Source organism: Brumimicrobium sp. (assembly GCA_023957385.1).
Taxonomy (GTDB): Bacteria; Bacteroidota; Bacteroidia; order Flavobacteriales_D; family Crocinitomicaceae; genus Brumimicrobium.
Genome location: JAMLGZ010000001.1, coordinates 1,441,786 through 1,557,128 on the forward strand (window position 1 = coordinate 1,441,786; position 115,343 = coordinate 1,557,128).

At 33.6% G+C, this 115,343-nt stretch carries 109 protein-coding genes and 3 tRNA genes (1 of these 112 running past the window's edge); 69 read left to right on the forward strand and 43 right to left on the reverse strand.

Going from position 1 to position 115,343, the window contains the following annotated elements; translation table 11 throughout:
• Positions 1 to 2,293 carry the 3' portion of a YfhO family protein gene (locus M9897_06300; protein ID MCO5268487.1) on the forward strand. 677 nt of this gene lie to the left of the window's left edge, so 2,293 of the gene's 2,970 nt are visible here — the last part of the coding sequence; its start codon lies off the left edge, out of view; it ends in the stop codon at positions 2,291 to 2,293.
• Between the two features lie 65 nt (positions 2,294 to 2,358).
• The gene (locus tag M9897_06305) at positions 2,359 to 2,856 is read left to right on the forward strand and encodes a hypothetical protein (GenBank protein MCO5268488.1); all 498 of its coding nucleotides are present in this window, start codon (positions 2,359 to 2,361) and stop codon (positions 2,854 to 2,856) included.
• Here M9897_06305 and M9897_06310 read toward each other — a convergent pair.
• Complete coding sequence (locus tag M9897_06310) at positions 2,846 to 3,763, reverse strand: C40 family peptidase (protein ID MCO5268489.1); 918 nt, start codon at positions 3,761 to 3,763, stop codon at positions 2,846 to 2,848. The genes M9897_06305 and M9897_06310 overlap by 11 nt on opposite strands.
• 171 nt (positions 3,764 to 3,934) lie before the next feature.
• Here M9897_06310 and M9897_06315 point away from each other — a divergent pair, with 171 nt between their 5' ends.
• The 4 genes from M9897_06315 (at position 3,935) to M9897_06330 (ending at position 8,108) form a co-directional block, all read left to right on the forward strand.
• Positions 3,935 to 5,518: a S41 family peptidase gene (locus M9897_06315; protein MCO5268490.1), complete on the forward strand. Its 1,584-nt coding sequence runs from the start codon at positions 3,935 to 3,937 to the stop codon at positions 5,516 to 5,518.
• Between the two features lie 38 nt (positions 5,519 to 5,556).
• Positions 5,557 to 6,081 carry a DUF1573 domain-containing protein gene (locus M9897_06320; protein ID MCO5268491.1) on the forward strand — a complete coding sequence of 175 codons (525 nt, stop codon included), beginning with the start codon at positions 5,557 to 5,559 and terminating at the stop codon, positions 6,079 to 6,081.
• A gap of 86 nt (positions 6,082 to 6,167) precedes the next feature.
• On the forward strand, positions 6,168 to 6,941 hold the full coding sequence (locus M9897_06325; protein ID MCO5268492.1) for an enoyl-CoA hydratase-related protein: 774 nt from the start codon (positions 6,168 to 6,170) through the stop codon (positions 6,939 to 6,941).
• A gap of 3 nt (positions 6,942 to 6,944) precedes the next feature.
• The gene (locus tag M9897_06330) at positions 6,945 to 8,108 is read left to right on the forward strand and encodes a 3-hydroxyacyl-CoA dehydrogenase NAD-binding domain-containing protein (GenBank protein ID MCO5268493.1); all 1,164 of its coding nucleotides are present in this window, start codon (positions 6,945 to 6,947) and stop codon (positions 8,106 to 8,108) included.
• 406 nt (positions 8,109 to 8,514) lie between these two features.
• Here M9897_06330 and M9897_06335 read toward each other — a convergent pair whose 3' ends face one another.
• Together M9897_06335 and M9897_06340 are read right to left on the reverse strand one after the other, a co-directional pair.
• Complete coding sequence (locus tag M9897_06335; protein MCO5268494.1) at positions 8,515 to 9,477, reverse strand: hypothetical protein; 963 nt, start codon at positions 9,475 to 9,477, stop codon at positions 8,515 to 8,517.
• Positions 9,474 to 9,782 carry a helix-turn-helix transcriptional regulator gene (locus tag M9897_06340; GenBank protein MCO5268495.1) on the reverse strand — a complete coding sequence of 103 codons (309 nt, stop codon included), beginning with the start codon at positions 9,780 to 9,782 and terminating at the stop codon, positions 9,474 to 9,476. Before M9897_06340 ends, M9897_06335 begins: the two co-directional genes overlap by 4 nt.
• A gap of 138 nt (positions 9,783 to 9,920) precedes the next feature.
• On the opposite strand from M9897_06340, the gene M9897_06345 reads away from it, so the two are divergent.
• The 22 genes from M9897_06345 (at position 9,921) to M9897_06450 (ending at position 21,667) form a co-directional block, all read left to right on the forward strand.
• The gene (locus M9897_06345; GenBank protein ID MCO5268496.1) at positions 9,921 to 10,118 is read left to right on the forward strand and encodes a helix-turn-helix domain-containing protein; all 198 of its coding nucleotides are present in this window, start codon (positions 9,921 to 9,923) and stop codon (positions 10,116 to 10,118) included.
• Between the two features lie 9 nt (positions 10,119 to 10,127).
• Positions 10,128 to 10,436: a hypothetical protein gene (locus M9897_06350; GenBank protein ID MCO5268497.1), complete on the forward strand. Its 309-nt coding sequence runs from the start codon at positions 10,128 to 10,130 to the stop codon at positions 10,434 to 10,436.
• 5 nt (positions 10,437 to 10,441) lie between these two features.
• Positions 10,442 to 10,753, forward strand: coding sequence for a hypothetical protein (locus M9897_06355; GenBank protein ID MCO5268498.1), 312 nt, complete (start codon positions 10,442 to 10,444; stop codon positions 10,751 to 10,753).
• Between the two features lie 5 nt (positions 10,754 to 10,758).
• Positions 10,759 to 11,031, forward strand: a complete 273-nt coding sequence (locus M9897_06360; GenBank protein ID MCO5268499.1) for a hypothetical protein — start codon at positions 10,759 to 10,761, stop codon at positions 11,029 to 11,031.
• 1 nt (position 11,032) lies between these two features.
• A complete protein-coding gene (locus M9897_06365; GenBank protein MCO5268500.1) occupies positions 11,033 to 11,194 on the forward strand; it encodes a DUF3820 family protein in 162 nt (53 codons plus the stop codon).
• A 172-nt stretch (positions 11,195 to 11,366) separates the two neighbouring features.
• Positions 11,367 to 12,083 carry a DNA adenine methylase gene (locus tag M9897_06370; protein MCO5268501.1) on the forward strand — a complete coding sequence of 239 codons (717 nt, stop codon included), beginning with the start codon at positions 11,367 to 11,369 and terminating at the stop codon, positions 12,081 to 12,083.
• Between the two features lie 202 nt (positions 12,084 to 12,285).
• Positions 12,286 to 12,519, forward strand: coding sequence for a hypothetical protein (locus M9897_06375; protein ID MCO5268502.1), 234 nt, complete (start codon positions 12,286 to 12,288; stop codon positions 12,517 to 12,519).
• Positions 12,520 to 12,562: 43 nt separating this feature from the next.
• Complete coding sequence (locus M9897_06380; protein MCO5268503.1) at positions 12,563 to 13,081, forward strand: phage antirepressor N-terminal domain-containing protein; 519 nt, start codon at positions 12,563 to 12,565, stop codon at positions 13,079 to 13,081.
• Positions 13,082 to 13,083: 2 nt separating this feature from the next.
• Positions 13,084 to 13,605 (forward strand): phage antirepressor N-terminal domain-containing protein, encoded by a 522-nt coding sequence (locus tag M9897_06385; protein ID MCO5268504.1) that lies wholly within the window; start codon positions 13,084 to 13,086, stop codon positions 13,603 to 13,605.
• A 2-nt stretch (positions 13,606 to 13,607) separates the two neighbouring features.
• A complete protein-coding gene (locus M9897_06390) occupies positions 13,608 to 13,832 on the forward strand; it encodes a hypothetical protein (protein MCO5268505.1) in 225 nt (74 codons plus the stop codon).
• A 30-nt stretch (positions 13,833 to 13,862) separates the two neighbouring features.
• Positions 13,863 to 14,171: a DUF4160 domain-containing protein gene (locus M9897_06395; GenBank protein ID MCO5268506.1), complete on the forward strand. Its 309-nt coding sequence runs from the start codon at positions 13,863 to 13,865 to the stop codon at positions 14,169 to 14,171.
• Positions 14,168 to 14,404: a DUF2442 domain-containing protein gene (locus M9897_06400; protein ID MCO5268507.1), complete on the forward strand. Its 237-nt coding sequence runs from the start codon at positions 14,168 to 14,170 to the stop codon at positions 14,402 to 14,404. Before M9897_06395 ends, M9897_06400 begins: the two co-directional genes overlap by 4 nt.
• Positions 14,405 to 14,601: 197 nt before the next feature.
• On the forward strand, positions 14,602 to 14,877 hold the full coding sequence (locus tag M9897_06405; protein ID MCO5268508.1) for a hypothetical protein: 276 nt from the start codon (positions 14,602 to 14,604) through the stop codon (positions 14,875 to 14,877).
• A gap of 70 nt (positions 14,878 to 14,947) precedes the next feature.
• The gene (locus tag M9897_06410) at positions 14,948 to 17,017 is read left to right on the forward strand and encodes a DUF6371 domain-containing protein (GenBank protein ID MCO5268509.1); all 2,070 of its coding nucleotides are present in this window, start codon (positions 14,948 to 14,950) and stop codon (positions 17,015 to 17,017) included.
• Between the two features lie 25 nt (positions 17,018 to 17,042).
• The gene (locus tag M9897_06415) at positions 17,043 to 17,834 is read left to right on the forward strand and encodes a Fic family protein (protein ID MCO5268510.1); all 792 of its coding nucleotides are present in this window, start codon (positions 17,043 to 17,045) and stop codon (positions 17,832 to 17,834) included.
• A gap of 28 nt (positions 17,835 to 17,862) precedes the next feature.
• Positions 17,863 to 18,045: a hypothetical protein gene (locus M9897_06420; protein ID MCO5268511.1), complete on the forward strand. Its 183-nt coding sequence runs from the start codon at positions 17,863 to 17,865 to the stop codon at positions 18,043 to 18,045.
• Positions 18,046 to 18,053: 8 nt separating this feature from the next.
• Positions 18,054 to 18,127 (forward strand) — tRNA-Met (locus M9897_06425).
• Between the two features lie 265 nt (positions 18,128 to 18,392).
• Complete coding sequence (locus M9897_06430) at positions 18,393 to 18,674, forward strand: Txe/YoeB family addiction module toxin (protein MCO5268512.1); 282 nt, start codon at positions 18,393 to 18,395, stop codon at positions 18,672 to 18,674.
• A 754-nt stretch (positions 18,675 to 19,428) separates the two neighbouring features.
• Positions 19,429 to 19,839 carry a hypothetical protein gene (locus M9897_06435; protein ID MCO5268513.1) on the forward strand — a complete coding sequence of 137 codons (411 nt, stop codon included), beginning with the start codon at positions 19,429 to 19,431 and terminating at the stop codon, positions 19,837 to 19,839.
• Positions 19,840 to 20,234: 395 nt separating this feature from the next.
• Positions 20,235 to 21,023 (forward strand): hypothetical protein, encoded by a 789-nt coding sequence (locus tag M9897_06440; protein ID MCO5268514.1) that lies wholly within the window; start codon positions 20,235 to 20,237, stop codon positions 21,021 to 21,023.
• A gap of 180 nt (positions 21,024 to 21,203) precedes the next feature.
• On the forward strand, positions 21,204 to 21,404 hold the full coding sequence (locus M9897_06445; protein ID MCO5268515.1) for a hypothetical protein: 201 nt from the start codon (positions 21,204 to 21,206) through the stop codon (positions 21,402 to 21,404).
• On the forward strand, positions 21,401 to 21,667 hold the full coding sequence (locus M9897_06450; GenBank protein ID MCO5268516.1) for a type II toxin-antitoxin system RelE/ParE family toxin: 267 nt from the start codon (positions 21,401 to 21,403) through the stop codon (positions 21,665 to 21,667). Before M9897_06445 ends, M9897_06450 begins: the two co-directional genes overlap by 4 nt.
• Positions 21,668 to 21,675: 8 nt before the next feature.
• On the opposite strand, the gene M9897_06455 is transcribed toward M9897_06450, so the two are convergent.
• Together M9897_06455 and M9897_06460 are read right to left on the reverse strand one after the other, a co-directional pair.
• Positions 21,676 to 22,836, reverse strand: a complete 1,161-nt coding sequence (locus M9897_06455) for a site-specific integrase (GenBank protein MCO5268517.1) — start codon at positions 22,834 to 22,836, stop codon at positions 21,676 to 21,678.
• A gap of 169 nt (positions 22,837 to 23,005) precedes the next feature.
• A tRNA-Arg gene (locus tag M9897_06460) sits at positions 23,006 to 23,079 on the reverse strand.
• A gap of 135 nt (positions 23,080 to 23,214) precedes the next feature.
• On the opposite strand from M9897_06460, the gene M9897_06465 reads away from it, so the two are divergent.
• Positions 23,215 to 24,642 (forward strand): PAS domain-containing protein, encoded by a 1,428-nt coding sequence (locus M9897_06465; protein MCO5268518.1) that lies wholly within the window; start codon positions 23,215 to 23,217, stop codon positions 24,640 to 24,642.
• Positions 24,643 to 24,649: 7 nt separating this feature from the next.
• On the opposite strand, the gene M9897_06470 is transcribed toward M9897_06465, so the two are convergent.
• Positions 24,650 to 24,928 carry an ATP-dependent Clp protease adaptor ClpS gene (locus M9897_06470; protein MCO5268519.1) on the reverse strand — a complete coding sequence of 93 codons (279 nt, stop codon included), beginning with the start codon at positions 24,926 to 24,928 and terminating at the stop codon, positions 24,650 to 24,652.
• Between the two features lie 118 nt (positions 24,929 to 25,046).
• Positions 25,047 to 26,126: a M42 family metallopeptidase gene (locus tag M9897_06475; GenBank protein MCO5268520.1), complete on the reverse strand. Its 1,080-nt coding sequence runs from the start codon at positions 26,124 to 26,126 to the stop codon at positions 25,047 to 25,049.
• 159 nt (positions 26,127 to 26,285) lie between these two features.
• Between M9897_06475 and M9897_06480 the strand changes: the two genes are divergently transcribed.
• Genes M9897_06480 through M9897_06495 form a run of 4 tightly spaced genes read left to right on the forward strand, consistent with a single transcriptional unit; the run spans position 26,286 to position 29,436 of the window.
• The gene (locus M9897_06480) at positions 26,286 to 27,221 is read left to right on the forward strand and encodes a DUF368 domain-containing protein (protein MCO5268521.1); all 936 of its coding nucleotides are present in this window, start codon (positions 26,286 to 26,288) and stop codon (positions 27,219 to 27,221) included.
• Between the two features lies 1 nt (position 27,222).
• Positions 27,223 to 27,972 carry a shikimate dehydrogenase gene (locus M9897_06485; protein MCO5268522.1) on the forward strand — a complete coding sequence of 250 codons (750 nt, stop codon included), beginning with the start codon at positions 27,223 to 27,225 and terminating at the stop codon, positions 27,970 to 27,972.
• A gap of 54 nt (positions 27,973 to 28,026) precedes the next feature.
• Entirely contained in the window at positions 28,027 to 28,653 is a 627-nt protein-coding gene (locus M9897_06490; GenBank protein MCO5268523.1) for an ATP-binding protein, read from the forward strand.
• An 18-nt stretch (positions 28,654 to 28,671) separates the two neighbouring features.
• The gene (locus M9897_06495; protein ID MCO5268524.1) at positions 28,672 to 29,436 is read left to right on the forward strand and encodes a YdcF family protein; all 765 of its coding nucleotides are present in this window, start codon (positions 28,672 to 28,674) and stop codon (positions 29,434 to 29,436) included.
• A 5-nt stretch (positions 29,437 to 29,441) separates the two neighbouring features.
• Here M9897_06495 and M9897_06500 read toward each other — a convergent pair whose 3' ends face one another.
• Positions 29,442 to 30,071, reverse strand: a complete 630-nt coding sequence (locus M9897_06500; protein ID MCO5268525.1) for a CoA pyrophosphatase — start codon at positions 30,069 to 30,071, stop codon at positions 29,442 to 29,444.
• A 182-nt stretch (positions 30,072 to 30,253) separates the two neighbouring features.
• Here M9897_06500 and secD point away from each other — a divergent pair, with 182 nt between their 5' ends.
• From secD to M9897_06520, 4 genes are all read left to right on the forward strand, one after another.
• The gene (gene secD / locus M9897_06505; protein MCO5268526.1) at positions 30,254 to 33,268 is read left to right on the forward strand and encodes a protein translocase subunit SecD; all 3,015 of its coding nucleotides are present in this window, start codon (positions 30,254 to 30,256) and stop codon (positions 33,266 to 33,268) included.
• A 90-nt stretch (positions 33,269 to 33,358) separates the two neighbouring features.
• Entirely contained in the window at positions 33,359 to 33,925 is a 567-nt protein-coding gene (locus tag M9897_06510; protein MCO5268527.1) for a LemA family protein, read from the forward strand.
• A 6-nt stretch (positions 33,926 to 33,931) separates the two neighbouring features.
• Positions 33,932 to 34,906, forward strand: coding sequence for a M48 family metallopeptidase (locus tag M9897_06515; GenBank protein MCO5268528.1), 975 nt, complete (start codon positions 33,932 to 33,934; stop codon positions 34,904 to 34,906).
• Position 34,907: 1 nt separating this feature from the next.
• Positions 34,908 to 35,921, forward strand: coding sequence for a WYL domain-containing protein (locus tag M9897_06520; GenBank protein ID MCO5268529.1), 1,014 nt, complete (start codon positions 34,908 to 34,910; stop codon positions 35,919 to 35,921).
• Positions 35,922 to 35,971: 50 nt separating this feature from the next.
• Here the strand turns inward: M9897_06520 and M9897_06525 are convergent, their stop codons facing one another.
• The 3 genes from M9897_06525 to M9897_06535 form a co-directional block, all read right to left on the reverse strand.
• The gene (locus M9897_06525) at positions 35,972 to 36,577 is read right to left on the reverse strand and encodes a sugar transferase (GenBank protein MCO5268530.1); all 606 of its coding nucleotides are present in this window, start codon (positions 36,575 to 36,577) and stop codon (positions 35,972 to 35,974) included.
• Positions 36,578 to 36,579: 2 nt separating this feature from the next.
• Entirely contained in the window at positions 36,580 to 37,434 is an 855-nt protein-coding gene (locus M9897_06530; protein MCO5268531.1) for a lysophospholipid acyltransferase family protein, read from the reverse strand.
• A gap of 205 nt (positions 37,435 to 37,639) precedes the next feature.
• Positions 37,640 to 38,482, reverse strand: coding sequence for a DUF2911 domain-containing protein (locus tag M9897_06535; protein ID MCO5268532.1), 843 nt, complete (start codon positions 38,480 to 38,482; stop codon positions 37,640 to 37,642).
• A 205-nt stretch (positions 38,483 to 38,687) separates the two neighbouring features.
• On the opposite strand from M9897_06535, the gene polA reads away from it, so the two are divergent.
• The 7 genes from polA (at position 38,688) to M9897_06570 (ending at position 45,838) form a co-directional block, all read left to right on the forward strand.
• The gene (polA, locus tag M9897_06540) at positions 38,688 to 41,507 is read left to right on the forward strand and encodes a DNA polymerase I (GenBank protein MCO5268533.1); all 2,820 of its coding nucleotides are present in this window, start codon (positions 38,688 to 38,690) and stop codon (positions 41,505 to 41,507) included.
• A gap of 183 nt (positions 41,508 to 41,690) precedes the next feature.
• Complete coding sequence (locus M9897_06545) at positions 41,691 to 42,257, forward strand: nucleotide exchange factor GrpE (GenBank protein ID MCO5268534.1); 567 nt, start codon at positions 41,691 to 41,693, stop codon at positions 42,255 to 42,257.
• Between the two features lie 9 nt (positions 42,258 to 42,266).
• Positions 42,267 to 43,394: a molecular chaperone DnaJ gene (gene dnaJ / locus M9897_06550; GenBank protein ID MCO5268535.1), complete on the forward strand. Its 1,128-nt coding sequence runs from the start codon at positions 42,267 to 42,269 to the stop codon at positions 43,392 to 43,394.
• A gap of 1 nt (position 43,395) precedes the next feature.
• Entirely contained in the window at positions 43,396 to 43,860 is a 465-nt protein-coding gene (locus M9897_06555) for a nucleoside deaminase (GenBank protein MCO5268536.1), read from the forward strand.
• 109 nt (positions 43,861 to 43,969) lie between these two features.
• A complete protein-coding gene (locus M9897_06560) occupies positions 43,970 to 44,587 on the forward strand; it encodes a 30S ribosomal protein S16 (protein ID MCO5268537.1) in 618 nt (205 codons plus the stop codon).
• Between the two features lie 14 nt (positions 44,588 to 44,601).
• The gene (gene rimM, locus M9897_06565) at positions 44,602 to 45,135 is read left to right on the forward strand and encodes a ribosome maturation factor RimM (GenBank protein MCO5268538.1); all 534 of its coding nucleotides are present in this window, start codon (positions 44,602 to 44,604) and stop codon (positions 45,133 to 45,135) included.
• A 10-nt stretch (positions 45,136 to 45,145) separates the two neighbouring features.
• Positions 45,146 to 45,838 carry a methyltransferase gene (locus M9897_06570; protein ID MCO5268539.1) on the forward strand — a complete coding sequence of 231 codons (693 nt, stop codon included), beginning with the start codon at positions 45,146 to 45,148 and terminating at the stop codon, positions 45,836 to 45,838.
• A 26-nt stretch (positions 45,839 to 45,864) separates the two neighbouring features.
• Here M9897_06570 and M9897_06575 read toward each other — a convergent pair whose 3' ends face one another.
• The 5 genes from M9897_06575 to M9897_06595 form a co-directional block, all read right to left on the reverse strand.
• On the reverse strand, positions 45,865 to 46,689 hold the full coding sequence (locus M9897_06575) for a DUF2797 domain-containing protein (protein ID MCO5268540.1): 825 nt from the start codon (positions 46,687 to 46,689) through the stop codon (positions 45,865 to 45,867).
• A 12-nt stretch (positions 46,690 to 46,701) separates the two neighbouring features.
• A complete protein-coding gene (locus M9897_06580) occupies positions 46,702 to 48,039 on the reverse strand; it encodes an MFS transporter (GenBank protein MCO5268541.1) in 1,338 nt (445 codons plus the stop codon).
• A 60-nt stretch (positions 48,040 to 48,099) separates the two neighbouring features.
• Positions 48,100 to 48,699 (reverse strand): bifunctional nuclease family protein, encoded by a 600-nt coding sequence (locus M9897_06585; GenBank protein MCO5268542.1) that lies wholly within the window; start codon positions 48,697 to 48,699, stop codon positions 48,100 to 48,102.
• A 90-nt stretch (positions 48,700 to 48,789) separates the two neighbouring features.
• Complete coding sequence (locus M9897_06590) at positions 48,790 to 49,731, reverse strand: electron transfer flavoprotein subunit alpha/FixB family protein (protein MCO5268543.1); 942 nt, start codon at positions 49,729 to 49,731, stop codon at positions 48,790 to 48,792.
• 21 nt (positions 49,732 to 49,752) lie between these two features.
• Positions 49,753 to 50,493, reverse strand: a complete 741-nt coding sequence (locus tag M9897_06595) for an electron transfer flavoprotein subunit beta/FixA family protein (protein MCO5268544.1) — start codon at positions 50,491 to 50,493, stop codon at positions 49,753 to 49,755.
• A gap of 612 nt (positions 50,494 to 51,105) precedes the next feature.
• On the opposite strand from M9897_06595, the gene M9897_06600 reads away from it, so the two are divergent.
• From M9897_06600 to M9897_06610, 3 genes are read left to right on the forward strand one after another with little or no spacing between them, the layout of a single operon-like run.
• Complete coding sequence (locus tag M9897_06600) at positions 51,106 to 51,708, forward strand: sigma-70 family RNA polymerase sigma factor (GenBank protein MCO5268545.1); 603 nt, start codon at positions 51,106 to 51,108, stop codon at positions 51,706 to 51,708.
• Entirely contained in the window at positions 51,680 to 52,711 is a 1,032-nt protein-coding gene (locus M9897_06605; protein MCO5268546.1) for a hypothetical protein, read from the forward strand. The genes M9897_06600 and M9897_06605 overlap by 29 nt, the downstream gene beginning before the upstream one ends.
• A gap of 57 nt (positions 52,712 to 52,768) precedes the next feature.
• On the forward strand, positions 52,769 to 53,128 hold the full coding sequence (locus tag M9897_06610) for a twin-arginine translocase TatA/TatE family subunit (protein MCO5268547.1): 360 nt from the start codon (positions 52,769 to 52,771) through the stop codon (positions 53,126 to 53,128).
• Between the two features lie 2 nt (positions 53,129 to 53,130).
• Here the strand turns inward: M9897_06610 and M9897_06615 are convergent, their stop codons facing one another.
• The 4 genes from M9897_06615 to M9897_06630 are packed head-to-tail and all read right to left on the reverse strand — an operon-like array spanning position 53,131 to position 56,939.
• Entirely contained in the window at positions 53,131 to 54,042 is a 912-nt protein-coding gene (locus M9897_06615; GenBank protein MCO5268548.1) for a rhomboid family intramembrane serine protease, read from the reverse strand.
• Positions 54,043 to 54,045: 3 nt separating this feature from the next.
• Entirely contained in the window at positions 54,046 to 54,804 is a 759-nt protein-coding gene (locus M9897_06620) for a rhomboid family intramembrane serine protease (GenBank protein MCO5268549.1), read from the reverse strand.
• Complete coding sequence (gene mutL, locus M9897_06625; GenBank protein MCO5268550.1) at positions 54,801 to 56,609, reverse strand: DNA mismatch repair endonuclease MutL; 1,809 nt, start codon at positions 56,607 to 56,609, stop codon at positions 54,801 to 54,803. Before mutL ends, M9897_06620 begins: the two co-directional genes overlap by 4 nt.
• 9 nt (positions 56,610 to 56,618) lie before the next feature.
• Positions 56,619 to 56,939 (reverse strand): hypothetical protein, encoded by a 321-nt coding sequence (locus M9897_06630; GenBank protein MCO5268551.1) that lies wholly within the window; start codon positions 56,937 to 56,939, stop codon positions 56,619 to 56,621.
• 202 nt (positions 56,940 to 57,141) lie between these two features.
• On the opposite strand from M9897_06630, the gene M9897_06635 reads away from it, so the two are divergent.
• The 3 genes from M9897_06635 (at position 57,142) to bshA (ending at position 62,364) form a co-directional block, all read left to right on the forward strand.
• Complete coding sequence (locus M9897_06635; GenBank protein MCO5268552.1) at positions 57,142 to 60,066, forward strand: serine hydrolase; 2,925 nt, start codon at positions 57,142 to 57,144, stop codon at positions 60,064 to 60,066.
• 118 nt (positions 60,067 to 60,184) lie between these two features.
• Positions 60,185 to 61,066, forward strand: coding sequence for a T9SS type A sorting domain-containing protein (locus M9897_06640; protein MCO5268553.1), 882 nt, complete (start codon positions 60,185 to 60,187; stop codon positions 61,064 to 61,066).
• Between the two features lie 164 nt (positions 61,067 to 61,230).
• Complete coding sequence (gene bshA / locus M9897_06645; protein ID MCO5268554.1) at positions 61,231 to 62,364, forward strand: N-acetyl-alpha-D-glucosaminyl L-malate synthase BshA; 1,134 nt, start codon at positions 61,231 to 61,233, stop codon at positions 62,362 to 62,364.
• On the opposite strand, the gene M9897_06650 is transcribed toward bshA, so the two are convergent.
• On the reverse strand, positions 62,361 to 64,064 hold the full coding sequence (locus M9897_06650) for a response regulator (protein ID MCO5268555.1): 1,704 nt from the start codon (positions 64,062 to 64,064) through the stop codon (positions 62,361 to 62,363). The two genes, bshA and M9897_06650, sit on opposite strands and share 4 nt — an antisense overlap.
• Before the next feature lie 307 nt (positions 64,065 to 64,371).
• Positions 64,372 to 65,610, reverse strand: coding sequence for an IS4 family transposase (locus M9897_06655; protein ID MCO5268556.1), 1,239 nt, complete (start codon positions 65,608 to 65,610; stop codon positions 64,372 to 64,374).
• A 234-nt stretch (positions 65,611 to 65,844) separates the two neighbouring features.
• Between M9897_06655 and rho the strand changes: the two genes are divergently transcribed.
• Complete coding sequence (rho, locus tag M9897_06660; protein ID MCO5268557.1) at positions 65,845 to 67,545, forward strand: transcription termination factor Rho; 1,701 nt, start codon at positions 65,845 to 65,847, stop codon at positions 67,543 to 67,545.
• A complete protein-coding gene (locus tag M9897_06665; GenBank protein MCO5268558.1) occupies positions 67,545 to 68,129 on the forward strand; it encodes a DUF4199 domain-containing protein in 585 nt (194 codons plus the stop codon). The genes rho and M9897_06665 overlap by 1 nt, the downstream gene beginning before the upstream one ends.
• 1 nt (position 68,130) lies before the next feature.
• Here M9897_06665 and M9897_06670 read toward each other — a convergent pair whose 3' ends face one another.
• The gene (locus tag M9897_06670; protein ID MCO5268559.1) at positions 68,131 to 71,019 is read right to left on the reverse strand and encodes a PKD domain-containing protein; all 2,889 of its coding nucleotides are present in this window, start codon (positions 71,017 to 71,019) and stop codon (positions 68,131 to 68,133) included.
• A 388-nt stretch (positions 71,020 to 71,407) separates the two neighbouring features.
• On the opposite strand from M9897_06670, the gene M9897_06675 reads away from it, so the two are divergent.
• Positions 71,408 to 72,004, forward strand: coding sequence for a sigma-70 family RNA polymerase sigma factor (locus M9897_06675; protein MCO5268560.1), 597 nt, complete (start codon positions 71,408 to 71,410; stop codon positions 72,002 to 72,004).
• 69 nt (positions 72,005 to 72,073) lie between these two features.
• On the opposite strand, the gene M9897_06680 is transcribed toward M9897_06675, so the two are convergent.
• Positions 72,074 to 73,117, reverse strand: a complete 1,044-nt coding sequence (locus tag M9897_06680) for an HlyD family secretion protein (protein MCO5268561.1) — start codon at positions 73,115 to 73,117, stop codon at positions 72,074 to 72,076.
• Positions 73,118 to 73,271: 154 nt separating this feature from the next.
• Here M9897_06680 and M9897_06685 point away from each other — a divergent pair, with 154 nt between their 5' ends.
• Entirely contained in the window at positions 73,272 to 75,710 is a 2,439-nt protein-coding gene (locus tag M9897_06685) for an SPOR domain-containing protein (protein ID MCO5268562.1), read from the forward strand.
• A gap of 299 nt (positions 75,711 to 76,009) precedes the next feature.
• Here M9897_06685 and M9897_06690 read toward each other — a convergent pair whose 3' ends face one another.
• Positions 76,010 to 78,172: a YfhO family protein gene (locus M9897_06690; protein ID MCO5268563.1), complete on the reverse strand. Its 2,163-nt coding sequence runs from the start codon at positions 78,170 to 78,172 to the stop codon at positions 76,010 to 76,012.
• Between the two features lie 421 nt (positions 78,173 to 78,593).
• Here M9897_06690 and M9897_06695 point away from each other — a divergent pair, with 421 nt between their 5' ends.
• A complete protein-coding gene (locus M9897_06695; protein ID MCO5268564.1) occupies positions 78,594 to 79,781 on the forward strand; it encodes a hypothetical protein in 1,188 nt (395 codons plus the stop codon).
• 147 nt (positions 79,782 to 79,928) lie between these two features.
• Here the strand turns inward: M9897_06695 and M9897_06700 are convergent.
• Positions 79,929 to 80,001, reverse strand: a tRNA-Phe gene (locus M9897_06700).
• Between the two features lie 102 nt (positions 80,002 to 80,103).
• Between M9897_06700 and M9897_06705 the strand changes: the two genes are divergently transcribed.
• From M9897_06705 to M9897_06735, 7 genes are all read left to right on the forward strand, one after another.
• Complete coding sequence (locus tag M9897_06705; GenBank protein ID MCO5268565.1) at positions 80,104 to 80,835, forward strand: type III pantothenate kinase; 732 nt, start codon at positions 80,104 to 80,106, stop codon at positions 80,833 to 80,835.
• Positions 80,828 to 82,183: a hypothetical protein gene (locus tag M9897_06710; protein MCO5268566.1), complete on the forward strand. Its 1,356-nt coding sequence runs from the start codon at positions 80,828 to 80,830 to the stop codon at positions 82,181 to 82,183. Before M9897_06705 ends, M9897_06710 begins: the two co-directional genes overlap by 8 nt.
• Positions 82,184 to 82,199: 16 nt before the next feature.
• Positions 82,200 to 83,462, forward strand: a complete 1,263-nt coding sequence (locus M9897_06715; GenBank protein ID MCO5268567.1) for a hypothetical protein — start codon at positions 82,200 to 82,202, stop codon at positions 83,460 to 83,462.
• Positions 83,463 to 84,023, forward strand: a complete 561-nt coding sequence (gene lptC / locus M9897_06720) for an LPS export ABC transporter periplasmic protein LptC (GenBank protein MCO5268568.1) — start codon at positions 83,463 to 83,465, stop codon at positions 84,021 to 84,023.
• A 2-nt stretch (positions 84,024 to 84,025) separates the two neighbouring features.
• Entirely contained in the window at positions 84,026 to 84,238 is a 213-nt protein-coding gene (locus M9897_06725; protein MCO5268569.1) for a hypothetical protein, read from the forward strand.
• Positions 84,239 to 84,341: 103 nt separating this feature from the next.
• Positions 84,342 to 86,831 carry a DUF5686 family protein gene (locus M9897_06730; GenBank protein MCO5268570.1) on the forward strand — a complete coding sequence of 830 codons (2,490 nt, stop codon included), beginning with the start codon at positions 84,342 to 84,344 and terminating at the stop codon, positions 86,829 to 86,831.
• 80 nt (positions 86,832 to 86,911) lie between these two features.
• Positions 86,912 to 88,126, forward strand: a complete 1,215-nt coding sequence (locus tag M9897_06735; GenBank protein ID MCO5268571.1) for a T9SS type A sorting domain-containing protein — start codon at positions 86,912 to 86,914, stop codon at positions 88,124 to 88,126.
• A 123-nt stretch (positions 88,127 to 88,249) separates the two neighbouring features.
• Here M9897_06735 and M9897_06740 read toward each other — a convergent pair whose 3' ends face one another.
• The 10 genes from M9897_06740 to M9897_06785 all read right to left on the reverse strand — a co-directional run bounded on the left by M9897_06740 (position 88,250) and on the right by M9897_06785 (position 100,876).
• Positions 88,250 to 89,707 carry a transporter substrate-binding domain-containing protein gene (locus M9897_06740; protein MCO5268572.1) on the reverse strand — a complete coding sequence of 486 codons (1,458 nt, stop codon included), beginning with the start codon at positions 89,705 to 89,707 and terminating at the stop codon, positions 88,250 to 88,252.
• Between the two features lie 47 nt (positions 89,708 to 89,754).
• Positions 89,755 to 90,381 carry an ACP phosphodiesterase gene (locus tag M9897_06745; GenBank protein ID MCO5268573.1) on the reverse strand — a complete coding sequence of 209 codons (627 nt, stop codon included), beginning with the start codon at positions 90,379 to 90,381 and terminating at the stop codon, positions 89,755 to 89,757.
• Between the two features lie 16 nt (positions 90,382 to 90,397).
• Positions 90,398 to 91,399, reverse strand: coding sequence for a PorP/SprF family type IX secretion system membrane protein (locus M9897_06750; GenBank protein ID MCO5268574.1), 1,002 nt, complete (start codon positions 91,397 to 91,399; stop codon positions 90,398 to 90,400).
• A 7-nt stretch (positions 91,400 to 91,406) separates the two neighbouring features.
• Entirely contained in the window at positions 91,407 to 93,356 is a 1,950-nt protein-coding gene (locus tag M9897_06755) for a PKD domain-containing protein (protein ID MCO5268575.1), read from the reverse strand.
• Positions 93,357 to 93,466: 110 nt separating this feature from the next.
• Positions 93,467 to 94,279, reverse strand: a complete 813-nt coding sequence (locus M9897_06760; GenBank protein ID MCO5268576.1) for a TPM domain-containing protein — start codon at positions 94,277 to 94,279, stop codon at positions 93,467 to 93,469.
• Positions 94,280 to 94,288: 9 nt separating this feature from the next.
• Positions 94,289 to 94,732 carry a TPM domain-containing protein gene (locus M9897_06765; GenBank protein ID MCO5268577.1) on the reverse strand — a complete coding sequence of 148 codons (444 nt, stop codon included), beginning with the start codon at positions 94,730 to 94,732 and terminating at the stop codon, positions 94,289 to 94,291.
• 4 nt (positions 94,733 to 94,736) lie between these two features.
• Entirely contained in the window at positions 94,737 to 95,327 is a 591-nt protein-coding gene (locus M9897_06770) for a LemA family protein (protein MCO5268578.1), read from the reverse strand.
• 103 nt (positions 95,328 to 95,430) lie between these two features.
• Positions 95,431 to 97,794 carry a T9SS type A sorting domain-containing protein gene (locus tag M9897_06775; GenBank protein MCO5268579.1) on the reverse strand — a complete coding sequence of 788 codons (2,364 nt, stop codon included), beginning with the start codon at positions 97,792 to 97,794 and terminating at the stop codon, positions 95,431 to 95,433.
• Positions 97,795 to 98,118: 324 nt separating this feature from the next.
• A complete protein-coding gene (gene ribD / locus M9897_06780) occupies positions 98,119 to 99,174 on the reverse strand; it encodes a bifunctional diaminohydroxyphosphoribosylaminopyrimidine deaminase/5-amino-6-(5-phosphoribosylamino)uracil reductase RibD (GenBank protein ID MCO5268580.1) in 1,056 nt (351 codons plus the stop codon).
• Between the two features lies 1 nt (position 99,175).
• On the reverse strand, positions 99,176 to 100,876 hold the full coding sequence (locus M9897_06785; GenBank protein ID MCO5268581.1) for an FtsX-like permease family protein: 1,701 nt from the start codon (positions 100,874 to 100,876) through the stop codon (positions 99,176 to 99,178).
• A gap of 19 nt (positions 100,877 to 100,895) precedes the next feature.
• On the opposite strand from M9897_06785, the gene M9897_06790 reads away from it, so the two are divergent.
• The gene (locus M9897_06790; protein ID MCO5268582.1) at positions 100,896 to 102,146 is read left to right on the forward strand and encodes a DUF1343 domain-containing protein; all 1,251 of its coding nucleotides are present in this window, start codon (positions 100,896 to 100,898) and stop codon (positions 102,144 to 102,146) included.
• Positions 102,147 to 102,254: 108 nt separating this feature from the next.
• Entirely contained in the window at positions 102,255 to 102,677 is a 423-nt protein-coding gene (locus M9897_06795; GenBank protein MCO5268583.1) for a nucleoside-diphosphate kinase, read from the forward strand.
• A gap of 54 nt (positions 102,678 to 102,731) precedes the next feature.
• Here M9897_06795 and M9897_06800 read toward each other — a convergent pair whose 3' ends face one another.
• From M9897_06800 to M9897_06815, 4 genes are all read right to left on the reverse strand, one after another.
• Positions 102,732 to 103,607 carry an urea transporter gene (locus M9897_06800; GenBank protein ID MCO5268584.1) on the reverse strand — a complete coding sequence of 292 codons (876 nt, stop codon included), beginning with the start codon at positions 103,605 to 103,607 and terminating at the stop codon, positions 102,732 to 102,734.
• The gene (locus tag M9897_06805; protein ID MCO5268585.1) at positions 103,604 to 103,825 is read right to left on the reverse strand and encodes a DUF3820 family protein; all 222 of its coding nucleotides are present in this window, start codon (positions 103,823 to 103,825) and stop codon (positions 103,604 to 103,606) included. Before M9897_06805 ends, M9897_06800 begins: the two co-directional genes overlap by 4 nt.
• The gene (locus tag M9897_06810; GenBank protein MCO5268586.1) at positions 103,825 to 105,279 is read right to left on the reverse strand and encodes an aminoacyl-histidine dipeptidase; all 1,455 of its coding nucleotides are present in this window, start codon (positions 105,277 to 105,279) and stop codon (positions 103,825 to 103,827) included. Before M9897_06810 ends, M9897_06805 begins: the two co-directional genes overlap by 1 nt.
• Positions 105,280 to 105,563: 284 nt before the next feature.
• Positions 105,564 to 106,958, reverse strand: a complete 1,395-nt coding sequence (locus M9897_06815; GenBank protein MCO5268587.1) for a hypothetical protein — start codon at positions 106,956 to 106,958, stop codon at positions 105,564 to 105,566.
• Positions 106,959 to 107,398: 440 nt separating this feature from the next.
• On the opposite strand from M9897_06815, the gene M9897_06820 reads away from it, so the two are divergent.
• The 4 genes from M9897_06820 (at position 107,399) to M9897_06835 (ending at position 111,392) form a co-directional block, all read left to right on the forward strand.
• On the forward strand, positions 107,399 to 107,953 hold the full coding sequence (locus M9897_06820) for a hypothetical protein (GenBank protein ID MCO5268588.1): 555 nt from the start codon (positions 107,399 to 107,401) through the stop codon (positions 107,951 to 107,953).
• Positions 107,954 to 108,321: 368 nt separating this feature from the next.
• Positions 108,322 to 109,632: a putative DNA binding domain-containing protein gene (locus M9897_06825; protein MCO5268589.1), complete on the forward strand. Its 1,311-nt coding sequence runs from the start codon at positions 108,322 to 108,324 to the stop codon at positions 109,630 to 109,632.
• A 432-nt stretch (positions 109,633 to 110,064) separates the two neighbouring features.
• A complete protein-coding gene (locus M9897_06830) occupies positions 110,065 to 110,481 on the forward strand; it encodes a hypothetical protein (GenBank protein ID MCO5268590.1) in 417 nt (138 codons plus the stop codon).
• Positions 110,482 to 110,483: 2 nt separating this feature from the next.
• Positions 110,484 to 111,392 carry an IS3 family transposase gene (locus M9897_06835; GenBank protein ID MCO5268591.1) on the forward strand — a complete coding sequence of 303 codons (909 nt, stop codon included), beginning with the start codon at positions 110,484 to 110,486 and terminating at the stop codon, positions 111,390 to 111,392.
• 296 nt (positions 111,393 to 111,688) lie between these two features.
• Here the strand turns inward: M9897_06835 and M9897_06840 are convergent, their stop codons facing one another.
• Both M9897_06840 and M9897_06845 read right to left on the reverse strand, forming a co-directional pair.
• The gene (locus tag M9897_06840; protein MCO5268592.1) at positions 111,689 to 111,853 is read right to left on the reverse strand and encodes a hypothetical protein; all 165 of its coding nucleotides are present in this window, start codon (positions 111,851 to 111,853) and stop codon (positions 111,689 to 111,691) included.
• A 141-nt stretch (positions 111,854 to 111,994) separates the two neighbouring features.
• Positions 111,995 to 112,237 (reverse strand): hypothetical protein, encoded by a 243-nt coding sequence (locus M9897_06845; GenBank protein ID MCO5268593.1) that lies wholly within the window; start codon positions 112,235 to 112,237, stop codon positions 111,995 to 111,997.
• 302 nt (positions 112,238 to 112,539) lie between these two features.
• Here M9897_06845 and M9897_06850 point away from each other — a divergent pair, with 302 nt between their 5' ends.
• Complete coding sequence (locus M9897_06850) at positions 112,540 to 113,007, forward strand: hypothetical protein (GenBank protein MCO5268594.1); 468 nt, start codon at positions 112,540 to 112,542, stop codon at positions 113,005 to 113,007.
• A 308-nt stretch (positions 113,008 to 113,315) separates the two neighbouring features.
• Here M9897_06850 and ettA read toward each other — a convergent pair whose 3' ends face one another.
• On the reverse strand, positions 113,316 to 115,004 hold the full coding sequence (gene ettA / locus M9897_06855) for an energy-dependent translational throttle protein EttA (protein ID MCO5268595.1): 1,689 nt from the start codon (positions 115,002 to 115,004) through the stop codon (positions 113,316 to 113,318).
• Positions 115,005 to 115,343: the final 339 nt, after the last annotated feature.

Sequence of the window (115,343 nt, forward strand, 5' to 3'; positions counted from 1 at the left end):
AAAAGTAACAGCAGGCTTATTTGTGGTTTATGTTTTTGCCCTAGCTATCAACTACGGAAATTTATCACTTACAGAAGGGTATTCAAAATATACTATCCGTGGAGGAAATGACATAACAATTGGAGTTGATGGATCTTCAAATCATCATAACACAACTAGTGGATTAGATAAAGATTATATCACTCAATGGAGCTATGGAATCAAAGAAAGTATGACGTTAGTTTCTCCAAATGTATTTGGAGGAGGAAGTGCTGCACTAAAAAATAGTCAATTTTCAGATTTATTAAAATCTTCTGAATTCAGAAAAGAGGCAAATTTAGTAGCTGATAACAATGTGTATTGGGGTGACCAGCCTTTTACATCTGGTCCTGTTTACCTTGGAATTATTGTGTTTTATTTAGCTGTTTTAGCCATGGTATATCTCAAGGGACGTTTGAAATGGTTCCTTATGATTGCTACTATCCTCATGTTAATGCTTTCTTGGGGTAAAAATTTCATGGGACTCACCGATTTCTTTATTGACCACGTTCCATTCTATAATAAATTTAGGGCAGTTACCATAATTTTAGCTATGGTAGAATTATTAGTGCCTTTATTAGGTGTATTGTTTTTAGATTATTTATTTAAAAACAAAGAGGAGATTAAAAAGAATCTACGCCCATTTTATATAACAACGGGAGCTTTAGTGGGCGTGTTTATTTTACTTACTGTTACAGGTCTTGGAAATGGTTATATGTCACAACCTGAAAATGATTTCTTATACACATATCCTGATCAAGTGCGTGCACAGATAGCAAAAGAAGATCCAGATATGTTGCTTAAAAATGGTATAGATGTCACAAATCCGAGAGATGTTCAACGAATTGTTGATCGACAGATGGAGCGTGTTAATGAACAGTTTGATGCCCTAGCTTCTGTGCGTAAATCTATCTATCAATCAAGTATGTTGCGATCTATATTTTTTATGCTTGCAGGAGGTCTCTTGGTTGTTCTATATGTAAAAACTGAAACTAAAAAAGAGTATATAATTGGAGGGTTAGCTTTCTTTATTGTAATAGATTTAGTGATGGTGGATCTTAACTATCTAAACAATGAAAAGAAAAACGGAAGATTTTATGACTATTGGGTAGAAAAGGAGAATGCAGAATTCCCATTAAATCCTACGCAAGCAGATAAACAAATCATGGATATGGAAATAGCGTCTAATCCGGATTTGAAAACACTTATTGATAAAGCGGCTGTGTCATCAAATAAAAATTCACGAAGAGATAGAGGAAATCAAGCGGAAATGTGGTCTCGCAAATTTCAAGCACTAAATCTAGCAACAAATTATAGGGTGTTTGAACCTGCTTTAGGTTTTAACAGTGCAAGAGCATCTTATTTCCATAAAGCGTTAAATGGTTATCATGGGGCGAAATTACGTCGTATTCAGAATTTGAAAGACTTTCAGATTGATTACAATAATATGAATGTAATTAATATGCTAAATGTGAAGTACATTATTCAGGGAGATCAAGCTATGCAAAATCCTGGCGCTTTGGGTGCTGTATGGTTGGTGAAAAATCTAATCGTACAACCAAATCCAGATAAAGAAATTTTGGCTTTAGGTAATTTATTTGTGATTGATAATAAGTCGGATCAAACCCTATGGATAAATGATGAAAAAATAAACTCTGATACAATATCAGGAAGAGAAAAGATATATCTGTTGGCAGGAAATACAGACACTTTGCATATAGATATACGCACAGTTACGCAATCTAGTATTAATTCGAGTTATGTAGAAGATGTAAATGGTGTTCAGAATTGGATTCCAACAGCTGAGCTGGCAAAAGATTCATTAGGTAGTTTCAAAACATTAATAACAGTAAATAAGGTTTATGACTTTACTCCAGCTGATGATGCAATTATAGGAGCAAAAGATGTAGAAGGTATTTCTTCACTAACATTTTCTGGTCAGGGTGAAATTGCTATGAAATCATATTTGCCTAATGAAATGAAATATGAAGTAAATCTGGATGAAAATCAATTCGCAGTATTTTCAGAAATTTATTATCCAGATGGTTGGAAAGTATATGCAAATGGGGAAGAATTGCCTATTCATCGCGTTGATTATTTGTTGCGCGGTGTGGAATTACCAAAAGGTAATTATGAATTAGAAATGCGTTTTGAAGTGCCAAAATATAAAACTTCAAATACTGTTGCATTAGCTGCATCTTCTATTTTACTTTTGTTAATGGCTGGTTTTTTTGTAAAAGATTTTCTACTTGGAAATAAAGAAGAAGAAAAATAATAATTGTATATTGCATTGTATTCTATTCATTCCATTTGAAACGATTCCTACAAATACTACTCATTTTGTTTCTGATAATCTTTATGATTATCGGTTTCTACGCATGGTATGATTCCCTTAGCATAATTTTATCTCTCAAATATTTAATTACCATTATTTCAGGTATTCTTACCATTATTGTATATGGTATCTTTTATAATAGACAATTGGAAAATACACGTATAAAAGTAATATTAGGTTTGGTTCTTATATTTCCATTTGTGATTGCTCTTTCAGGGCTGATTTATGCAGATATCATTATGGATTACTGGAGTTTTTTAGTAGGAGGAAGTATTTTTCAATTAGGAACAGGTGTCTTTTTATTGACTAAGGATGGTAGTAGGAGTAAATGGAGATATTTTACTTTGCTTAACTATGGGTTGATGGTCTTTTATGCTGTGTTGATTTGTTTGAAAGTGCCACAATTATATGAGCCGCTAGTTATTATTGTGTTCGGAAGTTATATATCGATGAGTTCGATATTGGTTTTGTTTATGAAAGAGAAACAGCACCTTAATTCGTGAGAATAGCTCCGAATCCTACAAGTCTTTTTTTCCAATAAGCTGAGTCATAAATATCCACAATAGAAATGCCTATGCTTGTACTTGAATGTATCATTTGAATACTATCATTTTCTGTGGCGTACACAATTCCCACATGTGAGATATTGGTAGAAGTTCCAAAGAAGATAAGATCGCCTGGACGTACATTTTTATCTTTTATCTTCTTTACATCTTTATACTGGTCTGACGCGCTTCTTCCAAGTGTTTGATGTACACTTTTATCAAATACATACCCAGTAAATCCACTACAATCAAATCCTTGAGGAGTGGTTCCTGCCCATTTATAAGGAACACCTATTAATTCTTTTGCAGTGGCTACTACTTTTTCACGTTGAGTGAGTTTACTTTTATCAATTTCTTTACTTGGTATTTCAGGTTCTTTATAAGATGGCTCTTTGAGTTGGTCTTCTTTCATTTTTTCCACTTGAGGTACATCTTTAAAAAGGGTATTAACAAGAAAATCTATGTCTTTGATATGCATGGAATTTCCCTTTCTATTTAATTCTTCCATCCAATGTTTTAAATCGTATTTTAAAGCACTTACTTCATACAAATGAGCTTCTAGTAATCGCTTCCCTTCTAGCGTTTGATATAATTCTTTAAAAGTTTGTGTGGCATCTTTAATTGTATTTTTATTGCGTTTTAACCATTTTTCATCTTGTGCCAATTGCAAACCAGATAAGGCTACATAGTAACGTGGTAGAAAGGAGTAATCAAATTCTGGATTTTGAAGTAATTTATTAGCACGTTTATATACCGTTTTGTATTGTGCTTGGTCATACCTCATTTCTAAATTATCAAATTCAGGAACTTGAGAGAAAGTCGAGAACGTAATAAAAATTAAAAATATACTAATAGAAAATCTCATATCATTTGCAAAGAAAAGTAAAACCTATTTATGTTTTTTAAACAAAAAATAAATGTCTAAACATTTAAATGTTTAAAAACAATTCTTGTAAAAAATAGTTAATATTGAATTAAATATGATGCCAAACCTTATTTTTGGTGTAGATTTTGATTAAAAACAGAAAAAAATCCCATGAATAAATTACTTTTTATCCTCATTACATTACTATCAATAAACAATTGTTTCTCACAAGATGACCCAGATTTAATTCGTATGTACGAGGTGTATTCCTATATTGATAGAATATATGTTGATAAAGTTCCAAAAAAAGAAATCTCTGAAGCTGCCATTGTAGCCATGTTAAAAGAGTTGGATCCACATTCTGCTTATATTCCCAAAGAAGAAGTAGAAGACGCCAATGAACGCATTAATGGAAGTTTTGTAGGAGTTGGAATTCGTTTTAATATTTTGCGTGACACCATTTTGGTGGTAAACCCTGTACCAGGCGGACCAGCTGATAAACTTGGTATTTTAGCAGGAGATAAAATAATTAAGGTGGAAGGTAATGATGTATCTGGAATAGGTATTAAAAATGCTGAAGTTCGTGAAAAACTTTTAGGGGATAAAGGAACAACTGTTAAGGTGCATATTCTTCGAGGAAAAGAAATAATTGAGTTTACTATAACACGCGATAACATTCCAATTAATTCCGTTGTAAGTTATTATATGGTAGATAAAACAATTGGATATATCAAATTAACTAGTTTTTCTCGAACTACTGATAAAGAGGTAGATGATGCTATAAAGAGTTTGAAAAAGCAGGGAATGAAAGATCTGATTTTTGATTTACAAGGAAATGGTGGTGGACTTTTATATGCTGCAAAAGCTGTTGCAGATGAATTTTTAGATGATAATAAACTCATTGTGTATTCTGAAGGAAGAGCTCAGCCAAGAAGTGATTTAATTGCTGACAAAAAGGGTGATTTTGAAAAAGGACGACTAGTTATTTTAATCGATGAAAGCTCAGCTTCTGCTAGTGAAATCTTATCTGGTGCCATCCAAGATTGGGACAGAGGTTTAATCGTTGGTCGCCGTTCTTTTGGGAAAGGATTAGTACAACGCCCATTAGCCTTATCTGATGGAAGTCAATTGCGTTTAACAATTGCTCGTTACTATACCCCGAGTGGACGATTTATTCAAAAGCCTTATGATGATATGGATGCCTATAAGCATGATTATATAAATCGCTATGAGCATGGTGAAATGATGCATCAGGACAGTATTAAATTTCCAGATTCATTGATTTATAAGACTTTGATTACCCATAGAGATGTTTATGGTGGGGGAGGAGTTATGCCAGATTTATTTATCCCTATGGATACATCTGAATATTCCACATATTATAAAGACTTAAGCCGATCAGGAACTTTTAATAGTTTTTCGTTAGAATATGCAAATAATCATCGTGCCGATATTTTGAATAAATATAAAACCTTAGATGAGTTTATAAGTAATTTTAAGACGGATGAGGCATTTATGAAAGAATTCTTTGAATATGCAGCACAAAAGGATGAAAAAATAGTTTTCTCTGAAAGTGATTATGAGATAAGTAAAGATGTAATGCAAATACGTTTAAAGGCTTCTATTGCTCAGAACTTATGGGATTATGAGGCTTTCTATCAAATTTTTAATGTAAAGAATGAAATCTTTATGGGTGCATATAATGCATTAAAGAATGGTACTTATGATAAAATGAATATTGTAAAACAGAAATAGAATCAAAAAAAATTATATTTGTTGTAAATAGTATTAATATGAAAAAAATAGGATTTATTATTTCAATTGCGCTAGTCACGTTTGCATGTAATAATGGAGGAGCAGTAGATTCGAATATTACCGTTAAAGATGGCCAAGTTAAATCAAAATTATCTTCAGGAAATACTTCTGCAGAAGAATTAAAAGCAGCAGCCAAAGAACGTCAGAAACAACGAGAAGTAGAAGAGAAAGAACGTTTGAGTAATTTAACAACTATGGAAGTATATCCAACTATTTATGATTTTGGTAATATAGCTAAAGAAACTCCGGTTACAACTACATTTAAGATTAAAAATACAGGCGATAAACCTTTAATTGTGAATGATGCACAAGCTTCTTGCGGTTGTACGGTTCCTAAAAAACCAACAGATCCAATCCTGCCAGGTGAAGAATCTGATTTGGAAGTTACTTTTACTTCGAACCCTAGTCAAGCAGGTACCGCCATTAACAAGACAATTACAGTAACAGCAAATATTCCTGGTTCTGTGCAAACAGTTACCATTAAGGGTCAGGTAGCTCCATAATAAATAAAATTATAAGAGAAGAGAAGGCAGGTAATTCCCTGCCTTTCTTATTTTTGTATAATGAAAGAAAATTTAAAACTGATAATATGGTATTACAATTTACAAAAGATAATGGAATAGCAACACTTAAATTTAACCGTCCAGATAAATACAATAGTTTCAATCAAGAATTAGCATTTGCTGTTCAAAAGGCTCTGGATGATTGTGAAAAAGATGAGCATGTTCGTGTTATTATTCTTACTGGTGAAGGAAAGGCATTCTGTGCTGGTCAGGATTTAGCAGAAGCAACAGATCCAAATGGACCACCACTCAAAAACATTGTAAAGGATCATTATAATCCTATCATTTTAAAAATTAGAAACATTGAAAAACCAATTATAGCTGCGGTGAATGGTGTTGCTGCCGGCGCTGGAGCTAATATCGCTTTAGCATGTGATATTGTTGTAGCAAAATATTCAGCAAGTTTTATTCAAGCTTTTTCTGCGATCGGTTTAATTCCTGATTCTGGAGGGACTTATTTCTTACCTAGGTTAGTAGGTATGCAAAAGGCTCTTTCCTTAATGTTAACTGGAGACAAGATTGGTGCTCAAGAAGCAGAAAGTATGAATATGATTTACAAAGCGGTAGAAGATGAAAAGTTTGATGAATTTATTCAACAGTTAGCAGGTAAAATGGCAGTTATGCCAACTAGAGGATATGGTTTGACTAAAAAAGCTGTAAATGCTGCTTTTGATAATACCTTGAGTCAACAGCTAGATTTGGAAGAAAAACTTCAAGCAGAAGCAGGTTCAACTGAAGATTTTAAAGAAGGAACAACCGCATTCTTAGAAAAAAGAAAACCTAATTTTAAAGGAAGATAAGCTATGAGTAAGATAAAAGTAGGAGTCTTAGGTGCCGGAACTATGGGCGCTGGTATTGCACAAGTTGCGGCACAAGCGGAACATGAAGTTGTTCTAGTAGATGTGAACGCTGACGCAGTGGAGAAGGCAAAATCTTCCTTGATTAAACTTTCTCAAAAACAAATTGAAAAAGGAAAATGGACTGAAGATTATAGCAATCAATTAATTTCCAGAATTCAGTATTCTACTAATATGCAGGATTTTGGCGGAGTAGGTATTGTCATAGAAGCTATAATTGAAAATGTAGAAGTGAAACATAAAGTCTTTTCTCAGTTAGAATCAATTGTTGGTGATGATTGTATATTAGCTTCCAACACATCTTCTATTCCAATTGCAGAAATAGGATCCGTATTGAAAAATCCAACTCGAATGATTGGGATTCACTTCTTTAACCCAGCTCCATTGATGCCTCTAGTTGAAATTATTCCTGCAGTTCAAACAAACGAAACTATAAAGAATACAGCTAAAGCATTGATAGATTCTTGGGGCAAAATAACTGTCTTAGCTAAAGATACGCCTGGATTTATAGTGAATCGTGTGGCACGTTCTTTTTATGGTGAAGCTTTACGTATTTATGAAGAAGGTATTGCTGATTTCGCTACAATAGATTGGGCTATGACTCATTTTGGTGGTTTTAGAATGGGGCCTTTCACATTAATGGATTATATTGGAAATGATGTAAACTATGCTGTAACCGAATCAGTTTATCATGCTTTTTATAATGAACCTCGTTTTAAGCCTTCTTTTACTCAAAAACGTCACGCTCAAGCTGGTTATTTAGGTAGAAAATCGGGTAGGGGTTACTATGATTATAGCGAAGGAGTAGAAATGCCACAACCCAATCAAGATCAACAATTGGGAAAAGAAATTTTTAACCGAATATTAGTTATGCTTATCAATGAAGCGGCTGACACTTTATTCTGGGGAATAGCTTCTAAAGAAGATATCGACCTGGCAATGATGAAAGGGGTGAATTATCCAAAAGGTTTATTACAGTGGGGAGATGAAATTGGACTTGATCATGTACTTCAGCGTTTGGAAAACTTATTTGAAGAATATGGTGAAGATAGATATAGACCAAGTCCAATGCTAAAGAGAATGGTTAAGGAAGGTAAGAAATTCTTTTAGGGAGTAGACTTTTTAATTTTATTTTTCTGAAAGCAGAGCAGGATTATTTCATGAACCTTTCTCGCTCCGAATTCCGAATGCAAGCCCATTTCTTCGTTTCTCAGAAATTGGGATTTTTCATACCCAATTTGCTTGAAAGTTAGGCAGGATTATTTCATGAACCTTTCTCGCTCCGAATTCCGAATACAAGCCCATTTCTTCGTTCCTCAGAAATTGGGCTTTTTTTGTATCTAATTTGCTTGAAAGCGGGGCTTTCAGACAAATTGGGTATGAAAAAGCCCATTGAATTAAAAATTCAATGGGCTTGCATTCTTCGTGACCTCGGCAGGATTCAAACTTTCTCACACAAATTCCTATCATTCAGTTTATTACGGTTTGAGTGGTAACACAAGTAACACAAATCGGGTTAATCTTTAGTTAATTTATATATAGAATCAGGCAATTTTGGAAAGACTTTATTCGACGTTTTCAAATCTTCTTTAAAAATTTGAACTAACTGTTTCATTAGTTGTATATCCTGAACGTCTTTCATGTTAGCTTCATTCAATTTTTCTATAATTTTTTCATACGTTTCATCTATGTAAACACTCACCCCTTCAACAGTATGATACCACCGGTACATAATTTTAAAAATGTGAAGCCCTATTTTTGTGGATTTATTGATTTTCTTATTATTTATTAAAGATTCTTGAACTAGTGAATAACCAATATCAATTGTAGATTTAGCAATGTTTAGTAGTTCTTTTGATGAATCTTTAATAGGATTAAAAACAGAGATTATGTTAAGTATATTTTCTGAAACATCCGATTTGATTATATCTTCACGAGAAAGACCATCTATTATATCTAAAATAGTATTGTAGCTGTTAATCGTCCTAAAGTCGCTCAACAAACTAATATCTTCTAATCTTTCAGTAACCGATAGATTAGTATTATTCGCTATTTTTTGTATATCATTTACCCTTCTTTCTTCAATCAATTCTATTATGATGTCATCTTTCATTTCCTGAAGATTATCTTCTCTATTTAATAAATCTTCTTTCTGTTTTTCTATTTCTAATTTTAAAGATTGCATTTCGTTTTTTACTTCATTGTAAAAAGATTGGTTTTTCTCCTCTTGCTGATTACTTTGATACAATGGGAAAATAATTCCCATAACTATACCTAGAATCCCAAAAAGGGTTGTGAAAATTGCCCATGATCCGGAATAAAAAGAATCTGTAGCTTGAAGAACTTTATCATTAGCAATAAATTTTACTAAAAACTTTCTTTGTTCTACGATCCCGCCTAATTGAAAGGATACAAATAGAAGAAATAATATACATACAATCAAAAGCCAAAATCTCCAAGAACAAAAAGGTATCTTCATTTCTCCCCAGTTACCATTTTCAACAAATAATCTCTTTTATCCGGACTAACTTCAAATGTCACCGAAATACGTTCAGAGCTATCAATACTATCTTTATCTACATATACTTTTGGATAAGTAAATAAATCAATTACATTAACTCGCAAACATTCTGCGATTTTAGAAAGTTCATCGACTTTTAGTTTCCTACTTCCATTCTCAATTTTACTTATTGTCGAGATATCTACACCTAATACATCAGCTATAAGCTCCTGATTAACATTCCTTAGCTTACGTATTTCAATTATATTTTTAACTACATCCATATTCTCAAATTTAAATCATTGATTATTAATTATATGTGCGTTTTTATCTAAATTATATGCGAAAAAAGAAATATTAATTTGCGATAATCGAAAAATTGTTTACATTTGTCCATACGTAACCAATTAAAATTTTACGCAATGGGAAAAAAAGGCAAACAAGAAGAGAAAGAATACCTAAGCACCAAGGAGGCGCGTGCCTTATTTGGTATCTCACGGCAAACATTAGACCGAAGAGCAAAAGATGGGATAATAAACAAGTATAAGTTTAGTGAAGGTGGTAAGAGTGTTTTTTGGAAAAAGTCAGAGTTAAGAGAGTTATTTATTAGAACATTATAAAACTAGATTATGAAGAACGAAACAAAAGAATTTATTCTAGCGTGCTGTGAAGCTATCGCAAAAGAATTTGAGAAATATCAAGCAAAAAAAACGAGAAATTTCAAGGAAGGTGACATCGTTTTTTCAACAGCCTATGGAAAAGGGAAGGTGAAAGATATCACAAAAGGAACCTACCCTATTTGGGTTGTATTCGATGATAGTGATGAAGTATTTACTTATACCCAAGATGGAAAAAACTTTTCTTATGAAAAATTTCCTATACTCTTCCATTACGACACTTACAAGGAGGATATTAAAAAAGAATTTAATATAAACTAAGGATTATGAAGAACGAAACAAAAGAATTTTTTACAGCGTACTGTGAACTAATCGCAAAAGAATATAAGAAATATCTAGCAAAAAAAGAACCTAGAAAATTCAAGAAAGGTGATATCGTTTTTTCAACAGTTCACGGGAAAGGGAAGGTGGAAAGAATTACATCATATAATCACCCTATTTGGGTTGTATTCGATGATAAAGATAGAGCACGTTCTTATACCCAAGATGGAAAATATTGTTCTAATATGAAATACCCATCACTCTTCCATTACGACACATACAAGGAGGATATTAAGCGAGTTTATGATATAAAATAGCACCCATGTACAAATACAAAATCCACTATTACCTGCAACAGCTCTCGCATGAGGATTATCAAATCTCGTGGAAGTTCTTTCCGGAAGCTTTGAAGATATCTCCTGGTACATGGAAGAGTTGGATCTATATAAAAGAAGGGGATGGGAGAAACATCCCTTCTGATAAGTTACCTGTCATTGCCTCTTTCTTTCAGATATCAGTAGAGGAACTCTTTTCTAAGAAAAAGAAGTGTTTGCAGACGGATTTTAATTTCTTTAAAAAGAAGAAACATGTTTAAAATGCCAACGAATTACAAGCAAATCAAGATGCCATTTGGAAAATACAAAGGGCGTTTTGTGTGGGAAATTGCTGATACAAGCTATTTCCGCTGGCTGTATCGAAAAGCGAAGCTTACAGGAGAATTACTGGAAGCGGTAAAGTTTAAAATTGGGGTGGTATGAGAAAAAGCAATAAAAACAGATATTACTGCCACCAACGACAGACCTCTGGGCGGGTGAACAGTAGAAAAAGAATCTTATTTGTGCATTGGGAAAATACACATAAGGTCGATAAAGACAAATATGCACAACGATTAAAGGAGGTGTATAAGTATAACATTCAATTAACGATAGTATGAAATTAGACATAAATAACTACCCTGGATCAAAAAGAGCTAGCGGACTTTATCAATTTATAATTAATCATATTCCAGAGAGAAAATTCATTATTGAACTCTTTGCAGGTGGCGGAGTCATTACTGAAAAGCTGGTTAAAAATGACTGTACTGCAGAACGTTTTTACTGCTATGAAAAATCGGTTCAAGTATTTAACCAGCTTCGGGAGAAATTTGAGTATAATTACAATGTATCATTAAATAATGTAGATGCAATTCAGCATTATTTTAAAGTTCTTAACGAATATCCAAAAGATTATTCTAATTCGTTTTTCTACATTGATCATCCTTATTTAATGACAACACGACGAAGATCTAACGTAGATATTTATGAATGCGAATTTTCTGCCAAGGAACACGTAGCCCTTTTTGACTTAATTAAAAAACTAAACGATGTTGGTGCTAAGATTATGGTTTCTCACTATCCAAATGACTTCTATGATGAACACCTGGTAACGAAGATGAATTTTAACACAGCAGAAACGCAATCCATGACAAGAGGAGGAGTTGCAACTGAAAAAATCTATTTCAATTATGACATTTCAAAATTAAAATTAGCCACAACTGCATTCGTTGGCCATGGTAGACAAGAAAGGCAACGAATTAAAAGAAAAAAAGTACGCTGGAGGAAAGCATTAGAAAAAAATGCCATTGCACGAAAGACAGGCTATTATTAACGAAATCAATAAAATATGACAGTCTCCCACTCCTTCAAAGAAGTAAACGATCAGATTAAACTGGAGTATCTTATAAAGTACGAAACTCGGTTTAATACCCGGTTAACACCTAGCGATCAAACTTGCAAAGAATATTGGGATATAAAGTTGAAAGGCTTTATTACCCTGGAAGAAATTATTAACAAAATAGATAAAAAACAATATGATAACACTCATTTGCACCTTTCAACCCGGGAAAGCTCCCGAGTATCAGTACATCAAAAAAAGTGCTGATAGTAAAGTCCTTACTCATGTAAGCATTGACAGAATAACCTTTAACCATGAGAAGAAACTCCTGGATGAAGATTTTACTACCACAAAAACGCAATTCTCCAAACAATACGAAGAAAGCGATAAAATTCGCTTTGAGTATAGATATGAAGATATGGCTTATTGATTAGTAACTTATAAAAAAAAATTAACCACAAATTATTTTAATTATGACACACACAAAATTTTTACAATTCAATGGCAGAACCATTTGGTTTACCAACAAAGATGGCGAAAACTGGATTGCCATAAAACCCATTTGCGAGGCATTGGGAGTTAATTATGTAGGTCAATATAAGAAATTGACAGAAGACAAATTTTACACCGACGCGTTGTATAAAACTACAATGCGTGACAGCAAAAACAGGAAGCAAGAAATGGTTTGTATCTCTGAAAAATCCGTTTATGGATGGATAGCTTCTATCAATTCTCCTAATGAAGAATTTTGGCAATACAAACGTACCTGTTACGATATTCTATACCAACACTTCAAAGGCGTAATAACAGGACGGCGTGAACTTTTGGAAGAAAAGATAACCATTCGAGATGAAATGCAACTCTTAAAAGAAGAATTACAGGATAATGAGAAGTATCAACGTCTTGTTTCCTTAGAAAAGGAGGATAAAGAAGCCAATAAGAGATTGAAAAACTTGGATAAGGAATTAATCCAACAACCAAAATTATTTTAATTATGACACACACAAAGTTTTTACAATTCAACGGGAAAAACATCGTTTTCCTAAGTGTAAACGGCACGTATTGGGTAGCCATAAAACCAATTTGCGAAGCGTTAAATATCGATTATATTCGTCAATTTAAGAACCTAAAAGAACATCAAAAATTGTCTCAACTATTGTCTGAACAGACAATGGTTGCCACCGATAAAAAGATGCGAAAAATGATTTGTTTACCAGAAAAATACATCTACGGATGGATATTTTCTTTAAATTCCGATAGTGAAGAATTATGGGAATATAAACTAACCTGCTACGATATCCTCTACAACCATTTCCACGGTATTATCACCAACCGCAAGGAACTTCTCCTAAACAAAATGGATGTTGACACGAAAATCCATAACATAAAGGAAGAACTCAAAGAGTCCGAAGGAAAATATCTGGAGCTTCAGGAACTGGAAATACAACGCAAGGCTATTAATAAGGATTTAAAGGCAATAGACGTGGAATTAATTGAACAACCAAAATTATTTTAACTATGAAAGAGAAAAAAAGTTTTTTTATGGTGTTTTTAGAAGGAGAAAGAACTCCAGCATATAAACATCCTAATTTAGCAAGTGCAGAATTGGAAGCACAAAGATTAGCGAAGATTCACATGAAGAAAGCGTATGTACTTTGTTCGATTAAATCTTTTGAATTACAAATGTTTAAAACAGAAGATTGTCGCCCAGATAGTTATGACATAGACGGGCTTCCTTTTTAAATTAATCCAACAACCCAAATTATTTTAATTATGCCAAGACTATACGAATATGTAGGAATATACATCTTATTCCATAGTGCAGAACACCGACCTGTACACGTTCACGCAAAGTACAATGATTGTGAAGTGAAAGTATCGTTCTATACCAAAGACGGTAAGATTGTAAGAACAACCTACACTAAAATTAAAGGAATGAAAGACTTTCCTCCTTCAAAATTAAAGCAACTCAAAAATTTAATAAATATGGAAAAATACAATATCTTAGCCACATGGAATGATTTCTTCATTCTGAATAAAAAGGTAAAAACAAGAGTAATAACCAAAAACGACTTGAAATGAAAATCGTAGAAGTAAAATACATCAAGGATTACATTTTGGAGTGCCATTTCGAAGATGGTAAGGTTGTTACTGCCAATTTCTCTGATTTTCTACATAACGCTAAAAACCCAATGACAACACAGTTCTTAGATAAAGAACGATTTGCCAAGGTACAGTTGTTTTATGGAGATTTAACTTGGGAAGATGGACAAATGGACATTTCTTGTAGATCCATTAGAAAAGGAGATTTCTAAAATTTCTTAAACTTTTTATTCACTTTTTAATTTTTAATTGTATGTTTGTCGTGCAAGAACGATTGAACGAAAATTCAATCAATATTTTTTTACGATATGCCGCCCTCCCCTGTGGTGGCTCACCCGAAAGGAAGCCAGTCCGATTTTCAATCGTTCTTGCAACCCTTAGGAGGAGCGGCGCATACAATTTTTTGACTATGCAAGAAGAAAAATTAAATGCAGAACAGGTTGCGATACGCGATCTACTGTACCATGTGTGGGAAATGATTCCTGCAAACCTAGACGAACGCGAAACCATGCGTGATCATCTCAAGGAAATCTATTTAAACTTTATGCACGATGAAGGCAGCGACCTCCGAGAAGAAAAACCTGAGTTTATCAGCCTTTATTTTTACTTCGACCAGTTTTTAAAGCTGTGTAAGAATGTAGATGGCAAAGAGTTTCACCAATTCCTAAAAGAGAAAGGAATTTAGTTATTAATCAGCTTCCAATTTACCCCGAGCAGATCTGCTCGGGGTTAAAAGGGGCATTATCGTAAAAATTATGAAGTTTGAATTTGAAAAATCCCCGGCAAAGAAAGGTGAATGCCCGAGTTGCCGACATAAAGATACGTTTCGTTTTTACGAAGATCTGCCACGTCAATATGGTAAATGCGACCGTGAAAACAATTGTGGTTATTTTAACAATCCACATGAAGAATCTTATGAAGTACAAGCAGAACTTGCCAATATTGAAATTAAAAAGCCAAAAACAAAAGAACCTAAACAAATCTTTCTAAAAGCGGACCAGGTAAAAGACACAATTAATAACCAAACAAGTGATTTTCATCTGTATTTATATGGTCACGCCCTGGTTGATTTAACCCATTTAACAAAATGGAATGTGGGTACAGATAAATTTGGGAATACGTGCTTTATTATTTCAGATAAGAAGAATATTTACAACGTAAAAACCATTAAATATGCAGACAACTGTAAACGTGATAAAGCCAAGTATCCATTTTACCTAAAAGCACCAAAAGGAAAGAAATACAGTCGTTGTTTGTACGGAGCTCATTTATTGGATAATGACAAAAAGAAAACGGTTTGTTTAGTGGAAAGCGAAAAAACAGCCGTATTAGCAGCTGCACAATATCCTACTTTTGATTGGTTGGCCACAGGAGGTTCTAATGGCTTAACAGGAGAAACAATATCTGTGTTGTATGGCCGAAAGATTTATTACTTATGCGATGCCGATAAAGCAGGTAGGAATAATTCAACTATCGACAAACTAAAAGCCTATAAACAAAATTTTAAAGTCGTTGATTTATTTCCAAACCGAACAGACGGCTACGACTTAGCAGATTATATTTTAAATGATTTCCTGTTTGACAAAAAACAACTACCTGAAATCAAAGAACCGGAAGAGCAGATAAAAACACCAACCACTCCAGGAAGTATTTGGGAAATGGTCGAAGACTTTATAACAGAACGTTATGAGATTCATGCCAACGAAGTTTCCAATAAAGTAGAGATACGACCTAAAGATGAACCCGAAGCAAAGTTTGAAGAGTTAAATGAAAATGATGTTTACCGTGAACTAGCTATTAATCATATTAATTTCTCATTAGGTAAACTCAAAGCAATGCTTGGAAGTACGTTTGTACCTAAATTCAATCCAATTATAGACTATTTTGAAAATTTAAAGCCTTATGATCCCAAAACGGAACCTGATTATATCATGCAGCTTCAAGAATATCTACCAGTTCCAGAAGATGACCGAGAATTTTTAAAAGTACAATTCAAAAAGATGTTTGTCAGAAGCGTAGCGTGCAGTGCTTATGGTCAAATAAACAAGCAAGCATTTATCCTGGTGCATGATGGTCAAAATAGTGGTAAATCAACCTTTTGCCGTTGGCTTTGTCCTCCTATTTTAGAAAGTTACATTACAGAAAATCCCAATTTAGATAAAGACGGGTTAATTTCCATGTGTACTAATTTCATAGTTAATCTGGACGAAGTTGGAAAAACGTTCAACAAAGCAGAAATCAACCAATTAAAATCTGTTCTTTCTAAAGATGTATTCAAAGGCCGTTTACCGTATGCAGCTCGAGAGACAAGATTAATTAGACGTGCCAATTTCGTAGGAAGCACAAATGAAAGTCAGTTTTTAAATGATGAAACAGGATCAGTGCGTTGGTTATGTTTTGAATTAACAGAAAAAATAAATTTTGACTATAAAAAGGATATTGATATTAACCGTGTTTGGGCACAGGCTTACTATTTATATCACAATCAATTCAAATACGATATTACCATTACAGAAATAGCCGAAAACGAACGTAGAAACAAGAAATTTACTGTACGTTCAGTAGAACAGGAACTCATTCAACGTTTCTTTTTCCCTCCAAACATGAATAATTATAGAGATAATACATTCGCAGAACAGGATATATATTTCAAAACAGCAACAGATGTTAAGCTAATCTTATCACAAAAAGCACCGATGGAACGAACTCATGAATCCAGAATAGGAAAAGCACTTCATGCCCTGGGCTTCAAAATCGTAAGCAAACGATCAGAAGGATACGACTACCCTCGATGGGGATATTATATTGTAGAAAAAGGAAGTTAATTCGTAAATTTGATATATTTGAAGTATGAAGAAAATAATATTAAATAGTGATTTACTAAATGATTATAAGAAGCATCAAAGATATTCTTTGTCGAAACACTTCAATAAATTAAGAAAAACTGAAACAGATACTTATTTGTTCGCTTTTACACGTAGTTCTATTTTCTCTACAATGATTGAGGGCAGTAGCATTGATTTAGATAATTATTTATTTAATAAAGAAACGAATCATCAAAGCAAAGAAATGGATCAAGTAGATGATTTAATTAAAGCTTATGAATTTGCGAAGACTCATGCTTTTAATTTCGAAAATGTATTGAAAGCACACACGATTCTAAGCGCTAATTCAGATATATCCGAAAGGTATAAAGGAAAAATAAGAGACAAGGAAGTAAGTATAAGAAACTGGATGGGGGTTTCTATATATCAAGGATGTTTAGTAAAGAATTTAAAGCAAGAATTAGATATTTTCTTTGATGAGATCAATAAAATAAAGAAACGAAAAGACTTAACTTATAATGAAAAATTCTTTTATGCTTCCATGGCTCATTTAGCGTTTGTAAATATTCATCCATTTGCAGACGGAAATGGCAGAACCTCTCGTTTAATAGAAAAGTGGGTTTTAAGTGGATTAATTCAAGATAAGAATGTATGGAGAATACCCAGTGAAGTGAATTATTGGATTAAACGGGAAGAATATTATAAAAACTTACGAAAACAAGGCGGTTCTTATGATGAAATTAATTACAAGAAATCAATTGATTTTTTATTAATGCTTCCCGCATCATTTAGTCTTTCCAAACGATTTTATAAATAGAAATATTAATAATAACATGTTACAGAAAATGAGTTATATAGAAAAGGTAAAAAAACTATTTGGAGGCCAACTTCCGAAGAGTTTTAAAATTCACATGAAGCATGGAGAATTTAAACCTTCTGAAAAAGAAGATGCCGCAGAATCATTTTTTAAAGTATTAATGACCGATAAAGACGATAAGAAAAAAGCTAAAGAACTAGGCTTAATTTAAAGATACATTGCGGATTGGAGAAGTGGTCTATCTCGCTTGGCTCATAACCAAGAGAACATTGGTTCAAATCCAATATCCGCTACAAGAAACGTCCTAAGCAATTAGGGCGTTTTTTTTGCCAAACCTCAATAACAACTTTTCTCAACAAAATACGTTATCTTTGTATAAAGACTGGAAATTATGATTATAAAAATTGATTTACGGAGTAATGCAGCTAAAACATTTGCTGAATACGTAAAAACGCTATCTTTTGTAAAGGTAATGGATGAATCAATAACGCCTTACGAAAAGAAGATATTAGAATCTTATAAAAAAGACAAGCGTTCAAGCATAAAAACAGCTAATATATGGGACAGTATAAAATAGAATATACTTCCACAGCATTAGATGATTTATCTAAACATAAGAAGGTTGGAAATAAAACAACCATGAATAAAATTCAAAGATTTATTGAAGAATTAAAAGTTCATCCAGAGACAGGAACTGGCAAAGTAGAGCAACTAACAGGGAATTTAACAGGATTCTGGTCTCGCAGAATTAACAGCAAAGATAGACTTGTGTATAAAATAGAAAAGCACATAGTAACTGTTGTTATCATTTCTGCAATTGGTCATTATGGAGATAAATAAAAAGATAAAAATTATAAAGAAAACGTCCTAAGAAATTAGGGCGTTTTTTTGTACCTAAAAATCTCAATAAAAGCATTTTTTTATCAATTTTATAAAAAGTTTATTCAAAAATAACCTACTACCTTACTACAAACTAATCTATAACCCTTATTGTATCTAGTGTGAGTAACGTAGTAAGTAGATTTTTTTTTACTTACTACAAGTTACTACTCATACTCTATAAGGGTTACAGAACGACAAAAAAATGGTTTGTAGTGAGTAGCTAGTGTAGTAGTTCGAAAAACCGAGAGAAATATTTTTAAAACGATATATCATTTGATTGCTTTTCTTTCACTAATCTCCATTTCATCTTTTGCTATTCATTGCTACTATTCTGCTATCAGTTGCGGATTCCGATACTACTAGTTGCGGATTCCGATACGAGTAGTATCTATTCTCGCTCCCAAATTCAAAAACGCTTGTTTCTCATATTAACCAGTTTGATATTTGTGCCTGCTAGCAGAATAGCAGTGTTTTTGGTTTCAGCTGTAAGCAACCCGATAGCACCCTGATATCAACCTGCTATTGACTTGCTAACGGATTGTATTACAGTGCTATCAATTGAATACAGTGTTTTTTGTTAAAAAGACGGTAAATAGCAGTGCTAGCAGATGAAATAGAACCATAGAAGGGCTGTGCTAAGTGCAGATAACACAGCTAAGAGGATAGACGAAAGCAGGGAGATGCACCGAACTGTTTTCATTTTTGAAGTAAGATGAAAAACGAGCAAGAAAAGAGAATACAATACCTTAAAGAGTTAAAGAAATCTTTAGCAGTTTGGATTGAGGATAATAATTGGGAGAATAAAAAATTCTATTCACTCCCTATAGGTAAGATAGTAGAGTTTTCTAAGTCTGGAATGAAACATACTTTAAGAAGAAATTACAAGAAATATCCAGATATTGAAATGAGAATCATTAAAGATATAATAAAAATATTACCTAATTCTTATTACATAGGACCAGATGTAAATACTAAGAAAGAAACTTCAAAACATGTGAAAGGAGTTCATAATTTCTATGATATAGTTGTCTTTGAAAAAGAAATGTACGAAGTATGGTTTAAGGTAAAAGAAACAGCTGATAAAACGTATTTCTATGATCATGGAATTATAAGGAAGATATAAAAGATAAAAAGAGAGCTCTCTAATACCTGACCAAAAGGCTAACGGTAGATTTAGTTCAATAGTCTAATCCGCTTTTCAGTATTAAAAATCTCTCTACGGAACACTGCAAATATACAAATAACAAACCAAAAAATAAAATAAATATGTATCAAATACCAACATCCAATCAAGTAAGTTTTTGGGTATCAGATTATGAGAAGTCTGTAATCAACGAATACTTAACATCCTTAGAAAAGGATCTTTTTAGTGTCAATGTATAATTCAAAAAAGAAAGGGAGCTAGAAAACTCCCTTTATATAAATAGTTGCCTTTATGATTGAATCCTAACGCAGAACGTCCTAAACGTTACTATTTAAAACAAATATACAAATAACAAACCAAAAAATAAAATAAATATGTATCAAATACCAACATCCAATCAAGTAAGTTTTCGGGTATCAGATTATGAGAAGTCTGTAATCAACGAATACTTAACATCCTTAGAAAAGGATCACAACGTAGAAGCTTCTAATTTTAGAGATGTACTTCTAAAAATAGTTGAAATTCATAAAGCCCAGGAAGATGAGTTAAAAGCTCTCACAGATGAAGTTTCTTCTTTATCGCAAGCTCTTGCAGCCGAAAAAGAAAACAAACCTGCACCAGAAACTATTGAAGTTGAAAAATCTATCGAAGTTTTACCTAATGATCTATCTGAAAAATTTGCAGAAATCAGACAAGTAGAGTTTGAAGGTGAAGAAATTTCTGAACTAGAAATTCTTGAATCTATTTTGGAGGCCAATCATTCAGCTAATGAGGCCAATAAACTCTTAACACTTCAAATTGAAAAATTAAATTCTAAAGCTCCAGATCCAGTTGAACCAAAAATAGCACCACTGCAGGAGAATCAGATCTTGGTTGAATTACACCCACGCCAAAAAGAAGTCCTTCAATTTATAGCTGGATGGAGATTTGAGCATAATAAAGATGCTACGCAATTATCACTTGCAGGCGTACTCAAAGGTCTTGCCTTCCAACCGGCACCATTAACCAATTATTTGGGAGAATTTGCAACTGGTGTAACCACGAAAGATTTAAGAAAAAAAGATAAAAGGCAATCAGATAGAACTCCAAATTTAAAATCTTTATTAACTCTCAAAATCCATAAACATGGCAACAAAGAAAACAAAAAAGCGAAGCACCCCTAAGGTAGGCGTGAAAGCAAATGGAACTTTAAAGAAAGGCTATAAATACGCAAAAGGCGGTCGTGTAGTAAAAGCTAAAAAGAAGTAATTCCCAAAAGACTTAAAAGAGACGTTGCAGTCTCTTTTTTTTATGGACAACTTTTTTCAACAAAATACGTTATCTTTGTATAAAGATTAAGAATTATGGGAGCAATTATTATAGAGACAAAAAGTGCAGAAGAATTAAAGTTTGTTCGAGAAATGCTTAAAAGGACAAGAATAAAGAACAAAGAATTAAGTAAGGAGGATTACGAAGATTTTTTATTGGGGTTGAATATGTCTATTGAGAAGACAGGAAAAAAAGTCTCAAGGACTGCCATTATGAAAAAACTATCTTCAAAATGAATGTGACATTTGATAAAAGTTTTGATAAAAGTCTTGACAAACTTAAAAACCAACAAATAAAAAGCCGAATTTCAAAAATTATTGAAAAATGTGAGACTGCTAATAAACTCACTGATATTCCTAACTTAAAAAAGATGACTTCCTTCACTTCTTATTATAGAATAAAAATCGGAGATTATCGTGTAGGAATAGAATTTGACGGAACAACTATTGACTTTGTTATAGTTGCTCATCGAAAAGATATTTATAAAGTCTTTCCATAATCAAATCATTACCATTCAATCTTCTTTGCAGCTTCGCTTAAATCTCTTTCATCAATTTTCAAATAACGTCGTGTCATTTCTATTTTTGAATGTCCTGCAATCATCTGTGTTTTTGCAATATCCAAACCGTAATCATTGATAAGTAAAGTTATACAGGTTTTTCTAGCCAAGTGAGATGTTAACACGGTCTTTATTTCAGCAAATCTTTGCAGCTCTTTTAATTGCCGATTGTAATACTCGTTGGAAATCTTAAAAAACATCCCTGGTCCATCCAGATACTTTTTAATAATAGCATCCGCTTTACCATTCCAAAAGTCAGTAATAATCCAAGAGATTCTTTTATTGTTTACATTCTTTGTTTTTTGGGGAATGTAATGTAATCTAATCTTATTATTCTCTAACAGATCAAAATTATCTTGTGTTAAAGTAGATACATCTCCGTATCTTAAACTAGTATAACATTGAAATAAAAACATGTCCCGGGTAAGAATAAGCTCCGGACGTAAAGTCATATCTAACTCCTCAAGATCCGTAAGTTCTTTCAGCGTTAAACTCGTTTTTTCGGGTTCAATCTCTCTAATTTTAAAACCTTTCAGAAAAGGATCCTGGCCAGGAGTGATGATATCATCTAAAGTTGCAGCTCGCATAACCTTTCTGATTTTGGTAAACAAGGAATGACGTCCATTATTAGCAAGTCCTTTTTGTTTTGTTAGATATAAATTAAAGCTTTGCAGGAATGCTATATCCACTTCCTCAATAGGGAAATCTATTGGCCTAAACTTTTTTAGATATTTTAAGGTCCTGGTATAAATCCGTTTTGTTCCAACCGATAAATTTTCATTATGAATAAACATTACCTCGTTTTCAAAATATTCATAAAAGAAACGTTTCTTCTTTTCGGCCTTAAAGTATCCATAAGGATAATATTCAGAAATATATTGTCGCTCGAGTTCATTCTTGAAATTGATTAAACGATAATTTAATTCTGGAGCTTGTGGATGATTATTTTTAATCCGGGATTTATTTTCATCCCAATATTTAGGCTCTAAATAAATTCCAGTAGATTTTATAAATCTTAAATTTCTTGAAACATACACTTCTACCTCAATAACTGCCATTTTTTGGGTATTGAGTTTTTTCTTTCTGTTGAATAAAATTTTAATCTTCATTTTGGTAACACATTTTGTAATGTGAGTAACACATTAGTAACACAAATTACGTAACCAATTGTATCCAAATGTAGCCAAACCAAAAAACAAACCTAACCAAACTCTTTTCAGAGTGTACTTTTGAACGCTTATGGACAAGATTGGATAATCTTGGACATAAGCGTTATAGTGACCTCGGCAGGATTCAAACCTGCAACCTTCAGAGCCGTAATCTGATGCACTATTCAGTTATGCTACGAGGCCTTAATTTCTTATCCGTTTGATAAGCGAGTGCAAATGTACGCTTTTATTCAAAAAAAACAAGTACATGATGAAAAATATAAACACTTTTCCTATTTTTAGACTTTTCTTTTACAAATTATTTATTTTTAATATTGTATGGGGCAGATTGACCATGAGAAGATTGTGAGATTATTACCAACTTATGTTGTAATAATGGATTGTAATGAGGAGATTGTTTATATTAATAAAACTGCCGATTATATAAGACGGGAAGATATTGTTGGACTGAAGTTTAAAGATTTTGTAAAAGAAGAAGGATATGAATACTATTCTAATTTAATTCAAGATTTTTTTAAATCAGGAAAACCAATTCATTTAGATATAGAATATAATATCGAATGGGAAAATAGACAGTTTAGGGCTTATTTCACTCCTTTTGAAATTGTTGATGGGAAAGTCACTAAGGCTCTGGTGTTAAATGTTGACAATAGAAGTTTTATTCAGACACAAGAACTAGCAGAAATCAATGAGTTTAAGTTTAAGACGATAGTAGATAATATTCCTGATGATGTTTTACAAGTTGATGAAAATTACGTAATTCAATTTCACAACAAAGTAAGAACTTTAGGAGAACCTCGTAGACTAAAATTAATAGGAAGAAATTTGTTGGATTTTGTTCCTGATGAAAAGTATAAGGAATTTTTAAAGAAGAATTTTGAAAAAGCAGCAGCTACGGGTAAACCTCAAGAATATGAAGTGATGGGGTATGATGAGGTGAATAAAGACCGTTGGTATAGAGCTACTTGTAACGCTATTATAAAAGAAGATAAAGTATTGGGGTATATTCTTCATACGTTTGATATTACAACTCAAAAATTAGAACATTTAAAAACAAAAGAATTCAATGAATTTCTTGAAAAAATGGTGGAAGAGAGGAGTTCTGAATTAAAAAAAGCGAACGAAGAAATCAAACTGTTACTCAAAGAAACCCACCATAGAGTTAAGAACAATCTACAAATTATTAATAGCCTTTTAAACCTTCAAAGTAGAGTTTCTAATAAAGAAGCTAAAGATGCGATTGAATTATCTCAAAACCGTATCCAGTCAATGGCTTTAATTCATGAAATGTTATATAAAACAGATAATCTATCTTCTATAAAAATTAAAGATTATCTAGAAACTCTTACTCGTATGCATGTGATGAATTTTAGTATTGGAAAGGAAATTCAATATAAAATCAATACTTCATCATCTATTCAGAAAGTAGATATGGATTTTTTAATCCCCATTGGTCTTCTGATTAATGAATTGATATCCAACTCTTTAAAATATGCTTTTAAGGATGCAAAATCACCGATTATCGAAATCTCATTAGAAGCACAAGATATATCTAAAAATCAGATTTATAATGCCTTACTGACTTATAAAGATAATGGATCAGGTTTCTTAGTCAATGAAAATGATGATGAAGATAATGGCCTTGGGACTATGCTAATAGAAAGTTTTGTAGACCAATTAGATGGGGTATATCAAATTCTCCCTTCAGAGAAAGGAGTTTATTATGAATTCAAATTTAATTTATAGGAAAATCTTAAAAGACTTCAGCAGAAATACCTCTATCTAATAATGAAGTACACATTTTAGCTAATTCTCTATATTCACCAGCTTTAACATCACACTTTCCATTGTAGTGAATAATCATAGCGCACTGCTCAGCCTGGATTGGATCGTGTTCACAAACCTTAATCAAAGATTCAATGACATGATCAAATGTGTTTACATCATCATTAAATACAATTAGATTGTGCTCAGCAACTTCTTCTAAAAGAACATCTTCTTCGTAAAGTGTTTCAGTATCTGTATTAAACATAGATTCTTTATTTAACCATTACAAAATTACAGCAATTTCTTGTAACCGCCAAATTAAATTGAAAGTGGAGAGTTGAAAGTTAGGTCTCAGCAAATCACTTTCAACTCTCCACTCTCCACTACTTAAAATATCTAAAATCCTGTTTATTCTTAATTCTCTTTACAGATGCAAGAATCAACTGAATCGTATTTTCAACATCTTTCTCATGCACCATTTCTACGGTTGTATGCATATAACGTAAAGGCAATGAAATTAATGCAGATGTAACTCCTTCGTTACTGTATGCAAAAGCATCTGTATCTGTTCCGGTAGAACGAGACGCAACAATGCGTTGGAACGGTATTTTTTCTTCTTCTGCAGCTTTGATGATGTGCTTTAAAAGATTGTTTTGTACAGCTGGACCATAAGTAAGTACTGGACCCAATCCATTCTTATAATCTCCTTCAATCTTCTTATCGATGAGTGGAGTACTCGTATCGTGACAAACATCGGTAACAATTGCCACATCAGGTTTAATTCTGTGAGCAATCATTTCAGCACCACGTAAACCAATCTCTTCTTGAACTGAATTGACGATATATAAACCAAAAGGAAGTTTTGTTTTTGATTCTTTAAGTAAACGAGCTACTTGTGCTATCATAAATCCACCAATTCTATTGTCAAGTGCACGTCCAACAAAGCGATTCTTATTTAGAATCATAAATTCATCCTCAAATGTGGCAACACAACCAATGTGTACGCCTAGTTTTTCAACTTCTGCTTTGGAATCGCATCCACAATCTAAAGTGATGTTACTTTTAGTTGGTGCAGGGTCTTTCTCATGACGAGTATGAATTGCTGGCCAGCCAAATACAGCTTTCACAATCCCTTTATCTGTATGTATATTTACACGTTTAGATGGAGCTATCATGTGGTCAGAGCCACCGTTACGTTTTACGTAAATAAATCCATCATCTGTGATGTAATGCACAAACCAGGAGATTTCATCTGCATGAGCTTCGATAACTACTTTGTATTCTGCTTTTGGGTTAACGACCCCAACAACAGTCCCATAATTATCTACCATATAATCATCAATATATGGCTTGATGTAATCTAACCACATTTTTTGCCCATTATATTCAAACCCCGTAGGTGATGCATTATTTAAATATTTTTCTAAAAATTTTACGCTTTCTTTTGTTATCCCTTTCGCCATAATTATTCAATTTTTTGATAAATATAGAAGATTTGAGGATTGATTTGAAACAGAGAAAGAAATAGTTTTCAACCGATTACTTTTCAATCAATTTTCAAGCGACTATCCCTTGTTTCAAACTAATTTATACATTTGCCACTAAATACAAAGGTATAAATTATGCAAGAAAAAAGAACAATCCTACAATATCTTGGAATTACATTGAGAGGGATAGGAATGGGGGCTGCAGATGTAGTTCCAGGTGTTTCAGGTGGGACCATTGCCTTTATTACGGGTATTTATGAAGAACTAATTACAAGTATTAGTAATATAAATCTGGATGCATTTAAAAAACTAAAAGAAGAGGGGATACGCTCTTCATGGAAGCATGTTAACGGTAATTTCTTTGTAGCTTTAATATCCGGTATAGCAATCGCAGCTTTGTCTCTTTCTCGTGTGATTACTTATTTATTGGATAATCAACCTATACTGGTATGGTCATTTTTCTTCGGTTTGATCTTGGGAAGTATTCAATTGATTCTTAAAGACATTAAAAAATGGGATTTGTTATCCGTTCTTGGATTGCTAGCAGGAACTGGTATAGCGGCATATATCTCCCTTATTCATAGTGTTGGAACAGGTGGTAGCTTATGGTATATTTTTCTAAGTGGAGCAATTGGAATCTGTGCAATGATTTTGCCAGGTATCAGTGGTGCATTTATTTTAGTTTTAATGGGGTCTTACAGAACTATAATGGATGGTATTAAGAATTTTGATATTGTATTAATTGCAGTATTTGCATTTGGATGCTTAGTGGGCATATTATCTTTTAGTCGCTTATTAAAATATTTATTCAAACACTATGAAAACCTTGTGCTAATGATTCTTTCTGGATTCTTAGTAGGTTCATTGCTAACCATCTGGCCTTGGAAAAACCCCATAGGAGATGCGCCTGTGGTTATACACTCCGATGGAAAAGAAGATTGGATGATGGGAAATGTTTTACCTGCTGATTATATAGGGGATTCCTTATTGTTTTATGCTCTTTTAGCAGCATTAATCGGTTATCTCTTAATTGTAGTTATGGCAAAATTTGCACCTAAGAATTCAAAATAGCATGTGTTCAGAGGAAGTCATAAAATATGGTCTGATAGGAAAAACCTTAGGACATTCTTTTTCTAAAAGCTTTTTCAATGAGAAATTTGACTCCTCAAAGATAACTGCCATATACGAGAACATTGAATTAGAAGATGAAGAGGCTTTGAAAAAATGGATGAATGATCATCTGTTTGAATACAAGGGACTCAATGTGACAATTCCATATAAAGAAACAGTTCTTCCTTTGTTAGATGAACTAAGTGATGAAGTCAAAGCGGTTGGAGCTGTAAATACAATCTTAATAAACAATGGGAAAACGATTGGGTACAATACAGATGTCTATGGTTTTCGTCAAGCTATCAAACCTTTTTTTCGAAATGTTCATGAACGTGCATTAATTCTAGGAACAGGTGGCGCATCAAAAGCGGTGGCTTATGTACTAAAGAACTTGGGAGTAAGTGTTTCTTATCTTTCTCGAAATCCTAAAAATGATAATGAATTCCATTACAATCAGGCGAATGAAGTGATGGTTAATGCTTTCAAAATGATAGTGAATTGTACACCTGTTGGTATGTTTCCTGATGTTGAGCAAACTCCAGATTTTCCAATTGATTTAGTTGGCGAAGATCATTTAGTAATCGATTTAATTTATAATCCTCAAGAGACTATTTTCTTAAAACAAGCAAGAGAACATGGTGCAGATATTTTAAATGGCCTATCTATGTTACAACACCAAGCGATTAAAGCTTGGGAGATATGGAATGCTTGACCAATCAGTTTTTCTATTTTATAATGAATAAATAAAACTATATTTACAATTAGCATGGATAAACTTTATTCATATATCAATCAAGGGGAGCATCAGCAGCAAGATTTTAAGTTTCGAGTGGACGATGCAAAGAAGATTGCTCGGACGATGGCTGCTTTTGCAAATACGGATGGAGGGAGATTGTTAATAGGAGTGAAGGATAATGGAAAAGTAGTTGGAATAAATCCTGAAGAAGAATTTCATATGATACAAGGAGCTGCGGAAATGTATTGCAGACCCGCAATCTCTTTTACTTCACAAATCCATCAGGAAAAACATAAGCTTGTACTTGAAATTGTTATAGAAGCTGTAGAAAATAAACCTATACGAGCGATAGATGAAGATGGAAATTTTAAAAGTTATGTACGTTTTGAGGACCATACTCTACTTGGAAATAAAATATTAGAAGGAGTGTGGAAGAGAGAAAAAAATAAAACCTCTGTTCCCGAGGTGTTTGATACAAATGAACAGCTTATTCTTTCTTGTATAAAGGAAGAAGGTCCTATTACATTAAGTAAATTATATCGTAAAATAAATTTAAAGAAAGCCTATATAGATAAGGTATTGATTTTATTGATTTCATGGAATATTGTTTCTATGCAGATGAGTGAAAATGGCACCTTTTACAAGCTTTCCTCATAAGAATAAAAGTAAATTGATATGTTGATTATATCTAAAATAGTATATTTCTTTATTGCACCTTTGTCTTGGGTGATTTTAGCTGTTTTAGTTTGGATATTTAGTAAAAATCAGCGTGTAAAAAAGATAGCTAAGATTTCTGCTCTATTCGTTTTATTCTTCTTTTCCAATACCTTTATATTTAAGGAAATGACACGTGTTTGGGAAATACATGCGGTAAAGAAAGAAAGTATAAGTCACTATGAAGTCGCTATTGTGTTAAGTGGAATGTTTGAGTATGATAATGATGTTAAACGCCTAAGTGCTCGTCGGGGAGCAGATAGACTTTGGCAAACTTTGGACTTATATTATACAGGAAAGATTGATAAGATTTTACTGTCTGGGGGAAGTGGATATGTATTTGACAAGGGTTTAAACGAGGCTGCTCAAGTAAGAGACTTGTTAGTTTCTTGGGGCATTTCCAGTGAAGATATCATGGTAGAATCAGCATCCAGAAACACGTACGAAAATGCTAAGTTTAGCGCCGAACTATTAAATAAAGATTATCCAAAATATACTTCTTTTTTACTAGTTACTTCTGCTAGGCACATGCGTCGGTCCAAAGCTCTTTTTGAAAAACAAGGAATTATGGCTACACCATTTTCTACGGATGAATATACGGGTGAAAAACGTTATTATACGTGGAATGAATATATTATCCCAGATGGTGATACGTTTAACGAATGGTTTGGATTGCTAAAAGAAATGGTAGGCTTAGCTGCATACAAAATGGTTGGGAAAGCATAGATTTCCTATAGGATTAGCTCTTTAAATTCATTTAAAATTAAGGCTGTTGCGCCCCAGACAATTTTATTATTTAAATCAAAATAGGGAACATCCTTTAGGGCGCCTCTATTTTCAATATGAATATTGGTTGATTTTATAATATTCTCTTTGAATAATTCATCAATAGGAAATGAAAAAATCTCAGCTACTTCTCGTTGGTTGGGCGAAAATTCAGGAATGCCTGAATGATAAAAAACGAATGGTTGTACACGAAATTTGCTAACTGGAATATAGACAGGCGTTAATTGTCCCAGTAAATAAAGGCTGTTTGATGCTATTCCAATTTCTTCATAAATTTCTCGACGCACCGTTTCTTGTAAATTAAAGTCTGATACTTCCATTTTTCCACCAGGAAAACAAACTTCGCCACTATGCACGCCTTTGTATGGGTTTCTTTGCATCAAAACCGATTCAATGTTTTTTTCTTTTTCATAGAGAATCATTCCAACGGCACTTTCTCGATAATCATGAGTAATTTGAATGATTTTTGAAGCTTCCTTTCTACCCAAAGGAGACACAGGGTTATGAGCCTTTTCTCCCGGTAAATCTTGAGTTAGTTTACTTTTAATTAATTCTATAGAAAGTGGGTGATTCATTTCTTATTTCCCTACATTTATTATTCAAATATACGCTATATAGTAACAAATACCCTTTTAAAATTGATTTTAAGATTGTTTTGTTTAAAAAATATCTAAAACATATCGCATAGAATGTTGTGTTTAACAAATGATAATTATATATTTGCCCGCTAATAAATTAAATAACGACATTTTAGAATATGCGTAACAGAGGATTTTTTTGGTTTTTTACCATTTTACTTTTAGTAGTAAGTATTTATCAAATTTCATTTTCATTTGTAAAAACCGGAATTGAGAAAGAAGCTCAGAAGGAGGCTATAGAAAGAGTTGAGGAATTAATGGCTTCTGCAAAAGGAGATTCAGTGAGACTTCCAAATGGTACTTATGTAAATTTTGAGACGAATAAAGAGGCGTATGATTTGGCAAAATCTGCGTTCTTAAATGAAATCTTGAAAAAGAAAAACAACGATAAAGTGTATATTGGAAATACTTTTATGGATGTTAAGAATAAGAGTGTTTCAATGGGACTAGACTTGGAAGGAGGTATGTCTGTAACACTACAACTTTCTATTCCTGATTTAGTTAGAAATTCAGCAATGAACTCATTTGATTTGAACTTCTCTAAGCCGTATGCAGCTGCATTGGATGAGTATAATACACAAGGAGGAGATTTTGTTGAGATTTTTGCTCGTAAACACCATGAAATGTTCCCTGATAGAGATTTAATTCGTGAGTTTTCTACGAGTGAAGTTATTTCTAAAATCACTAATAAAGCAACCGATGCAGAAGTGGTTACTTATTTAAAAGGATTGTCAGAAGGGGCTTTAGACGGAGTTGAGACTATCATGTCAAATCGTATCAACCAATTTGGTGTAGCACAGCCTAATATCACAAAAGATAATACTTCTAATCGTTTATATATTGAATTACCTGGTGTAAAAGACCAACAGACAGTAAGAAGTCAATTGCAAAGTACCGCAAACCTTGAGTTTTATTTAGCATATAAAGGAACTGAATTAGGTAATATTTTCAACGAATTATTAGTAGAAAATGCGGATGCTACTAAAGATGAGGAGTTTGATGATTTATTTGACGATGTAAAAGATAGTACTGATATTGCTACAGTAGGAGATTCTACTGAAGTAAAAGATGAAGCACAAGAAGAGCCTAAAGTAAAACTATCTTCTTTTGGAAGAATGTTTAGAGTGAATATTGATGCTGAAAATCGCTACCAAAATAGCCCTATCTTAGGATTTGCAAAAGCTTCTGACACTTCAAGTGTCAATGAACAATTGATTGCTAAGGCTGAAGACATGATGTTAGATAACATCCGATTTGTATGGGGTGCCAAAAGTGAAGATTTAAAGATACAGGACACATTATTTTACTCTTTATATGCATTAAAGATTCCAGATGATGGGAAAGCAAGAGTAGGAGGTAAAGATATCGAGAATGCACGTGTTTCTATTGACCCAAATAATGGAGAAAGAGGAGTTAGTATTGATATGGGGGATGTAGGTGCTGAAGAATGGGGGCAAATGACTACAGAAAATGTAGGTAATTTTATTGCTATTGTAATGGATAACAAAGTGTATAGCGCTCCAGTTATTAATTCTGCAATCACCGGGGGACAAACATTGATCTCTGGACGTTTTTCATTAGATGAAGCTACTTCATTAAGTAACCTTTTAAATGCAGGAGCTCTTCCAGCTCCATGTGTAATTGTGGATGAGGCAGTTGTAGGCCCTACTATTGGAGCTGAAAACTCTCGTACGGGGCTTATGTCATTTGGATTTGCTCTAGCTTTGGTATTGATTTATTTGGTATTCTACTATGGTAAAGCTGGTATCGTAGCGGATATTGCCTTGATTACGAATATTGTAGTTTTAGTAGGTTTATTAGCTGCGTTTGGTGCTGTATTAACTTTGGCTGGTATTGCTGGTATTGTATTAACTATGGGTATGTCTGTGGATGCCAACGTACTTATTTTCGAAAGAGCTCGAGAAGAGTTAAGGGATGGAAAAGGAATGAAGTTAGTCATTCAGGATGGTTATAAGAATGCTTTGTCTTCTATTATGGACGGTAACATTACCACTTTATTAGTAGCAATTGTATTAAAGACATTTGGTTCTGGCCCTATTGAAAGTTTCGCTATCACTTTGATTATCGGTATCTTCACATCTTTATTTACTTCTATCATTGTGACTCGTTTGATTTTCGAATGGCAGTTAACTCGTAAAGTTGAATATGCTTTCTCTAGCTCAGTGACAAAGAACTTTTTTGCGAATAATAATTTCCGTTTTTTACATAACAGAAAGAAATTCTATATTTTATCTGGTGCTCTAATTTTGACGAGCATTATAGCTCTATCAACAAGAGGTTTAAAACCTTCAGTTGAATTTACTGGTGGAAGAACTTATGAGATGGTCTTTGAAAAACCAGTTGGTAAACATTCTGAAGATATAAAGAAGTTGCTTCGTAATGAACTCAAAGAAGAAAACGGACAATCAGCTTCAATTGAAGTAAAATCTAGAAACTCTGACTATCGTGTGGAAATTGCTACAGACTATTTGCAAAAAGTACCAAATTCTGAAAGCCGAGTGAGAGGTGACATTATTAAAGCATTAGAATCTAATCCGAATTATGGAACTCCAATTGTGGAGAATAGTAGATCTGTTTCAGCTACTGTTTCTGAAGAATTAAAGATGTCTTCGGCTATTGCAATTTTGTTTTCCATCTTGATTATGTTTGTGTATATTTTGATACGATTCAAAGGATGGCAATTTGGTGCGGCTGCTGCAATCTCCACTGCTCATGACGTGATTATTGTATTAGGTATCTTTGCTTTACTGCACGGCGTATTACCATTTAACATGGAGGTGGATCAAGCCTTTGTAGCTGCAATTTTAACCTTGATTGGTTATACAATTAACGACACCGTGGTTGTATTTGATAGAATTCGTGAATTCTTAGGAAAATATAAGAGTAAAGATACTTTAACTATTATGAACGATGCAATCAATTCAACATTGGGTCGAACTATCAATACTTCTTCAACAACTTTCATTGTGTTGTTAACTATTTTTGTATTCGATGCAGGAGCTATTAAAGGATTTATCTTTGCATTGATGTTTGGAGTTCTAGTAGGTACATATTCATCTATTTGTGTGGCTTCGCCAATTGTATTAGATCTAATTAAAAATAAGAATAAATAATTAGTTAAAACTTCTTAATTAAAATTGAATACCGTAGCTATTGTTACGGTATTTTTTTTTATATTTGACTGAATTAAAAATAAATATAACATGGGAGCATTAGCTATTTTTCTTATCGTTGTTGCAGTAATTGTAATCTGGATTATATCTATTTATAACTCTTTGGTAAAGTTAAGAGCCAATAGAGAAAACGCATTTGCAGATATTGATGTACAATTAAAATTGCGTCATGATTTGGTTCCACAATTGGTTAATACAGTTAAAGGGTATATGGATCATGAGAGTGAAACATTAAAAGCTGTAACGGCAGCACGTTCAGGTTGTATGAATGCGAATAGTGTAAATGATAAAATTGCCGCAGAACAAGGTTTAACTTCTGCTTTGGCAGGATTAAAAATACAAATTGAAGCGTATCCGGATTTAAAAGCAAATACGAATTTCCTTCAATTACAAGAGGAATTGTCTGATATTGAAAATAAACTTGCTGCAGTAAGAAGATTCTTTAATTCTGCTACTAAGGAACTAAATATAGCTGTACAAAAATTCCCAAATGTGTTTTTTGCAGGTGCTTTTGGATTTAAACAAGAGCCAATGTTTGATTTAGGTACAGAACAAAGACAGGAATTAGATAAAGCTCCTGACGTAAGTTTTAAATAATCTCGTATGAAATATATTGGACTGCAACAACAGATTGATTCCAATAATAGGAAATCTATATTGTTGTTGCTTTCTTTCCCTATTCTAGTATTAGTATTGGTATTTGCTTTTATAAGCATTATTAATTTTAATCCTCCAGCAGAGTATAACAATTATACATCAACACCTTATGATTGGGATAATGTAATTTCTCAATTTATTGAAGCTGTTCCTTATGTTTTTGTGGCAGTGGGTGTATGGTTTGTGATAGCTTATTGGTCGAATACGGCCATGATTAATGCTAGCGCTCACTCTGAAACGCTATCCCGTAAGGAAAATATGCGTGTTTACAATCTTACCGAAAACTTATGTATGAGTGTAGGGATGACTATGCCTAAATTACGTATTATTGAATCAGGAGCGTTAAATGCTTTTGCAAGCGGAATTAATGAAAAGAATTATACGGTAACACTTACTAGAGGAATTATTGATAAATTAAACGATGATGAATTAGAAGGAGTTATAGCACATGAATTAACCCATATACGAAATAGAGATGTTCGACTACTCATTGTTTCAATCATTTTTGTGGGAATTTTTTCTTTTTTGATCAATATTGCATTCCGATTATTATGGTCTACAGGTGGAAGTAGAAGGCGGGGTAAAGACGATAAAGGAGGAGGTGCTATATTTTTGGTTGTTCTTGTTTTAGCAATATTAGGCTATTTCTTTTCTATATTTTTTAAGCTTTCATTGAGTAGAAAACGAGAGTATTTAGCAGATTCTGGAGCTGTAGAAATGACGAAAAAACCTTTGGCTCTTGCCAGTGCGTTGGAGAAAATTTCAGGTAGAGATGAAGTCCCTGAAGTGAGTAATAAAGATGTAAAACAAATGTTTATTTCAAATGGTTCTTTTCAGTCTAAATTTTTAGGCGGACTTAGAAGTTTATTTTCCACACACCCACCTATTGAAAAGAGAATAGAACTACTAAAACAATTCTAAGATGCCTCACATTAAGAATGCTTTAATCCGATATCGGGTGATTGATAAGGCATTACATAATCCGTATAAACCTTTTCCAAATAAAATGGATTTAAGAAGAGCTTGTGAGTTAGAATTGTATGGGAATGATGAAGGGGAAAATATTTCGGATTCTACTATTGAAAAGGATTTATTTGCAATGCGTCAGGAAATGGATGCACCCATTAAATATTCCAAGATTGAGAAAGGATATTACTATGATGACCCCAACTTCTCTATCAGCGAAGTGCCATTGTCGGAGGATGATATTTCTTCTATCCAGTTTGCACTGAATACTTTATCTCAGTTTAAAGACAATGAAATCTTCCAACAATTTGGTTTTGCACTGAATAAAATCATAGATAAATTCACAGTTGACACTAAGAAAAATCAAAAAGATGAAGAGATTATTCAATTCCAACAAACAACTGCTAATTTGGGAAATGAATTTCTGGCTCCTTTATTTTCGGCAATTAAGGAACAATGGATAGTATATTTCTACTACGCTAGTTTTAAATCACTAGAGCGCAAACGAAGAAAAGTTGTTCCGCTCTTACTCAAAGAGTTCGATAATCGTTGGTATTTAATTTCGTACGATTTAGTTAAAGAAAAAATTATAACCTATGCACTTGATCGTATAGCTGAACTTGAAGTGTCTGAGCAAAAAGGAGAGAAACCACGTAATTTTAATCCCGATATTTTTTTCAAATATGCTATTGGTATAACTGCTTCATCAGAATCCTTACCCGAAAAAATAGTTCTTGAAGTTATGCCTGTTTCAGCTCGCTATTTAATTTCTCAACCTCTACATAAAAGTCAAAAAATTTGTAAAGAACTTACAGATAAATATATTTTTGAATTGTTTGTTTCTATTTCTGAAGAACTTATTCGTGAATTATTGAGTTATGGAAGTGATTTAATTGTTATTGAACCTCCCTCTTTAAAGGATATTATAAAGAATAGGATCCATAAAATGAATCAAAACTATCAAGATTAAAACGATTTGATAAAATAAAATTTAATATAAATTGTTTGCAAGTATACCCGTTAATTGTTACCAGTAAAGGCCTCTGTAGTAGCAAAACCTTCTTTTGAAACCCCTTCGCTTTTACTCACTTTTTTGAAAGTTAACCATAGAATTTTAAGATCTAGTAAGAAAGAAAGATTCTCAACATAATATATATCGTGTTCAAACTTTTCTTTCCAAGAGATGGCATTTCGCCCATTTACTTGAGCCCAGCCAGTGATTCCAGGTTTTATAAGGTGACGTTTCTTTTGAGTTTCGTTATAGAGTGGGAGGTATTGGACAAGTAGAGGGCGTGGTCCTATTAAACTCATATCTCCGATTAATACATTAATTAATTGGGGGATTTCATCAAGGGAAGTTTTACGTACAAAATTCCCTATTTTAGTAACTCTCGCTTCATCTGATAAGAGATTACCTTGGGTATCTTTCTTGTCATTCATTGTTTTGAATTTGACTATCTTAAAGATACGTTCATTCCTTCCCGGTCTTGGTTGAAGAAAGAAGGGTTTACCCTGATTTGCAAAAAAAAGTGCAATAGTGACAATAAAAAAAATCGGACTCAATAAAATCAATCCAATAAGGGCTACTAAAAAATCAATGATATGTTTGAAAAAGTGGTTATACATAACTAGCGATAAGCTCTTTCAAATTCTTCTTTTTGATGTTGGTAAATTTCTGCATAATTTGCAGGCTTATGTTTTTTCCAGCGTTTATGTGACCAAATCCAGTATGGGGGATCATTTTGAATGGTTTGTTCCATCATTCTGGTGCATCGTTCTGTGATTTCCCCATAGTTTAATTCTCGTGGATTACGAGTAACTTCAGTTAATTTCATTTTATAATATCCTCTGCCATCACGAAGAATTTCAAAATATACAACAGCTTGATTGAATTTATTAGCCAACATTTCAGGGCCAAATATAACTCCCGTTTCTTGATGTAGAAACTCCATCCAATAGCATTTGCGCTCATCACCAGGAGATTGGTCAAAAAGAACAAGTGTAGCAATAGTCTCCTTATTATTCTTAAAAAAATCATTCGTAATCTTGGAATGAATAATTTTCATTCCAAAACGAGCTCTTCTGTTGTTGATTGTTTTATCCCAAAAAGTGCTTGTGAGTGGCATTCCAATTCCAACTGCTTGATGTTTGAAAAGTAAATTTTGCGCTGTAATTAGCCATTCCCAATTATTGTAGTGCCCCGAAACTAACAAAACGTCTTTTCCTTCTTTATAAAGTTCTTCCATGAGTTCTGGGTTCTCTACTTTAAAACGTTTTTGCAAACATTTCCCATTAATACTCAAGTTTTTGGTTCCTTCCGCTAACAAATTACTTAAATGGCGGTAAAAACGGTGTTCAATGCGGCGATGTTCCTTTTTGCTCTTATCGGGGAAAGAACGTTCGATATTGGATCTAACTACTTTCCTACGGTAGGGAATGATTGTGATTAAAAGCAAATAAAAAAAATCAGTAAAGAGGTACATTACCGGCAGAGGAAGCCAGGATACAGGATAAATAAGCAAATAATAAGCAATCCTATTCACTGCTGTGTTTTTTGTAAAGTTACAAAAAAAAAATAATAGTGTTTTATTCTTTTAGGATAAAACACTTAAAAAATAAGCCTTTATGATAGATGAAATTTTATTTTTTTTATCTTTTAATTGCTTTTATTTGATACGAAATCAATTGCTATTTTTTATTATCTCTTAAATCTTCGTATTTCTTTTGATATTCATAGCTAAAAGCAGGGATGTTTTTGGCAATCTCAGCCGCTTTTTTAGCAGATTCTACAGCTTCTTCATGTTTACCTAGTTTTTCCTGAATTTGTGCTTTTGTCCAAAATAGATAAAAAGCTTGTGGATTTTGTTTAATTGCTTTATCTGCATATTCTAATGCTAAATCTAGCTGATAATCATTGGCAAGGTAATACTTAGCAGCATCAGCGTATGGCGGGTTTTTTCCTTTGAGTTCTTTATCAAAATATTTAATAATAGCTTGGTGATTGTCAGCCTTTATAGGAAGAATCACCTTTGTTTTCTCCCAGATTAATTCCAAATCTGCTGAGTTCTCTGAAATGTTTTCTAAAGTGATTGTAAAGTTCTCTTGGATTTCGTTAAGAGGAAGCACATTTACTTCTACACTTAATATGTTATCTGCTTCTTTATATCCAGCAGAACCCCAATTTTTAGTACCTTTATTAAATAAAATTGTCCATTTCTTTTCCTGGGGAATTGTATAAAGTGCATATTCGCCTTTAGGTAAGGTTTTTCCTCCAATAATGACATCTTCTCCAAAACTCACCTTTGTTGCAGCATTCGCACCTGTTCTCCATACTTGTCCGAAAGGAATTAAATCTCCAAAAATAATTCTTCCTTTCACTGCTGGTCTGCTATAATTTAATCCTATAAAGGAAGTAGAAAATTGTTGATTTATATTTATGCTTGGACTTGGTGCCGGTAAATGAAAGTCTTGCGCATATTGGGTGGTCATTAACCCTAGAGCGATAGAAAGTGTTAAAAATATCTTTTTCATATTATTTGTTTTACATATTAGAGAAAATAAACTCTCTTTGGTTACAAATAATTCAAAACAAAGTAAAAAATATTTTGTTTTGCAAGAGGTGATAACAATCCATTCTAAACTTTCAATTAAGCAAAACAAGTTATTGGAGTTACCCAACAAATGGATGTCAAATAAAATAATTCCTTATCTTTGAAACTTATCAAAACAACAGTACATGTTAACTCCAAAAATTGAAAAAAAACTATTTCTTTTAGACTCTTTTGCCTTGATCTATCGTGCATATTATGCTTTTATTAAGGCGCCTCGAATTAACTCAAAAGGAATAAACACATCTGCTGCTTTTGGTTTTACGAACGCTTTATTGGATATCATAAATAATGAGCAACCAACTCATATCGCTGTAGTTTTTGATGCTCCTGGTGGTCCCACTAATCGTATCGAACAATTTGAGCAATACAAGGCACAACGAGAAGCTATGCCAGAGGATATTCGTAATATGATAGATCCAATTAAGGAGATTGTGAAGGCATTAAATATCCCCATATTAATGAAGACAGGATATGAAGCAGATGACGTGATAGGTACCTTAGCTAAAATAGCTGAAACACAAGGCTATGTGACTTACATGATGACGCCTGATAAAGATTTTGGTCAATTGGTAACCGAAAAATCCTTGATTTATAAACCAGGTAGAGGCGGAAAACCAGCATCTATCATGGGGATTCCAGAAGTACTAGAAAAATTTGAGGTTGAACGCACAGATCAGGTCATAGATATTCTCGGTTTATGGGGAGATGCTTCGGATAATATCCCTGGAATACCTGGAATAGGAGAGAAGACGGCAAAGGAACTTATTCAGAAATACGGTTCTATGGAAGCCATTTTTGAGCATTTGGATGACTTTAAAGGAAAGCGAAAAGAGAATTTAACGAATTTCAAGGAGCAAGGCTTATTGTCTAAGCAATTAGCAACAATCATAACAGATGTAGATGTGCCTTTTATTCCTGAAGAATTAAAAATAGGAGAACCTAACAAAGAGCAACTAATTGCTATTCTGACTGAATTGGAATTTAAAGGGATAGCTAAACGAATACTAGGGGAAGAGATTGTTGTTACTGCTACGCAATCTCCTGTGGGATCTGGACAATTGGATTTATTCGGTACTCCTCAAGATGCACCTCAAGAGCTTACTAAAGAACCGGAAGTTATTACTGAGTTAAAAACTGTTGAAAGTGAAAAACCAAACTATCATTTCATAGATTCTGAAGAGGGGAGGAAGCAATTAATTCAAACTTTATTGCAACAAAAATCAGTATGCTTTGATACAGAAACAGATAATTTAGAGTCACGAAATGCCGACCTAGTTGGTATGGCATTTTCATACCAAGAAAAAGAAGGATTTTATATTCCTTTCACCAATGATTTTGAACAAACAAAAAAGATAGTACAAGAATTTTCTCCAATTTTTGAGTCTACAAGCATTGAAAAAATCGCTCATAACATCAAATACGATGAGCAGGTTATAAATCGCTATGGGGTTACCATTCAAGGACCGCGTTTTGACACCATGATAGCACATTACTTGCTAACTCCCGACGGGCGACATAACATGGATTTATTGGCAGAATATTACTTGCATTATAAAACCATTCATATAGAATCTTTGATTGGTAAACGAGGAAAGGACCAAAAAACAATGTGGGAAGCAGATCAAAAATTGATTTGTACCTATTGTTGTGAAGATACAGATATTACTTTGCAGTTAAAAAACCTATTCGAACCAGAAATTCAAAAAGAATACGTCAAAGATTTATTTTACAAGATAGAAATGCCTTTAACGGAGGTGTTAAAATCAATGGAACAAGAAGGAGTTCAGCTGGATATAGCCAGATTGAATGAGTTTTCTAAAGAGTTAGATGTTTCTATTAAGGACTTGGAAGAAAAAATCACAGGCTTAGCAGGAATGGAGTTTAACTTAGACTCTCCAAAACAATTAGGTGAAGTACTATTTGAAGTGCTACAAATTTCAAAAAAAGCCAAAAAGACTAAAACTGGGCAATATTCTACATCGGAGGATACATTGCAAGCACATATTAATGATCACCCAATTATTCCGTTGATTTTAGATTATCGTTCTTTACGTAAGTTGAAAAGCACTTATGTGGATCCATTGCCAGATTTAGTAGATGATACATCAGGAAGATTGCACACACATTTTATGCAAACGGTTACAGCAACTGGTAGACTAAGTTCAACGAATCCAAACTTGCAGAACATTCCTATTCGAACAGAAAAAGGAAGAGAAATCCGTAAGGCATTTATTGCAAGAAATGATGATTATTACTTTATGTCTGCCGACTATTCTCAAATCGAATTGCGCATTATTGCAGCTTTGAGCGGAGATAAAAACATGATTGAAGCCTTTAAAAATAAGCAAGATATTCACGCATCTACTGCTGCAAAGGTATATGGTATAGCCGATATAAAAGATGTAACTAAAGAACAGCGAAGCAATGCAAAGGCGGTGAATTTTGGAATTATCTATGGACAATCTGCATTTGGCTTATCACAAAATTTGGGGATTTCTCGGGGAGAAGCTAAAACAATTATCGATAATTATTTCGCACAATATCCAACGATTGTAAAATATATCTCCGACGTGAAGGAAAAGGCCAAAGAATTGGGATATGTCGAAACGATTATGGGGAGAAGAAGATATTTGCCAGACATCCATTCGACCAATGCAATCGTTCGAGGATTTGCTGAACGAAATGCAATCAATGCACCTATACAAGGAAGTGCTGCAGATATTATCAAAATAGCCATGATTCATATTTACAAGCGTTTTCAAGAAGAGAAATTAGTGTCCAAGATGATTTTACAAATCCATGACGAATTGATTTTTGATGTATTGAAAACAGAAAAAGATATTGTAGAAAAGATTGTCCGTGAAGAAATGGAAGGAGCGGTGCAGCTTGTTGTTCCTCTGGATATAGAAATGGAATTTGCTGAGAATTGGCTTGCAGCACATTAATGGATTTCCTTTGCTACTATAAACTAGGCTCGATTTTAGTTAATTTAGTTTCACGACTCTATCTAAAAGCTCCTTATTTTGCTGTGGTTTGTCACTGAACTATATTTTTCCTGACATTATGTCTGTTTTGTACTATTGGCAAAGCCTTTGCTTAAGAGGAAAGAAATTATTTTTATAAAAAATATGATGGGTAGAAAAGATAAAAAATTAGAAGAGAATAAACAAGAAACTGAGGATAATAAAGCGGTAGAGCAAAATAACGACGAGAAAGAGGTTCAAGAAGAAACGATAGAAACCGTTTCAGAAGAGGAAACTTTGTCAGCCAAAATAGAAGAATTGAATGACAAATACATGCGTTTATATTCAGAATTTGACAATTTTAGACGTAGAACCAGCAAGGAAAAGTTAGAAATTCTAGCGAATGCTTCTGAAGATGTAATTAGAGATCTTCTACCTGTATTAGATGTTTTTGAACGTGCAATAGAGAATAATGAGAAATCTTCTGATGCAGAGGCAATCAAAGAAGGTTTCCAATTAATTTATGGCAAATTAAATAGTATTCTTGTTGGAAAAGGTTTAAAACCTATGGAAAGTATAGGAACAACTTTTGACGTTGAACAACATGAAGCCATTACTAATATTCCTGCACCTGACGCTGATAGCAAAGGAAAGGTGATGGACGTAGTTGAAAAAGGATATTTTTTAAATGACAAAGTGATACGCTATGCGAAAGTGGTAGTGGGTCAATAATAGAGTTGTATGAGTGGTAAACGAGATTATTATGAAGTCTTAGGCGTTAATAAAAATGCGTCTGCAGATGAATTAAAGAAGGCATATAGAAAACTAGCAATTAAGTATCATCCAGATAAGAATCCGGATGATAAAGATGCTGAAGAAAAATTCAAAGAAGCAGCGGAGGCATATGAAATATTAAGCGATGCTGAGAAACGTCAGCGTTATGATCGATTTGGTCATGCTGGAGTTGATGGTTCTGCTGGAGGATTCAGCGGAGGAGGGATGAATATGGACGATATCTTTTCTCAATTTGGTGATATCTTCGGTGGACATTTTGGTGGTTTCGGTGGTGGTTTTAGTGGCGGAGGAAGCAGACAACGCCATGTGAAAGGGACTAATTTACGTATCAAAATCAAGATGACATTAGAGGAAGTTGCGGATGGTGTACGTAAGAAAATTAAGGTAAACAAGTTGGTAAATGCTAAGGGGGTGACTTTTAAAGAATGTCCCACTTGTCATGGCACAGGACGCGTGCAACGTGTAACTCAAACTTTTTTGGGCGCCATGCAAACTGCTTCTACTTGCCCAAATTGTCAAGGAGCAGGTAAAATTATTGACCGTAAACCATCGAGTGCTGATAGTATGGGATTGGAGCGTAAAGAGGAATTGATTGAAATTGATATCCCAGCTGGAGTAGAAGATGGTATGCAGTTATCTGTTAGTGGAAAAGGAAATGCAGGTCCTTTTGATGGAATTCCTGGTGATTTATTGGTGGTGGTTGAAGTGAAAGATGATGAGCATTTACGAAGAGATGGACAAAACCTGCATTACGATGCTTTTGTTAGTTTTATTGATGCTTCATTAGGTGGAATGATTGAAGTGCCAACCATTAAAGGAAAAGCCAAAATAAAAATTGAGTCAGGCACACAAAGTGGAAAGATGCTAAGGTTACGAGGAAAAGGATTGCCAAGTGTTCACAACTATGGAATAGGAGATCAGTTTGTACACATCAATGTGTGGACTCCACAAAAATTATCGAAAGAAGAAAAAGAAATTTTGGAAAAGTTGCGTGAAAATGATAACTTTAAGCCACATCCAAGCGGAAAAGAAAAAGGCTTCTTTGAACGTGTGAAGGATATGTTTAGCGAGTAGTATGCATAAAGATTTTATGATAAGAGCCATTGAATTGTCTGCCCAAAGCGTGGAAAGTGGAGGAGGACCTTTTGGTTCAGTAATCGTAAAAGATGGACAAATTATTGCAGAAAGTGCTAATCGGGTTACCATAGATAATGATCCAACCGCCCATGCTGAAGTAAATGCCATTCGTTTAGCTTGCCAAAAATTGCAAACATACTCTCTAGAAGGTTGTGAGATTTATACATCGTGTGAACCTTGTCCTATGTGCTTAGCTGCAATTTATTGGGCAAGAATTGGTAAGATATATTTTGCTAATACAAAGAATGATGCAGCAGCAATTGGATTTGATGATTCCTTTATTTATCATGAAATCCAATTACCACATGATAAACGTAGTATTTCCATACAACCTTTTATGCGTGATGAAGCATGGAAAGTGTTTAAGAAGTGGGAAGAAAAGGAGGATAAAAGGGAATATTAAAATAATCCTATAAAATTCATTGAGTTATAGATAAGTTTATTATCTTTGCACCCTCAAATTAAATTATTTATTAATCGGAGTTTCGGACTCCAACTTATAAAAACAAGTTATGGCAACAAAAATTAGATTGCAAAGACACGGTAAAAAAGGAAATGCTTTTTACCATTTAGTAGTAGCTGATTCACGTGCAAAGCGTGATGGACGTTTCATTGAAAAATTAGGAACTTACAATCCAAACACTAACCCTGCTTCTATCGATATCAATTTCGACAGAACTTTACATTGGGTAGGAGTTGGAGCTGAAATGTCAGATACTGCACGCGCTATTTTATCTTACAAAGGAGTGTTATATAAAAATCACTTACTTCGTGGAGTTGTAAAAGGTGCATTAACTGAAGCTGATGTTGAAAAGAAATTTGCGGCATGGTTAAGTGAAAAAGAAAGCAAAATCACTAAAAAGGCTGAAGGTCATGTGGTTGCTAAAAAGAAAGAAGCTGAGATTAAATTAGCTGCTGAAAAAGAAGCTAAAGAAGCAAAAGCAAAAGCGATCGAAGCTAAAAACACTCCACAAGAGGAAGTTGTAGCTGAAGAAGCATCTGCTGAAGAAACTGCTAACGAAGAAGCACCAGTTGCTGAAGCACCAGCAGAGGAGCCAGTAGCAGAAGCACCAGCAGAGGAACCAGCAGCAGAAGCTCCAGCTGAAGGAGAACCAACAGAAGAAAATTAATATTTCTCTTTGGAATGAATAAAGCAGATTGCTTTAATCTAGGATATGTAGCGAAACTTCACGGATTTAAAGGTGAAGTTTCGCTTTTTTTTGACACTACTAATCCTTACGACTATCAAGAAATTGAAGCTGTATTTATTGAGAAAGAAGGCGTACTTATCCCATACTTTATAGATAAACTTGAACTAAACAATAAGGGTTTTGCTCGTGTAAAGTTTGAAGATGTTGATACAGAAGAGGAAGCTAAAAAATTAGTAAAGAAGCCTCTTTTTCTACCCCTAAGTCTGCTTCCTGAATTATCTGGTAAAAATTTCTACGATCACGAGATTGTTGGTTTTGTCGTTTTTGATATAAATTATGGGAAAGTTGGAGAGGTGGATTGTGTGCTAGATTTACCCGTAAATCCTTTATTGCAAATCATCAATAAAGAGAAAAATGTAGAAATACTATTACCACTTGCCAATAATTTAGTACAATCAGTAGATAGAACAAAGAGAGAACTACACGTTTCTGCTCCAGAAGGTTTAATCGAAATGTATTTAGATTAACATCTAAACCATGTCGGTATTTCGATTTAAATATTTTGAAATCGAGCAAGATGGCGCTCCTCAAAAAGTAGGCACAGATGCTATGGTTTTAGGTGCTTTAGTAGATACTTATGAGCCAAAACAAATCTTGGATGTAGGAACAGGTAATGGTGTGTTAGCATTAATTTGCGCACAAAAATTCACTCAAGCTATAGTGACTGGTCTAGATATTTCAGAAGATGCTACCTCGGTTGCAGATTTTAATTTTAAGCAATCTCCTTTTGCTTCAAGAATGCATGTTGTTCATCAAAATTTTCTTGATTATCAAGTTTCAGAGAAGTTTGACTTAATCATCTCCAATCCACCTTATTTTAACACCCAAATGCCTTCCGAAAATAACCTACGTAGTTTAGCGCGTCATGAGGATAGCATGTCGGTGATAGATCTAATTATTCATTCATTAGAATTATTATCTGAAAATGGTGAATTGTGGATGATTGTACCTAGTAATAGGTATGAGGAATTAACCCAACAACAAAAATTAGTTAACATAAAAAAAGTAATTCAGATATTCGGAAAGCCAGGAAATCATGTGCGTGATATTCTAGTCTTTGCAAAAAATGTTGAGAAACAGGTTTCTATTTCTGATTTTACAATCCGAGATGTACAAGGAAACTATACTGCAGCATATAATGAATTGACAAAGGAATTACATTTTAGATAAGTTGTAGTAATTTACTGAATGAGAATTTATTCCACAATGAATTCTACTTCATATCCTGTATGTCTTCGAATATTCATCACCTTTCCATTCTCAAAGAGGAAGTACTGTCCTTTAATTCCCATGAGTTTTCCAGTTATTTCTGGTTGTTTCTCAAGATTCACGCTGCTTACCTTTTCTGGAAATTGAATAACAGGATAATTAATTGGAGTTAATTGGTCTTCATCTGAAATATACTGAGATATATCGCTAGGTAGAATTTCTTCCAATTCCCATTTCTTAGACTCTAAATCAATGCTTGTATCAATTTGATTAGTAAGCATTGTTCTCCAGTTTGTTTTATCTACAAAGGTTGATTTAAGGGCCACTTCAATGATTCCTGCTTCATATCTATTTGGAGTTTCAGCTAGTATGATAGCCTCGCTAGCCCCTTGGTCTATCCAACGTGCCGGAATATTTGATTTGCGTGTAATTCCTACTTTAATTGCATCTGTAGCTGCTAAATATACTATATGTGGTTGATTATGATTGATTTGCTCCCAAGCTACATCTCTTCCTATTCCTTCGTGTGCGCGACATAACTCTGGACGTATAATGCATTCCGCAGATTCAGGGGAATTCTTAAAGCAATTGTAGCAAAATCCTTGATTAAACGAAGAAACTGTTTTTATTCCACAACTTATGCAATAGATGTTTCCGGTGAACTTGAAGGTGATTTGACTACCTATGAAATCATTGGCTAGAACCGATAATTCAGTCTTTTGGTTTGTGTGATAAAATAACAATTGATACTCCACCAGATTGTCGTGATTAAGATGAACAGGCATCTTTCTCAGTTCTCCTTTTATCTGCATAACCTAAGCATATTAATGTTTGGAAATATTTTCAAGTTGAGTGGAGTTGTGCTTGTATTTGAAAACCAAGGCAAAAACAATCGTTACCATGAGTGCAAATCCTGCAAAAATAGCCCAAGATATTCTCCAACCTTGCAACTGTAGGAGAATGTCGGTTTGTGCAAATACAAAATGATTCACAATGGCACCAGCTCCGAGCATTCCGATAGTGGCACCTAATCCATTTGTCATAACCATGAATACACCTTGTGCACTTGAACGTATATTTTTATCTGTTTCCAAATCAACAAAAAGAGACCCTGAAACATTAAAGAAATCGAAAGCAACTCCATATACAATCATTGAGAGAACGAACATCCAAGCACCAGCACCTGGATCTCCTATGGCAAAGAGCCCAAATCGCAGAAACCAGGCAATCATAGCCATAAGCATTACTTTTTTGATACCAAATCTTTTTAAGAAGAATGGAATAAGTAAAATACACAAAGTTTCAGACACTTGAGAGATAGAAATTAGCGCATTTGCATTATTTGCTCCCCAAGCTTGCGCGAACTCATCAATGTTTTTAAACCCTGTAATATATGGGTTAGCATATCCATTTGTGATTTGAAGCGAAACTCCAAGAAGCATAGAGAATATAAAAAATATGGCCATTCTCTTTTCTTTAAACAGCGCAAAAGCTTTTAAGCCTAATGCATCCGATAATGTTCTTTTCTCTTTAGAAGAAGAAACGGGAACTTTAGGAAGTGTAAATGTGTATAAGAATAGAATAATACCTAAAATTCCAGATACATAAAATTGCTCATATCCATTTTGAAAGCTCATAAATCCTTCTGTGTGAGAAAAGCTAAGCATAAATTCTCCCTGTATATTTCCTGCAAAATTCACAAAGAGCATAGCAATGATAAAGCCAATAGTTCCCCATGTTCGGATAGGAGGGAAGTGTTGAATTGTATTAAAGTCATTTGAAACTAGAATCGAATATGCTGTCGAATTAGATAGGGCTATGGTTGGCATATAAAAGGCAACGCTAATGGAATAGAAAAGAAAAAGCATAGAGAAATCTGCTTCTGTTCCATGTATCATTCCATAATATCCTGTTGCAATTATTCCAATGGCAGCAATGAAATGACTTATTCCTAATAAACGCTGAGCAGGAATCCATCTATCGGCGATAATCCCTAAAATGGCTGGCATAAAAATAGAAACAATCCCCTGCATGGCATAGAAAAGTCCGATTTCAGCTCCTAATCCAATTCTTCCAAGGTAATTTCCCATAGAAGTTAGATAAGCTCCCCAAACGGCAAATTGTAGGAAGCTTAAAATAGTTAATCGTAGTTTGATGCTCATATTAGAAATGTTTTCGACTTTCTAGGTGGGAAAGTAATTGAAATAGAAAGTAGAAATAAATTAAGAGGTACGTTTATTTATCTCGTCACGTATTTTTGACGCCATTTCATAGTCTTCATTTTCTACTGCTTTTTCTAAATGTTTTTCGAGATCTTTGATAGATAATTTAGAAAAATCTTGTTTATCGGTTTTATTTTGCTCGACTTGTGGTGTTTCTGTTTCTTTTGCTTCCCCTGATTCTTCCTCTTCCTGATCCATGCGAATTCCTGCAGAACTTAGAATACTTTCATAGGTATATACAGGACATTTGAAACGAACTGCTAAAGCAATAGCATCAGATGTACGGGCATCTATTTCTACTTCTTTCCCATTGCTTTCACAGATTAGTTTAGAATAGAAAATGCCTTCACGTAAACTATGAATTACAATCTCTTTAACTAAAATACCAAAGGTATCGGCAATATTTTTTACTAAATCATGAGTGAGAGGGCGAGAAGGTTTCATATTTTCAAGTTCAATAGCGATTGCTTGAGCTTCGAATCCTCCAATAATAATAGGTAATCTGCGTTGGCCATCTGTTTCAGAAAGAACCAGTGCGTATGCTCCAGATTGTGTTTGACTGTATGAAAGTCCAATAATTTCCAGCTTTACTTTTTTCATTCTCCGTAATGTCAGCTATTTCATAAAAATTAGGGAGGCGCATGGTCTCCCTAACTTCTTATGGTAAAAATAGTATTTATTATCGAATGTTTAGTTAGAAGCCTTGAATTTTTTTACAGCTTCCACTAATTTAGGAACTACTTCAAAAGCATCTCCTACCACACCATAATCAGCTGCTTTAAAGAAAGGAGCTTCTTTATCTGTGTTAATTACCACAATCGTTTTTGAGCCGTTTACACCAGCTAAATGTTGGATAGCCCCAGAAATTCCGATTGCAATATATAAGTTAGGACGAATTGCGACCCCTGTTTGTCCCACGTGTTCGTGATGAGGTCTCCAATCAGCGTCAGCTACCGGGCGAGAACAAGCCGTTGCAGCACCTAATGCTTTAGCTAAATCTTCAATCATTCCCCAGTTCTCAGGACCTTTTAAACCACGACCAGCAGAAACTACTAATTCAGCTTCAGGAAGTGGGATATCTCCTTCTGGACGATTGATTCCTTTAACTCTTACACGAGTGTCTCCCGCATTGCCATTAAATTCTTCAATAGACGCCGAGCCACCTACTTCTTCTACTGGAATTGAATTTGGAAGAAGAGAAATAATTTTTTTTGAAGTATTGGCTTTAACAAAAGCAAATGCTTTTCCTGAGAATACATTTACAGGGACAGTTCCATCACCTTGAGGAACACCTGTTGCGCTAGAAATTAGTCCCGCATTCATCTTTACTGATAAACGAGGAGCTACTGCTTTCCCAACTAAATCATCTGAAAAAACAACTGTTTCAGCACCTACTTTTTCAGCAGCTGTTGCTACCATTCTAGTAATTTGTTGTTCATCTGTCCCATCAAAAGAACGGTCAACTAATACTTTACTGGCACCATATTTTCCTAAATCAGCTAAAATCGCATTATCTGCTTTTCCATTTGTTACTGCAGTAACATCTCCTAATTTTTTTGCATAAGTAACTGCTTCAAAAGAGTTTTTTGCGATTTTGTTACCATTGCTATTGATATATACTAATATTGACATGTCTTATTAACTTTTAAATGACTAAATAACTTTTGCTTCATTGTGTAACAGCTGTACTAATTCATCCATGTTGTTTGGATCGATTAATTTTACTGCGGACTTTGGTGCAGGTAAAGCGTATTTTACAAAAGTTGTTTGCGTACTATTCACAGAAGGTTCTACCACTTTTAATGGCTTTGTTCTTGCAGCCATAATTCCACGCATATTTGGAATTCGTTGCTCAGCCATACCTTTCGCACAACTAACTACGAATGGTAAATCAACCTCTACAGTTTCAACTCCACCAATTGCCTCTTTCTCTAAAGTGGCCGTATTTCCATTTAATTTAAGACTTTCACCTAAAGAAACAAATGGCAAATCAAGATGTTCAGCAATCATTGCCCCCACTTGAGAACCATTGTAATCAATTGTTTCTTTACCCACTAAAATAATATCATAATTACCTTCTTTGGCAACTTTAGCAATTTCAGCTGCAACTTGACCGGCATCTTCAGCAACAGCATTGATTCTTATTGCGTCATCCGCACCAACAGCCAATGCTTTTCTAATAGTAGCCTCATCTTCTGTATTTCCTACAGTAATTGTGGTTACTGTTCCTCCATTAGCTTCAACTAATTCCAACCCTTTTACTAAAGCATACCATTCATCGTATGGGTTTACGATATATTTCACACCGTTTTCGTCGAATTTTGTGTCTCCGTTTGTAAACGCAATCTTAGTGGTCGTATCCGGTGCTTTACTAATACATACTAATACTTTCATATTTATTATTTTATCTTTTTGCTTGTTTCTACAAAATTAAAAAAAGATTAGGAATAGCGACATAAATATTTCAATTTTATTAGGAGTGCATAATAAATTTTCAACAATTTGTTAAAAAGGAGATAGAATTGTCTTTTGGTTGAAAGTAGATTGTTGATATGGGTATCCATTTTTTTTAAATAAGCCGTTGTGCATTTATAAAAGGCTAAAAAATCAAATAATTGTTCATGTACTTATGTGTAAAGTTTTAAAAAATGAAAAATAATTTACAAATAGACCCCGAGTAACCAAGGTTCTCGGGGTGACAATCAAGGAGGCTGCTTTCGGTCGGCAAAGCCGACCGCCTGATTCTATCTAGGAATTGTCAGCCCTCGATACAATTTTTCTGCGAAAAATCATGAACTGTGTAAAAATTTTTACACAGTTCATGATTTTCGACGATAGGAGAAAATTGTATCGAGGGCTGACACCATAAACTGTATTTTATTCTAAATGCACAACGGGTTTTAATTATTTATTTTTTTTCATAATTTTTATGGAATTTGAAACAATCTTTTCCCTATTAAGTAGAAAAGAAGTATATTTAATGTCGAGGCGCAATAAAAACAATACGTGTTACTACAGTTACTTAGAAAATACGGACAGTATTCGGATGAAGAGTTGGTGCAAAAATTCCAATCTTCTAAAGATAGCTATTACATTGGGTTGCTGTTTGAGCGCTACAACGAAATGACGGTTTCACTGGCATTAAATTATTTAAAAAATGAAATAGATGCTGAAGATGCAGTTATGGAATGTTTTGAATTGATATATCATGATTTACAAAAAGCAGAAGTGAAAAACTTTGGTGGGTGGTATTATACTGTCGTGCGAAATCATTTGATTAAATCCAAATACAACCGTGATAAGAAGCAGCAAATTGAGTTAATTGAGGGGTATCACGATGTGGAAGAAGAGAATATAGAATTGAAATTAATTTTTGCCAAACGTGAAGAAAGTATAGTGAGATTGTTTAAAGAAGTTATGGACACATTGAAACCAGAACAAAAAAAATGTGTAGAGCTTTTCTTTATGGAAAATAAGAGTTATAAAGAAATTTCAACAGAGCTATCCTTAACCGAAAATGATGTGAAAAGCTATTTGCAAAATGGAAAAAGAAAATTAAAAATTGAATTAGAAAAAAGAAATGTCAACTCCATCCATGAAATATCATGATTTACCTTCCTTGAAGACATTAATTGCCTATAAAAATGGCTTGTTGTCTGAGAGTGAACGAAATTGGGTAGAAAGTATGCTGCAGCATAATGCTATGGTGCGTGCTGTGGCTGAAAATGCAACTGATATTTCTGAATCTTCTGTGGCTACTATCTCTCAACGAACAGGTAAACTCGTTGCCATTCAATATGGTTTAAAATCAGGTTTTTGGTCTAGTTATGGGGTATGGATAGGACTAAGTTCTATAATTCTTATTCTTGGTTTATTTTTCTTCTTTAATCAATTTAGAGAAAAAGCTAATTATCAACCTATTGAATTAAGTGTGAATTTTCAACCATTCACAGAAAAGTCATTAGAAAATGAACAAGAAATACCGTCTGTAATAGTCAATAAATCTCCAGAAACTAACTATAAGGAGATAAAAGAAAAATATGCGCATGATTCCAAGCAGATTGATGCTGCAAGTTATGTTGTGGAAGATGCTGATATTACGATTGCTTCTGAAATTAAACCTGAAAATAAAGTAGCTGAGCAAAAGAAGGATAATACACGTATATTCCAGGAGGATAATCAAGTGGTGAAAAATGAATTGGTATTATTGTCTGTTTCGGATGTTCAGATACTGACTAAATTTAACCCGGCTGATGTACAGGTGAAAAATTCTAAGAATCGCCAGCCTTATGCAATAGGTAATAAAAAAAATACAAAAGCCTCTTCTTATAGTTTGGAAGATGTGCCAACTTATCCTGGTGGAGATCAAGCCCTACAAGATTATTTCAGAGGGAAACTTCAACCAATTCAGATCAAGCAAAATAATGATAAATATGACCGGAGTGTTGTGATTGACTTAGAAATAGCCGCTTCGGGTAAACTAAAAGATTATAAGATTTATGGTCAGCTGTATCCAGAACATCACAAGGCCTTAATAAAAGCTATTCAAGAACTTCCTAAATTTCAGAAAGGAACGGAAAGTGTGAGTTATTCAATTGGAGTTGCATTTTAAGCTAAAACTTTCTGCGTTCTACTTTTCATTTTACATGAATTAGGTTAAATTTGCACTATGTTAGTATTCCTAGAAAACATTGGAGGTTCTGAAGTGGTTGTGATACTGCTTTTTATTCTTATATTTTTTGGTTCTAAAAATATCCCAGGTATCGCGCGTACTTTTGGTCGTTTTATGCGTCAAGTAAGGGACGCAAGTCAGGATATTCAGGATGAAATTAAAAAGTCAAGCACAGAAATTCAGCGAGAGATTAATATCAACAAAGCACTTCACGAAGCAAATATTGGGGTAAATAACCAAACTACAGGTCTTGCACAAGAAATTGAAAAAATTGAGAAAGCTGTAAAATCTAACGTAAATCCCATTACGGATTCTATTGAAGAAAGCATGAAGGATCAGCCGAATCAGAATCCATAAATCTATTCTTGGCTTTTGTCGAATAAGATTTGTTTCTCTTTTGCTGTCAAGCTTTCATAACCTGATTTTGAAATTTTTTCTAGGATTTTATCAATTTCTTCTTGTTTTTGTTTCTTTCTCAAATTGTACTCCTCATCGGTTTGGGAGTGTATATTTGAATCTCTTCCTCCTTTTTTTACTTTTAAATAACTTTTACGTTTAAATAGTTGAGTGAAACGATTCACCGTATTTTCAACTAGAGTTACAATATTATATTTTGACTGGAGATGTTGAATAGAAATCACGCCGAATATAGCTCCTCCTATATGAGCAAAATGAGCCACATTTCCTCCGCTCCCCATTTGAAGTATATCCATTAAGATGAAGATTAAAGCTAGAGCAATTAATTTGATCTTAAAACGCCCAAATAGGTAGATGATTTCATGTGGTCGATAAAATGCAGCAGCCATAAAGATAGCGTTGAGTCCACCCGAAGCTCCAACAATATAGGAAGAAACTCCTTCAAAAACTGGAAAAACGGAATAGGCAAAAATCTGCAATAAACCTCCAGCGATTCCTCCTAAAATATAGGTGTAAAGCATTCTTTTTCCAGAAAAATAAGTCAGGAATATCTTACCCATAAAATAGAGAAAAACCATATTAAAAGCTAAATGGAAGAAACCATAATGAGAAAAAATACTGGTGATAAGTCCCCATGGTTGCCGTAAAACCCCTTTCAAACTTCCATTTAATGAGAAGAAGGTGTTTATAAAATCCATGAAAGGGTTTTCGGCACCTCTTGGAACAGACAATTGGCCGATTACCAAAAGAATATTAATAAAGAGGAATATAATGATATTAATGCCTATCAACTTGATATGCATACCACCTGTTTTCCATTGGTAAATTAATTCGTCTTTGAAGTTTCTATGCATAGTTTAATAGAATCGTTTTGAACTTTTTTGCCAAATCAATACGAGGATAATTCCAAAGATAGCTCCTCCGAGATGTGCTAAATGAGCAACGTTATCGGATGGATTATCTTGGATCAAACTCCATATTTCGATACCAATCATGATTAAAACCATCCATTTTGCTTTAATAGGAATGGGAGGAAATAATAACATCAATTGAGTGTTTGGGAAGAGATACCCAAATGCTACTAAAATTCCAAAAATAGCTCCAGATGCGCCAACTACAGGTACTGAAATACCTGCAATATAACTCCGAACAAGATTTTCCGTTCCAGGAACGAAAATATTATAGCTTAAACTTCCATCAGAATTAAGATGAATTGAATCACGTAAGGCATACAAATCATTATAACCTGCAGCATACAACTGTTCTTCAATTTGGTGTACTTCAATGTAGCCTACAAGTTGATGTAAAAAGTAAGCACCTATGGCAGTCACAAAGTAAAAGATAAAGAATCTTTTAGGTCCCCATACTTGTTCCAAAACGGGTCCAAACATGACAAGAGCAAACATATTGAAGAAAATATGGAAAAATCCACCATGCATAAAGAAATAGGAAACAATCTGATATGGCTGAAAAAAGGGTGAGTTAAATACAAACCCTCCGAGGTAATGAGAAAGAGGAATTCCTTGCATTTGAGCAAGTAAGGTGATAATAAATAGAATAACATTGAGCATTAAAAAACTCTTCACTACAGGAGTTAAATTGTTTAGTAGATTCATAATGATAGAAAATTATTTAGTTCGTCTAATGTGATAGTATTTATTATTCGTTTCCCACTTGGTGAATACTGATGTTGTTCATATTGAAACAGTGTTTCTATTAAATAGCTCATTTCTTCTTGGCTAAGAATTTTGTTAGAATTTTTGGATGTTGCAGCGGCAAGCGACACGATTAACTCATGTACAATTTCACCTTTATCAATTTCTGTAAATGTAATTTTATTTAGTATGTTATCTATGCATTGTGCTGTGTTTTCAACCTCTAAAATAGAGGGAATACTTCCCAAAACGAGCATATTTCCATTCCATTCCCATTCAAAACCCAAACGTTGGATAATTGTTTTATTGTTTTCCCACTCTAATTTTTGAGTTGCCTGTAATTGATATTCGTACGGAAACAATAGTTGCTGCGAACTTATAGGATGTCGCATGTATTGTTCCATTAATGTCTCATATAGAATACGCTCATTTGCTCTTGGAATGTGCACTAGCAGAAGACCTGATTTTACTTGCGTAAGAAGGAATTTTTTATGCACCTGTATTTTTAAGCTATTATTATCTTGTTTTTCCTCAAATTCAATTTCTGTAGGTTGCTCTACTTTTGCTTCTTCCGTAATTTTATAAAAATCTTCCCATTCTTGTTTGTTGGGTTTTAGGGAAGGGGATAGAGGCTTTTCCTGTGATGAAGTGGAAGTATCCTTGAATGGGTTGTAATTTGTGTTTACTTTTATTTCGGGTTGGCGAACAGGTTGTTTTAACACTTCTTGAGAAAGATCAAATTGAGGTTCGTGTTCAAAATCAAGGCTAGGAGAAATATTGTATTTACCTAATGCAGAACGGACTGTGCTTCGTAAGATAGGGTAGATACTTTTTTCATGTTGGAATTTAATTTCTGTTTTGGTTGGATGAATATTTACATCTATAGTATCTGGAGTTACTTCAAAAAATATAAAATAGGAAGGGTATTCTTTATTTGAAATAAGATTTTCATAGGCAGAAGAAATGGCATGATGCAGATAATTGTCTTTAAAGAATCGATGGTTAACAAATAAAAATTGTTCCCCACGAGTTTTGCGTGAAAATTCTGGTTTTACAATAAATCCATATATTTTAACTAAATCTGTTTCTTCTTCGATAGGAACTAATTTTGTATTAAAACCTTTCCCATATAGGTCAACGATACGTTTGCGTAAGTTGGCACTTTCTAAGTTGTAAATAATGTTATTATTGTGAGAAAAGATAAATGTAACCTCTGGATGTGTTAATGCAATTCGCTCAAACTCTTCTGTGATATGTTTTGTTTCAATATTATCTGATTTGAGGAAATTTCTTCGTGCCGGAACATTAAAAAAGAGATTTTTTACAGAAATAGAAGTACCTCGCAAACGTGTACTTGGTTCTTGTGATTTTAGTTTACTCCCCTCTATTTGTATTTTCGTTCCAATTTTAGCATCTTTCTCTACTGTGTCCATTTCCACATGAGCAATTGCAGCGATAGAGGCTAGTGCTTCACCACGAAATCCTTTGGTAGTTAATTGGAATAAATCTTTGGCAGAAGTGATTTTGCTAGTGGCATGTCGTTCAAAAGACATTCTGGCATCCATTTCCGACATTCCTTTTCCATCATCTATTACCTGTATCAGTGTTTTGCCAGCATCTTTGACATGAAGTTCTATTTTCTGAGCTCCTGCATCCACAGCATTTTCTACTAATTCTTTCACAACTGAAGCAGGACGCTGAATTACTTCCCCTGCTGCAATTTGGTTTGCAATGTTATCTGGCAATAAATGAATAATCTCTGGCATTAGCTGTTTTTAAGGTGTGTCAATATTTGTTACCTCTGCACTAAATGTATCTACATATCCAAAGATATAATATACAATGACTAAAATTACGGCCAGAATTACAATTAGTCGGATATTAGCCGCATTTTTTTGCTTTTCATAGGTTTTTCCTCGCCATGCTTGTTGCATTTGACTTCGCAATTCATCCCTTTTAACTTGCGTGTCACTGCTGTCTTCATCATATAGTTTCTTCAAGTGTTCAATACGTTCTTTACGCTCATCATAATAGCGTGGCGTATATTCAAAACGCTTGTTTTTATTTACTTTCATGAATCGGATTCGCTCCAACATATTCTTGCCTTTTATTTGAAAGCCCTAAAGATACAATCTATTCTCTTTTATTAAAAAACTTTGTTTGATAACTATTCAAATTTCTCTTAAAGTGACCTTTTCTTATGTGTAAATTTGTGTTCAATTCTTGTTCCAAAACTCTTCTTCTGTCAATTAGGCAGAGTTTTTGTTAATCCAAGAAGCATTGATTTGATTGAGAAGTATGAAGAAGATTGCTATTTTTTCTGTATTGTTTTTTCTGTTAGGAGCTTGGACTCCTGTGCAACCACCCGAAACAATCATGGATACTGATTTAAACGAAGGAACAGGAAGTGAATTACCAGACTTTTTGAGATTGCCTGCAAATTGGGCAGTTGAGAAGTTAGAGTCGATGACTTTAGAAGAGAAGATAGCACAGAGTTTTATGGTGGAAGTGACACCTCGACAAGGAACTAAACATATTCATGCTATTGATTCTTTGGTGAAAAATTACAAAATTGGAGGAATCATTGTTTTTCAAGGAACTACACAACAAGTAAAATCAGCAATTGACACTTTACAGAGTTCCAGCATCCTTCCTTTACTCGTTGGAATAGACGGAGAGTGGGGAAGTAGTATGCGTATTTCAGATAAAGCTCGTTTTCCTTTTCAATTAACTATGGGGGCTGCTAATCAATTGGAAAGCACTCGTATTATAGCGCAGGCAATGGGTAAGGAAATGAATGAATTGGGAATTCATTTTAATTTCTCACCTGTTGTAGATGTGAATACCAATCCGGATAACCCGATTATAGGTTTCCGCTCCTTTGGGGAAAATCCATTGCATGTTTCTCGACTTGCAGTTGAGATGATTAAGGGAATGCAAGACTTTCAGGTGTTAACTAGTATGAAACACTTCCCTGGTCATGGTGATACCAATATAGATTCTCACAAATCACTGCCAACTGTTAAGAAAACGTATAACGAACTCAATAGCATTGATTGGTTGCCATATAAGCAAGGTAAATTAGCAGGCGCATCGTCTGTGATGGTCGGACACTTAAGTGTTCCTTCGCTAGATTCTACAGGACTTCCTGCTAGTATTTCACCTACAATCATTCAAAAATACTTACGCGGAAAGTTAAATTTTAAAGGTTTGGTAGTGAGTGATGCATTAAACATGGGAGCGTTAACTAATCAATATGGAGATGTAGATATCGTGCTACGCGCGTATAAAGCGGGAAATGATATTTTATTGTATCCTTCAAAAGTGAAAGAATCCATTCAGGCAATTAAAAAAGCCGTTGAAAAGAAAGAAATTAGTATGGAGGAGGTAAATGAAAGAACATTGCGTTTACTCCGTGCTAAGTACTATGCAATTATTCAGAGCAAGCGTAAACCTAAACTATCTAATGAACAGGTAGAATATGCGAAATGGAATATTTATGAAAAAGCCTTGACCGTTATTAAAAATGAAGAAGCTATTCCTATTCAGAATGTTTCAGGCAAGAATTTGATTTTGAATGTAGGAGGGAAAGGAACTGCGTTTAATCAAACTGCTTTGTTGTATATGATTGCAGATACCTTAGAAGTGAAAACATTTGAGGAGTTTACGTCTAAAAACATTCAACTTAGCAACTATCAACATGTATTTATCAATATTATTGCTCCTTCCGTATTGCCGAAGAATGGATATAGTTATCCCAAAAATTGGCAACAATTTCTGAGAAATTTGCCTAGTAATTTAAATGTATATGTGACCATTTTTGGCAACCCTTATGCTGTTAAAACTAAATTTGATTTTGAGAAGGTAAAATCAGTTGTGTTGGCCTATCAAAATACAGTTTATGGACAAAATCGAGCTGCTCAGTTATTATTTGGAGGATTTCAGGCTAACACGGTATTGCCGATTACACTGAGTGCCGACTATCAAGAGAGTTTTGGCGTTGTTACTCCAAAAGCATCTCGCTTGAAATATACTGTGCCTATGGAGTTAGGTGTTTCAGATACCGCTTTTAATCAGATTGATACCATTGTTATAAGAGGGATCAAGGCAGGTGCTTTTCCAGGTTGTCAGGTAGTTGTGGCAAAAGAAGGGAAAGTAGTTTATCGCAAAGCTTTTGGAGATTATGCTTATGAAGGGAAAGATAAGGTAAGCAATAATACTATTTATGATCTAGCTTCAGTCACTAAGATTGTGGGGTCAACCTATAGTTTGATGTATTTACAAGATCAGGGGAAATTCTCATTAGATGGAAAATTACATGATTACCTTCCGGAATTAGTTGACTCGTCGGTTTATGAGAATCTAAAAATGCGTGATATTTTGACCCATCAAGCTCGTTTAAATCCATGGATTCCATTTTATACCAAAACATTGGTAAATGGAAAGCCAGATAGTTCTTTATATGCAAGCTCACCTCAAGGCAGTAAAACGGCGGTAGTTGCAAAAAATCTATACTTAGATAAGGAGTATGAGCAAAGGATGATGGAGTTAATCATTCAAAAGAGTCTGAATAAATCTAGTGGTTATAAGTATTCTGATTTGGGATACTATTTTATGAAACAAATCATTGAGAAACAAACCGGAATGCAAATGGAAGATTTTGTAGCCAAGACTTTTTATGAACCTATGGGATTAACTACCATGGGATATAAACCTTTGCTTCGATTTTCAGTAGATAGGATTGCCCCTACAGAGGAAGATAAGTATTTCCGCTACCAGAAAATTCAAGGATATGTTCACGATATGGGTGCAGCCATGCAAGATGGAGTAGGAGGACATGCAGGGATATTTTCAAACGCCACAGATTTAGCTGGATATATGCAAATGCTGTTAAATAAGGGAGTATATGGCGGACATCGCTATTTATCGGAAGCAGTTGTGAAAGAATTTACCCAATGTCAGTATTGTCCAACAAACCGAAGAGGAGCTGGTTTTGATAAGCCAGTGGTTAGTGGAACTGGTGGACCAGCTTCAGATTTTGTTTCAAAGGAGTCTTTTGGACATACTGGATTTACAGGAACGATTGCTTGGGCTGATCCAACCTACAATATTAATTATGTATTCTTGTCTAACCGCACTTACCCGGATGCTGAAAATTGGAAAATAACCAAAATGGATATACGCACAAAAATCCAGGATGTAATCTATAAGGTGTTGAAATAATCTGGAATACAATGTTTTACATAATTATTTTATGAAATCCCTTGAGATTAGGCAACTAGGGGAGAATAATAGGCGTTAGGTTGATATAACTAATTAATGAAATCTTATGAAAAATCTTATGAAAACCTTCACAATCGTATTGCTTCTTCTTTTTTCATTCCAAGCAAAGAGTCAATGTCATGTTGTAGTTACAGATAGCTTAACTCCTAATTATGATTTTATGTTATGGGCAGACAGTATCCAAGGTACAGCTCCTTTCACTTTTAATTGGACGGTAACTGATGGAAATTTCAATCCAATCCCATTTTCATTTTTGAATAACGATCACGACACTATTGTTATTGATAATCAAGTGCTTGTAAATTCTTATGGATGCATATTTTTTGGTTTATGTATGACTGATGCAGCATCATGTAATACTTGCTTTGATTCTGACACAATAATCCAAGGCTTGAATCTTATATGTTTTTCTGATTTTGATGCATACCTTGTTCAAGAGAACCAAATTAGTATCGAGTTAATACAAAATGATATTCCTCCCTTTTTGATTAATTTGCAAATGATAGAGTGGTATGATGGCGATGGAACTTTTCAGGCATCTCCTTATTTGGGAGGACCGACAGTAATTACATATACTCCTGGATCAAGTAATTCAACAGATGAATTTTCGGTATGTGTTAGAACATTACTTAAAAATGGGATGTGTATATCTTGTAAAGTAGTTAAATATACCGATGGAACATCTGGAATTACTGAGAATGAGAACAATTTAGTTCATCTTTATCCAAATCCTACGGAAGGTCAGTTTACTATCTCTTCAACAAGAGAGTTAAAAGAAATTTATGTCCTGTCAATGACTGGAGAAATTGTACAGACAGTATCTGTAGCTAATGAGAAAGAATTCTCTTTAGATATTAGTAATCTCCCTGCTGGAGCCTATTTTGGAGAAATATTGACTTTAGATAATAATCGTTTTAGAAAACTTATCATTAAGAAATAACAGTTTGATATTTATATAAAATTCCAGTCGAAAGGCTGGAATTTTTTGTTTTAGGTAAATAAGTAAAATTTATTGATGTTTTTTTAAGTATTTCTAAACAAAACCCTTTAACTACTGTTATTTTATATATTTTTAAACCCACAAAATAAGAAGACAGAGAACACATGAAGATAGGAATTGTATTATATCCAACGTATGGTGGTAGTGGAGTAGTGGCAACAGAATTGGGGAAGGCTCTTGCGGAGAAAGGACATCAAATTCACTTCATAACTTATTCAGAACCTGTCCGATTAGGTACTTTTCGAGAAAACATATTCTATCACGAAGTTACAGTTAGTAATTATCCACTCTTTGAATACCAACCTTATGAAGTAGTTCTTACGAGCAAGATGGTGGATGTTGTAAAACATGAAAAATTAGATTTATTGCATGTCCATTATGCAATTCCACATGCTTCTGCTGCTTATATGGCACAGCAAATATTAAAAAGTGAAGGAATTGATATTCCATTTATTACTACTCTTCATGGTACAGATATCACTTTGGTAGGAAAAGATAAATCTTTTGAACCTGTTATTTCGTTTTGTTTAGACCATTCTAATGCTGTAACTGCTGTTTCTGAAAGTTTAAAATCGGATACATATAAACATTTTAAAACAAAGACGAATATTGAGGTAATACCTAATTTTATACATCTTGCCAGAGAGTATAGTGCTGAAGAAACAGTTGAAAGAAGACGTAAATATGCAAAAGATGATGAGCGAATTATTTGTCATGTATCTAATTTCCGAAAAGTTAAGAGGGTAGAAGATGTGGTACGCATATTTTGCAAAATAAACGAAAAAATTCCCTCCCGTTTACTGTTGGTGGGAGATGGACCTGAAAGATATAATATAGAATTGTTGTGTAGGGAGTTAGGAGCATGTGATCGCGTATTAATGCTGGGAAAGATCCGAGATACACCAAAACTATTGAGTATAGGAGATTTATTTTTACTACCATCATTAACAGAAAGTTTCGGATTGGCTGCTTTAGAGGCTATGGCAGTTGGTGTTCCTGTAATATCTACTAATTCAGGAGGACTCCCTGAGGTAAATATGCATGGCTATTCTGGATTTATGTCTGAAGTTGGAGATATCGAAGATATGGCTAAAAATGGCATCATGATATTAGAAGATATAGCAACACTTCAGAGATTTAAATTTCAAGCAAGAGAACATGCAAATAAATTTAGTTTAGAAGCAATTCTTCCTAGATATGAGGCATTATATGAAAATGTTTTAAATAAGAAGAATTAACAAAGTTCATCACCTTCATTCAGTAAACTTCTTAGTTCTTCCAGTTCTTGAATACGCATCCATTTACTTTTATTACGGATATTCATTTCTGTTTGAGTATAATATTTATGAACGTCACGTAGATAATTAATTTGAAAATCTAACCATTCATAATCTGTCATTACTTTACCAAAATTTTCCAATTCTCTTCGCAAAGCTTTTGCAATTGTGTGATAATCTGCTCTTCCTAGATAATCATGATCAGCATCACACATAATCATTTCCAGTAAAGTGTTTGGAGTTACTCCTGTTTTTGTGGCATGGATAATATCACAAACAATTTTGATTTGGCGTTCACTATATCCAAATTTAGGTAATTCAGCTTGCGCGAATTTAATTCCAAAATCTTCATTGTCTTCGTATTGCATAATAAAACCAGAGTCATGGAAAAGAATGGCTGTTCTCAATAAAATCATGTCGATTTCCGAAACCCCTTCAAGAGTTGCTATTCGAATAGCTGCTCTTTCTACTTTTAATGTATGATTTACAGAATGATACTCCAATTCATAAGGGAGCATAGATTTTAGTTTATTGACCATAAATCGTTTAAGTGATCCAAAATCCATTGGCATTAAATCACATAAAAGGCGTAATTCTCTATTGGGGTAATTTCCCTCATTAAACAAAGAAAATTCAGTTTTAAGTTGGTTTACTTCATATAAATCGATTTCTCCCCCATTTTTAATTTCTACTTTTCCTCTATAGGTAATGTCGAAATAAGGAGCAATATCATCAGCAATATCTTCTGTAATTGTTATGCTATTTATATTTGAGTTTTGTTCAGCACGAGCAGCAATATTTACGGTATCTCCCCAAACATCAAAACTCATTTTTTTGGTTCCAATGATTCCTGCAACTAATTGGCCCGAGTGCATTCCGATTCGTATATCCCATCCTTGCTCTCCTAAAGCTTTGGCTATATTATTTTGGTCCACAATGAAATTCCGTATCTCTATGGCAGTTAATGTGGCACGTACTGCTGGTAAAGAATTGCTTTCTGTTACACCCGCCAGAATCATATAGGCATCTCCCATGGTTTTTATCTTCTCCAGCTCATATCTATCAATAATTTCATCAAATCGATTGAAATAATATTCTAGTTTATGTAATAATTCTATTGGTTCTAAATCTCGAGACGCACTAGTGAATGAAACAAAGTCTGTAAATAAAACAACACCTTCCTCAACCTTCCGAGGAGAAAACTTGCCTGTGGTGTCTAAGTCGGCCAGTACAGTCTCGGGGAATATATTTCCTAATAGTTGATTGATACGAAGGTTTTTAAAATAAATACTTTTGAATATCTCAATCTTTGCTTTTACAATATTTTCATTAAAAGGTATCAGAATGAAATCTACAGCACCTTCTTTAAACCCTCGCACAAGACCTTTCCCGTCCATGTAGTTTTGGGTCATAATAATCTTAAACGAATTTTTAGCTCGCTCATTATTATTAAGGTCTTGCAATAATTCAAAACTATCGATGCCGGGATTATCAATGTTAATTAGAATAATGCCAATATTTAATTTTTCAATCAACGATAAAGCAACAGATTTATCACTACTAAAAATAAGATTGTTACCACTGCCTAATAAGATAGATTCTAGCTGAGCAGCATTGTTTAGATCTTTCTCGATGATTAATATATTGACAAATCTTTCCAATGTTTTTTGTAAATTAAACGCTATTGTTTATGTATGGGTAGCTTTAATATTTTTAATAAAAACGGAAAAATATAAATCTTTCGTGTGATTTGAAATAAAAAAGGAGATAAAATGTAAATATCTCCTTTTTATTCTAAATGCACAAGGGGAGTATTATAGTATTGTTTTAATAAATATATAAAATCTTATAAAAGAATAAAGGATAGACACATTCATCCGAAAGTTTTTTAAAATTTGATACAAAACATCCTGTATCGTCCTATTTGTAATAGTCAATAATCATAATGTGAGAAAAAAAGTCAAACAGTTAAAACATTTGGAGTTGTACCGTTGTCCACAAATCATCTTCTGGAGGAGGTTTCTCTGCTTTTTGGACAATCGGTCGGATAGTATTTATAACATAATCTAAGGAAAGATAGAATGGCAGACAAATTCTTATTTTTTCTACAAAGTTTGAAAAAGCCGTTTTCCCTGACACCCCAACTCTTCGTAAAAGTTCAAGTAGTAAATAGGTAATTAATGCAATAAATATTTGTGATTTTACTGCATTTTCAGAAGTTCCTATAAAAGTTTTGACATTGAGATTTTGTTTTAAAAGCTTGAAGAAAGTTTCTATATCCCAACGCCTTCTGTATAGTTCTGCAATTGTTGAAGCTTTCCAAGAAAGATTATTAGTTATAATTTCTATCGTTGTATTTTTCTCTTCATGGTAGGCTACAACCTTTCTGAATTTCATTTGATTTATCCCAACTTCTTTTGCTTTTTGTCCTGTCAAATAAATAATCTCGTCTATTAAAATATGTTGATCCTCATTTTCTGGAAGATCTAATTCTTCAGCTACTTCATAAACAGTGTTTTCTTTTATTCTTGTAACAAAAACATTTTGGGACAACACCCTAGCTTTAATGATGTTAAAATCCCAATATCCTTTATCTTCAACAATAATCGTATCCTTTGGGAAAACAATTTCTTCAAATCCTTTTCTGTCATGAATAGATGCATTAGTGATATTCACAAGGTTAGGCATCATCATCGCCTCATCCCATTGCGTATGGATTTTAATTCCTCCTTTTGCTGTCCGAAACTTTGCCCAATCAAAAAGCCCTAGACACACGCTAACTGTACTGCTATCACGAAGAAGAATAGTTTGATTTTTAACTTCTTCTACTACTTTTCGATGAGTATGTCTTTTCAATAAATTACCGTAGTAGCTTAACAAACTCATATACAGACTCTCAAAGACTTTGTGGCTACGTTTTTTATTCCCATCACTCATCGTTGATTTTGCAGGACTTTGTTTTAAGTCTAAGTCCCGAATAAAGGTTTTCGACACACCAATACCAACAGAAATATCCTCTAAAGTACTACATCGAGACAGCTGTCCGAACAAATTTGCAACAAGTTGGTCATAAGTCTTGTATTTATGGCATCCCTTGTCAGAATTATGCTGTTGAATAACTCTTGCTAATAAATGTTGAGGAATTAAGTCAATAATTTGACGAATTACAGGCTTATTGTTATTTTTGTTCCTACGAAACAGTCCCATTTCATTTGAATTTTGTCGTGATTTTCAAATTTAAGAAGACTGTTTCGGTTTTTTAATTTTTAATATGATTTTCTGAAAAAGTTTCGGATAGTTATGAAGGATAGATTTTTTTAATAAAATCGTGTGATTAAATAAAAAAGATTTGTAATATTGTGCCGTCGTGCTTCTACGACATTTTCACAATCACACTTTTTGAGTAAAGATTAAATTTCTGATAAATATTATTTCACATAGATGGATAAAAAGGAACTAGCGGGAAAAAAACTTTCCGAATTACGCGTAATTGCAACAGCGATTGGCATTGAAAAAGTTGACTCTTATAAGAAAAATGAATTAGTTGATATGATTTTCGGAGGAGAAACGACCTCTGATTCTAAAGAGGATACTAAGCAAGATAAAGCATCTACTCCAATTGAAGATACACCAATTGAAAGAACACAACAGCATGACTTAGGTGATAAGAAACAAAATCATAATCGCAAAAGATTTGATAAATCTAAAAAAGGAGAAGGTAAATCATTTTCGAAGCCAAAAGAAAAGTTAGATAATGATTTATTTACAGAAACCTCTTTTGATATGGATGAGGATGAATCTGTTGGATATATATCGGAAATAAATGAAGTTGAAGCATCATCTAGTGAACAAGGTGAAGTAGCTCCGGCAGAATCTCCTATTGGATTTATTAAGGTAAATAAATCTCAAGGGGGAAATGAGACGGATACATCTGCAGAACCTAAAACTAGTATTGATGGAAATCTAGATAAAGATTCAGGAGGAGACAAACCTATACATAAACCGAGAGAAATGCGTTATGACCTATCTGGAATTGTAGCAGCAGAAGGAGTCTTGGAAGTGATGCCAGATGGATTTGGATTTTTAAGATCTTCGGATTATAACTATTTAAGTTCACCTGATGACGTATATGTAAGTCACAGTCAGATTAAATTATTTGGATTAAAGACGGGTGATACAGTATATGGTACTATACGTCCCCCAAGAGAAGGTGAGAAGTACTTTCCATTAGTTAAGGTTGACTCAATCAATGGTAGAGAACCTTCTTTTATACGGGATAGAGTTCCATTCCAATATTTAACACCGCTATTCCCTGATGAGAAATTTAAATTAACAGGACATAGTAAAGAAACGATGTCAACTCGAATCATGGATTTATTTGCGCCAATCGGGAAAGGACAACGTGGTATGATTGTAGCCCAGCCAAAAACAGGTAAAACAATGTTGTTGAAGGATGTGGCAAATGCAATAGCAGCGAATCATCCGGAAGTTTATTTGATTATCCTATTAATCGATGAGCGTCCTGAAGAGGTTACTGATATGGCACGAAGCGTAAGTGCAGAAGTAGTAGCATCTACATTTGATGAGCCAGCAGATCAGCATGTGCGTGTAGCAAACATGGTGTTAGAAAAAGCAAAACGATTAGTTGAATGTGGTCATGATGTATGTATTCTATTAGATTCAATCACTCGTTTAGCACGTGCTTATAATACAGTTGCTCCAGCTTCCGGAAAAGTACTTTCGGGAGGTGTTGATGCAAATGCTTTACAAAAGCCAAAACGCTTCTTTGGTGCTGCCCGTAAAATTGAAAATGGAGGTTCTCTTTCTATTCTAGCAACGGCTCTTACGGAGACAGGTTCTAAGATGGATGAGGTAATCTTTGAGGAATTTAAAGGAACAGGTAACATGGAGTTACAACTAGATCGTAAGATTGCAAATAGACGAATTTACCCTGCGATAGATATTTTAACTTCAGGTACAAGACGTGAAGATTTATTAATGGATAAAGATGTTTTACAACGTGTTTGGTTAATTCGTAAGCACATTGCAGATATGAATCCAGTTGAAGCAATGGAATTTATGAAAGAACACATGAAAGGAACAAAATCAAATGATGAGTTCTTATTCTCAATGAATGGATAATGCTTCGGCCAACAATTAAAATAGCCTTTGCCTTTGCGTTTGGATGGATAATCCTAAAGATGTTGTTTTATTCTCTCCATCTCTTTATGGATGATATTGTAGTTCCGGGAATGATTAACAACCTATTCTTGTTATTATCTATTAGTCTTGGTCTTTATTACACAAAAAAACAAGAAGGGTATGGAGTAGCTTCTGCTTTTACAGACTTAAAAAGAGGTATTACTTCTGGTATGATATATACTTTGATTGTAGCAGTATTTATTTTAATATACTACAGTTATATCTATCCAGAATTTACTGAAAATAGAATAGAACAACGAATGGATTTATTTTATTCGGAAATGGAGAGACCTTCTTATGTTGACTCATTACGTTCGCAAAATGCAGCATTTGAAATCATGACAAAGGAAGAGATTATTAGTAAAATAAAAGCGGATAATGTGAGTAACTTGTCTCCCAAAAATTCATTCGTTTTCACTCTTCTTGGGATGATGATTTTGTCTGCTACGTATGCAATCTTTATCACATTGATATATCAACGTATTCTTTTTCGAGATTCTTATTCTGAAAAAAAAGGTAACTAATTTATCTGATTAAGTTGACATGACCAATAATTTCTAATGGTTCATCAACTTGTACCTTTCCATATCTGATTTTCCAGACATAAGTCCCATCAGGAACTTTCTTGCCAAGATAGGTACCGTCCCAACCTGCTTTGAAATCTGAACTTTCAAAAATAAGTTCTCCCCACCGATCAAAAATGCTGAAATGATAATTGTTTTGGTCAAATCCTTCTGTAAATATTGGGTGAAAAACATCATTGTAACTATTTCCATCTGGCGTAAACGTATTTGGAACATAATAAATAGGAATCTCTCTTACAGGAATGTACACTTTTATGGAATCAATACATCCGTCAGAACTAGTCACAGCAAGCGTAACTATATATCCATTCATCTGAGCTGTTTCATATTGGTGAATAGGATTATTATCTGAGCTTGTTGTATTATCTCCAAATGTCCATGAATAAGAGTCTGCATCAATACTTTGGTCGATAAATTGAACTTCATTTTCAAAATTAGTGATGATATTAGGAGTATGCGAAAAATCCGCTTTTGGTTGAGGTAAAACGAGTACATAATTATATAGAGTAATTGTACCCATGCATCCAGTTGTATTTGTAACTGTGAGGCTAACATTGTAAGAACCACTGTTTGTGAATGTGTGGTAAACCGATTGATTACAATTATTTAATGAAATTCCATCTCCAAAATTCCATAGACAATTTGAATTACTTCCCTCTGTTTCATTAATAAATTTTACTTCTAAAGGATTACATCCCGTTAAATTTTCACCATGAAAATCTGGGGTGGGGTTAGCATAAATAGTCACATTTTGTGTGGAACTAGTAGAGCAAGCGCCTGCGTTGATTGTATATTCAATAATGTATGTCGTACCAGAAACACCATTTGTGATTTCTCCTGTAGCAGCATGTATAGTTGCACCATCTGAAACAGGTGGATTAAAAGTAAAAGTACCTCCAGGAGTAACTATGTTAGAAGGACCATTACTTGTTCCTTCACAGAAGCCATCGAAAGAGAATGAAGCGTCTATAGTAGGAGCTTGAATAGATGCTTGAGTAGTGACAGAACATCCTGAATCATCCGAAACTAGTATCGTATAATCTCCTACACATAAATTAGAAGCAGTATTGTTTGTGCCTGGATAAGGACTCCCATTCATCATCCAAGATAAAGTTGCTTGACCTGTAGTTCCAGATGTGTTTACGGTTATTGCACCATCACAAACGCTAACACATGAGGCATCTGTTATAACTGTTGATATGGTTGGACCTCCTTCGAATGGACCACCTGAAATGGTAATTGGACAACCATTATCATCAGTAACGGAAAAACTGTACATATCACCATTTTGTAGTCCAGTAATTTTTATTGTTCCCCCATTTGATGTGTTAGTATTAACAAAACTAGCTGTAGTTGGCAATAAGTTGGAAGAAATATAATGTTTTGAGTTATCTAATTCAGGCCATCCCCCATTCAAAGTAACTGTAAAAGAGCCATCCTGACAGTTTTCTGTAGGATTTGAACTTGTTATTTCTGTTAGATGCGTAATAGGAATAGGCGTTCCTAATGCAAAACAAGGAGGAGCATTTACATCATATGTATAAACTAAATTAGTCTTATCATAAAGAGTTACTGGAACAATATAGATAGTAGTGTAGGAGTTGACTCCATTTGTAAAAGGACCATTATTAATATCTGTGATACCATTCGTGTTAATGTCAAACACACCGATATAACATGGATCAGTTTGAAAATTATTTGGAGGGTAAACAGTAGGAGGGCAGGAATATGCCAAGAAAGCTAAGCCTGGGTCATAAATCACAGGAATGGAGGGGTCATTGCCAACATTGCTAGGAGGAACCCAATTTCCATCTGCTTGGATAGTGATTTCATCTCCAAAGCAAAGTATATAGTTAGTTTGCCCATTACCATTAATTGTGGTGGTAAATGTCCCGGTACTAGCTCCACAACTACATGAAGGAGGATTGTTATATGTATTGGAAGTTTTAGTACAGTTTGGCTCTTCCGAAAAATAGGCAGTTAATTGGCAAGGCTGTCCATCTGATTGGATATTTGAAATAGTGAAATTGGCAGGGCTTGTAAAAGGAGCGTTTAGAGTTGTTTGATTTCCATTACAATCTTTAATAATTAAACTACCAGATGTGGGAGCGTCTGTAAATGTAACTGTTCCGCTTACTGAGAATGTGTTTGTATAGGAGTCACAGGCACTTGGAGTTGCCGTTACGCTTGCGATATCGCATGGAATAACAACAGAACAATCTGCAGAACCAGTACCTCCAGTCTGTTCAAAAGTAAAATAACCACTTTGATTTTCAAAGTTAGTAATCATTACAATGTAAATATCTCCCGAATTTTGGGCTGTAGGAGGGGTAAATATACCATGTTGAGTTCCACCAAATAGATTGTTATCACTTCCTCCGGGTAGCCCTAGTGTGATTTCTTCAAAATAATCGGCTGAGATGCCGCACTCTATTGTAGCTAATCCATTATTTATTTGAGCACAACCATTAGAAACTGAAGAGAATGGTCCCCAAAGCATAAAATCAGTATCTATTCCTTGTCCATTATTGTTATATTGATGAAGACTAAGTGAAATAGTTCCCGGTTGATCAATTTGGAAGTAATACCATATAGGGTTGGGAGCCTGTGATGGACCGAATCCACTAAAAGGAGTTGTATTACATCCATTATAATTAATATTCGATGGGCCAACACCAGTGTTAATATTATTTGGGAAATTATAACTTTGATCGGTGCAAAATGGATTAGCACCTAGACAATTAGTTGCGGACTGTGCAGATAAATTATTCGTAATTGCAAGAAAAAAGAATAATACATAGAGAAATGATAAGTGTATATTCTTTATCATTGATTTTTGATATATTCTTATATATTTTAACATTTTCCTAAAGAAAATATATTTTGTATTATACTCCTTGAGCTAATTTTGAATTTGAACAAATTTATAATTTCTTATTTAATGTATGTAAATTAATATTTTAATAGGTCATTTTAGACGATTATTGGTAAAGTTATACAAATGATTTATGCTTTGGCTTAAAAATTGTTTGTTTTTTTCCAACCTTTTTGTTAAACCTCTCGTATAAGTAGTTATACTTTTTGATAATTTAACAAATTGTTTTGTTTTAATTAGTATATTTGTTTGTTTAAATCTAAAAAATAACGCGTATAGAAACATTTTACTCTAACTAAAGACGAATATTTAAGTAAATATTATCTTGTTAAAACGAGTGATTATGAACATGCGTAAATTAGAAGATAAAGAATTAGTTTCTTTATATGTGGATGGAAACGAAAAAGCCTTTGAAATTTTATTGAATCGCCATAAATCAAGGATATATAACTATATCTTTATGAAGATTCGTGATAAAGCACTTGCTCAAGATATTTTCCAAGAGGCCTTCATTAAGATTATTAATACCATTAAGCGTGGCAACTATAATGAACAAGGTAAGTTTTTGCCATGGGCAATGAGAATTGCACATAACCTTATGATTGATTATTTCAGAAAGAGTAATAAGGTAAAGATGATCTCTGAAAGCAGTTCAAAGAATGAGGAATTTTCTATTTTCCAAGTTTTGGAAGTAAAAGATAACAATATTCAGGACGAAATTGTGTATGAAGAGCTTGTAAATCAGATGATTGACTTAATCGATTACCTACCTGAAAATCAATCTGGTATTTTGAAAATGAGAATTTTTCAAGAAATGTCATTCAAAGACATTGCCGAGAAAGAGAATATTAGTATTAATACAGCTTTAGGTAGAATGAGATATGCTTTGATTAATATTCGAAAGCTAATTGAAAAACATGATTTAGTAACATCTCTATAAGGATAGAAAACATATATAAAGACGTCTTTAGAAATAAGGACGTCTTTTGTTTTGGTAGATTACACTCATCTATGGAATAATAATGAAACAATGGGAGGGAAGGCCAACTACCTCAGCGGAATCTTTTTTGGTATTTATTATCTTGACCTCTTTTAGATAAGTCCCATTTTCTTGGTATAATAGAACCCGATTTTCCTTTATAGCTTTGGTAGGAATAAATCGATGTGTAGGTTTTTGGTTTGAGATAATCTCATAAGATTCATGCATTACAAGATTAGAAATATTTGAGATTGAAAAATAGATATGTGCCTGAGTAGTATCAGTAGGGGAATACATCCATTTTTCAATTTTTCCACTTCCAACCGTGTCTTTGTTTTTATTTCTATAGATAAACTCTCCCGAACCTTGAAATGAGGTGATATCAACTACTGGAATAGTGGCTGTTAAGGCCATTTTTTGAGAAGGAGAGATGTACAACAAAGTTTGTTTTGCTTGGATATGATTATCTTTTGGTAGTAGATTTTCAAGTATTATTCCATCAAATGGCGCCACATAGAAATATTGATTTACTGCATCTTCTTTCAATTTAGTTTCGTAGTATTTCTTAAGAATCCCAAAATTAGAGGCTATGTTTTTCTCTGTTTCTGAACTAAATTCAGGTAGTTCTGGTATAGCTTCTTTATGGGAGATATTGTTTTGATAATTTTCCCATTTTGAGTATTGCTCAGGTAACTCTTGTTGAATTTTTAAAGAAAAATCTAAAAGCATCTTTTTAAATTCTAAGCGTTGTATTACAATTTGATATAAAATATCAAGGCGTTCTAATTTCAATAATATATCTCCTTTTTTAAAATGAGTACCTGGCTTTAGACTGGTTGATTTTTCTTCTAATTTTCCAGAAATATTCATAGAAACTGAGAAATGTGATTCTGGTTGAACTATACCTTGTAGAATTTGAGGTGAATAGTTGGAATGATATTCAAATAATTTGTATTCTGAAGTACTTAATGAAGTAGATGTTTTTGAGTCCTTACCCATAAATAAAAAAACAATTAACATCATATTTATAAAAATACTGATTAGGAGAAATAATTGCATTTTCTTCTGTTTCATTCTTCATTTTTTTAGTAAGATACAATTAAATATTCTACAACTATTTCTTAGACCTAATTTTTTTTTAAAAATGAGTGTTTTGGTTAATTCTTAATACTTTGGAACTATTTTGATTTTATTTCGTAACACATTATCGAAACTATAAAACAATGACATGAAAAAAATTAGTTTTATAATCATTTTATCGCTAACTTTCTTTGTTTATCATGTATATGGACAGATTGTGTATGGACCATCTTATCGTGATGAAATTATTAATTCATTAAATGATATTTCAAAAAAAGATATTATACGATTAAATACATCTTTGCTTGAAGCTGGAATTTATCAGAATTCGATTCTTTATATTGATAAATTACTTGAATCAGAGCCAAATGTTGCAAATTACAATTATCGTAAAGGATTAGCTTTAATTAGTATGGAAGGCGATATAGAATTAGCTAAACAATGTCTATTAAAGGCAAAAAACGATATAAATCCCAAATATAAAATGAGTAATAAGAAGGAAACTGGAGCGCCAGTAGAAACATATTATTTATTGGGGAGAGTTGCCCATTTGGAAAATCGTATTGATGAAGCTATAGAATATTATAATACGTATAAGAATAGTAATGTAAAGAAATTAGTATATGCTGATGATGTACAATTAATGCTTCAACAATGTGATAATGCTAAGACGGTTGAAAATCGCGATAATCTATATCGTATTGGAAATTTCAAAGGGAATGTAAACTCTAAATATCCTGATTATGCACCTGCTATCTCTAGTGATGGTAATAATATGTTTTACACTTCACGAAGACCTTGGCCAGATGGAAGCAATGAAAATATAGTAGATGTCAAAACAAACATGTATAGCGAAGATATATATTATACAACAAAATCTGAGGACGGTGTTTGGAATGACCCGAAAATGATGAATTTCTGTAAAGCTAATATGAATGAATCTGCCGTATCTACAAGTAATGGTAGTGATACTATTTATTACTATAATGATAATGTAGGTAATGGAGATTTATATTTTGGGATTTTCAAAAATGAGCAATTAGAAAATACGCAACCTATATTAATCTCAGGGGTAAATTCAAAATATTGGGATCCACATATCAATTTTAGTAAAGATGGGAAAACACTTTATTTCTCTTCAAATAGACCAGGAGGATTTGGAGGTAGAGATATATATAAAATCACTAAGAATTCAGATGGAAGTTGGGGAGAACCTGTTAATCTTGGACCTACAATTAATTCGGAATACGATGAAGATGCTCCTTCTATAGCTGACGATAATGTTACACTTTATTTCTCATCGAATGGTAAAAGAAGTATCGGCGGATTTGATGTATTTAAAACTGAATATAATGTGGAAACAAAAAAATGGTCTGTACCTGAGAATATGGGAACCCCCATTAATACAACATATCATGATATTTATTTTAATTTGAGTGAAAATAGATTTGCTTATATGTCGTCAAATAGACCTGGAGGTCAAGGTGGGGCTGATATTTATCAGGTGAATTTTGTGAGACAACAAATAGCACTGATCAAAGGAAATGTAACTTATCCGAATGAAACTACTCCAAAAGACCCATCCGTGGCTATTCGTGTAAGATGCTTGGATTGTGAAGAAGATATTACTGTAACAACCTATGATATAGGAGAAATTCCATTCGGATTGAATGTGATTCCATGTCACAAATATGAATTAGTAGCAACACGTCAAACTGCGACAGGTGAGGAAGAAACGTTCTTTTCTCAAATTTATGAGTTAGGGTGTGATGAGCAACAAGAAGTATATGCTGATGTCGTTTATGGTACTAAAGAAGGAAATTTCCCAGCCATTACATACAAGCATTATTTTAGTTATAACAGAAATTCAGTTGCAGAAGATAAAGCAAATTTTGAACGCTTAATAAATGGCATGGTTGAGCAGGCAAATAATGGACGACAAGAATTCATAATTTCAATTAACTCTTCAGCTTCCTACGTTCCAACTAGATCATTTAAAGATAATAAAACCTTAGCTGCGACCCGTGCTGAGAATTTAAAACAAATTGTTTTGGAAGCAATTAATCTTCATGATATGCTTAAAGGAAAGGTAAATATCCAAATTAAAGATGTTAGTGTAAACGGTCCAGCTTATGAAAGTGATGCAGGTAATCAAGCTACCAAATATGTTGACTATCAATTTGTGTCTGCGACTTTAGAAGGTTATGGTGAAGATATTAATTCAGCTGGTCTAGTAATCGAATCTAAAGATGATTTAACTATTGTTCCTGTAGATAGAGCTTCAGCATCATCAGGTAACTCTAGTTCGAGTGGAGGAAGTAGTTCTATTAGCTCTAATGATTTCTCTACTAAATTACAAGTCGGTTACCATGTTGTTGTTGGAGCGTTTGGTGTTATTTCAAATGCAGAAAGATTGGCAGATAAGTTAAAGGCTAGTTATCCAAATACAATCATTGTTAAAAATACTACTAGAGGATTAAATTATGTGATTATTGATTCTACATCTGATAGAGCTGTTGCTATGCAGACTGTACAGCAGTATAAACAAAATGCTAGTGGAGGAGCTTGGGTGTTATATATTAAGTAGTTATAATCGTTGTATTTGTTAAAAGTGATATACTGATAATTAGCTTTTAATTTCCGGCATATTAGAATTTAACGATTACCCTTCTTTATCTTCCATAATTCAAAAGGAGCTTTTATACTATCTTTTTAGAGTTTTGTAAATAAAAATTGACTTCTATTTTTGATACTAATTGTTTTAGAAACAGGTAAGTAGAGTTTGTGCTACCATCATCACAAAATATAAATGGTAATTTGCTATAAACGCTAAGAAAGTTAGAACCTCTTCTTCTTTTAGCCTATTGGTTTCATTATTACAAAGAATTATGATTGCTGTTTTCGACATCCCCCAAAGTATGATAGAATGGGAAATAATACAATCAAAAGGTAGCTTCCTACTAACAGATAAGCAATAATACTAATTCCACCGAGATAGGAAACAGGTGAAGAGATATGATATACTACTTTACCATTCGAATTTCCTGGAATCATAATACCCATAATATGTGTATTTATTCTTGATATAGGCAATTCTTTTCCATTATAATAAGCTTTCCATTGTGGATAGTAGTTTTGATTTAAAATGAGCCATTGAGGAATTGGATTTTGGTTTTGAACTTCTACAGAAAATGAGTTATATCCTACGTGAGGTTTGTGAATTGTAGTATTTTGGGAAGTGATATCTCCTTCATTGTTTATTCCCCAAATTAAGCCAGGTTCTATAGGAGAATTAGGCTTTTTTTCCTTATTTGCAAAGTAAAACAATGGATTCTCTAAATTAAACTCTAAACTAGAGTCTATTTTAGCTTGCTCAAAGTACTTAATTTGACAAGGGTTATATCCTTCAAAGGAAATTGTTTTATTAAATGTGGAAACGTTGAGCCAGATTCCATCAATTTTCTTTAAACCTTGACTTTCGTTAAAATAACTCATAGGGTAATCTAGGTTTTCTTGACTGATATCCGATGGAAGAGTGCGGAAGAATTGCTTGTAATCCGCATATTTAAAAGAATAGGTAACAGTATAAGGAATACTGAGTTGGGTTTGTATGCCTATGTCTAAGAAAGCAAAGAGAAAAAGTGTAGAAAACCAAGAAAATTGGAAGAATTTTTTTGCTATATAACAAACTCCAACGATGAAAATGATGATGATACAGTTTATAACAAGATGTGTTGCCATATACTGATTGGACGATTCTGATCTTTGAAGAAAATCAATGAGATTATTTTTTATTTCGGTTGGAGATGTTCTGAAATAGAAGAGAATTCCAACTAAAATTATAATACTAAAGAAGGAATAAAGAATAGTTTTTTCTCTTTTCGTAAGAATGGGTTTCTCTAAGAAATTTTGGAGACCGATACTAGCTACGATTAATAAAGCAAAAACGCTATAAGTCTTGAAAAAAGAAGGATGTCTGAAAACTCCAAATCCCGGAAGGTGATATAATATTTTGTATATGGGAGTATAACTTCCCAAAGCTGCAATTAGACCAATAAAAGCAATGAAGCACAGAATGATTACTTTTTTATTCATTCTATTTCTAGTAAAAGCAAAGAGAACAAATATAAATGCTACAAGACCAAAATAGCCACTTCGTAGTGTTATATCGGTTATGGTGAATGATTCTGTTTTACTTAAAACGGAATATGGAAAAATAAAAGAGATATAATCGATGGGAACAAATGGGTTAGCTAGTAGATAATCACTATAAGGTAGTCTTTCTAGACGGTTAAAATAGGGCGCGAATTCAAATCCAGAAACTAAATAAGGGAGTAACAATACTATTGCTGTAATAAGCATACTTCCGCCTCCTAACGATATTCTTTTTAGAGTAGCCACATCTTTCCTATATTTCCAGAAATAATAAATGAATACAAAAAGAAAAATATAGATTAAGATAATGGTATAAGCTGGGCTTGCGGAGGAAGTATTTAATGCAATAAAGAAACCCGTTAAGATGGCATAAACATATTTGAATTTCTGAAAAAAAAGATATACTGCTCCTAAGCACCAGGGAAGCCATGCAATACCGGCTATGAAAACCATGATTTGAGCAGTACCAACCATCAGTCCAGATAAAGCATAGCTAAACCCTATGATGGCAGCTATACGTTTATCTCCTATAAAGTGTGTGATAAACCAATACATTCCCCAACCAGCAAGTAAAAAATACAAGTTGATTTCAAGTATCAGAGATGTAATGGTGTACTTGCCAAACAGTATAAATAACCAAGTGATTGGGTTCCATATTCCACTTTGTGGATCTGCATATATAGGATATCCCATGTGTTGAAAGCTATTCCAATAGGGAAAATGTCCATTCCATATCGCATCACTTATAAAATAACGATAGGGTAGAAAACCGCTAATATTATCCCATTTAGGTGTATTGTAGAAGAATGTAAGTGGCCAAAGTAATATTAAAATCCCCGCTGACATAAGTATGGCATAGCGATGATTTTGAATAAATGACAATAGATTCTTCATTCTTCAAAGATAGATTTTTTTTATATAACCATACCTTAATCGTAACAAATATCCCCCTCCTTCTTGATTTGGAGCTTTACTTTCAAATGACTTTTAAGGGAATTGATTTCAAAATTAAAAAGATTGATAAAATTAATAATCTAAAAAATCATATAAATTATCTTCTGAAGCAAAAACGTATATTAACATTTGATAATCACAATTACAAAATAGAGATTTAGCATTCTATTTTAATTCTTCATGGCTATACAAAAGTAAATTTCTATCTTTCCGTTCTCAATATATGAGGTAGAAATTTTAGATGCGAAATAGGTGATAGATGAAACTCCAAAAATAGAGAAAAGGGCAATAAGAGAAGCAATTCTATTAAATGCACAGTGGGTTAATTGTGTATTTATACGGTTATAAAATTTAAGATGTTATGAGACGATTTGTTTATATCATTTATGCATTATTTAGTTTATTGCTCTTTTCTTGTCACGTTGATGAGCCACAAAATAATCCGGCTATAATTGGACATAAAGGTTGCGGTCCAATCGATGAAAATGGGAATATTAATCTTTACGCAAATTCTTGGGAAGCATTAAAAGAAGCTATTACTTTATTAGATGGTACAGAAATGGATATCCAGATGAGTGCTGACTCTACACTTTGGATTTTCCATAATCATGAAATAATGGATTGTAATGATTCTCTTATTAATTTTTCTACTTGTACAGATGCTCAAATAACATTGTTTAATAAATGTTCCTATAATAATAAAATTATACGTTTTGAAGAATTTATTAAAAAATCAACTATAGAAGATTGGAGAGGTAAAACGCTTTGTTTAGACTTAAAGGTTTTAAATAATTATGGAACACAAAGTTTATTTGAGCGACAGGAAGATAAGGTGCTTTACGTGAGAGACTTAATTTATAATTATACAAAGAATAATCAATTTTTGGTTTATTGTGAAGTGTTTAATGAGGAGCAATATTTAATTTTTAATGAAGTATTTAAAGATAAAACTATACTAGCTCTTTATAAAGTTGATTCTAAAGAGTTATTATCCTGGGAAAATAAAAACTTTAAATTATCAGTTCTTATTCATCATTTAGATTTAGATAATGAAAATAACTTAAAAATCGATGATATATGGGGTGTTTATAAACCAGATGAGTTTTATAGATCTTTAAAATTCTCTCCAGATTTTATTCAAGGAGATAACGTTCCAATGTTATCATTCATAAAATCTATTCAACGAGGAATAAAACCTTTAACTATAGATGAAAGGAAATTTCATTTCTCTGGAGAAGATGAATTTTACTCAATAGAAAACAGTAAAGTAAGACAGCTAGATAAACCATTTATGTATCAGTTTGAAATAGATCCTGTACAATTTGAAAAAGGAACATTTTTAACTTTTACTGCATACGATATTAAAGATAGCACAGTTATATGGGAAGCCATAAAACTTGATGAGGTGTCTAATCCATCTATTTTTTTCTATCCAAAATTTCTTCATCATATAAATGTATCTAACTATAGTATAAGTATTTGGAATCAAAATAAAAATTTAATTAATCATCGAATTAAGTTAAAAAAAATTGTTCTACCTGATGACTAGTGTAATTTCAAAAAAAAGTGCATAAACCTCATCAAAAGAGGTTTTTTTTGGGCGATTTTTATCAAATGTTCGCCACTTTTGTTCGCCACTTAAAGAAAAATCCGAATTAACTCGTTGATAATCAATCTGTTAATTCGGATTTTGTTGTGGTGATGGACGGAATCGAACCGCCGACACAAGGATTTTCAGTCCTTTGCTCTACCAACTGAGCTACATCACCAGCCTCGTTTTTCGAACGTGGGGGCAAATATAACAACTTATTTTATTTTCAAACAATCTAAAGCATTAATTTTTTAAAATCTTCTTTTAACTTTGCACGCCTATGTCTAAGACATTAAAATATCGCATAATAGATGCTGGGAATACCTTCTTGAAAATAGTTGATTTTCAAGAAGATGTTATTTTTAATCAAATGATACTTTCTTGGAGTGATCATAAGATGATTCAATATATATTGCAAGAAAGAGATTCTGATTATTGCATTCTTTCTTCCGTTGTAGATGCACAAAGCAAGCAAAATATTATAGCATTAGCACAACCAACGATTGTATTAGATTATAAAACAGCTCTCCCCATTTCATTGCAAGAATATGAAACTCCTGACACATTAGGAGCAGATAGAATTGCAAATGCTGTAGCAGCTTCTAAAATCACTACTACTGAAGCGGCTTTAGTGATTGATATTGGAACATGTATTAAATTTGATTTAGTAGATAAGAATAAGTATTTGGGAGGCTCTATCTCGCCAGGCTATGCCATGCGATTAAATGCGATGCACCATTTTACAGGAGCCCTTCCTCAGTTGGAATTAGAAAATCATGCCCCTCTTATTGGTAAATCTACGAAAGAATCAATGCTTTCGGGAGTTATTAATGGAATTCAGGCTGAAATAGAAGGATTAATTACAAAATATCAAAAAAAATATGCTTCATTAACAATTTTTTTGACAGGTGGGGACTATAAAAGGTTTGAAATCGAATTAAAAAATAGCATATTTGCCGTTGAAAATTTAACCGTTACAGGTTTATTCTTAATTTTGAAGCATAATGTTTAAATATACTTTAGTAATAATTGCAACCATTTTCACTGGAATAGTAGTGGGACAGATGAATACAAGTTCCCCTTATTCATCATGGGGAATTGGAGATGTGGGGTTTTATGGTGATGCGTATGCTAATAGTTTAGGTGGTGCTTCAGTGGCATTGACGGACTCAAGTGAGGCTAATTTCTTTAATCCATCAACCTATTCTTTATTAGCCAAACAATTACCTTTATTCTCGTTTGGACTTAATCATTACGAAAAATCTTTCTCTGATAACAATGGACTTGCATCTGAAGGAAGGTTTACGAATATCACTCACCTCGGATTAGCTATTCCTTTTGCAAATCGTTTTGGGTTAGGTTTTGGATTAAAACCATATAGTCGAATGGGGTATGAAATCGGAGGTGGAAATATACCAGATGGAGATAGTATCCATTATCGATATTCAGGAAAAGGTGGAATTCAAGAAATCTTTATAGGCTTTGCAGGGAATATCTTAGATAATAGAAATCATTCATTATCTCTCGGTATAAATGGTATTTACTACTTTGGGAAAATAAATAATCAACGTAGAGCTTACCAGAATACAAGTAATGGCGAAAAAGGAGGTTTAGACGATCGAAAATTAATTGCCAAAGATTTTGGAATGGAAATAGGTTTAAATTATGAGTATAAAATATCAGATAAACATAGTCTAAGACTAGGAGCTGTTTTCCGACCTGAAAGAAAAATGAAATTTGAGAAGGAAGATACGCGTATATTTTATTCAAACTTCACCAATATAGGAACTTATGATACCATTCTAAATAATCCTACAATTACTGGAAGAATTCATATTCCAGCTATGACTAAAATTGGTATTGCCTATAGATACACTCCTCAAGATGATTCAGTACGTTCTAGAACTAAATTGTCATCTTATTTATTTACTTTTGAATACGATATGATGAATTGGAGTGCATACCAAGAGAATTTCAATGGCACTGGAGAAATAAATCGTTACGTAAACTCTAGTTCCTATCGCTTTGGATTTGAATTTGTTCCACATAGATTATCAGCCGCCAGATCTTCTTATATCAAATATTTTGATAAAATTAAATATAGAATTGGTGGATATTGGATTGATTCACCTTATGCAGTTGGAGGTACACAATTACAAGATAGAGGTGTAACACTTGGGTTTGGATTTCCTTTAATATTGAATAGAGCAGTTTCAACTATTAGTTTCTCAGCTAATTATGGAGTTATGGGTTCTTCTAAAATAGCAAATAGCATAAAAGAAAATTATTATGGATTCAATATCGGCATAAATATTGCTCCAGGGTACGACAGATGGTTTAAAAAATATAAATACGATTAATTTTACTACAATGAGAATGCAAAATTTAATATGGACAGCGATTTTTACTCTTAGTTTAGGGTTCTTCACTTATGCACAAGATGATAATGCAGATGAATGTACACGTTACAAAGCTATTGCTGGTTATGCCTATAAAGCAAAAGAATATGAAAAAGTAACTCGTTCTTATATACGTGCTTTAAAAGAGTGTGATGGATTAGAAATGGTCTTTTTTGACCCATTTATCTATTCTGTTGGTCAATCTATGAGAAATGCTACAGATGAGGCTATAAAAAGTGCCTATTTGGATACTTTAATCTATGTTTATGAAGTTGGACAAAAACAACATGGTATTCAAGATAGATGGCAAGTTCAATTGGGTTATAGCTATTTAACACAAGGAAAGCCAGGTAATATGAAGAAAGCAGATGAGGCTTTTAATAAAGGTGTTCATTTTGAGAAAGAAAAGGTAAACAAAGGATATTTACAGTTATACTATCAAAATTTATTCAATCTTTGGGTACAGGAACAAGATGCAAAAGTGAAAGCTGATTACAAAGCAAGATTGATTGCAGACTTCTTTATTCTATCTGATTATGGTAACAAAGGAAATATGGGCGCTGATTTAAATGACTTTTTAGCAGCTTACCTTGATAAAGCAGTTACAGATTGTGCTTCTATCCTTCCAGATATTAATAACTTCATGAAGAACTTACCAGCTGATAAAGAAGCTAAAAAAGCAACAGTTAAAAATTTCATGAGTTTATTAGAAGATAAAAAATGTACTGATAGTAAAGAATATGTTATGTTAGTAGATACAATTATCGCTATAGATCCTTCTGTAGATGCAGTAATTGCAAAAGGTAAAATGTTAGCTAGTCAAAAGAAAATGTCTGATGCAGTTGCAACTTTCAGAAAAGCATTAGGAATGGCTGAAAATGCTGAGCAAAAGAGTGATATTGAGTATGAAATAGCTAAAGCATATTATAATGCAGGAAGTTATAGATCTGCTCACGATGCTGGAATTGCTGTGACTGGAAAAAATTCTGCAAAAGGGTATGAGATTTCTGCTAGAAGCGTGAATGCTTTAATGAATGAATGTGGAGTTTCTACCTTTGAAAGAAAAGCAAATAATTATTATGCTGTTGAATTAGCTGAAAAATCTGGAAATGGTTCTTTAATCAGCTCTTTAAAAGCACAATGCCCTTCTTCTAATGATATTTTCAATGAAGATAAATCTGTAGGAGATCAGGTAACATTAAGTTGCTGGGGTAAAAGTTATACAATTGTAAAATATTAATTGTCTAAACAATTAAAATATAATTCATTCCTATTTCCTGCTATCGTTTTGATAGCAGGAATATTTTTTTCTTGCTCCAATGATTTAGATCAAGTTAAGAAAATCACCACACATCCTGATAACCCCGATGAAACAAGTGAGATGCTCCATATTATCTATACCGATTCTGGTTTAGCTAAAGTTGAAATTTTTGCTCGTATTGCCGAAACTTATACTCATCCTAAATCTATAACTAAGTTTAAAGATGGATTGAAAGTACATTTTTTTGATAATCAGGGTAAAATAGAATCTATACTCACCTCTAAATATGGTCAAATTGATGATGAGTCGGGAATAATCATGGTTAGAGATAGTGTAAAACTAGTAAATATTGAAGACCAACGGACAATGGAAACCGAAGTGCTTTATTGGAAAAAAGGAGGTGATTCTATTTATACCAATAAAGCAGTTGTGATAACAACAAAAGATATGATTTTGAGTGGAGTAGGAGCATGGACAACTCCCTCTTTTGATACGGCTCAATTCTTTAAACCAACTGCTAAAATATTTTTAAAAGAATAACAATGAAAACATATACACGCATTATGCAATTATTTTGGTTAACAATGGGAATATTTATTGCCATTATTGTTACTTACAAGGGATTTACTGATGGATTTAGAAGGTGGTATCCCTATTATGTTTTCAGTGCTTTAGCATTATTCCTTTATTTTATACGTAGTATAATGTTAAAAAGAATGAATAAAATTCAAGAGGAGAATACTAAGAATTCATAGTTTTTAGCTCTCTCATTCTCATTTTAACCATACTATTGTATTTACTTAATTTTAATTACCTTTGGTTTTCTTTAAGATTATATACCAAAAGAATTCCTAATTGATGAGTAAATTCTTACTTCGATATTGCTCCATCTTTCTGTTACTCTTACCCTCCTTTGTGTGGTCGCAATACGAAGTGAAAGGAAGAATTACAGATGAAAGTAATATTGGGATTCCTTATGCTGAAGTTTTTGTAAAAAATAAACCAGAATTAAGAACGCGTTCTGATATAAATGGGAATTATTTGATGCGTCTCGAAGTAGGTGAATATTATTTGGTGTTTTCGGCTGTAGGATTTGAAGATAGAGAATATTATTTAGGTGTTAAAGAAAAACAAACCCTACTTGATATGCAACTCTTTTCCTCCAAAGTAGAAGAGTTTGAAAGCGTTGATTATAGAACGAAAAGGAGGAATGTAGGTAGAGATATTGTTTTGAGAACGGTTAAAATTAAAGATGAAATAGATTTTAATAAATATGCTTATTCTACCCAAGTTTATATTCGTGCAACTAAAGAAAAAAAAGTTGAAGGAACCAAGAAACAAGAGAAAGAAAAAATAGAAAATGCTCATTTTGATTCTGTGGAGGAGTTAAAACGTAAGAAATTGAGTCAATTGCAAGATATGGATATGGTAGAGGTAGAATTGACTCGAAATTATGTGCCTCCAGCGAGTATTAAAGAAGTTCGTAATGCATATACAAAACGTGGGAATGACCAATATCTTTATTTTACTACAACTGCCGCTGCAAATTTTAATTTCTTTCAAAATATATTGTACTTAAATGATTTAAGTAAAAATCCTATACAATCTCCTATATCTAATGCAGGAATACTTTCCTATAAATATCAATTGGTAGAAAAGATAGAACGTAAGGATCAGCCGTCATTAAATAAGATTAAAATTACACCTAGAAATGTTGCTACTTCCACACTGGATGGATATATATGGATAGCTGATAGTTCTTGGATGGTAGAAAAATTAGAATTTACTATCTCAAAGGGAAACCTCTTTATTTATGATTATTTTACTATTCAACAAGAATTTAGAACTGTCGGGGATACCATGAGTGTGCTAACAGGACAAATTATGAAATATGGAGTTTCTTTTAACAAAGAGAAATATGATGGAATCACCAATGTGAGCTATACTAATTATAACTTTTCTCCGAATTTTAAGGGAATTAAATTTGGAAATGAAGTGGCTGTAACAACCACTGATGCATACGATAAAGACACTTCGTATTGGTCTCAAAATAGATTGATACCTCTTACATTAGAAGAACAAAAGTATATTAAACAAAGAGATAGTATCGAGAATATGTTTCTAAAACAAAACTATTTAGATTCAATTGACTCGGTATTCAATAAAGTAACATTTTGGAAAGTAGTTTGGTTTGGTATAGATCATAGAAATCGAGCAAAAAAAACACAATGGACAATTAGTTCTATTGCTGGTACAATGCGCCCTTTGTATATAGCAGGACCACGTATTGGACCTGATTTTAGCTTTTATAAAAAATGGAATAACGAACGTTCTATTGATTATTTCATCCGAACGGATGTTGGGGTACTCAATGGAGATGTAAAAGGATGGACAACCATTCAATATTTGTACGACCCCTTTAGACAATCTAATTTATGGATGAATGTTTCCCATAACTATGACTTAATCCGTTCGTATGATGCACTTACACAAGTGTTTCTACGTGATAATTTTATTGTGAGTACTTCAGGTACTTTAGGACATACATTTGAAGCCTTTAATGGTTTTGTTGTTGAGACGGAGTTGACCTATATTTACCGGAGCCCATTGCCTGCTAACACAAAATTTATTCGTTGGTTTGATAAAGCTTTGAATAATGTGGAACCACCCGTTTTTACTCCATTCAATTCATTTATTGGTAATTTGATGATACGCTATACGCCTTTCCAAAAGTATATGCGTGAACCTAAGCGTAAAGTTATTTTGGGTTCTAAATGGCCTACTATATATATGTCCTACGAAAAAGGAATACCCAAAATATTTGATAGTGATGTCAATCATGACTATATTCAATTTGGTATGAGTCAAGCTTTTAATATTGGTACGTGGGGGACATCTCAATATCATATTACTACCGGTAAATTCTTAAATACAAAAAAACTCCATCCGGAAGACTTTAAATTCTTCAGGAGAGGGGACCCTATCTTATTTTCTAATCCTTTATATTCATATCAAGATTTAGATTCTACCTTACCCACTATGAATTGGTATTTAGAAACGCACTATATACACCATTTTAATGGCGCTCTTATTAATAAGATCCCATTTATGAAGAAAACCCGCATTTCAACTGTTGCAGGTGGCGGTTTCTTATGGGTACCCGAACATGATTGGATTCATTACGAGTTATATGTCGGGTTAGAGCGTATCTTTAAATTTGCCAAAAGAAGATTGAGAATAGGAGCTTATTGTGTATTCTCTGAAGGGAATCATATATCTAAATTAAAAACTTCTTTTAAAATAAGTTTTGCCATTCTGGATGAGCGAAGTATGAAATTCACCTTCTAATACTTTTGTTAAAAAACTGATTTTGTGGGTTTGTGCTATATTTTTTCAATATATTTGGAACACATTTTAAATTCTATTATATGAAAAAACACTTACTTATGTTCACTGCACTTGCTATGGCATTTACAGTAAATGCACAAACAACTGCACAGGATGGAAATTGGTCTAGTTCTTCTACTTGGGTTGGAGGTATTCCACCAGTAACAACAGGAACTGTTACCATCAACCATAAAGTAACTCTAGATCAGAATTACACACACGAATCAGGTGATTTTACGGTAAGTGCTACAGGCTCTATTACAGGAAATAATAATACGCGTTCCTTCGCTATTAATACTACTCCTACAGGTAATGCTACACTTATAAATAAAGGGAAAATTGAAGTATCCAAAATAGCCTTCATGAAGGGGAGTGTTTTTGGAACAGATGGAACCATAAAGGCTGATAGTTTGTACACAAAAGCATATATCCAACTGAATAACGCTAACTCTTTTATTGAGACAACTGCTTTACTAATTGATCAAGGAGGGTCAATCGGGAATAATGGTGATGTCAAAGCTACTAGGTTCTTAATTCGTGGAACGTATGGAGGTACTGGTAAAACTACATGTACTAATTTAATGAATGATGCTACAGGAAATACCACCAATAGTGGGACTATTTATACCGATAAATTCTTAAATCTTGGAACTTGGCAAAATGCGTATAAATTAAATACAACGTACTTTCTAAATTGTAAATCGTTTGAAAATACGGCAAGTGGAAACATTTATGTAGATCATAATTGGGCCAACTCTGATTCTTTGGCATCTCCTGCAGTATTTCTAAATGATGGGTATGTTTTAGTTCAAGATAATTGGGCAAATACCAAAGAAGTAAAAGGAAATGGTAAGTTTTGTATAGGATATAATTCAACAAATACTGGACAAATGAATGGTACTTTTGATTTTTGTGATAATACCGGTGGGGGAGTTGACTATAATACAGGAACAATTGCATCAGGCATTACTTATTGTCAGTTTCCTTGTGATGCAAGTATAGATAAATATGGAATGGTTGAAGAGATGAGTATATTCCCAAATCCAGTAACTTCTCATTTAACTTTAAGCACAAACTTTGATTTAGCTAATGCTCAAATAATTATTTATAGCGCTTATGGACAAGAAGTTATGAGACTATCACATATTGCTGGAATGAATGCGGAATTAGATTGTACGCTTTTAAATAGTGGGATGTATTTCTTGGTTATTAAAAACAACCAACGATCTATGAATGCTAAATTTATAGTGGAATAAAATATAAATTGAAAGATGAAGTAATTATTCCAAAAGTTAATTTTATAGCGGAAGGGTAGGCGTTTAACACGCCTACTTTTATTTTAACAAGTACCTGTTGTGCATTTAGTATATAATACTTCTTTATACATACTCTTTAAAGAGCTTTTTATACTCTAGGTAACGTGCATAAACAGCACGTGTATAGTTAAAAGTCTCGTTTCCTCGTATATATCCAAATTTCACCAATGGATCTTTGTAGTATTTGGGGTCAGATAGATAACGCATATAGATTTCAACATTATCATCCCATTTGTGTGGGTCTTTCCCATATTTCTCTGCTAACTTTTGAGCATCTAAAACGTGTCCCATTCCAGCATTGTATGTAGCTATTGTAAATTTAATTCGCTGAATAGAATCTTTAATACTTGCCCATTGTTTATAATTATAGGATAGTTTCTTTAAACCTCCTTCAATTTGTACTTCAGGAGGAGAGTCAGGATAAACACCGTAAATAGGTCCAACAGAAGGCATAAACTGCATTAACCCATATGCTCCAGCCCATGATTCATTTTCCAGTGTAAATTTAGATTCTTGGTATATGATAGACGCAACTAGTCTCCAATCCCACCCACGTTTTTTGGAAGCATTTTTTATGATGTTATCAAAACCGGAAATTTTACCTCCTTTAATAGATGAATATTCACTTTGCGATTTATCCGTATATTCTGATAAGTCGTAGTATTTATGTTTAATGTATTTGAATTTTGTCGTTTGTTTAAATTCCTTTAACCAGCTATTTAATTTTTTACGAAGCAGTGGACTTTCTTTACGTACTGCAAAAGCGATTTGTTGCTCAAAACTTAGAAGCATTTTTGTATCGACATTCTTATTATATCTTTGGTTGATAATCGCAACATTTTTATCTACAACGGTATAGTCAATTATTCCTTTAGACACCATTTCTACGGCTTCTTCTGCAATTAAATTCCCATCCAATGGAGCAATGATAAATGTGTCTCCCATTTCATGTTGAAGATTGATGAGTCGGTCATAATAGCTAGATTTGTTCCATACGTGAATTGTTTTTCTAGAAAGTTGAATCGGATCACGGATGAGATGTTTTTCAATTTCATTCTTTTTCATGTGTTCCCATCCTTCTGGTAGTCGCTGAACTAATACTTGCGGGGCTCTTAAAATAGGTTCTGAAAAATCAATTTCTTTCTTTCTATCCTTTGTGACTGTGAAATTACAGGCTAGAATATCTCCATATCCTTCATTTAACTCATTAATTACATTGTTTAAGTCATTGATAATGTTTACTTCTAGTTTTACACCTAATGATTTGGCAAATTCATTCAGAATTTCATATTCGAATCCCATTTTTTGCCCTTTGTAGATGAAATAAGAGGTGGTACTGTTTTCTACTAAAATAACCAAGCGGTTATCCTTTAGGATCTCTTTCAAATCATTTTGTTTATCGGGATTGGCTCTACCAACCAATGTTTTACTTGCGTTGTGATTCTGACAATTAAGCAGTATAGATAATACAAATAAAATAACAAAAAAGGAGACGGTATTTTTAGCAGATTTAACCTTCAAATAGATATATTTTATGGAAAGTTATGAAAATTGAATGGGACAACCAATTATAGATTGATAAGTTTATCAACACTATGTTGATTACTTAGAAATTTTTCTTGAGCATCAAACATGAATCCTTTAAAAACTTGGGTTATTTCATTTTCTAAATGCGTAAAAACAAGAACAGCTTTACCTAGTTCATTTGGATATGGGATTCGATTTGACAATCCGGTTGAAGCCATTTTTAAACCATCGATCTGCTGGTATTGATATATCCATTCCTTTTCGTACATAATCTGTAGTAAATAAATAAACTCATCAGCATAGTGAAATACAGGATTTTCAAATGATAGATTGTGAGGATTTAATGAATATTTAAAAAAGGGTTCAATAAAATCAGATAAATTTATTTTACTATAATCACTCCAATTTTTAGCTAATAAATGATCGAAAAACAAATCGATAGCTATTCCCGACACCTTGGGTAAACTTTTATAGAGCTTTTGCTTTAGTTTAATTACCTCAGGATGATTATCAATAAAGAAATCTATTTCTCTATGCAAGATGACTCCTTGTTTTACAACTTCAGGGAGGTGCGAAAATTTTTTTCCTTTTACAAAATCTCCATACAGATTAGCCGTCATTAAGGAATAATCCCCATTTGTTAGATATAGATGGCCTAAATAATTCAATTCAGTCAGTTTATACTTAATAGATAAACTTACCGCGCTTATTAAATATGATATCGTAAGAAAATGCCAATTCAAATGCTCCTACACTCTTTGATGTACGAATCATAGAATTGATGTTTGTATCATAGGCAAGGGCAATATTAATTCCTTGGAAATAGTATTGGAAATTTAAGATGATACCTTCTCCATATCTATGGTAAATACCTACAGAAAAGTGTGTAGGAGTCACAAATATAGTTCGAGTAGAAGCATCTCTAAAGTAAAAATCAAAATTTGAACCATACACAATGTCGTGATTAGGTCCTTGGAAAACAGCTAAAACATTAGGTGAAATTCCGAAATTGCTAAGTTTGAAACGATGTTTCATTCCAAATTGACCTATAAAACGCATCTTTAATTTATCTTGTCCTATAAAACCAATATTTGGTTGAGAAATATGACGAACGGAGAAACCACCATAATATTTATTTGTAGCAGAAGATTCATATTTATACATTAATCCAGCACCAATATCAAAACGAATGGCATTGGCTCCTGCTAAATTGATTGGATCTGCACCTTGATTAAATTCATATCCATTCCATTGAGATTCCCATGTATAGTTTCCTCTTAAAATAGATCTTTGGTAAATACCAGGTGCCACACCTAATGAAATAGAACTGTAATCATCGAAATAGATATGATATGCAACAGGAATATTCACATCATTTACCATGTATGTTCCATCTCCACTCATATCGTTGATGATAGATGCACCTAAACCTAAATGATTTTTGGAACGTTTGGATTCAGCTAATTTGGTTTCCATTGAGGCTGATAACGTCTGAAAAGGTTTTTTAGATACAGTAAAATATTGGTATCTAAAGTTAACAAATGCTTTTAAATTATGATCATTAGTACCAACAGCTGCTGGATTGTGTTGATAGTTGTTATGATACCACATACTGAAATTTCTACCTTGCTGTGAAAAAGCAGTAATACTGAATAATAAAAATATGAATATAGATATTGATTTCATAGTGCGCTTATTTGATAAGTGTAACATTTCCTTTTTTCATTCCAGTTGTACCATCTATTAAAGTATAATCAAGGGTATATACAAACACTCCTTGATTCAATGGTTTACCATTATAGCTTCCATTCCAACCTTCATTTATATCTGTAGTTTGGAAAATCAATTGTCCATAACGATTGAAAATCTTAAAATCTATGCTAGTGATACCAATTCCAAGTACATGAAGTAGGTTATTATTTCCAGCCCCAGGAGAGAAGGCACTTGGAACCTCTACAATTTCTTTGAATTTAACCTGCACGACAACTGTATCTCTTCCCACGCAACCGTTTACTCCGATTAGAGACGGGTAATAAACAGTAGTGATATAAGGAGATGCATTTGCAACTAGGCATGTGTCGCAATCTAAATAAGATGCAGGATCCCAATAGAAATAGCCAGGTTCTTGTGGCTCAGCCCAGATAACAGCTGTACCATTCATTTCAATAATAGTGTCTCCATATCCTATAATCTCAGGACCCTCATTGACATGTACAGCATTAATGATTTGATCGTTCCCATAATTATTGGAGACAGTTAGACTAATGTTATAGTCACGTGCTTCGTTAAAACATACCTTTGCTGGATGTTGTTTTGTTGAGGTTGCTGGAGAAGCTCCATCAAAATCCCATGCCCAAGAAGTTGGATCACCTGTAGATAAATCGGTAAATGAGATACAATCACCCATACAGACTATGAGTGTGTCTGGCACAAACATGGCGGTTGGTGGAGTTCCTGTAGAACAATCATTTACGATAATTTGAATGGTTTTGGTATCTGTTCCATTAGCATCCGTCACTGTAAGCGTTACATTGAAGGTGCCTGCTGTATTATAACAAATGTTGCTTGGATTTTGTCCATTAGAAGTCGGGGTGTCAGAACCATTAAATACCCAATCCCAGATGTATATTCCGCTTCCTGTAGATTGATCTGTAAAATCAATGCAATCACCCATACAAATTGTTGTGCTTGGTGTACTAAAATCAGAAGTAGGTCCTGCAGAACAATCATTTACAGTAATTTGAATGGTTTTGGTATCTGAACCACTAGCATTGGTTGCTGTTAGAGAAACATTATAAGTTCCCGCTGTATTATAGCAAATATTTGTAGGGTTCTGTGATGTAGAAGAAGTAGTTGCAGCTCCTGTAAAACTCCAAGCCCAAGAAGTAGGGGAGTTAGTAGATAAATCGGTGAAGTTTATACAATCTCCTTTACAAATTGTAAAACTAGCGGTTGTAAAATCAGCTACAGGAGGAGTTCCCGTTACAGCATTTGTAAATAGCTTCAAATCATTCACTGCAAAGGAAGGGTCACTTCCATTCATGTCGTTATTATTTACCCAATGGAATGCAAATCGCAAATCAGCTTGATTTTCGGTTGCAACTGGAAGAGGTACTGTTTGTGCTGCCCATTGTCCTTGTCCCCCTCCACAAACAGCTCCAGGAGTTTGTGACCAAATAGAGGTCCATGTAATCCCTCCGTCCACACTGTATTCCAATTTGGCAAAATCCTGTCCTGCATCTCCTACACCTATCCAATCGAACGTTACTTCTAGGTTAGTTTTTCCCACTGTAGAAATAGGAGTGGTTAAAGCAGCTCTAATATCTGTCGTTGCATCCATTCCATACATTCCTCCATCACCAGAAAAATAAAGTGCTCCTGTTCCTATACATGTTACACCTTGACAAGTGACGTGTAGCGTTTTATTTCCATTGCTTGCTACTCCACATCCTCCCGGAGCAACTCCTCCTTCTTCATCTGAAATTTTCCAGATATTGGCATTAGAAGCATTTGGGCTTGGTTGTATTGTTAGATTCCAATTAGCCGAAGTGGTTTCAAAATCATCACTCCATAAGAGAGTCTGAGAAAAATTATAACTACTAATGGATAAAAATAGTAGTGATAAGTAAAATAATTTCTTCATTGTGATAGTGTTTGTTTTAAACATGACTAGCTCAAAAATAGAAAAATAAAGCAGAATAGAAAAATAATTAGTACAAAAAGTGAGATTTTAACAATTGTAGAGAAATCTTTTCACCAACTTCCTCCGGCACCACCTCCGCCAAAATGCCCACCGCCAAAGCCACCAAAGCCACCACTCCCACTACTTCTTCCACCAGAACTTCCCCAACTGCTGCCGCCAAAATGATTACTACTACTTTTTCTATCCTTTTTTTCAAGATCTCGGAATGCTTCTCCTATTGATACACCATGTTCTTTAGCATATTTTTTGGCTCTACGAATTGCATAAAAGAAAAATAACCCAAAAAGAGACAAGAATATGAAAAGAACAAATCCAAACGAGCCATCATATTGCTTTCCGTATTGGTCGGGTGGGAATTCTTCTCGTGCCAATTTTTCTATTACAAGAATAGCATTGTAAATTCCTTCATAATAATTTCCTTCTTTGAAATTAGGAATCATTTCATTTTCTACAATTTTTTTAGCAAGGGCATCAGGGATTTTACCTTCTAGTCCATAACCTACGGCTATAAATGCTTCCCCTTTTTCTCGTTCAAGTTTTGGTTTTATTAAAATAACTATACCGTTGTTAAACCGTGCATCACCTACGCCCCATTTTTCTCCTATTTCATACGCAAATAGAGCTTTATCGCCACACAATTCATTCACTGTAACTATACAAATCTGATTGGTGGTTTCTTGTGCAAATAAGGCTAAATCGTTTTCAAGTATCTTCACTTGATTTTCCGTGAGAATATTTGCAAAATCGTTTACTAAGACAGGCGGGTTTGGTTTTTCAGGAATACACTCTAATTCATTGTTACCCAACGAGTAATAACTGCCTAAAAACAAAAAAAGAAGAAGTAATAATGATGTGATTTTCATGAATAGCTGTTACTTATCTCCGAATGAAAGATCATCTGAAATTTCATTGATATCGTTTTTTTGGTATGGAAAATACGTTTTCAACTTCTCTCCAGCCATGATAATACCTTTGATTAGCCCATTTTTAAAATCTTGTTGTTTAAAATGAGCAATGACCATATCGGAAATATCGTCCCAAAAACCATTTGCTACCTTTTCGTTTATGCCTTTGTCTCCTAAAATTACAAATTGTCTATCTTCTGTGGCAATATAAAATAGTACTCCATTTCGTTGTTTCGTTTTTTCTAGCCCTAGCTCATTAAATACAGTTACTGCTCTATCAATGGCATTTTCGATACACTTTTTTTCAACGTGTAATTTTATTTCTCCAGAAGTATTTTTTTCTGCATTTTGAATGGCTGATAGAATTTCTTCTGTTTCAGCAACTGTAAAAAACGAATTCTCCTGACTCATATCATTAGAATTGAACAGTTGGAGCTTCATCTGCTCCTTCTTTTGCTTTAAAATAAGGTTTCTTTTCAAAGCCAAACATTCCTGCAATCATGTTTTTAGGGAATGAACGAATGTACGTGTTATATTTCTGAGCTTCTTCGTTAAATTTCATTCTTTCTACAGTAATTCTATTTTCCGTCCCTTCTAACTGAGCTTGTAGATCTCTAAAATTTTCATTTGCCTTCAATTCTGGATAATTTTCTTGAATCATGAGTAATTTTCCTAATGCTTGGGAAAGTTCACCTTGTGCTGCTTGATATTTTTCGATACTTTCTTCAGATAAATTATCCGCACTTATGTTGATAGATGTCGCTTTAGCCCTAGCAGAAACAACTCCTTCTAAAGTTGATTTTTCATGTTCAGCATATCCTTTAACAGTAGCTACAAGGTTTGGAATTAGATCTGCTCGTCTTTGATATACGTTTTCAACTTGTGACCATTGTTTTGTGACATTTTCTTCCATATTCACCATATTGTTGTAAGGTATGATAAATACACTTGAAACGAAGATGATTAAGATAACTAAAATAGCTCCGATGATTAATGCTTTTTTCATAGTTCAAATATTTTTAATGAAACAAAGCTATGTTTTTTTTTGAAATATACATAAAAAAAACGCCCCAATTACTTGAGGCGTTTCTATGCTAAAAGACTTATTCTTAATCAATAAATACTTTTCCTCTGTAAACTTCATTACCATTTGTGACAGTAACTAAGTAGATACCTTTTTCAGTATGTACGGAGATAATATTCATCTGATTTGATTTCAAGTTATTAGAAGTAATTAATTTACCTTCAATACTAACAACTTGTACAGTAGCATTATCAAGGTTGCTATTTGTTAAATCAATCATTACAGAACCTTCATTACTGAATATCTTTACAAATTCATTGTTTTCAGTAGCAATACTAGATGTTTCATCTACAACTATTTCTACCTCATCTGATGTGATGGTAATTCCATCAATAGTAGATTCACAAACAACGTAGTATGTATCAGCAGTTGCAAACAATGGAGTATAAGTTTCAGCTGTTTCAGCAGGAGAGAATGAAGTATAAGGTCCTCCAGAAGAAATGGCGAATTTCCATTCTCTAGAATCAACAACAGGAGATTCTGTTACTGTTAGTTCATCTCCAGCTTCATTTACTAATAAGTGTTGAGTTGTAGCAGGAGTAATCTCATTTGTAAATTCAACCACAATAACTTCTACCTCATCTGATGTGATGGTAATACCATCAATAGTAGATTCACAAACTACATAGTATGTATCAGCAGTTGCGAACTGTGGAGCATATACAGATCCTGTTTCTGCTGGAGAGAAAGAAGTATAAGGACCACCAGAAGTGGTAGCGTATTTCCATTCTCTTGAATCAGCAGCAGGAGATTCACTTGCTGTGATATCATCACCTATTTGAGTTTCAATTAACGTTTGAGAAGCAAGAGGTGAAATAGAATTAGTAAACTCTACCACATTGATAGTTATTTCATTGGATGTTTTTATATCTCCAGCAAAGTCAGAAACACAAACTACATAGTATGTGCCGGCAGTTGCAAATTCTGGAGTATAAGACGCACTTGTTTCTGCAGGAGAGAAAGAAGAGTATGGACCACCAGAAGTAGTAGCATATTTCCATTCTCTAGAATCTGCAGCATTAGGGCCTTCACTTGCGTTTAATGTTGTACCAGTTTGATTCTCTATTAAATTTTGAGTAGCAGTTGGTGTGATATTTACAGAATTTGAAACAGCAGCAATAACATCTATTTCAACTTCATTGGAAGTTTCAGTAATATTTCCAATAGTAGATTCACACACTACGAAATATGTACCAGCGGATACAAACATAGGGGTGTAAATAGTTCCCATTTGTGAAGGTGAGAACGATGTGTAAGGACCACCAGAAGTAGTTGCATATTTCCATTCTCTTGAATTTGCTGTAGGAGTTTCAGTTACAGTTAAATCATCTCCCAACTCATTTTCTTCTAAATTTTGAGTAAGTGTTGGAGCAATAGAATTAGAGAAAGGAACGACATTGATTTGTACTTCATTGGAAGTATATTCAGTTCCCCCAAAATTACCTACGCACACTACATAATACGTACCTTCAGTTGCAAATTGTGGCGTATAAGTAGCACCAGTTTCTGTTGGTGAAAAAGAAGTGTAAGGACCACCAGAAGTAGTTGCATATTTCCATTCTCTTGAGGTAGCAGTTCCATAAACATGAGATATTTCCAATTCCGTTAATGTAGTTCCAACTTGATTTTCTATTAAGTTTTGAACACTTGGACTTTTTACAACAATAGGTGGATTATAAATTAATTCCAAATCATCTGCAAAAAGAGTAGCACCTACAACACCTACACCTGGAGCATAGCTTGATGCAATATTTACAAGTATATAGTATGGAGTAGTTGCTGGACCAACATAGTTAAATGGAATAGATAAACGTTTCCAAACATTTCCTGTTTGGAAATTTTTAACAGCTCTAGCCACAGTATATGGTAGAGAACCTGAATTGGCAGGATCTCGGTAGTCATAATCTCCGTGTATAGTAGCTGATACACGAGCACTATCCTGATTGTTTGTAACAGAATATTTTACCCACATAACTAGGCTGTCTGGTTTTCCTGTAAATGGTTCATTAAAAGTGGCATTGGCTCTTTTTGTTGTAGTATAACCATCCAAGGGTTCAGTATTTGGAGCTACTAATTCACCAAGTGTCATGTTTCCGTTTATTGTTTTACCTGCGTAACTCCCTGATTTAATTTTGACACTGTATTGACCAGAAGTTCCTGGTCGAATTTCTGTTGATTCTCTCCACGTAGTTTGTTGTTTACCTAGACCACATAAGAAACACATATTTCCATTCATCATGTTATTCCAGTTAGTGGGTCTTTCGTTACCCGATCCAACTCCTCCCCATGTTTCAAAATTGGAGTTTCCAATTTGTGTCTGGGAAAAAGACAACATACTAAGACCTAATCCTAGCAATAAAGTAGTAGTTTTTAAAAATTTTATTCTCATAGTATAATGTTTAGTTTAACATAAAAACGATTTTTTTTTCAGGACAATGTTACAACATTAAAATTAATTGACATATAAAAAAAATGATTTTTAACATTTTGTGAGTGAAGAAATCGTCTTGCAACCCTTTGTGTGTAAGGTTGTTGTGTGTTTGTAAGTAGTTAACAACTTTAATGATTACTCTTGTAGTTGATTTGTAAAGATTAAAAAAAATAAATAATAATTTACAAATAGACTCCGAGCAACCAAGGTTATCGGGGTAAGCCTCTTTGTGTCGAGGACTGACATCATCATCTGTATCTTATTTTAAATGCACAATGAATTCTATATATGTATGAAATATTGAATAAAATCATTTTCTACAGATTCAAAAGTTATAAATATTCTATTCTTTAAAGTAGGCGCTGGAACTCCTCTAGTAAAAGTTGTATTTCCTATAAGTTGATAGGCTTCATCCCAATAATCCTCTTCAATAAAATGTTCTAAGGTTTGCTTTCCTCCTTCAATAAATACGGAGAGTATATTTCTTTTATATAATTCGTGTAAGATAGTTAGTGAATTAATGATAGGAAGTGTAATTGTTTCTACCGTACTAGGTAAGTCAGGTAAGGAAGTTTTAGTAGTGAAGACAAATGTTGGATTTCCATCTTTAAAAACTGTTGCATCTGGATTTGACTTTCCGTGTGGATCTATGATAAAACGCAAGGGGGAAGACCCTGCTATTTTTCGTACATTTAATTGTGGGTTGTCATTGTTAATTGTTTTCCATCCAACGATTATTGCCTGCTCTTTACTTCTCCATGTATGCACATATAATTTCATACGTGAATGTGTAATCCAATTAATGCCTTCTTTTCTATCTTCTGGAAGTCTATCCATAAACCCATCTTGAGTTTCAGCCCATTTAAGAATCACAAAAGGTCTTCCTTTTCCATGAAATGTAAAAAATCGCTTGTTGAGTTCTCTTGCCTCTTTTTCCAAAATACCTTCTGTAACCTCAATCCCTGCATCTTTGATATGTTGTATTCCTTTTCCTGAAACTTTTGGGTTAATGTCCCTACAGGCTACAACTACTCGTTTAAAATGATGACGAACGATTAAATCTGCACATGGAGGAGTTTTTCCGTGGTGCGCACAAGGTTCTAGTGTTACATATATCGTAGCTTGAGAAAGTAGTGAAATATCTTTTACCGATTGAACCGCATGAACCTCCGCATGAGCCTCTCCATACTTTTGATGATATCCTTCTCCAATAATTTTATCATCACATACAATTACAGCACCTACCATTGGGTTTGGAGCAACTTGAACACCTCCAAATTCTGCTAATTGTAGTGCTCGGTGCATATATTGAATGTCTTTTATCTCTTGCTCATTCATGTTAATCAAATTTTAATGCTTTGATAGGAGAAATTTTAGTAACAACATAAGATGGTATCACCAATGCAGCAATACATAATACAAAAGTTCCAAGATTTAGCAAAAGAATTTCCCAATAATTAATTTCGATGGGAACTGTATCTAAATAATAAACTTCCGGATTGAGTGGGATTATTGAAAAATGTTGCTGTAAGATTGCCAAACCTATACCAATGACATTACCAATAATAATACCTCTTAAAACAATGAACATGGCTTGATAAAGAAACAGTTTACGTACATCCCAATTATTAGTCCCTATAGCTTTTAATAAACCAATGAGCTGTGTTTTAGTAATGATTAGTACGAGCAGACCTGAACTCATATTGATTGTCCCGATAAGAAGCATAAGTACTAAAATGATAATTACGTTTAAATCAAGAAAATCTAACCATAAGAAAATGTCACGTTGTGCTTCTTTGATAGATTGCACTTGGTATTGGGTTTTTGCATTTGGATTTTCAAAGTAAATTGTTCTTTTCACATTATTTATAACCTCATCGAGGTGTTGGATTTGATTTACTTTTATTTCATAACCTCCCACGTAATTATGAGCACTTCCTTTGCCATCTATGTATTCAAATATAACTTTCTTACCTCCTTTCATAGAAATGGCAAAATGAGTTCCTGATTCATTGAGAAATTCTTTTTGAAGTTCTCCATCAATTATTTTTTCAGGATAGCATGGGAGATATTTGTTTCCTTCGATAGTGATTTTTAGATAGGCTGTGTCAGGAATACTATTTTCTTCTCCATATCCATCAATGAAATTATAATAATCCGATGTAATTAACCGTATTACGGTATCCTTTATATCACAGTAGGTAAAGCCATAATTATTTTCCCAACCCTTTCCCCAATCATAGCGATAATTCCCATTCCCTCCATTGGTTTCTGAATAAATAATGAGTTGTCCATGTGGTGCAATGGTATCTGATATACGAATGGCAGTTTTAATTCCCCAATCGTTGAGTTGTTGCACGTCTCGGATATCTCCTAAAATCATTTGTTCGTCAAATTCTTGTAAACCTGTTTTGAATATTCCAATAACTGTAAACTTTAATTTAATAGGGACAGATTTTACAAAGAAGATGTTCACTTTTTCATTTAGTTTTATTCCTAATTTTTTTGCTATGATAGATGACACAAGGATTTCTTTATGTGAAATGGTATCTTCTACATTGGGTAAAACGCCTTCCACTAAATTCTCCTGAAAGAAAGACCAATCGTAATTTTTTCCAATTCCCTTGACTATAATTCCATGAATTTCTTGTTGCACTTGAAAGGTGTCAATTCCATGAATGGTATATCTATTTGTGTCTGGATTTGACTGGATAAGTGCCGGTTTGTATGCAAAAGGATATATTTCTTGGATTCCTGCTATGTTTTCAACTTGTTTTATTAGTGAATCATCATATACAATGGGCGAAGTTTCAAAGGTGGAATTTTCTCCTGCTTTCACAATTGTTGCATGTGATCCAAAGCCGATAACTTTGGCTTGTACTTTGTTTTGAAAACCTTTAACAACAGCTAATGTTATGATATTAATAGATACAGCTAAAATAATACTCCAACGGGCAATACGTACGATAGGTTGTGAAACTTTCGTATCTTCGTCTTTTCCTTTATGGATTTTTTGAGCTATGTAATAAATCTTATTCACACAAATAAATTGCTTGCTAATGTACACATTACGTCTATTCTTAAAAAGTTTTTTTGTTTTTTTCCTATTTTCTTGCAATAACCATCTTCCCGCACAAAAAGATTTAGATAAGACATATACCAAGGAAAATAATTATCAAATTGATGTCAAAAACGTTAAGAAAAATGTTCCTATACAAGTTGGTGCAGAACAACTTACTACCATCCTTAATTTGGTTAAAGATAAAAAGGTAGCTGTTGTTGGAAATCAAACAAGTAGGGTTGAAAGAACTCATCTGGTTGATACTTTACTGAGTTTGAAAGTAAATATTATAAAAGTATTTTCTCCCGAACATGGATTTAGAGGAATAGCAGACGCAGGTGAAAAGGTAAGTTCGGATAAAGATGATAAAACAGGTCTTCCTATTATTTCACTATATGGAAATAATAAAAAGCCTACGGCAGAACAGTTAAAAGGCATCGATATCTTACTTTTTGATTTACAAGATGTAGGTGTTCGTTTCTACACGTATATTTCTACAATGCACTATGTGATGGAAGCTGCGGCTGAAAACAATGTTTCTGTGGTGATTTTAGATAGACCAAATCCTAATGGTAGCTATATGGATGGACCTATTCGGCAGAAAGGTTTTGAATCTTTTATTGGAGTTGATCCTATTCCGGTAGTTCATGGGATGACTGTAGGAGAATTGGCAATGATGATGAATGGTGAAAGATGGTTGAAAGATAGTGTTCAGTGCAATTTGACTGTAATTCCTTGTTTAAACTACCATAGAGATATGCGATATTCACTTCCCGTTCCTCCTTCACCAAATTTGCGTAGCGATGAATCTATTAAGTTGTATCCCAGCTTATGCTTTTTTGAAGGGACAGTGTTGAGCGTGGGTAGGGGAACAGAGACTCCTTTTGAAATTTATGGCCATCCTGGATTAAAAGGAAAAGATGGATATACTTATTCATTTACGCCTGTAGCTAGTTTTGGCTCTAAGCAACCTCTACTCGAAAATCAATTGTGCTACGGTGAAAATTTGCATGATTACGCGAATGGCAATCAAATCCATCAATTAGAGTTAAAGTGGTTGATAAATGCATACAAAGCATTAAACATGAAAAACTTCTTTAAGCCTAAGACTTTTGATATTTTGGCTGGGACAGATGAACTTAGAAAGCAAATCGAAAGTGGATTGAGTGAGGAAGAAATTCGCGCTTCTTGGAAGGAAGGTTTGGAAGAATTTGCTAAACAACGTGAGAAGTATTTGCTTTATAAATAGGTTCGAGTACTACACTGATAATTAGCAACAGAAATATTCTTTTGAATAATTTCTATAATCTCACTGCTTTGATTATTTTTGCACCCACAATTAGAAATAAAGTATAAAATGGCAGGAAACAGAACTTTTACAATGATTAAACCAGACGCTGTGAGAGCTGGTAATATTGGAAACATTCTTCAAATGATGACAGATGGAGGATTTAAAATCGTAGCAATGAAATACAGACACTTAACTGTAGATCAAGCGAAAGAATTTTATGCAGTACATAAAGAACGTCCTTTTTACGGTGAGTTAGTTGAATTCATGTCTTCTGGACCTATCGTTGCTGCTATTTTAGAAAAAGATAATGCTGTTGAAGATTTCCGTAAACTAATCGGAGCTACTAATCCAGCTGAAGCTGCTGAAGGAACTATTCGTAAGAAATATGCTTCTTCTGTTGGTGAAAACGCAGTTCATGGATCAGATTCTGATGAAAATGCAAAGATTGAAGGAGATTTTCACTTTGCTTCAAGTGAAGTTTTCGCATAAGAAACTATAATGATTGAAGGAAGATGCATGGGAAACTGTGCATCTTTTTTTTGCTTATTTTTTCTCTACCATCCATTTAATAGCAAGTGTTAAACAAGAACCTGCTACAAATGGGAAAGTCAACTGTGTCCAACCTAAACGAAACATTGTGAAGCTGAATATAAGTGTTAGAAGCACTGCTGTTATGACCCACATCATGTCCTTTATTTTACTTCCTGCGAATACAATAGTACTTAAAATGGCATTGTAACTTGTCAAACCTAAGCCAATTGTTTCCATAGGAATACCAATAGCATACGCAAGAATGCCTGATAGTATGGAAATAATAAGACCTATTATTCCTGCAATAGGAGAACTAATTATAATTGCAAGGAGAATGACTCCTCCAGCTATTAAATTGTCTTGAAAAATAATCTGAGAAAAGCCTCGAATGGGGTAGAGGATAAACTCCGAAGTAGTATATTCTACCATAGTTGTTGAAGTCTGTAAAGATTCACTCGAAAAAGCAGAATAAAAATACAAAACCATCCATGTTACCATTACAAATGGAAGCGTAAAGACAGGAATATTACGTTTGATGAATAATTGTTGAATAACAGTAGCAATCCATGCTCCAGCGATAATTATTAGCCAAAGTAAAAAAGAATTTTGCACGAAGAATGCTAGTCCTGCACCGACTAAGGCTCCATTAAAACCGTATATTCCTTGTGTTAATTTTTCGGAGTCAAATGATAAAAATTTGGCAGTAAATGAGGCTACAATAGTTCCAACTAATAAGGCTCCACCCATTACGAGTGAGCCATAGCAGATTCCTGTAAGTATCAATATCCCTGATAATCGGTTTTCTTGCAACATGATTTGTCCGATTCCATTGAGAATAGGCTGTAGCAAAAAACGATTTTTGGAAATAGGAGATACGGGAGCTTTCATTTGCTTTGTTTGAGGGGGCGAATGAGATGTTCTAAACCATTTACTTTGATTTCATAGATAATTTGCATCTGATTGCCTAGTTTTCCTTTTGGAAATCCTTTCTGACGATACCAAACATAATAGGGTTCAGGAATATCAATTAAAAAAAGCCCTTTGAATTTTCCAAAGGGCATTTTTGTATTTGCTAATTCTATGAGTTCTTGTTGGTTTTCCGTCATTATTTTGTTGGAATTGCTTTTAATACATCAAGTAAGTAATCCCAAAAACGTTGTACAGAGCTAATTTGCACACGTTCGTCTGGAGAGTGAGCTCCGTATATATTTGGACCAAATGAAATCATGTCTAAGCCATGTAAGTGTCCGCCCAAAATCCCACATTCTAAACCAGCGTGACAAGCCATAACTTTAGGTTCTTCTTTATATTTCTCTACGTATAAATCACGCATTAATTTCGTAATTGCAGAATCTGGATTAGGTTCCCATGATGGATAATCTCCAGTTTGTTCTACATCTGCGCCTAATAGTTCAAAGGTACTTCGAATCGCTCTAGCTACATCTGCTTTAGTAGATTCTACACCACTTCTAAGTAGTGCTTGCGTAGTAAATTCACCGTTTTTAATGATTACTCGTGCCAATGAACTAGAAGTTTCTACAAAGTCAGCAACTTTTAAACTCATTTTAAAAACACCGTTGTGTACAGCATTAAGAGTCATTAACATGGCATTCTTATCATACGTAGCTACCATTTTATCTGGAGTAGAAGTATCTTCTAAAACAATAGTTAAATCTTTTTCTACAGGTGTGTATTCAGCTTGGAAAGTGCTTAAGGTAGTTTTTAGATAGTCTTTAAACTTTGCTACGTCTTCGCTTGCAACTGAGATAATAGCAACAGCTTCTCGAGGAATAGCATTTCGTAAACCTCCACCATCGAATTCATGTAAATGAAGATTGACAGGTGAATCAACTAAAAATCTCGCCATTAATTTATTCGCATTTCCTCTTCCTTTGTGGATATCCATTCCTGAGTGTCCACCCATTAGACCTTTTAAATTAACTTTAAAAGAGCTAACTCCTGCAGGAGTGTCTTCTTCTTCATACTTGTAGAAAGTATTGTTATCTAGTCCTCCTGCACAGCCAATGCTTAATTCGTCATCGTCTTCAGTATCTAGGTTTAGTAGAATTCTACCTTCATAAAATGAAGGGTCTAATTCTAAAGCTCCTGTCATTCCAGTTTCTTCGTCTATAGTAAACATAGCTTCAATGGCAGGATGAGGTATCGTAGAACTTGCCAAAATTCCCATTATGGTAGCAACACCAATACCGTTATCGGCACCTAAAGTAGTTCCATCTGCTTTTACCCAATCTCCGTCCACTAACATCTGAATACCTTGCGTGTCAAAATCAAATTCTTTGTCGTTGTTCTTTTGAGTCACCATATCCAAATGCGATTGAAGGATAACTATCTGACGATCTTCCATTCCTTCTGTTGCTGGCTTTTTGATGATTACGTTTCCAATTTTATCTCGATGTGTTTCCAATCCTAGTTTGTTTCCATAATCTACCATGAATTGAATAACTCTTTCTTCTTTCTTACTAGGTCTTGGAACTTGGTTTAAATCTGCAAAATTTTCCCATATTTCTTTAGGTTCAAGTGCTCTAACTGCGTCTGACATATTTCTATTTTTTTGATTCGACTTCTTATTGGAACAAAAATAATAAGAAAATGTTGAAGTGGAATTTTTTTCAAGGAAACATTTGGAGGGAGTGGATAATTGAAAGTTGAAAGTTGAAAATTGAGCTTCTCTAAATAGAGTTGGCTGTTTTTTTAACATTCTTTTTTGGTTTAAAAGCGGTTAACCTATTTCAGAGAATGACAAACGACATACTAACTTTCCTACCGATAGCTATCGGCATTCAACTTTCCACTTTCAACTTTCAACTTTCAACTTTCCACTAATTATAAGTTCTTTATAAATGTAAATCGTACAGACTTAACTCTTATCATACTTACCATGAGTAACAAAATAGGCAACAATGGTACTAAATAACGCTCTTCATTCATACGCTGGAAAAAACTTAGATAAAATAGGTAAATCAGGCAAGCTAAAGCGATTAATTTCCATTCAATTTTTATGGGCTGGAATAAGATGAATAAGCAGGCTATAAATCCGAGATTAATCAACGCTACACAACAGATTCGTAGTATTTCCATCCACCAACTTCCACGAAATGTTTTTTGAAAGATATATAAATTTAGTTGTGATTTAGTGAGTAAGTATTTTGCCGATAAGAAAGGAGTGACAATATAATTTGTAGTGAGATTTTTTCGTAGAAGCTTAGAATAGGTGTGATTTACAGTTTGGACAAATTCCCTTTCAGTTTGTAAGAAGTCTTCCGATTTTCCATAATCTTCTCGCTGATAAAGCTGGTTGAATTGAAGTAGCAAGGGAAATACATCTGTTTGAAATTGTTTAGGGATATGTGTGTTAAGGAGTTCAATTTCATCTTGATTTTGAGCAGAACAGGTTGAGCCAATGATTGTATGGAAGCGTTCTCCATCGTATTCCCAAATTTTAAAGAGTTTGGTTAATGCTTCGTGGCCTGGACGAAATAGTGATATGTTTTTATCAGAATAAATGGGGTGAATTCCCATCCATTCTTTAGCGATGAATGTTGTTCGTATATTCCAAATGATTAAAGGAAGAAAGGCGATGAGGAGTATGGTGATTTGTCGTTTTTCTTTTTGTACGATTGAAAACACCAGACACAAAAGAGGAAAAATGATTAATTGTGGTCGAACCAGCAATAATAAAATTGTACTAACCAAAAGTAGAGTTGATTTTTTCTTGAAGAAAGCATACATAGACTCTAAAAGTAGGAAAGGAGATATCCCCTCCGTAAGTGTATAGTACATGAACCCACTGTAAATGGGTAAAAGCGCAAAAATGCTTGTAAAGACAATCGTTTTTTTAGTTGATATTTGAAAATGTTCAAGGATTTTATAAAACAGAATAATAGAAAGCAAGTAGCTGAGCCATTGGATGAATTTAAGTCCCATGAACGCATTTTCTCCAAGTGTGAGGTAGGATAACAAATAAATAAATCCATAACCCGGAGGGCGTTGAAAATACCGTGAAATTCCTTCTGAATTATCAGCCCATTCACCATTTTCTAGAAAATTTAGTGGAGGTGCAAGATAACTTGCATCATCTGCTGTTGGTATTGTTTGAAGATTTTCTGATTGTATAGAAACGAGTGTATGAAGATTAATTTCTTGCCAAATAAACGCAAGTACTGCTCCAATCAGAGCAATGAGTAGCATTTTGTAGTTATGGCTTAGAAAAGACTTCATAACGTAAAACTATATAAAACTTTGGAATATATAATCCGTTGTGGAGTTACAAAATAAGTAGCATTTATTTGTCTTGTCTTTTTGCCTACTTTTTTGACAAGAAAAAAGTAAGGTGATAAATTAAAATTTGTATATTTCGATTATGAAACGCACACTGCAAAATCACATACTAGTGATGCGACTGATGAAATCCAAGCATACACAAGACAATCGTATTATAATGGAAATATTTCTATAAGAAAAATGAGTGCAAACGATGTTAGAAACTTACATGAAAATTATCAGGGCTTAAAAGATGGACCGTTATCAGTTGGTGCTAAAGTGCAAGAAGTGTTTTAAGGAAGAAGTATTGATTATGATAAATGGTTAAAGGAAATTGGTACTGAAAAGGCAACAAGCATTTTTGATCCAATTATATTTAATGAAATTATAAGAAAGTAATGATTTATATAAAAAAATATTTTATTCTATTGTTTTTAACTTTAAGTTTTCCTCTATTTTCTCAAATTGAGTTTGAAATTGATGGTGGAAAGATTGTTATAGATAAATACGATAATGGTGTGTTTATTCCATCAAACTCAAATGATTTAATAGTAACTTTAAAAGTTAAACAAAAAGGGGATAGCATTAAACTTAACAGTTACTATTCAGAAGATTCATTAAACCATGTAGAGTTTTATTTTTTTGGAAAGTCAAATCCAGATAGTATAACTATTAAATTTATTTCTATAGGTTCCTGTCCTATCGGTTTTTTAAGACTTGAAGGTTTTGACAAACAATTTAATTTAAAATATTCATATTCTTTATTCAGTGATATTATAAAAATCCCTACCGACCAGTTAAAATATTTTCAGATTATTGCTTTTAATGCTAAAAGTAAATTATTTTCAATTGATGATTTTTTTATTAAAGGTAATATGATATTTCTATATGATTATATAGCTCCTCGTAATATAAAAAATTACAAATTCTTTGATATGATGATTAAAAAGTAATTACCTCGCTACTTCCAAGGCAACCGCGCTACTTCCGAGATAACCGTAGCGAAGCGAAGCTCACTGACCAACGGGAAGTACAATCAAATAAACCCCATAAATTATTAGAGACATTATCTTCCCATTCCCCAATCTCCATTCTGAAAAGCCAACCCAAAGCGCGTCGGCCAGACAAAAAAGCGGGAAGTAGCATTTTTTTAGCTTGTAAGTTATAGAGCATGAATATACATCATTGTAAACGGTATTCTATTCTTAATTTACGGATTAACAACCTATTCAATAGGAAAAGCTAAACAATAATATCCAATTTGAGAATAATCGGATAAACACAACTATTTATAAATGATATTTTCTAAATTTGCTATTATATGCCTGAACAGCAAAATATAGAATACAAAAGTGCTTGGCACGATGATTACCTAAAATGGGTTTGTGGTTTTGCAAACGCACAAGGTGGCGTTATTTTTATCGGGAAAGATGATAATGGAAAAGTTGTAGGAATTTCGGATTACAAAAAACTAATGGATGATATTCCCAACAAAATCCGTAACGCCATGGGAATTACTGTTGAGGTAAATTTACATGAAGAATCAGAAAAGTACTTTATTGAAATTGTTACACTTCCCTATACTGTTCCTGTTTCTTTGCGTGGCAGATATTATTACCGTAGTGGTAGTACCAAACAGGAATTGACTGGGAATTCACTCAACGAATTTCTACTCCATAAATCGGGAAAAACTTGGGATGATGTAATTGAACCGAGAGCAACTTATGACGATATTGATGAAAATACGTTTTTGGCTTTCTTAAAAATGTCAGAAGAAAAAGGACGTTTGCCAGATGTAGTTGGCTTGACAGCCCAACAAATCTTTGAAAAACTACTGCTTACTGAAAATGGTAATTTGAAACGTGGTGCATTGGTCTTGTTTGGCAAGAATCCCGAACGTTTTTATCCTACTAATTTTGTAAAAATTGGTCGCTGGGAAGGCAACAATATTTTATTTCACGATGTGGAAGAAGGTAATTTATTTACGCTATTACGGAACGTAACCAACAAGCTCAACAATAACTATCTGAAACAAAAAATCCATTTTGAAGGATTGTATCGTATAGAAACAGGCGAATATCCACGAGAAGCAATGCGAGAAATGTTACTGAATGCTTTGGTACATCGCAGTTATATGGGTGCTCCTATCCAAATCCGTGTTTATGACGACAAAATAAACATTTGGAATGACGGAGGTTTGCCGACTGGAATTAGTTTGGAATCACTAAAACGTCCACATTCATCAAATCCACGGAATCCAATTATTGCAGGAGTTTGTTTTAAAGGCGGTTTAATTGATGCTTGGGGTAGCGGAACGGTAAAAATTATTGAAACATGCCTACAAGCAGAGCTTCCTGAACCTGAGTTTGTTGAGCAAGATGGTGGATTTTTAGTTACACTTTTTAAAAACAACTTGACAGATGAACAACTACTTAGACTTGGTTTAAATGACAGACAAATAAAAGCTGTTGGGTATGTGAAAGAAAAAGGAAAGATTACGAATAAGGAGTACCAAACTTTAAACTCAATTAGCGAACGAACAGCGTCTAGAGAGTTATCTCAATTGGCAGATAAACAAGTTTTGAAGAGTTCAGAAACTAAGGGGGCAGGTTCTTATTTCTACCTTTCATAAGAATAACGCTATATTAAAGCCAATAGCGCCATAATAACGCCATGATAAAGCCAACACTATTTGCAAGCACATTGTCAAAGTCACACAACCTAACCACACAAAGCCAAACTTTGCCACGCTACTTCCGAGATAAAATCAAACAAAAACCTTCAATCCAACGAAGTGTGATATATAAAGAATTGTTCACCAGTATTTTACAAAATAAAAATCGTAAATTTTTTAAACTTTCTCAATCCCCCTCATGAAAAGCCAACCCAAAGCGCGTCGGCCAGACAAAAAAGCGGGAAGCAGCGCGCGTGAATGGCAAATGCTCGTGGAGACGTACGATCGTACGCCCTTACAAGCATTTGCCAGAGCGGGGAGGTAGCATTTTTTTGTCTGTCTTGTCCTGAAATAGGTTTACACATTTATTAACCATAAAAAGTGTAAACAATGCAAAAAAGTAAAGTCAATTTAGGACTAAAATCTTCGGGAGAATTTAATTTAGAAGAACGGAGGCAAATCATTGAAGAATATCTTCAATCAGATTGTACTAAAAGAGAAATCTGGTATAAATATACCGGTCAAGAACATGAAAAAGGTTATCTTTTAAATTGGATGCGTCAACTAGGTTACCAAGTTCCAGAGAAAAGAGTTAAATTTGTTTCGACTAAAACACTAGCTATGAGCAACAAAGCCAAAGAATCGGTAGAAGTAACTCAATTAAAGGAAAAAATTAAACAGCTAGAAAAGGCACTAGTCAGCTCTGAACTAAGAGCCACTGCGTATGAAACAATGATTGAAATTGCAGAAAAGGAGCTAAAAATAAGTATTAAAAAAAAGTCCAATACCAAACAATCTTTACGATAAAAATGCGTCAACCTAAAATAGGATTAAGCAAATTATGCTGGTTGTTTGGTGTTACTCGTCAGGCATATTATCAGAGTTTTTATAGAGCAGAATTTCAAGAAATTGAACAAGCTTTAGTATTAAAAGAAGTCATTTCTATTAGAAATAATCATCCAAGAATAGGAACTAGGAAGCTGTACATTATGTTGGAAAGTTTTCTGCTAGAGCACCAAATAAAAATGGGGAGAGATGCTTTGTTTGACTTGCTTTCCCTACATACTTTATTGATTAGAAGGAGAAAAAGAGTCATCAGAACAACCCAGTCTAATCACTGGATGAGAAAATACCCCAACTTAATAAGAGCATTTATTCCAACTGCTCCTAACCAGTTATGGGTAAGTGATATAACTTATTGGAAAACAGGATTTGGTGTTTTGTATATTTCTTTAATTACAGATGCTTTTAGTCATAAAATAATTGGTTATAACCTAGCTCAATCTCTTGAAGCCATTGAGAGTTTAAAGGCTCTTAAAATGGCATTAAAGCAGGATATATTGTCGCAAAATCTTATTCATCATTCTGACAGAGGGAGTCAGTATTGCAGCTATAAATATGTAAATCTCTTAAATAGTTATGATGTTCAAATAAGTATGACTGAATCTGGAGATCCGTTAGAAAATGCCGTTGCAGAAAGGGTTAATGGAATACTAAAAGAAGAATATTTAGAGTATTATAAAGTAAGAACTTTTAAGCAGGCTAAGGAGTTATTTGACAAGGTGGTTGTTCTGTATAATGAACATAGACCTCACATGAGTATTGGGAATCAAACTCCTAATAAGGTTCATTTAGGAGAGGTGGAAAAGGGCGAAAGGAAATGGAAAACATATTATAGAAAAGTAAATCAAGAACAAAAAAGTGAAGAGTGTGTATAGGTTTTTTTTAGGCATTAAGACCTCTAAAGTATTTAGAAAAGGGCTAACAAAAGTTAGCCCCATAACAAAGTTTAATACTTCGTCGGTCGTCGATTTATCCCTGATAAGTTGCTCCTCAGCAGAGCTTATTTCCGTTTCCATCGATAATGCAAAAATAAATAAAATGTAAATGAATTTTAGGATTAAAATAAAATGTAAATTTATAACAGGATTAAAGAGAAAAAGTGTAAACTTTTTTTAGGACGAGACAGTCTTGTCTTTTTGCCTACTTTTTTGACAAGAAAAAAGTAAGGAAACTATTTGGTTTTTAATTTTTTAGGGTCCTGCCTTGTATCAAACACATTAGCAATAACAATTCGTTTGGCATTCTTATTTATGAAATACACAATCTTGTAATTTGTATAAACCAAGTATCTAAATTCGCGTTCGTCGTCTTTTAAAATTTCTTCTATCTGCCCCATTTCAGGCATTTTATCTAATTCTATTGTTTGGTTTACTATACCATTTACGATTTTTTTTTACAATTGCCAAACTTGCTCTAAACTTGTAGTAGTCGAATATTTCTCCCAGTTTATTTTTTGCAATCTCAGACCAAAAAACTTCTAATTCCATCCTCGAATTTGCTTTTTTAGATCAGTTGCTTTAATCATTCTACCAGCTTTTTCATCTTGGATAGCTAAATGAATTTCTGATTTATATTGTTCTAAAGATATCGGTTTTAGACTTGATTCGTAGTTTGATAGTTTTACTTCTTTCAGCAATTTTTCAAATATTTGAATAATTTTTTCGTCTTCTAAGTTTAAGACCTCCTTTGCCAACAATATTTTACGAGAATCAATGTTCATAATCAACCGATTTTAATCAAATATAGTGAATTTCGCCGAAAAAATATGTTTAATTTCAAAAAACTAACTTCTTGCGCTATTCCCAAAACAACTGTAGTAAATTCTCGAAGACGCTTGCCGTTTTCTTTTGCAAAAAGAACTTCTTCGCAAGAATTTCAAACATTTGCCAAAGCGGGGAGGCAGCATTTTTTTGTCTTGTCTTTTTGCCTACTTTTTTGACAAGAAAAAAGTAAGGTGATAAATTAAAATTTGTATCTTTCGATTATGAATTGGAGACTTCAAGATTCCAAATATAAAACTCTATGAAGAAGATTAGGATTCCACCATATTTGCGTATAATACTCATAATCGTCATATTTTTTATAATTCCCATTATAGCATTTCTAAATATTCAAGAAGATCCAGTTTATTTTCTTTTTGTTGGATACTTTATTGTATTATTTGCCAGTGGAGATAGGTATGTGTTGAAATTGAATGATACCTCACTTCTCTTGTTGTCTGTTTTGAGTTTTTTATCATTTATGCTATTTAATGTACTAACAAAACAAGGCATACAGGGAGTGTTCTTGTATTCAGTTAGCCTTGCTTATTCACTTCTATATTATAAATTTAATCTATTGTCATGGAAGAAATATCAACAGGATATTGATTTTGTTGGGGGGCCAGGGTTTAATATTTCGAAACATAATACTCCGTTAGGTATTCTTTTTAGCTTTTTACTTATTTTATTAGGGGGGGGTTATCTAGTTTTATACTTGTATTTATTATGACTACGATAATTCCAAGACACAAACAAATTAAAATCTTCGATTCTACAAAGTGTGAGATGTAAGAAATTATTTTCAAAATAAGAATTGTTATTTAAAGAATTTTCTTTTTATATTCATTTTCCTCCTCTTGAAAAGCCAACCCAAAGCGCGTCGGCCAGACAAAAAAGCGGGAAGCAGCGCGCGTGAATGGCAAATACCCGTGGGGACGTACGATCGTACGTCCTTACAAGCATTTGCCAGAGCGGGGAGGCAGCATTTTTTTGTCTTGTCTTTTTGCCTACTTTTTTGACAAGAAAAAAGTAAGGAAATTATCCAACACTCAACTTTCGATATTTCAATCGGGTAGGAGTAGTATCTCCCAATCTCTTTTTCTTATTTTCTTCGTATTCTGAGAAACTTCCTTCGAATGCATATACTTGTGAGTCTCCCTCAAATGCTAAGATATGCGTACAAATTCTATCCAAGAACCATCGGTCGTGAGAAATAACTACAGCACATCCAGCAAAATTCATGATTCCTTCTTCTAAGGCTCTCAGGGTATTGATGTCAATATCGTTCGTTGGCTCATCAAGAAGTAACACATTCGCTTCTAATTTCAACGTCATAGCTAAATGCAGACGATTTCTTTCACCTCCTGAAAGCACCCCAACTTTCTTGCTTTGGTCAGAACCTGAAAAACCAAACTTAGAAAGATAGGCTCTGGCATTAATTTTCTGATTTCCTATTTCAATTAATTCCACTCCTCCTGCTACCACATCAAAAATGGATTTATTTGGATCCAAATCAGCATGTGTTTGGTCAACGTATCCGATTTGAACAGTTTCACCTACTTTAAACTCACCTGCATCAGCTTGGATTTCTCCCATAATCATTTTGAAGATAGTGGTTTTACCAGCACCATTTGGTCCGATAATACCAACTATACCATTAGGAGGTAAACTAAAATTAAGGTTATCGTATAATAATTTATCTCCAAAAGATTTAGCCACATTCACAGCATCGATGACGTTGTTACCCAAACGTGGTCCATTTGGAATAGGAATTTCAAGTTTCAGCTCTTTTTCCTTGATATCTTCAGACATTAATTGATCGTAATTACTCAAACGAGCTTTGTTTTTAGCTTGACGACCTTTCGGGTTCATACGTACCCATTCTAGCTCTCGTTCTAACATCTTTTGACGTTTGGAAGCCTGTTTTTCTTCTTGTTGTAGTCGTTTTGACTTTTGTTCTAGCCATGACGAGTAGTTTCCTTTCCAAGGAATACCTTCTCCACGATCTAATTCTAAAATCCAACCAGCCACGTTATCTAAGAAATAACGGTCGTGTGTTACGCAAATAACTGTACCTTGATATTCAGATAAATGATGTTCCAACCAAAGAATAGACTCTGCGTCTAAGTGGTTCGTAGGCTCATCTAGTAATAAGATATCTGGTTTTTGTAATAATAAACGAGTTAAAGCCACACGACGACGTTCACCTCCCGATAATTGAGATACATTTTGATCATCTGGTGGACAACGTAGTGCATCCATTGCTCTCTCTAGTTGAGAATCTAATTCCCATGCGTTGATAGCATCTATTCTATCTTGGACTTTTCCTTGGCGGTCTATTAATTTATCCATTTTATCCGGATCGTTCAAGATTTCCTCATCCATGAATGCATTATTGATGTCTTCAAATTCTTTGAGTAAGTCAACAGTCTCTTGTACACCTTCTTGCACAATTTCTTTAACAGTTTTTGAAGGGTCTAATTCCGGCTCCTGGTGCAAATATCCAACTGTGTATCCTTCAACAATAGAAACATCACCTTGGTAATTTTTATCAATTCCTGCAATGATTTTCATTACAGTTGATTTACCGGCACCGTTAAGACCAATGATTCCAATCTTTGCTCCGTAAAAAAAGGAGAGTGAAATATCTTTAATAATTTGTTTACCAGCAGGCGTAGACTTGCTAACGCGATGCATTGAAAAGATTATTTTTTTATCGTCTGACATAAGGAAAATTTTGAAAAGCAAAGATAGTGTATTTTTTGATGAATTCGATATGTAGCTCGTTGTGCATTTGCAAAAATAAATATGATCAATAATTTCTACTATACATGGATTGTATTGAATTTGTAAAGATGTAACAAATAAGAATTGTTTAAAAAGATAGACCCCGAGCACCAAGGTTCTCGGGGTGACAATTGTGAGGAGAGACTATCGGTCGGCTTTGCCGACCGCCTGACCCTGTCAGTCCTCGATATCCTTCGATATGCTCAGGTCATGCATTTTTCTCCTATCGTCGAAAATCATGAACTGTGTGAAATATTTGGTTTTTTACACAGTTCATGA

Coding starts and splice junctions, on each gene's coding strand:
- M9897_06310 (MCO5268489.1), bottom strand. CDS start 3,763: ATGAGATTTTCTATTAGTATATTTTTAATTTTTATTACGTTCTCGACT.
- M9897_06315 (MCO5268490.1), top strand. CDS start 3,935: ATGAATAAATTACTTTTTATCCTCATTACATTACTATCAATAAACAAT.
- M9897_06320 (MCO5268491.1), top strand. CDS start 5,557: ATGAAAAAAATAGGATTTATTATTTCAATTGCGCTAGTCACGTTTGCA.
- M9897_06325 (MCO5268492.1), top strand. CDS start 6,168: ATGGTATTACAATTTACAAAAGATAATGGAATAGCAACACTTAAATTT.
- M9897_06330 (MCO5268493.1), top strand. CDS start 6,945: ATGAGTAAGATAAAAGTAGGAGTCTTAGGTGCCGGAACTATGGGCGCT.
- M9897_06335 (MCO5268494.1), bottom strand. CDS start 9,477: ATGAAGATACCTTTTTGTTCTTGGAGATTTTGGCTTTTGATTGTATGT.
- M9897_06340 (MCO5268495.1), bottom strand. CDS start 9,782: ATGGATGTAGTTAAAAATATAATTGAAATACGTAAGCTAAGGAATGTT.
- M9897_06345 (MCO5268496.1), top strand. CDS start 9,921: ATGGGAAAAAAAGGCAAACAAGAAGAGAAAGAATACCTAAGCACCAAG.
- M9897_06350 (MCO5268497.1), top strand. CDS start 10,128: ATGAAGAACGAAACAAAAGAATTTATTCTAGCGTGCTGTGAAGCTATC.
- M9897_06355 (MCO5268498.1), top strand. CDS start 10,442: ATGAAGAACGAAACAAAAGAATTTTTTACAGCGTACTGTGAACTAATC.
- M9897_06360 (MCO5268499.1), top strand. CDS start 10,759: ATGTACAAATACAAAATCCACTATTACCTGCAACAGCTCTCGCATGAG.
- M9897_06365 (MCO5268500.1), top strand. CDS start 11,033: ATGCCAACGAATTACAAGCAAATCAAGATGCCATTTGGAAAATACAAA.
- M9897_06370 (MCO5268501.1), top strand. CDS start 11,367: ATGAAATTAGACATAAATAACTACCCTGGATCAAAAAGAGCTAGCGGA.
- M9897_06375 (MCO5268502.1), top strand. CDS start 12,286: ATGATAACACTCATTTGCACCTTTCAACCCGGGAAAGCTCCCGAGTAT.
- M9897_06380 (MCO5268503.1), top strand. CDS start 12,563: ATGACACACACAAAATTTTTACAATTCAATGGCAGAACCATTTGGTTT.
- M9897_06385 (MCO5268504.1), top strand. CDS start 13,084: ATGACACACACAAAGTTTTTACAATTCAACGGGAAAAACATCGTTTTC.
- M9897_06390 (MCO5268505.1), top strand. CDS start 13,608: ATGAAAGAGAAAAAAAGTTTTTTTATGGTGTTTTTAGAAGGAGAAAGA.
- M9897_06395 (MCO5268506.1), top strand. CDS start 13,863: ATGCCAAGACTATACGAATATGTAGGAATATACATCTTATTCCATAGT.
- M9897_06400 (MCO5268507.1), top strand. CDS start 14,168: ATGAAAATCGTAGAAGTAAAATACATCAAGGATTACATTTTGGAGTGC.
- M9897_06405 (MCO5268508.1), top strand. CDS start 14,602: ATGCAAGAAGAAAAATTAAATGCAGAACAGGTTGCGATACGCGATCTA.
- M9897_06410 (MCO5268509.1), top strand. CDS start 14,948: ATGAAGTTTGAATTTGAAAAATCCCCGGCAAAGAAAGGTGAATGCCCG.
- M9897_06415 (MCO5268510.1), top strand. CDS start 17,043: ATGAAGAAAATAATATTAAATAGTGATTTACTAAATGATTATAAGAAG.
- M9897_06420 (MCO5268511.1), top strand. CDS start 17,863: ATGAGTTATATAGAAAAGGTAAAAAAACTATTTGGAGGCCAACTTCCG.
- M9897_06430 (MCO5268512.1), top strand. CDS start 18,393: ATGGGACAGTATAAAATAGAATATACTTCCACAGCATTAGATGATTTA.
- M9897_06435 (MCO5268513.1), top strand. CDS start 19,429: ATGAAAAACGAGCAAGAAAAGAGAATACAATACCTTAAAGAGTTAAAG.
- M9897_06440 (MCO5268514.1), top strand. CDS start 20,235: ATGTATCAAATACCAACATCCAATCAAGTAAGTTTTCGGGTATCAGAT.
- M9897_06445 (MCO5268515.1), top strand. CDS start 21,204: ATGGGAGCAATTATTATAGAGACAAAAAGTGCAGAAGAATTAAAGTTT.
- M9897_06450 (MCO5268516.1), top strand. CDS start 21,401: ATGAATGTGACATTTGATAAAAGTTTTGATAAAAGTCTTGACAAACTT.
- M9897_06455 (MCO5268517.1), bottom strand. CDS start 22,836: ATGAAGATTAAAATTTTATTCAACAGAAAGAAAAAACTCAATACCCAA.
- M9897_06465 (MCO5268518.1), top strand. CDS start 23,215: ATGGGGCAGATTGACCATGAGAAGATTGTGAGATTATTACCAACTTAT.
- M9897_06470 (MCO5268519.1), bottom strand. CDS start 24,928: ATGTTTAATACAGATACTGAAACACTTTACGAAGAAGATGTTCTTTTA.
- M9897_06475 (MCO5268520.1), bottom strand. CDS start 26,126: ATGGCGAAAGGGATAACAAAAGAAAGCGTAAAATTTTTAGAAAAATAT.
- M9897_06480 (MCO5268521.1), top strand. CDS start 26,286: ATGCAAGAAAAAAGAACAATCCTACAATATCTTGGAATTACATTGAGA.
- M9897_06485 (MCO5268522.1), top strand. CDS start 27,223: ATGTGTTCAGAGGAAGTCATAAAATATGGTCTGATAGGAAAAACCTTA.
- M9897_06490 (MCO5268523.1), top strand. CDS start 28,027: ATGGATAAACTTTATTCATATATCAATCAAGGGGAGCATCAGCAGCAA.
- M9897_06495 (MCO5268524.1), top strand. CDS start 28,672: ATGTTGATTATATCTAAAATAGTATATTTCTTTATTGCACCTTTGTCT.
- M9897_06500 (MCO5268525.1), bottom strand. CDS start 30,071: ATGAATCACCCACTTTCTATAGAATTAATTAAAAGTAAACTAACTCAA.
- secD (MCO5268526.1), top strand. CDS start 30,254: ATGCGTAACAGAGGATTTTTTTGGTTTTTTACCATTTTACTTTTAGTA.
- M9897_06510 (MCO5268527.1), top strand. CDS start 33,359: ATGGGAGCATTAGCTATTTTTCTTATCGTTGTTGCAGTAATTGTAATC.
- M9897_06515 (MCO5268528.1), top strand. CDS start 33,932: ATGAAATATATTGGACTGCAACAACAGATTGATTCCAATAATAGGAAA.
- M9897_06520 (MCO5268529.1), top strand. CDS start 34,908: ATGCCTCACATTAAGAATGCTTTAATCCGATATCGGGTGATTGATAAG.
- M9897_06525 (MCO5268530.1), bottom strand. CDS start 36,577: ATGTATAACCACTTTTTCAAACATATCATTGATTTTTTAGTAGCCCTT.
- M9897_06530 (MCO5268531.1), bottom strand. CDS start 37,434: ATGTACCTCTTTACTGATTTTTTTTATTTGCTTTTAATCACAATCATT.
- M9897_06535 (MCO5268532.1), bottom strand. CDS start 38,482: ATGAAAAAGATATTTTTAACACTTTCTATCGCTCTAGGGTTAATGACC.
- polA (MCO5268533.1), top strand. CDS start 38,688: ATGTTAACTCCAAAAATTGAAAAAAAACTATTTCTTTTAGACTCTTTT.
- M9897_06545 (MCO5268534.1), top strand. CDS start 41,691: ATGATGGGTAGAAAAGATAAAAAATTAGAAGAGAATAAACAAGAAACT.
- dnaJ (MCO5268535.1), top strand. CDS start 42,267: ATGAGTGGTAAACGAGATTATTATGAAGTCTTAGGCGTTAATAAAAAT.
- M9897_06555 (MCO5268536.1), top strand. CDS start 43,396: ATGCATAAAGATTTTATGATAAGAGCCATTGAATTGTCTGCCCAAAGC.
- M9897_06560 (MCO5268537.1), top strand. CDS start 43,970: ATGGCAACAAAAATTAGATTGCAAAGACACGGTAAAAAAGGAAATGCT.
- rimM (MCO5268538.1), top strand. CDS start 44,602: ATGAATAAAGCAGATTGCTTTAATCTAGGATATGTAGCGAAACTTCAC.
- M9897_06570 (MCO5268539.1), top strand. CDS start 45,146: ATGTCGGTATTTCGATTTAAATATTTTGAAATCGAGCAAGATGGCGCT.
- M9897_06575 (MCO5268540.1), bottom strand. CDS start 46,689: ATGCAGATAAAAGGAGAACTGAGAAAGATGCCTGTTCATCTTAATCAC.
- M9897_06580 (MCO5268541.1), bottom strand. CDS start 48,039: ATGAGCATCAAACTACGATTAACTATTTTAAGCTTCCTACAATTTGCC.
- M9897_06585 (MCO5268542.1), bottom strand. CDS start 48,699: ATGAAAAAAGTAAAGCTGGAAATTATTGGACTTTCATACAGTCAAACA.
- M9897_06590 (MCO5268543.1), bottom strand. CDS start 49,731: ATGTCAATATTAGTATATATCAATAGCAATGGTAACAAAATCGCAAAA.
- M9897_06595 (MCO5268544.1), bottom strand. CDS start 50,493: ATGAAAGTATTAGTATGTATTAGTAAAGCACCGGATACGACCACTAAG.
- M9897_06605 (MCO5268546.1), top strand. CDS start 51,680: ATGTCAACTCCATCCATGAAATATCATGATTTACCTTCCTTGAAGACA.
- M9897_06610 (MCO5268547.1), top strand. CDS start 52,769: ATGTTAGTATTCCTAGAAAACATTGGAGGTTCTGAAGTGGTTGTGATA.
- M9897_06615 (MCO5268548.1), bottom strand. CDS start 54,042: ATGCATAGAAACTTCAAAGACGAATTAATTTACCAATGGAAAACAGGT.
- M9897_06620 (MCO5268549.1), bottom strand. CDS start 54,804: ATGAATCTACTAAACAATTTAACTCCTGTAGTGAAGAGTTTTTTAATG.
- mutL (MCO5268550.1), bottom strand. CDS start 56,609: ATGCCAGAGATTATTCATTTATTGCCAGATAACATTGCAAACCAAATT.
- M9897_06630 (MCO5268551.1), bottom strand. CDS start 56,939: ATGTTGGAGCGAATCCGATTCATGAAAGTAAATAAAAACAAGCGTTTT.
- M9897_06635 (MCO5268552.1), top strand. CDS start 57,142: ATGAAGAAGATTGCTATTTTTTCTGTATTGTTTTTTCTGTTAGGAGCT.
- M9897_06640 (MCO5268553.1), top strand. CDS start 60,185: ATGAAAACCTTCACAATCGTATTGCTTCTTCTTTTTTCATTCCAAGCA.
- bshA (MCO5268554.1), top strand. CDS start 61,231: ATGAAGATAGGAATTGTATTATATCCAACGTATGGTGGTAGTGGAGTA.
- M9897_06655 (MCO5268556.1), bottom strand. CDS start 65,610: ATGGGACTGTTTCGTAGGAACAAAAATAACAATAAGCCTGTAATTCGT.
- rho (MCO5268557.1), top strand. CDS start 65,845: ATGGATAAAAAGGAACTAGCGGGAAAAAAACTTTCCGAATTACGCGTA.
- M9897_06665 (MCO5268558.1), top strand. CDS start 67,545: ATGCTTCGGCCAACAATTAAAATAGCCTTTGCCTTTGCGTTTGGATGG.
- M9897_06670 (MCO5268559.1), bottom strand. CDS start 71,019: ATGATAAAGAATATACACTTATCATTTCTCTATGTATTATTCTTTTTT.
- M9897_06675 (MCO5268560.1), top strand. CDS start 71,408: ATGAACATGCGTAAATTAGAAGATAAAGAATTAGTTTCTTTATATGTG.
- M9897_06680 (MCO5268561.1), bottom strand. CDS start 73,117: ATGAAACAGAAGAAAATGCAATTATTTCTCCTAATCAGTATTTTTATA.
- M9897_06685 (MCO5268562.1), top strand. CDS start 73,272: ATGAAAAAAATTAGTTTTATAATCATTTTATCGCTAACTTTCTTTGTT.
- M9897_06690 (MCO5268563.1), bottom strand. CDS start 78,172: ATGAAGAATCTATTGTCATTTATTCAAAATCATCGCTATGCCATACTT.
- M9897_06695 (MCO5268564.1), top strand. CDS start 78,594: ATGAGACGATTTGTTTATATCATTTATGCATTATTTAGTTTATTGCTC.
- M9897_06705 (MCO5268565.1), top strand. CDS start 80,104: ATGTCTAAGACATTAAAATATCGCATAATAGATGCTGGGAATACCTTC.
- M9897_06710 (MCO5268566.1), top strand. CDS start 80,828: ATGTTTAAATATACTTTAGTAATAATTGCAACCATTTTCACTGGAATA.
- M9897_06715 (MCO5268567.1), top strand. CDS start 82,200: ATGCAAAATTTAATATGGACAGCGATTTTTACTCTTAGTTTAGGGTTC.
- M9897_06725 (MCO5268569.1), top strand. CDS start 84,026: ATGAAAACATATACACGCATTATGCAATTATTTTGGTTAACAATGGGA.
- M9897_06730 (MCO5268570.1), top strand. CDS start 84,342: ATGAGTAAATTCTTACTTCGATATTGCTCCATCTTTCTGTTACTCTTA.
- M9897_06735 (MCO5268571.1), top strand. CDS start 86,912: ATGAAAAAACACTTACTTATGTTCACTGCACTTGCTATGGCATTTACA.
- M9897_06750 (MCO5268574.1), bottom strand. CDS start 91,399: ATGAAATCAATATCTATATTCATATTTTTATTATTCAGTATTACTGCT.
- M9897_06755 (MCO5268575.1), bottom strand. CDS start 93,356: ATGAAGAAATTATTTTACTTATCACTACTATTTTTATCCATTAGTAGT.
- M9897_06760 (MCO5268576.1), bottom strand. CDS start 94,279: ATGAAAATCACATCATTATTACTTCTTCTTTTTTTGTTTTTAGGCAGT.
- M9897_06765 (MCO5268577.1), bottom strand. CDS start 94,732: ATGAGTCAGGAGAATTCGTTTTTTACAGTTGCTGAAACAGAAGAAATT.
- M9897_06770 (MCO5268578.1), bottom strand. CDS start 95,327: ATGAAAAAAGCATTAATCATCGGAGCTATTTTAGTTATCTTAATCATC.
- M9897_06775 (MCO5268579.1), bottom strand. CDS start 97,794: ATGAGAATAAAATTTTTAAAAACTACTACTTTATTGCTAGGATTAGGT.
- ribD (MCO5268580.1), bottom strand. CDS start 99,174: ATGAATGAGCAAGAGATAAAAGACATTCAATATATGCACCGAGCACTA.
- M9897_06790 (MCO5268582.1), top strand. CDS start 100,896: ATGTACACATTACGTCTATTCTTAAAAAGTTTTTTTGTTTTTTTCCTA.
- M9897_06795 (MCO5268583.1), top strand. CDS start 102,255: ATGGCAGGAAACAGAACTTTTACAATGATTAAACCAGACGCTGTGAGA.
- M9897_06800 (MCO5268584.1), bottom strand. CDS start 103,607: ATGAAAGCTCCCGTATCTCCTATTTCCAAAAATCGTTTTTTGCTACAG.
- M9897_06805 (MCO5268585.1), bottom strand. CDS start 103,825: ATGACGGAAAACCAACAAGAACTCATAGAATTAGCAAATACAAAAATG.
- M9897_06810 (MCO5268586.1), bottom strand. CDS start 105,279: ATGTCAGACGCAGTTAGAGCACTTGAACCTAAAGAAATATGGGAAAAT.
- M9897_06815 (MCO5268587.1), bottom strand. CDS start 106,958: ATGAAGTCTTTTCTAAGCCATAACTACAAAATGCTACTCATTGCTCTG.
- M9897_06820 (MCO5268588.1), top strand. CDS start 107,399: ATGATTTATATAAAAAAATATTTTATTCTATTGTTTTTAACTTTAAGT.
- M9897_06825 (MCO5268589.1), top strand. CDS start 108,322: ATGCCTGAACAGCAAAATATAGAATACAAAAGTGCTTGGCACGATGAT.
- M9897_06830 (MCO5268590.1), top strand. CDS start 110,065: ATGCAAAAAAGTAAAGTCAATTTAGGACTAAAATCTTCGGGAGAATTT.
- M9897_06835 (MCO5268591.1), top strand. CDS start 110,484: ATGCGTCAACCTAAAATAGGATTAAGCAAATTATGCTGGTTGTTTGGT.
- M9897_06840 (MCO5268592.1), bottom strand. CDS start 111,853: ATGGGGCAGATAGAAGAAATTTTAAAAGACGACGAACGCGAATTTAGA.
- M9897_06845 (MCO5268593.1), bottom strand. CDS start 112,237: ATGAACATTGATTCTCGTAAAATATTGTTGGCAAAGGAGGTCTTAAAC.
- M9897_06850 (MCO5268594.1), top strand. CDS start 112,540: ATGAAGAAGATTAGGATTCCACCATATTTGCGTATAATACTCATAATC.
- ettA (MCO5268595.1), bottom strand. CDS start 115,004: ATGTCAGACGATAAAAAAATAATCTTTTCAATGCATCGCGTTAGCAAG.